Below are 115,343 nucleotides of genomic sequence, written 5' to 3'. Positions count from 1 at the left end.
ACCTCTTCCTGCAGGTCCGGCAACTTGCCCAGGCCCAGGGGGCGGGTGTCGTTGAAGAAGCTGTCGTCATCGACGGTCAGCAGGGCGAGGTCGGCATCATGGGAGATAAACTTGACCCGGGCGCGGAATTTTTTCGCGTCGCCGTGGCGCTGCACCTGAATAAAACTGCCATTGGCCACAACGTGTGCATTGGTCAGGATTTGCCGGTTGCGGATCACGGCACCGGAGCCGGATAGCTGCTTGGGGTTGAGCAGGGCCCAGGGGTTAAAGTAATCCGGGGCGGCGGCGGTGGTATAAATCTTGATAATTGAGCGCTTCAGCTGCTCGTGTTCACGGCTGTCTGCAAGGGCGGTCTGAGTACCGAGCAGAATCAGCAGGGAAATGGCGATCAGTCGTTTCATTGTGGCTGTTTTCTATCGGGTTAAGTGGGGGCAGTTTAGCAGTTACAGGGTTAAATGGCGGAAATTTCACCACTTTGACTTGGCCGTGCTAATCCTGTTCCCGCAGGAAGCGGTGTATCTGGCGGCGCTGCTTTTTATTCGGGCGTTCCGGCTGCACTCCCGCATTCGCCGCCTGGCGCTCGGTTTTTTCTTTTTCCCGGCGGGCGATGCTGTCCTCGGTCTCGCGGTACAGGGTACGCGCGATCTCGGCGCCGCGCCGCTGGTCCGACAGGGCGATCACCTCAACCTCCAGTAGATCCCAGCCCTGGCGGATACTCAGCTTGGCACCGGTAGTCACTTCCTTGCTGGCTTTGACCCGCTGGCCATCGGCGTGAACCTTGCCGCCTTCAATCGCCTGTTTGGCAATACTGCGGGTCTTAAAGAAGCGCGCGGCCCAGAGCCACTTATCAATACGTACTTTTTCCATAGTCTCTCTTGTTATCAGGCGGGTCCGCTGCCCAGTCTACCGCTGTCTAAGGCCATGATCTCGTCGAAGTGGTGGATCGCCGGGAAGTTGGTGATCTCCCGCTTGGGCCCCCGGCTATCCGGTTGGCGGATACACAGCAGGTGGGCGATACCGTAGTCCTGGGCGGCCCCCAGCACCGATTGGTTGTCGTCGACAAACAGGGTTTTGTCCGGGTCAAATGCCAGGTTTTCCCGCAGAGAGTCCCAGAAATCGGCGCTCTCCTTGGCGTGGCCATAATCGTGGGAAGAAATGATGCCGTCAAACCAGCGGTCGATGCCGGTGATCTCCAGCTTGTGCTCCAGCCCGTGGCGGTGCGCATTGGTGACCAGGTAGGTGGGTTTTTGCAGCTGTTGCAGGCCGGTTAAGAACGCCTCGGTATGGGGGCGCAGGGCGATTCGACCCTCAATCTCGCGCAATATGCCGAGGATATCCAGTTCCAGCTTTTCCGCCCAGAAGTCCAGGCAGTACCACTCCAGGGTACCGCGACGGGCGTTGATTTCAGCCTCGAGCCGCTGTTGCGCCTCCTGCGGGTCAAAGCCGTGCACTTCGGCGTAGCGCTTGGGCAGGTGTGTGAGCCAAAAGTGGTTGTCGTAATGCAAGTCCAACAGGGTGCCGTCCATGTCCAGCAATACGGTATCAATACTTCGCCAGTCGAGCATGGGAGCTGTCTACCTCTTTGATATGGGGCGGGAAGACAAGAGTGTAGAGGGTTATGTCTTCCCGGGGTGTCGGCATTATGCCTGGGCGCGGCGGATGCCGTACAGGATACACAGTTGTGCGCTGTAGTAGGTGAGCATAATGGTGGCGTCGGCCAGGGGCAGCGGGGCGATGAACTTGTTAATCGCAATCAAGGTATCTGACAGCATAAAGGTGACGGCGCCGATAAACAGCAGGGCGGAGTCACCCCTGTGCATGGCGGCCGCGACTGCCATGGTGAGGATCGCCAGCAGGTAGGCCAGTACCGCCGGAGCCAAGTCCCCCGCCGCCGGGAGGAGAATTTGTGCCAATAGTAGTGCGCTAAGGAGTACGGGCAGCGCGCGCAGCAAATTGTGGCGCCCGGGGGGCGCGGCAAAGCGCAGGAAACTGAGAGCGTAGATGAGCTGGGCAATAAGAAAAGCCCCGAGGCCGAGGACAAACTGCTGGGGGAAGTGCAGTTCCAGCAGTATATCCCCACAGGCGGAGAAGCTGAGGGCGAGAATAGTAAAAAGCCGGGTCGCGCCGCGCAGTTCGATTCTGGCAATCAGCAGCAGGGACAGTATCGGCAATGCTTTTAACGCCGGCATCCACAGGCTATCCAGTTTCCAGGTATCCAGAAAAATGAATAGGGCGGCGCTGAGCAGGAACAGGGGCACTAGATAATTGTGGAAATGATATTGAGGGGCGGAATTTTCTACGGACATAGGTATTTACCTTATTGTTATTGTGTATACCTCTCCATCAATTTAACCCTTTTAGCAGACCCCATCGACCTGCAATTTTGTCTGGAGTTTTCCACAGTGGCGGGACATTTCTGGGGTACTATGGGGCATCGAATAAATATGCCCGACAGTGATTTGTCCCGGGCACTAGTCATGGAGAGCGCTACCGATGAAAGCGGCCAATATTCTGGAAACAATCGGCAATACCCCGCACGTGCGAATTAACCACCTCTTCCGCCCCGATATTGAGGTCTGGATGAAAGTGGAGCGCTTTAATCCGGGCAGCAGTATTAAAGACCGAATCGCCCTGGCGATGATTGAGGATGCGGAGCGCCGGGGGGCCCTACAGCCCGGGGGCGTTATTATCGAACCCACCTCGGGCAACACGGGAATTGGTCTGGCGATGGTTGCAGCGGTGAAGGGCTATCGCCTGATCCTGACCATGCCGGAGTCGATGTCGGTAGAGCGCCGCCAGGTTATGAAAGCGATGGGTGCAGAATTGGTCCTCACGCCGAAAGAGCGCGGTATGGGCGGCGCTATTGCCAAGGCGGAAGAATTATTGGCCTCCTATGCGAACAGCTGGATGCCGCAGCAGTTTAATAACCGCGCCAATGCCCAGGTACACCGGGATATTACCTCCAAGGAAATTCTGGCGGATTTTCCTGAGGGGTTGGATTACCTGATTACGGGCGTGGGGACCGGCGGACATATCACCGGTTGTGGCGAAGTCTTAAAAGAGCATTTTTCCAATCTACAGGTCTATGCGGTAGAGCCGGAGAAGTCACCGGTGATTAGCGGTGGCGAAAAAGGCCTGCATCGATTGCAGGGTATTGGTGCCGGTTTTGTTCCCCAGGTGCTCGATACGGCAGTGCTCGATGGCACTGTATTGGTCAGCGAGGAAGATAGCTTTGAGATGGCGCGCCGCTGCGCGTTAAAAGAGGGCATCTTTGTTGGCATCTCGTCCGGAGCCAGCCTCGCGGCCCTGAAGAAGCGCGAGGGCGAGATGGCGGCGGGCAGCCGGGTACTGGTGTTCAGCTATGACACCGGGGAGCGCTACCTGTCTGTAGCGGACCTTTTCTCCGCTTGAGAATTTAACTGACGAACTCACAAAAATAGGGAGTTGTAATGGATAGAGCACTTTTAGAGCAGGTAATCGAGATCTGCAAACGTGCGGGAGAAGCGATCCTTGAGGTCTATCACAGCAGCGCGGAGCTGGAAGTCGAGATGAAGAAGGACGACTCTCCAGTAACCGCTGCGGACCTGGCCGCGCACAAGGTACTGGCGCCGGCACTGGCACAGCTGCTTGAGGGCGTGCCGGTCTTGTCAGAGGAGGAGGAAATGCCCTCTTTCGCAGAGCGCAGCCAGTGGCAGCGGTACTGGATTATCGACCCCCTCGACGGCACCAAAGAGTTTATCCGCCGCAACGGTGAATTTACCGTGAATGTCGCATTAATCGAGCATGGCGAGCCGGTGCTGGGGGTGGTTTACGTACCGGTACTGAATATCACCTATGCCGGCTGTAAGGGCGAGGGTGCGTTTAAGCGCGATGCCAATGGCGAAGCTGAAATTCGGGTGCGCCCACTCAAGCCGCGCCTCGACAATCGTGAAGTGGTTGAGCTGGTGGCCAGCCGCAGTCACGGCACCGGCACTGTCGATCAGCTGGTGCAGCGTATCGAAACTGAGCTGGGCACTGTAGAGTGCAAAAATATGGGTTCTTCGCTGAAATTATGCCTGGTGGCCGAAGGTGCAGCGGACCTGTACCCGCGTCTGGCGCCGACTTGCGAGTGGGATACTGCGGCAGCTCAGGCGGTAGTCGAAGCGGCGGGTGGCACTGTGGTGGATGAGCAATTTAATTTGCTGCGCTACAACAGCAAAGATTCCCTGTTGAATCCCTTTTTCTATGTGATCGGCGACGCTTCTTTTGATTGGAAATCCCTGTTGTTGGATAAGTCTGTAGCCTAGGGATTGGCGCCAAAAAGCGTGTAGAAAGTGTTTGTATGCCTGCCCTCTAGCGGGGGAGGCATACAGCGGTCTGGCTATTTCTCTATGCAGGGGGCTTACCGATGCCTGGTCCCGATCGGCAATTAAAGCAGAATCAAAGTGAAATTCGCTGTTTGCGCCGGGAGCTGGAGGAGGAAATCAGCTGGTTGCAGCGGCGCTTTGACGCGCTTGCCAGTGCTGGCGATGAAAATAATAAGCTACTGCGCCGCACCTACAACAGTATGCTATTTTCCCGTCGAGCCCTATTGGGGCGGATGCCCCGCTAACTATTGTCGAGGTATTTTTTCCGATAAAAGTTTGAGTTTGCGGGATACCCTCTGCGGCCGACAGTTTTTTCCTCTCTTTTTGTCACTATTAATATTGAACCTGTGCCCGTGCAGAATTGTATTTCTCTGCTAATTTCCTGGCCAAATTCCCCCGTAAAATGCAAATCAGTCTACGCTTTGAAAAGTAAATACATAAGAGTATTTTTCAATGCGCTACCCGGTCGTGGTGCACAATATTGAATATGCCGGATTTGGTGCCATAGCACCGGATCTGCCCCACTGTCATTGCTATGCCGATACCCTTGACGGCACCCTGCAAAAAATGGCGGAAACGATTTTCCAGCGATTGGAAGAGCTGCGCCGGGCAGGGCAGCCTATGCCAAAAGCTGGCGACGTAGATGATCTGCGAAAAAACCCGGCTTTTGTCGGGGGAGTCTGGGCGGTTATTGATGTGGAAGCAAGCTAGGGAGCCTCTGAACAATTCCGTAATACCTCTGCGGGTCTTGAAGGCTACAGATGTTAGGCGCAGTTCGCCGCGAATGGCCCTAGTCCTTTGCAAGAGCTGCAACGCAGCAGCTGTGGCCTTCAAGGCCCGCCCTTCGGGGCTTACAGTCCGCGTTGCGACTTCTTGAAAGGTCTAGACATTCCTGCGAAGCCGCGCCTTGATTGTGAACCGCTCTGTAAGCCAGAGGCATCACGGAATTGTTCAGAGGCTCCCTAGGCAATATGCCCAGAGCGGAGTTGAATATGGGCTTGCTGGTGTAAGTGACGATGAAAAATCTACCCCTCTGTATGCTCCCCCTGTTATTGGCACCGGCCAGCTATGGATTTGAGGCAAACAATCCTTTTGTTGGCGTCAGTGCCGGGGAGTATCGGATTATCGGCACCCTTGGCCTCGGGAGCGGTGAGCAACAATTAAATAAACAGCGGGATTTTTTTGCCTATCTCGGCCTCGGTATCACCCCGGCGGTAGGAGTTTGGCAGGTGGAGCTGCGCGGCGCCCACTTTGATGATAATCATGTCAGCGTCAATCAACTGGGACTGAATTTTAAAATTGATTTAACTCTGAACTGCCATGTTCAATGCCTCTACTGGATGCTGGGGTACAATTACGCAGAGGTGGATTTAAATAATGTTATAAAGAGAGGCCATTGGTATCGAGAAGACCCGCCGCAGCACTTCGATAACCGATATATCTATGTTATTGATGCCAGTGGCAGTGATGATTTTTGGAATGCCGGAGTGGGTTACCGGGTTTTGTGGCGTCAGGATTTCGAGACTTCACTAGAGTATAACTACAATAATATTGGCAAAATAGAGGGGCTCGATCCCGGCTATCTGCGCACTCTAAGTTTAAACTTTTCCTATAAATTTTAATTTTATATTTTTTAATTTTTTGCCTTGTTACAGCTCCTCTGTGTAAAAATTATTTTATAAAATAATGGTTTTTTCTGCGGGTAAAAAACGGGGCCCTCGGGGCCCCGCTAGTTTTTAAATTCGATAAATAGCTTTTAACCAGAAGGTGCGTCCCGGCTCATTAACGCGGGTCAACTGGTCGAAGCCAATAATATTGGCTCCGGAGCGGCTGATATGCTCTGCGTAGGTCTCGTCGAACAGGTTGTCGATACCGGTGGTTATCAACACGCTTTTATTCGGCTTCCAACCGGCATTGATAGAAATCACATTGGCAGAGTCGGTGGTGCCAATATCCTGGCCAACAATATTACCCTTGCCGATATCCACCCGATCCTGGCTGGCGATAGCGCGCCATAAAACCCCCGCCGACCACTGGGCCTGCTCATAGTAGAGTCCCAGGCGGCCCTCCAGAGGGGGCAGTTGTGCCAGAGTGGTACCATCGGTCTCGTTGGCACCGCGCACCGATGTCACAGTAAATTCGCTACGCCACTGCTCGTTGAGCTGGTATGAGGAGTCAAACTCCAAACCCCAAGAGCGCGCCTGGATATTTCTGACAATGGAGGTAGTGCGAGTATCGGAGGAATCCATATCATCCATACTCATACTGCTCATAGAATCCATGCTAGTCATGACTGCGGCTTTTTCGTAATCCGTCTCAATCATCAGGTAGTCGTCGATCTGATTGACGAAGCCGGAGATACTGGCGGAAAGCTTCTCGCCGCGATAGATGTAGCCGATATCCAGCTGGGTGGTTTTCTCTGCTTCGATATCCAGTGCGCTGTAGGAGTCTGCGGTCTCGTAGGAAAAAATCTCCCAGTAATCGGGGAAGCGCTCGGTATAGCCGAGCCCGGCAAAGAGTGTGGCAGAACTGTTGGGGCCGCTCTCGAGGCCATATTCATAGCGCAGGAAGCCGCTGCTCAATAACTCCGAGCGAGTTTCCCCCGCCGTGGGGTTATCCACAGAAGACATCATGGATAGGGCGACCTCATCGCGCAGGTCTTTGACCTCCCAATCATCTACTCGCGCACCGGCGATCCAGCGCTGATTGGGTGCGATCTGCCAGCTGGCTTCAGAAAATAAACCCAGTTGGGAAAACTCGGCGTCGGCCTGCCGCTCCATATCGCGGTAATCCATCGTGGACTGGTCCATGGTCGAGCGGCTGGTGTGGCGATTTTCCCGCGCATCGATACCAGTGGTCAGCTCCACATTGTCCAGCGGGGTAAACATCAGGGCCATCTTAAAGCCCGAGGTCTCACTATCGAGATTCATGGCCATAGGGGTAGAGGTGCTGGACAGTTCGCGTAGGCTGTAATTGTCCATAACATGGTCGATATAGTTGTAGTAGGCCTGTAGTTCAATCGAGTCGAGCCAGCTGTTGATATTGCTGCGCACATATTTTGTCTTGTAGCTCTCCCGGGCAAACTTGGAGCCGTCCATGCCCCGATCGGCATAGGCGGCTTCGCCGTCGCTGAATGATGTATCTAATTCGAGCCGCGTATCGTCGCTGGGGGTCCAGGCCAGGTTGACCTGGCTGCTCCAGCGCTCATAACTGGAGTTCACCTCATTGCCATCGCCATCCTCGTAGTTGTCCGCAGATGCTGACGTCGAGGCGCTGCGAATGGAAAACTGCGGCGAGCTGTAGGAGATATCGAAGAGGCCATCGCGGCGCTCGGCGCTGGCGCCGAGAAGGCTCGCATGCATATTCCAATCGCTCTCTGTGGGGCGCTCCTGCTGCTGGTTAAAGACCACCACCCCGGCGGAGTTCCCCGGACCATAGAGCACGCTCTGCGGCCCTTTGATTACTTCAATTTCGTCCATCGCCTCGGGGAAAATATAGGCCGTGGGTGGGTCCATACGGCTGGGACAGCCGCCCGCCAGGGTCTCCCCGTCCACGACCATCCCCAGGCGCGAGCCCCCCATACCGCGAAGCATCGGGTCGCCACTGGTCCCGCCTTTGCGCACGACAGAAAATCCCGGGATCGTTTTTAGATAGTCGGCGCCATCGTTGGCCGGTAGTGGCTGGCGGGGTTTTTTCGGGTCGGTCACCAGGTTGAGGGGGAGTTCTGTTTTTACCCCGGTGACCACCATCTGTTCCATTTCACTGTCTTTTAGTGCTTCTGACTCTTCGGATTCTTCCGCTGCGAGATGTGCTGAAAAGGTACAGCAGGCAGCGAGTGCCAGGCTGAGAGGTTTTTTCAGAAAAATTTTTGCGTTGATGCTCTGGTGCATGATTTTCAATCCTTTTCGCTGGCGTTTCGGACACGCAGCAGTAGGCGCGCAGGCCCGCTAAAATTTGGCGCGCGCGACGTATCACCACTGAAAAAAGTGGTCGTATTTAGGCGGGGCTCAGGGTGCTGACAAGATGAGGACAGCAGTGAGTCCTGCGCCCCACAGCGAACTGTGGAGCGGTGGTGTTGCGATAAAAAAGGATTAAACCGGAGGAGCGCGAATTAGCGGGCGGCTGTAAGCACTGGAGAGAGAGGGGGAAAACGTTGGCCCGGCGGAGGGTTGAAGAACCCCGGCTAGGGTTATTTCCAGTTCCGCAGCCGGTGCGCTGGCAAGACTGGCTGCGGCGGAGAAATTACAGTGATTATCGGCAAATGAGTGTGCGGTTAGAGTGTTGTGATTGTGATTTTCGGAGTGGCCGCTGTGTTGATCAGCGTGAGAATCCGCACTGAGGGCATTGAGCAATAGCGCGCTGCGGCTGTCGCCATGACAGAGCCCGTAGGGGGTTGCCGAGGAAAAATCCGCAGGCATAAAACCTGCGGGCACCAAACCGCGCGCGCTGAGAAATACCAGCAACAGCAATAGCGCCTGCCACTGGGACAGGCGGGAACAGCTTTGGATGGTGCGCTTACCGCTCATAAATAGGGAAATCTGTATTTTGTCCGGGCCCATTTTTCATACCCGGCGATGAGTCACAAGAGGTTAACGGGTGAGAAACCAAAGTGCCACTACCACAAGTTAACTTTTGCGAACTAATGCGGGGTTAATTGAGCTCTATCAGCTTTGTTAAAATTTAATCTATCTTTTTGCGCGCATTCGAAAAATTAATCTAATTTTTCCGGAGAGCGATGGCCCCGGGGTTGAAGGCGCTAAACAAGAGATTCCCGGGATCGGGGAGAGTTCCCGACAGCGGGGTTTATCGCGGGGAGGGAGAGCTTGGAGGAGGGGGTAAAAAGTGGGGATTGGAAGAGTCCCCACTCAGTAAGCTCACCGGGGTCAGATTCTACCGCTGCGCTTGAGGCGCCAATAGGCCTCTACCAGAGACTGGTGTAAAAGCTCCGGTCGCGAGTCCACCACTGTGACATTGTGCGCCTGTAAATGCTGGAGCAGCAGCGCCCGGCGGCGCAGGAAGTCTCGCGCTGCGGCACCGTTGATCGCACTGTCAAAGCTCTGGATCGGCTGCTGTAGCAGTTTGTCCACTGCGGTCTCCCGCAGGCTGGCAATCATCACCAGGTGATTGCGCGACAGCAGTTTGACTGCGGCGAGCAGCTCGTCACTGTCTTCATCGCGCAGGTTGGTGATCAGGATTACCAGGGCGCGGCGCTTGTGCTGGGCCATCAGCTGCTGTGCGGCGCCGGTGTAGTCCGCGCTGCCGGTGCCGGAGTGGAGGTTGTAGACGTTGTTCAACAGCAGGTTGATCGCGTTTTCCCCTTTCACCGGCGGCAGTTGTCCACCGCTGCTCTCCTGTGCGGCGGCGAATGCCTGCAGGCCGACGGCGTCGCCCTGTTTAATGGCGACATAGGCGGAGAGCAGCAGGCCATTGAGTGCGTGGTCAAAGTGGCTCAGCTCGCCGTCTTTAGCGCGCATGCGGCGGCCGCAATCCAGCATATAAATGATTTCCTGGTCGCGCTCGTCCTGATATTCGCGACTGATCAGTTTGCGCAGGCGCGAACTCGCGCGCCAATCCACCTGCCTCTGGCTGTCGCCCTGGCGGTATTCCCGCAGCTGGCGAAAGTCCATGCCCTCACCGCGACGCTGCTGCTGGTGCAGCCCCATCAGGCGCAGGCTCTGTTCGGTGGAGAGGGATTGCAGCGATGAGATGCCGAGAAAATTGGGGTAGACCTTGACGCTCTGTGCCTGTCCCAGCCACACCCTGGTCTGCCAGAGCCCCCAGGGGGAGCTGGCCAGCACCTCAATGCGTCCGAAAGTGGCGCTGCCACGGCGGTGGGGCACCAGATCGTACTCGATGGTGATTTCCTGATCGGGGTTGAGCTGTGCGGTACGCGGCAGCCCAGTCGATCCCAGTTGTTGTGGAATCGAGTCGGAAACCTGGAGTAACAGGGCGCGCGGGCCCGTATTGCGCAGTTGCAGCCGCGCGCTGTTGCGCACGCCCAGGGCCAGGTTGCCCGGCAGGCGCCGCAGCCCCTGCAAACCACTGACCCGGTAGCCGGTGAGAAAGTCCAGCAGAGCGGCGCCGATCAGCAGGGCACTCGCTCCCCACCAGAGGCTGCCGATCAAGGGACCGGCTTGTGGAACCCAGATTCGCGCTGCGGTAATTGCCAGGGCCGCCAGGCACCAGTAGCCGAGCAGCTTGACCAGGCGCGGACTGGGACCGCTGCGGCCGCGCTGTGCGGGCGCTGCCTGCTGCTCTGTGGCAGCTGCGCTTTGTGTCACAGTCGCGGCGCCTCAACGCTGTCGATAATCATCGCCAGAGCGGTATCGGCAGTTTCACCGTCAATCTCCATATCCGGGGACAGGCCGATACGGTGGCGCATCACCGGGATTGCCATGGCCTTGATATCGTCCGGCAGCACGAATTCGCGCCCCTGCAACAGGGCATAGGCGCGGGCGGCTTGCAGCAGGCCGATACTGGCACGGGGACCGGCGGGGCTGCGCAGCTGCGGGGACTGGCGGGTGGCGCGCACCAGGCGCACGGCGTAGTTCAATACCTGTTCGTCCAGGTCCACCTGGGGCACCAGGGCTTGCAGCTGTTGCAGCTCCTCGACCGTAATTTCCCCCGCCAGCTTTTCCTGCAAGCTGCGCTCAATGTGGCCACTGCTGGCGGCGGCGGCCAACTTCAGTTCCGCCTCGAGGCTGGGGTAATCGATCAGGATTTTTAGCAGGAAGCGGTCCAGCTCCGCCTCGGGCAGCGGGTAGGTGCCCTCCTGCTCAATGGGGTTTTGGGTGGCGAGTACCATAAATGGGCTGGGTACTTTCAGCGCCTGGCCGTCGATGGTGACCTGCTTCTCCTGCATCACTTCCAGCAGGGCGGCCTGGGTTTTGGCGGGGGCGCGGTTGATCTCGTCCGCCAGCAGCAGGTTGGTAAACACCGGCCCGCGTCGCACCTCGAAGCGGCTCTCCCCCATGTTGTACATGGCGTGGCCGGTGACGTCGGCGGGCATCAGGTCCGGGGTAAACTGGATGCGGCGAAAGTGGCCGCCAAAGCAGTTGGCCAGGGTGCGCACCAGCAGGGTTTTACCGAGCCCCGGTACGCCTTCCAGCAGTACGTGGCCGGAAGCCAGCAGCGCCACCAGCACCTGATCGACTACCCGCTCCTGGCCAATCAACAGCTGGTTGATATTGTTGCGCAGCAGCTGCAATTTGGCCGATGCCGCCCGCCAGTCAGGTGATGGGCTCATGGTTTGTGGTTCCGGTTGCAGGGTGGTCTCGCTCATAGGACTGCCTCAATTCGCTGCAGGTTACGCATGTGTTCAGTAAAGGTTTCTTCGCTAGTGGGGGGCTTGCCCCACAGGGTGGCCAGCACTCGCGCTTCATCCATGCCAGTGGATGCACAGAGCTTGTTGCACAGTTTGCGCTTTTGGCTGGCGTCGGTATGGGTGGCGCCAAGGCGCCGCAAGAGTTCTTCCCGCTGGCCGCGCAGCAGGGCTTCGCAGCGATCGTCCAGCCAGTAGTAGTGGCCGCAGGCGGAGATATGTTCGAGTAGCGAGCGGCGCGACACCTCCGGCTCCGGCTGTAAGGGGCCAAAGCGGCGCCCGCGCAGCAACAGCCAGGCCAGCAAGGCCAGGGCGCCGGCGATAAAAAACTCGACGGCGTATTCGCGCGCCACTTTGGTTAGGGACTCAAAGCGCGGGCGGGTGAGGAAGACAAACTCCCCGTCACTGGCCAGCAGCTGAAGGAAATAGGCGTGATCAAAATGGCCGATACGGTGGGACTGCCACAGGGTGCTGTCAGTCATCAGGGTGATGACACCACTGCCGCGCTTGAACTGCATAAATGGTACGCCGATATCGTCATGCCATACCCGGGCCCAGGATACCGGTCCACCGTCGACCGTCTCGTCATTAAACGACGGGTGGTAGAGCAGATGGCTGGCATTGAGGTACAGCTGTATTTCACTGCCCCCCTCAACCGGCAGGGTTACCAGGTTTTCCTCCGGCACATCGGGATTGCGGGGCTTCTCTTTCTCCTCAGGTTTCTCCTCGGTGTCGCCCTCGTCAATTTTGCGATTGTGCTCCCGCATCGCATCTGCGGGGCTCTGAGTCGGATCGAGTGTGGCATCTTCTCCGAAGAGTTGTTCGAGTGTCTGTTGCCATTCGAAGTCACTGTGCCCCTCTTCGAGAGAGACGCCCATGGCTTCAAGCAGCCAGTCGCGGTTTTCACTGCGCCCGGCGCCGCTATCGAAGTTACCGGTATAGGCCACGACGATGGCGTGGCCACCCCGCTCTACCCACTGGAGAAGTTCCTGGGCCTTGGTGGGGTTATACACCTGGCTGGAGCTGCTGATAAACAGGGTGGCATTGGGGGAGAGCCCCCGCAAAACGGCAATATTATCCGCCTGGCGCGGTGTCAGCTGGATATCGGCGAGGTAGCGTTGCGCGGCCAGATAGGGGTTGCGCTTGGCCTCCGCGCCCCAGCCCGTATCGATCTCTTTGGTATAGCGCTCGTAGAAGGTGAGGAACAGCCATACCAGTGCGGCGCCGCTCAGGGCCAGGGCTGCAATCAGAACTCTCTTAGCGGTCATGGCTAAATGCCTCCTGCCACTGGCGGCAAAGGGTACTCACCTGGGCCTCTTGCGGGGGGCGATGGGCATAGGCGAGCTGTTGCCAGTTGGCGGTGAGCTCTTGCACAAACTGGCTCAGTGCGGGGCTCACCGGGCGCAGTGCTTCCCTGGGCTTCAGCTGTCTTGCCTGTACCAGCTGGGCGCACTCGCTCTCGGTGAGGTGGCTGCCGAAACGGAATTCGAAGTCTTCAATCAGGTGGGATAGGGTGGCGCGATACAGAAGTCCCAGGCTGGCCCGCTTGTCGCCCTCAGCCCAGAGGCGCATAACCTCTGCACAGACATCGGCGGGCAGACTCGACTGGCGCACATCCAGACCGAACAGGGTTTCGGGGGTTGGCGGCTTTGTCTTCAGCTTGGCCTGCCACTGCAAGCTGTGCAGAATTTTTTCGCGGTGTCGCCAGAGCAGATAGCCCAGGCCGAAGGCCAGCCCCGTCCACAGGAGTAGCTCCAAAACGATTGCGATTGTCGGGCCCCATGTGAATTCACTGTCGGAATCGGGCTCATCGTCGAAGAGACCGGAGAGCCATTCGACAAAATCAATAAGCCAATCGGGAAACTTCTCTTCCGCTGTTTCTGTGTCCTGCTTTTTGCGCCAACCGCTAATTTCCATCGTCTGATGGAAATCCTCGTCGGCGAGGATTGCATCAATATGCTGCTGGGCTTGCTGCGGTGTCTCCACCGCTGCCGCACTGGCGGGGGGAGATGGCAGCGCGCTGCCAAGTGCGAGGCCGCACAGCAGGAGCAGGGTGGCGGCACCCGATGTCCGGCGGCGGGGTTGCTGTTGGCGCTGTAGCAGGTCCCGGAATTGGATTTCGATATCCCAGCCTTCCAGTTCGATTCGGCGGCCGATATACAGGCAAAAGCCGCTGACGATATAGAAGGGGGCAACAGCCGCCATCGCCAGCAGATAGAGGGCGATATACAGCCATCTCGCCCACAAAACGTCCTCCTGCAGCAGGGGTATCCAATCGACCCCTTCGGCGTATTGCTCGGGAATAAACAGGAAGATGAGCGCGAATAGGGCCGCTAGCAAAAAAGTTTCAATATGGAATAACGTGAGTGTCAGCCAGGTGGCGGCACTGGCGTGCTTGCGGTGTAAAACGTTGATGCGCGAGGTGCGGGCCTTGCCGCTGGAGTGCTCCAGTACCGTGACAGGCATATCGAAAGCGCGGGTGGGACTCAGGCGGCGAAAGGTGAGCCACATAAACCAGTCGCGACGATTCTGGCTAAAGAAGTGCCTCAGCGCCGTGCCGACAGATACCGGCGAGCCAAATAGTGTCTGGCTGATCATAAACAGCGGCAGCCGGTCAAAAACTGGTTTCAGCCACCAGACAAAGAGGAGGGAGAGCTCCGGCGAATCAGGAAACAGCCAATAGCACAGGGCCAACAGTGGCGCTGCGGGTAGCAGCCACACGATAAACAGTTGCCACCAGTGCTTTCGCGCCAGGACAATACCGAGGTCAAGCGACTCCCAGGGGGAGCGCAAGCGGGCGCGTACGGCCAAGTGCTCAATTTGCATGGGCAGCGTCCTCCCTGCGTCCGGCCAGGATAAAATAGGCAAATACCAGCACCCACAACAGGGCGCCGACGCCGAGCTTGATCGCAATGGGCATAGTGGCACTGGAGGACCAGAAGGCCTCGAGGAAGGCGGCGATCACCAGCATCAGGAAGGTGCCGTACATAATTTTCATCGCCTCGGCAGCGGCCAGGCGCAGCGCTACCGTGCGCCGGTGTTGGCCGGGGTTCACCAGTGAGCGCCCCAGTATCAGGCCCGCAGCTCCGGCCAGCACAATCGCGGTCAATTCGAAGGCGCCGTGGCCGATCACAAAGGGATAGAACGTAGAGGTAAAGCCCACCCGGGTGATATGCCCGAAGGCGGCGCCGATATGGATGCCGTTAAACACCAGAAAGAAAATTGAGCCCAAGCCAAACAGCACGCCGCCGGCAAAGGTGCGAAAGGCGATGCCGATATTGTTTCTGATATAAAAACCGAACATGGCCAGGTCAGTGTCCGCACCGCGCTCGCGCCCCAGCACTCGGTTATCTGGGTCATACATGGACTCAAAGCCCATCACCTGCTCTGGCGACATCACCGCATACACCAGGGCGTCGTTATTGTAGGTGCCAATACCGAGAATTAAACCCGGCAGTAAAAACAGGGCGGCGGCCAGCAGGACCGCGCGACTGTTGGCGCGTACGGCCCGGGGAAAACCCACCAGTACATAGTGCAGCCAGCCGTTGCGGCGTAGGGTTTCCTGTCGGTAGACGCGGTGGTGCGCCGCCATAACCAGCTGGTTGAGGTGATCGACCAGGCGGCTGGTGTACTGCCGTTCTTTTGCCATCGCCAGCTGCTGGCAAAGATTGCGATAGGCGACCGGCAGGTCCAAGGCCGCTGTTTCGGCCTTGTTGCTGTCCGCCTTGAGCCAGGCTTCCAATTGGGCCCAGCTATCGCGGTAGCGATTTTCAAAGTCTCTCTGCTTCATGGATACCTCAGCCTATCCCCTGCCGCCGAGCAACCAGCTGCCCACGGAGCGCAAGTAGTTCAGGGCGTCGCTATCGCGCTTGTGGGTAATGGATTCGAGTAGGTTGGCGAGCTCTCGCTGGCGCGCTTCACTTAAATCCTCGTGGCGCTCCAACAGGCTGACCAGTGCCTGCTGGTCCTGTTGGCGCAAGTTCTGTGGGGGAGGGAGTGGGGTTGTATCCGGTAGGGCAAGCGGAGCCTTTTCCTCTTCGCGATAGACCACCAGGGTACCGGCGGCCAGGTCGCCGAGGCGCTGGAAATGGCGCCCAAGGGTCATGCAGATCATGCCGGTGGCGTAGGCAAACGGCATAAAGTCGGCAAAGCGCAGCAGATTGCGCACAAAGGAGGCGCCCCAGGATATCGGCGTGAGGTTATCGTTCACCACCATCAGGCCAAAAGCTTTCTTGCCCGGCGTTTGTCCACCGCGCAGCACTTCAAAAAATACCGGGTAGAACCACTCGAGCAGAAAGGCGCACACGAGCCAAATGCCGATGCCGGCAAAGCCGGCAAATAGCAGGGCAAAACCGATAGCCGTTAATATCAACGATCGATAAAACACATCTACGGCATAGGCGAGGATACGCGGCACGGGCCCAGCAGCCCGCGCGCGCAAATCGATACCCTCGGGTGTTTCGACGCTATAGGTGGTATCCAGCAAGCCACCGCTCCTGTCTGGTGGAAGAACTTATTAGTGGTTGGGGATGCCAAACACTTTTCGATAGGCAACACCAAAAGCAATGCTAACCAGTGGCACTGCCCAGATCAGGCCGATAAGCAGGGCGATACCGCCGGCTATAAAAATCAGCGTTATGACAATTACGAAACCAAGGAAAGCAAACCAGTTCTTAGTGATGGCTTTACGGGAGGTTTCCAGAGCTTCCCAGGGGCTCAGATTGCGATCGGCAATCAGGGGCATTGCCAGCAGATAAGCGATCATCAGGTAAATGCCCGGAATGATCAGCAATATCAAGCCGACCGCAATAAGTAGATACATCAAGATAGTGGCAAAGCCGAGCGGAACTATCTTGTCGAAGTGTGCAAACACCTCGGTGCCGGAGGTCTGTTCGTCGCGGGCGATTTTGATACCAATCATCGTCATACCCACCGCCAGGGGAGCGCCGGCAAAGGTCACGATCAGCTGAGAGAGAATCTCGGCAACTGGCCCCGAGGAGCTACCGGAGCTGAATGCTGCCGTACCGCCGGTAACTAAGGTGGCGACGATAGTAATTGCAATAATGGCAACGAAATAGAGCAGTGCTCCCACCCAGACGGTGCCTTTATTGCCGCTAGTGCGCTGCCAGGCCTCGCTGAGAGTTTCCCCAATAGAAAATGAATAATCCCCGGCAATACCTTTTTCGATAGAGCCTGAGTCCCCAGTCACCGAGCTATCGGCCAAATCGGCTTTGGGGGCTGTATAAATATCACTCATCCTGTTAACTGTCCTTATTGATATTTAGATTGCTTGTGCGGTGCAAAACCTTGGAGGGAAATATCTCACAGCTGGGGGTGGTGAACAATGCCACGCCAATACATTGGCAAATTAGGTGATCGCTGTTTCTCAGCATAAAATCCCCAGATAGTGATTAAGGAATCGAATTGATGAAAAAAATACTGTGGGTGGGCGGCTTAATTGCAGTGCTGCTGGGGAGCGGATATGTCGCTTTGCCGTTTTATTCCATCGGGCAATTGCAGCGTGCGGCGGAAATGGCTAAATCCGAACAGCCGCAGGTTAGAACTGAGAGTATCGATACCTTAGAGCGCTATGTCGATTTTCCTGTTTTGCGTGACAATTTAAAGGTTCGCCTACAGCAGCAACTGCGGAGCTCTTTAAGCAATACGATTCCGCAGGAGTTTGATGAATTGCTCAGCGCTGGCGCCAATTTCCTTATGGAGCCACTTTTGCAGCAATTTATTACCCCTGAGGGCATTGCCGATCTGCTTCGTGGCGGCGAGGATCTGGAGGCTTTTGAGCGGGAAATCTATCGGCAGAGTAGTGGAACCGCGAATCGCTCCGGCAGTTACCCATCCGCACAGGAAGAGACAGAAGCTACCTGGCAGCGTATGGGATGGCGTTTTACCGATCTCAATCATTTGAGCGTGGATTACGGCGAGCGCGGCCGCCCTGAGCTGCGCCTGCTAATGCAGCGCAACGGCCTGCGCTGGCAGCTGGTGGATATTCAACTGCTGAATGAAACAAGCGGAGAGGGGCAGGGGTGGAGATAGCGCAATAAGCCCGGGTGTTTTGTGCCCCGCTGTTATCTTATTGCCGGGGAAACCGCGCTTTTACTTAAGTAGCCCAGCACCAGTTAGTGGCCGATAACTGGTGGGATAAATACGTTTCCTGACAATTGGCGCTCTTATGAGCACATCGCAATGGGAGAACCGGGTTATAGCCCCTGTTGATTCAGGCGGGCGATTTTTAAATACAGTCTTAGTACCAATTTGGCGGCGGGGCTCTTTGCGCTAGTGAATAGCAGCGAGAACCTGCCCGGCAAGCTTACTGGTAATTTGGGGCAGCCGTGCTAGGGCTTCTGGCTGTTCACTAAATACCAACCTAGGACCGCACCCAAAAGCAGTGAAATGGGCAGGGCAAATACTGCTGCTATAAGGCCGCCCATTATGCTTATAAAGGCAGCTTCAGAGATGGGTATCAAGTTTAAATTTGTATTTGATCTTATTATATAAGTTATCCCCATATAAATTATTCCTGACATTAGAGCGGCTGGAAAGCTAATTACAGTAGTGGCCAGGTAGGGCTTATATTTAGATTTTTTTCCGGGGATGATTTTATACCAATCTGAGAAAATCCATCCAAAAATTAAGGTTGAGATAAACACAATCGTTAATAATTTTGGACTGGTCTTGTCGGCGTATTTTAATACTGTAAACGAAAATATTGATAGTACAGCAATGACTGCCAGCAAGGCGTTCAAAATTGCGCTCTTCACTTTGAGATGTATTTTATTCATGATTTTAAGTGCTCAAACTTCTAGTGCCGTTAGCGGCGACGAGTGAAACTTAGCGTGGCGAGTTTAACCAGTAGATTTGCGCAGGTGATGCGGCTCCCCAGCTCTTTTTGTATACTTTTTGGGTTTTTGAACCTGTCCGTGGCGTATGCCGCAGCAATTTTGTCTGTTTTTGCTTGAATTTTGCTTTTTTGGTTCTAGACAGAACAACCTATCACGATCTTTTGTTTTTTAATAGTATTCATACTGCCGTCGAAGCTTGGTTTTTCTGCTTGTTGAGAAGTCTAATTATTCTTCTGCACTAGAAGGGACTGGAATATTTTCCGGTGCGTCGGTGGCTAAACGTGTTATCTCTACCAATAAAAAATTGAGTGAAGTTATATATTTCTTTATATCCAAATTTGTCTTCTATCTCTATCAACAGTTTATCTAGTGTTAACCAGTAAGCCTCTCTCTGCTTATTCCACTTTTGATAGTCAGTTCCATAAAGCTCATGAATCTTGTCTATTTTAAAGAAGACATCCTTGAAGTCTGGTCAGTTTTTATTTGCAATAAATCTGCCCTTTAGGAACGGCTGATCAGCAGCACCGTATTCCAAATTTCCTACATATATTCTGTTTAAATAAAGTTTCTTCATGTTCTTATATGGATATAATATTAAGTGCGATCGTTGATGTATGCAGAGTGCTGGCTGGTATAAAGCCTGTCAGTCGGTAACAAAACCTGCCCACGAAAATGCATCAAAAATTATTTTTTCATGTTTTGGATCAAGACTCCGATACAAGCTTTTATTTTCATTAAACCATACCTGCAAATTGGCCTCATTGAGGCTAAAGACACCACGGTTCAGTAGTACTAAGCAAATACAAATCGAAAATTCGCGCTCATGTTTGGGCGTGAGATAATGAGAACAAAGAGAGATAACCTCACCGGGGTAATAGTGCTGCTCTAGCGTTAAGATACATTGTTGTTCAGAAATTACGTTTCGAAGATCCTTGTAATAGATGTCTGCATCTGATCCATAATCTGCTTGCGCAATAAATTTCAGCTCAGATTCAGTAATACTTTGTATAAAGTTGATCATAGCTTTTTTAACGCTCGTGTTATCGCTGTGTACTTGAAAGTGTGTTAATTGATAGCTTGTTATAGTTTTACCTTCAAACACCGTAAAGACCTTTTATCTTCTAATGGCCCACTGAAACACAAGCTGCCGTTAGAGTTTTTGGGGGCCTCATTTTCGTAATAGGGGTTTGTCATATTACCAATTTCAAGTTTTAAGTGGTGAAGCTGATTATACAGCGCTAATTTAGCTTCGAAATCATGGAACTTGCCGGCATACTCAGTATATTCTGGGGAAATAGACACTAAGGCACTGCCGATATAATTTCTTAGTTTAGACGTAGAAAGAGGAGTATTATTAGCAAATTCGATTTGCTTTGCAAAGTCAGCAGGGGATAGCTGTGTCAATCGCTCTAAATCTGAGTATATAGGGGTAATGGAATTTATTGTCATATTTGGTTTGTATACAATACGCGTAAGCCAGCCGGGAAACTTGCCATCCAGTGAAAAAAATTCTGGATTTTTATCCAAGTTTTTGAAGATGTAGTATGACATCCCAAATTCTCTAGCTGCGATCATGTAAAAGCTCTTTTCCGTTTGACTTAAGCTGGGAATCAATCTTGCTTTAGTGTCACAATTGGATAAAATGATACTCATCACATCGACAATTTCTGATAGCTTCATAAGGAATACTAGTTTTCCTATAAGATTATCCTGCAATTTCATTGATCTTCTTAATTTTGAAAACTGGAGTGACAGAGAATCTAAGGCCTTTTGAGCATCCCCACCTCTATAAGCAGCGATTGCTTCAAGTGTTTTTATTCTATTGGCGGCAGCAATGTATTGATAGGGGGGAAACAACTCGTGAATGGTTGGCTTCGACAGTGTTGTGTATTCATTAAATTCAAAAAATCTATCTACCCGGGAAACCAATACGTGGTGTTCACTCAATAGATTTTCGATATTAAGCTGGGATGAAAATAGGTGTTTCAGGCAATCATCTTCCCATACCTGACAAAAATCCTTTCCTGTTGGTGATGCGATTTTCTTTGAGTCTGGATACTCAATAATTTCATAGGTGTCATCAGTATCCAATTTTCGATATTCAGATAAAAGTTGACTGCCAACACTTATCGGATCTTCTTCTTCACTGGCAAATATACCGTGTAAATAAAGATATGATTCACTTGTATTTTTGCCGTGAGTACGCTCAATTAGATCTATAGATTCTTTGCTTAAATCATCATCTATTTGTGTTATTAACAAAAGAAGGATTAAGGTAGCTGTGAGAATGGTAAGTAGTCTTTTCATAAATTATAGTGCCTAAATTTTCTGCGAAAAGCTAGAGTGAAAGAAGCCTCGAAATAAAGATCTAGCGAGATTGGTTGGCGTTCATGCTTAGCTTTATATAGTTGTTCTTTTTCAATTTTAATGTTGAGAATCCTTTTCTCTAGTGACTAAGTTTATCCCCACCTTTAGCGGGCAACGAAGGGTTGGTTTACTCGCTCTCACTTTCTGACCGATTCGCCAAGATCATTAACAAATAAGTGTTTTGCAAGTACTCACTAGGTATAACTCGAATGCTTATATAGGGCTTGAATGTGAATGGCAAAACGGCGGTAGCTTACCTTGCAGAAACCTAAGAGATCAATATATTTTCCAACTCGCTAAGATAGAAGTTTTGCTAAATTTTTAGGAGCCTAGCCAAGACTGATAAACTGGAGGTGATTAATATCTCATATTTTCAGGAAACCCGGATAGATTACGACTGTGCGAAATCTATCCGTATTCATTATATACATCGATATAGCATTTAACCCGGTTAACTTGTGATACATTTTCACCAAGTACTAACTGACAACACTTCGGACACTTTTATGCCGCAATTGCCCCGTAATCGCTGTAGCGATCATAAATATAGCTGACTTTTTCACAGCTTCGGTCCAGACCTAAGCTGCTAAAAACCTATTCATCAGATGCTGGTTGAACTTGCGGCGCTTCCAGCTGGCGATTGAGATAACTGTAGGTGCATCTGTCTGCGTCTCTCTGCGACCTTCAAATTTCAGCAAATTCAGCGCTGTCAGCGACGCATTAACATGAAGGTTTATGGTTTCCTTTCGTGCAGATTGGCAGTGAGTTAATCCGGTGTATTGCTTCGCATCCCTGAATAAGAACTCTATTTGAAATCTTGATTTGTAGTACGAGACTAATTTAACTGCATCTAAATTCGTATCTGTAGAATACAGTAGCGCACTTCCTTTTTTATCGTCATCAATAGGCTTGAGCAGCACCACGCGTATGGCGCGTTTTAAAAATTTGGCGTGCACCACCTTCGTGTAGACTTTAACTTTGGCATCAAAAATTCCAGAAAAATCAAAACGGCATAAATCTTCAAGGTCAACTTTTCCGTCAAACCGTTTAGGGCGCCCCTGACCGTTGTATTGCCCCTCGTATAGCCACTGCAAATTAGCATCAATCCGTAACTTTCCAACGATATGCATTCCTTCCTGAAGAATTGGGCTAACAAATGTCTTTTTGCTATAAAATGCGTCTGCTGCAAGGTATTTAATCCCAAGATTAAGCAACTTCGGTAGAACTTTGAGAGCATGGCTCACATATTGTTCAACCCTCGATTTTCCTTCTTCATCGATCGTTTGTTGGGAATCTATGGCATAGGCAGTATTTGTCTTCAAGTCGGTGACTCTGATCGTAGAGATCTCAAGGCCGCGTTGTGATTCTCCAACGCTGCCGTTATAAAACCACCCTAGGCCATCAGTCTTTTTGCCGGATTTACTGATGAAACTGGCATCAGTAGCGGCGACACATTCACGATTTTCTTGGAGTTCGCTGGCAAATAATGTGGTGTTAAACTGGGTGAAGTCAAAGCATCTATGTGACCAGCGTCGATAACGTTTCTCACTTGAGGTACTGAATCTGGCCAGATTCAGATAGGTCGCCTTGCCTCGAAAGACCATCAGTACCGACAATAGAGCCATCATAAATTTCTGCTGGGGCTTACCAACACTGGACATTTTGGCAAAAACTGTTTTAATTGTGTCTTCCATGGGCGGTTACTGCGTTAATTAGACTTCGTAAACCTTATTCTCTCAGTCTCCGCCCATGGATTTCAGCACCACGCCCCCAATTTTCCCCTCAAAACTGTCCGAAGTGTTGATATGATGGAACTAATCATCCAACAAAAGACATGATATATCTAATTTCAGAGGATGGCTGGTAGCATTAAAAGAAGATGGTAGTTTCACGATTAAAGTTGTCTATGCGCGCTATCGGAGCAAATTATTCTAAAAATGGGGTTTTATTACCCAAAAAATAAATTAGCTGAAGTACATTGAATTATACCAAAAGCGCCTGTATACCGTAGAATTTATCCTTCTTGAAGAAGGTTTCAAGGGTTAAAAGAATGTCCCCCAAGGTTTATCAGCTGAAGAAAATTCCAGAAAGATTTATGGTGTTGCAACTTGATCCATTAGTGCTATGTGAACAGCTCGGGAACGATGACTTACTACCGCTTATACTTTCTCATGGAATGACGAACGAACCACTTTGCCTCACTGGGGCAAGGTAGTAGATATTTTTGTGCCCTTTTCTGCAAAAGGTGTAGAAATACCTGATATATCCCTATGGAAGGGAGCTAGCTTAGCTTAGCTTAGCTTAGCTTTGCCTTCAACTGATTATCTTTTGGAAAAGAAAAAGAAGAACTTTGTGTTAAAAAATATCTGAATGACGAGATTGGTGAGATAGAAACATTAGTATTTGATTAGGGTGATATATCTGGCCGATTCCTATTTAAATCAAAACTTATGCTGACATCTTCCCTATATTGCTCTTCTACCTTCAAGGCCCTGTGCAGTGAGTTTGGGTTAGAGGGTTTGATTAACTCGTTTTAGGTCTTCTTTATAGGGGAGGGAGTAAATGGTATCGTGACGCATCAGCCCCCCTTTTTTATATTCTACCCCTATTATTTATGCACTTTCACACCGCCTTAAAAAATAGCTATTAATTATTATGACTGCTGGAAAAGTGAGTGTGGTTTAATTACACCAGGTATCAACGTCATTGGGATTAAAACCAGCACAGCTAATGGATCTATCTGTTTTTATATATGGATTGTCATTTTCACCCGTATAGTGATAGTAAAAATTTTTATCATAGCCATATAGCCACCATTCTCCAGAGCCATTGTTCATTTTAGTTACGTGAAAGGTAAAAACTGATGATTCTTTTGGGATAATGAAACCATTACCAGTTAGTAAGTACCAACAATTAGCCCCCGCTGGCGTTATAAAAAAAACATAAATTAGCGCCAATACCAGAAGACCTGTTAGTGATAGAGCTCGTTTATTCTTCATAAAAGTATAATATAGCTGTTCCCGCAATAGCCCTATTCAAAGTATTCATGGCATCGTCGGCATATTTTTCAGCCATTGCACCACTACCATTGTACCCTTTTATTACCAGTCTTAGTTGAGACATAGTTATTGGTCCGTTATGACAGGGAGATCCGGTAACACGATCAATAAGTTGTCTAAGATGTGCCGCACAGTAATACAAGTCTGCTCTAAAATCATCGCCAGATACTCGGGTGTCTTGGTCCCAGCCGAAAGCTCTATATCTAGCTTCATTTGATAAAGGGTTTCTACCATATTGATTTTCTGTATACTCAGCTGCATCAATCAAGGCTGCTCGAGACATATTGGTAAAACCTGATGATCCTTTAGCAATGGCATTAGGGAAGATCCCGAATAAATGCTTATCAACTATCGCACCAAATGTTGTAATACTACGTTCAGCAAACTGACCAATCTTTTGGAAAGTAGTTCCATTTGGTCCATTTTCCTGTTGTAAAATAATGGCAAGTAACACATGTGGGATACCGTGGTACATAGCAGCATTTTTAATCCATCGGCGAATTTCTTTATCACTAATTTCAAGTTTGAATATTTCATGCCTTTCTGGTACATACCACATTGCTTGTAAAGGAGAGGGAAAGTCTCCCTTATAACTAGCGATTTTTGGCAAGCCAGCTATGAATGTTTTTTCACATCCAGTACATTTTTTTGAAGACATACACCACCCATTTTTAATGTGGTTAGTTAATTTAAATAACCTTTTAGAGACAAATTAGCTCTTGCGGTTTGTTGTTAAATATAGCGTTTTGTTTGTCCGGTGTGGAGCTCTGTTAGAAGCATCTTAGTGACTGGGGTACAAACTTTAGATTTGTTTTGTTTAGTCCAAATGCTACAGTTGATGAAGAAACAAATTCACCGGTGGCAGAATTTTCATTTATTCTTAACTTGCAATCCCATATGTCTATTAGCTTGCCATTGGGTTGTTCATATTTTGATGGATTGCAGCTGGTTTGAATGTTTGTTGTATTTCTGCTTTCATAAGATGTGGAAAAAATAACCGATAGATGATTCTTTAGAGTATATGGGTTCTTTGGGTCTGAAACTGATATCATGTCACATAATGGCTCTTTTGAAAGGTCGCGGTCGGCCGCTTCAAATAGTGACGAGATAACTTGTTCGCCGGTCGGTTTATTGAGTGTTTGTGCAACCCAGAAGGGTTAGGGTGGCCCATATAATAAATTTCATATTAGATTGCCATAATAGAATTCGACAGTAGTGCCTTTTGTGAAATATGCACGTTTAAATTTTTAATAAAATAATCTTGAAGGTCAGATACCACTTGATTTTTTGTGTTGCTGTAATTCCACACCTTGCCTTGATTAAGTATGCCAATATGTTTTTTGGGGTGGTTAGCCATTACATATTTGGTAGCTTTTCTAGTAACATTTGAAGCCAGCGTAACAAAGATCAAGCACTCAGTAACTGCAGCAGGTTTAGCGGATAAAAGATCGCTTTTTGTGCACTGCTTAAAGATATTATCAACACGGATGGTCGCACCTATTACAGACTTTTGTTTATCTGCCCAAGTGAAATTTTTACATGTGGGGCCAGGAAACTCATAACTCATCATATGGGAAACGTAGTGCGCACAATGATTTTGAGTATTAATTTTGCCAAGGCTAAAAGGACAAATCTGGCCGATACTCTTCCCTAGACTCTGGCCTAAATTGGTAGTTGTTTTTGACACCTGTAATCTCCCTATATATGAATTTGTAACTGTGCTTCTAATAGATTAGGGTATACACGAATGTAAAAAAATTAATAATCTAGTTGCGAGGTAAGAAGGGTGAAAATTTTAGCCGACGTATTATCCGGTTACTAACCGTCACTTGTAATACGTTGTCGAGCCCTCCACTTTCTCTCTGTTACTTAGCCCTCTACTCAAATTTAGCACCATAATAAACTATATTTATATAGCAATCATTCTTATCTTTATTATCCTGGTTGCTGCTTTGAAATCAATCTAGTGTAAGAGTGTGTAAAACATGGAGTTTCAATAAGTCATCCTGTAACTGGCCTTTTTGTACCAAATTTAGAAAGAATAACTTTTCCCACGGCTCCCAATTGATTAGATTTGTCTAAGTCTTTGTAATAAATAATAATTTTTTTGTTATTTCTGTAAAAAAACAATATAAAATTGATAAAAGCCATTCTAGCCTCTATTTAAGTCTCTATGTAAGTACTGAAAAACCTACTATGGATGAATTTCATGCCATTTCAGATTTTTATGCTTTAGCGACGAGGACCTTGGGTATGTTTGGGTACCCTTGTACAGTCTTTATGGCTATTGAAAATTAAACGTGTAGTGGGGGGATAAGGGAATCTCTAAGTCTTTTTTACAGAGCAGTTATGTAAGGGGCTGGAATTCATAGAAATATACTCAGGGATTGCTCTAGCACTGAGCTGTAACCTGGCCTTCTATAAATGGCGCCACCTCCCTGTGTCGCCATGCTGCTAAGCGCTCTATTTAAAAATTAAGAGGGTAGGAAATCGATTGAATAGTTTTTGGTAGTGCTTTCAACGTTAGCAGAACCAAAGTTAATCATGCGAATCCTCGCCAATAACTTGCGCTCTAATGCCGGATTATTGAGTTCGCTCTCTACCAGTTTGATTGAGGCGATAGCACCATTCGGGGCGATCACCAACTGCACCGTGAGCCTTCCCTGGAGAGTTGGGTCCCTGCGCAGTGCGCGATTGTAGATGGCAATAATGGCCGCTTTATTGGCCTCCATAACACTGCGAATAGAGTCATCGGTGCGTATGGATTTTTGCCCCCTGGCCTTGGCGACGGTTTCTTTGGCCGATCCCGTCGCCTGGGTACTCTGTACCCGGGTGCTTTCACGGCCGGCTAGTGATACACCTCCGGTATCACGGCTCACCTTGCCGGCGGCAACGCCGCCACTGGCGGCTTTCGACTTATCCGCAATCATACTGCGTTCGATTTTAGTAGCAGTTGCATTGCCCGCACTGAGCTGACCCCGACTGACTTCTGCAGTGCTAAAACTCTCACGCATATCCAGTAAGTCATCGGCGAGTGCATTCAAGCCGCTATTGGCGGCTTTCTCCCGGGCCTGCTGCACTTTGGCAACCGGAGGATTTTCAACCTTGCGCGGCTTTTCTACCGGTTTGGGTTTGTCGGGCGTCTCCGCTTTTTGCTTGGGCTGCTCTTCGGGCTTTTTCTTCTCCTCTGGCTTCTTCTGCACTGTGGGTTTTGGCTTGGGCTTGGCTTTAGGTAATTCCTTCTTTTCCAGAATCACTTTGGCCAGCTGTGGCGGTATCCTTTCGGCCTGCTCCCGGGTGAGTTCGGGGACTGGCGCCAGTGCAACGGCAATGCCACTGATGGCCAGGGCGATAAGGCCTGCGCGCAATAGCTTGATAAAGCGCTGATCCTCCTCTCGCGAGGCGGACCAGGGCAACACAGTTTCCTGTAGCTGCCAGGGGGCGTAACTTAGGGTTGCTGTGCTCATATCAGGACTCCACCACCGAGGGGTCTTCCGCTGCAGTTTGCTCTACAGCAAAAGACATATCGCGGAAGTCCGCAGCGGCGCAGGCGTGCATGATCTGCTTTAGCAGCTCATAGGGGACCTGCTCATCCCCCATAATGGTCACAGCGCGGCCCAAGGTTTTCTCGGCCTCACTCAGCTCCCCAGCGCGCTCAGCGCGGTACTTAAGCTCGGTTACCAATGGCTGAATGTTTTCTGCACTGGGGTCGATATCAGCGATATCGATGATAAAGCGATCCCCGACAAATAGCTGTTGGTTGTTAACCCGCACCACCGTCGTCACCTCGGGCTTTTGTTGTGAGGTGGACTTGGGCAGCTTGATCGTTTTATCCGTCTGTAGAACCTGTACATCACTGGTTGAGTTTACCAACAGGAAAAATACCAAGATGGTGAAAATATCCATCAGTGATACCAGGTTCAGTTTTGACTGCTGTTTTTTCTGCCTTAGCCTGCGTTGTTGTAGTTTTGCGGCTGCATTTATCTTCATGGTTTGGCCCCGCTATTTTGCTAGCTCCGGCGCATCGCCGAGGGATATCTGCGGAAACAGTTCGGCATCGACAACGGATGCGGCCACTACTGCCCGATAGCTGCGCGCGGTATCCATGGCGGCCACTAGCGTTTTGTAGGGTGTTTCCTTTTCCGACAGGATGACCAGATCATCTTTGGTGATCGATTTTTCCCGCAACTGGCGTTTTATTTGCTGTAAAACGACAGATACCGTGGCGAAATCCGCCGAGTTTTCCACATGTGGAATACGCTTAACCCGCTGTCCTGCGGGGTAATTAATATCGATATACTGCTTGCGCAAAACGAGTTCCAGCTGGCGATTTTCCTCCACACTGCTGGAACTGCCAGCACTGAGACCCGGCAAATTCAGCTTGAGCACAGAAATATGGGAAAACACCATATTGAGCAGTAACACTGGAACCAAAATAGTCATCAAACTCATAAATGAGGTGATATCGAGTTCTGCTTCCTCGTGTCCCCGCCGGCGAATATTGATGTTCAGCATGGCGCTATCCCCTAGCCGTTAGCGGTGCGTGGTTCCGCTTTCTGTGGGCGTCCCATGGTCAGCAGATTGAGAAATTTAACGCCGGCCATTTGCAAGCTGTCGACAATTTCATTGGTTTTGTTTTGCAGCATTGAGTTGAACAGCAACAGGGGAATGGCGGAGATCAGGCCAAAGGCGGTGGTATTCATCGCTACGGAAATACTGGTGGAGAGCATGGTCGCTTTCTCGGAGGGGTCGGCGCTGGCCACGGCGGTAAATGCGGCGATCAGACCCATAATAGTACCGAGCAGCCCCAGCAGGGTGGCAATATTGGCGAGGGTGGCCAGATAGCTGGTGCGCTTTTCCAGGCGGGGCACGGCTTCGAGAATCCCCTCTTCAATGGCCAGGGCAATATTTTCCTCACGCTTGGCGAATTGCAGGGTATTGACCCCGGCTGCGGCAATACGCCCCATCGCGGCATCGTTATTGCGGGCCAGTTGCAACACATTTTGGTAATTGCGTTTTTGCAGCATGGGCAATACTTGTTGATAGGCCTTTTTATTGGCGCTCTTGGCGCGAGTTAAAAATACCCAGCGCTCTACCACCATCGCCAACCCGATTACTAGGACAACCGCAATTGGATACATAAAAGGGCCGCCATTTTGGAAGAAGCGCAGCATTGCTTGAGTGAATTCCATGATTTAATTCTCCACAGATAAAAATATAAATTTGGGGCGTAAAGGATGAGAGGTTCGGCCTTTTTTCGCCATATTAAAAGCACCACAGGGCGCTAAAGCGCAGTGCGGCATTTCCATTTGTTCGCTGTGTCAATGCAGCGGCGCCGCGTCCCTGCGCCACAAAATAGATTTTTGGAAATTGTTTTTATTTTTTACTTTCGCTTATTGAGTTTTTTGGGGCTCGCTCTGTAGCAGCTTTATTTCGCGGCGAAATTCAGAGTATTCCTGATGTTCAAAAACAGAGGTGAAGGTTTGCGGCAGAACACTGTCGAGCCTTTGCAAGCTGTCGGCCTGTTTCCAGGGAATAATATATAAAACTTTGGGTTGTTCCTGGTTGCCGATAACGGTGGATTCCAGCGTGGTGATTTCTTCAGCGGTTGCGCTTTGTAGGCAGAGAAATAGTGCCGATAAACATCCGAGATACAGTTTCATGGTTAAAGTCTCCGCTCCAGCTCAAGTATCCATGCGCTGAGCAACTTATCCTGCTCATTGCCGGCTGCTTGCGCGGCGAGATAGTGCTGTAGGGCGCGCTCTGGTTGTTGCAGGTAGAGGTCGTAGAGGATTCCCAGATTGCGGTGAGCATCGGCATAGTGTGGCCAGCGATCTATAGCGGCGCTGTAGTATTGCTGTGCCTCATCAAAGCGCCCTCGGGCGCGCATCAGCGCGGCGAGCTGGTTCCAGGCAAATACATTGTTATCGTTTGCGGCAATGGCCTGACGAAAGCTCTGCTCGGCCTCTGTGTATTTCTCCGCCGACTGTTGCACGATGGCGAGATTTAGCCAGGCGCCGGAAAGTTCCGGCCATTTTTCAGTAATGGGTAACAGCTGTGCTTCAGATGCGGCCAAATCGTTTGCCTGAAAATATTGGTGGGCCAAATCCATTGCCACGCGGGCCTGTTGCGGTACGCTTTGGCTATCGCGCAAATAGGGATTTTCTGAGTGTTGTTGCAGCGCTTGCCCATCGCTTGGTGCTACTGTCTTTTGCACAGCGCTACAGGCGCAGAGGGTAAAAGCCAGCAGCGCAGCGATTAGGGGCCGCGCGGCAGAGAAGACTTTGGGGGCGCTCAATTCAGTGCAGTGCATCACTCCACTCCAGGGTTTTTTCTTCTTTTTTGTAGCGTGCTGGCAGCAGTTCTCCCAGGGAGTGGAAACTGCGTTTAACCCAGTCGTCGTAAATCCCGTCTACGGTGCGCTGGATATTAGCCTCGTGAAGTTCTATGGATTTTTCTTCAAAAGGATAGGCCTGCTCTTCCAGTAGAATTTCGTATTGCTCCAATTCCAGTTCGTTCAGGTTTTTAGGGCGCTGTGAGTCCATCAGGTCGCGGCTGAGCTGCCGATACACTTCTGCGAGGCGGTAGTTGGCCTGCGGGGTGAATTCTGCAATACCAAGCTCCAGGACTTTGCGGTAGTCAGCGACGGTGGTTTGCATGGCCCGCTTTTTATTGGCGAGACTGGTTTTTAACGGCAGGCGCAGTGCCAGCTCGGCAAATTTCGCATAGCTCTGCTCTGCCAGTTCACTTTGTGAGTAGGCGGCCAGATAGCGTCCGCGCGGTGATTGCAGGGCGTTCTGTGCGAGTTGTTGCAGCCAGTAGTTGCGTTTGCTGGGCTGCTTGGTCTGCGCATAGATTTCCACAAGCTGAAATTGCGCTTCCAGGCGCTGCTCGGGGGGCTCTGGCCACAATTTGCTGTAGTTGCGGTAGCTTTCAATCGCCCTGTGGTATTCAGCGGCTTTTTGCAGGTTTTCTGCCGCCATAAACAGGGATTGACGGCGAACTTCCCGGTCTGGATCTGTCGCGGCTAATTGCAGCAACTCGGCGGCGGCTGCCGCCGGCATTTCCAGTGCCTCGAAGATAACAATCGCCTTGCTCGCCAGTGTTGGGGCCAGGGTGTGGGCGGGGTAAAACTGGCGAAAATCTGCCAACTCTGCACTGGCGCGTTGCCATTGTCCCAGCTGCATCAGAAAATTAATCGCATCGTATTGGGCGGTGGCTGCGATTTCTGTACGGCCGCTATCGCGAATACGCAGCAGGTGGCCGAGGGCGTCCTCACTGGGTGCGGCATCCTCACTTTCGCGTTGGGCGAGGAGGGTTTCTGCCTGCCGGTAGATGGATAGCTGCAATTGATGCAGGGCATCTTTGCGCAGTGTCTCATCGGGCTGGTAGCCGAGTGCGCGGGTGTAGGCGGCTTCAGCCTGGGGGTATTGCTTCAGGGAAAAATGGCTGTGCGCCAGTATCATGGCAATACTTAATTGCTGCTGTCGATTGGCTGGCGGTTGCCATTGATCGGCGTGTTCAGCGGCGGCGATAGCCTCGGCGAAGCGTGATTGTTGTAACAGCTTATCCGCAGCGGCGAGCTGCACTGGCAGTGCTCTCGGGTCTTGGGGCCAGCGCTGGGCGAACTTCAGGCTCGCTTCGATATTGCGGTCGAGCCACAGGATTTTCTGTTCGGCCTGTTGTTCGGATATCTGCTGGTGCACTTTTGCTGCACTGAGAATGGCTCCGTAGCCGGCTTCGGCAGCATACTTGGGGTCCTGGTATTCCCAGGCGACCTGGCTGTATGCGCGCCAGGCAGCGGGATAGTCTGCGGCCTGCTCAAGGCACTCTGCCATCAGGAATACCATCGATGGTGTGCGCGGGTCCTGTGGAAAAGTCTGGGCGTATTCCCGGTACAAACTGGCCGCACTGCGGTAGGCATCCAGTGATTGAGCGCTGATAAGACGGCGCTCTCTCAATTTATTTGTGTGCAGCTTGGTGACCTGCTGGGCTAATTCCTGTGCGCGGGCGTGGTCAAACTGGGCTAGTTCGTACAGCCAGGGTTGTAGTGTTTTGGCTAATTCCCGCTGCTGGGTTTCCCCTGCGGATTGCCAGTAATCACTGTTCACACCATAGCGCCGCACAAAGTCCCGTTTCGTCGGCAGAACGTCTTTGTACAGCCTGCCGGCTTGCAGGGTGTCAACGGCGAGCAGGTGTAGTTGTGAGGCCTGCTGGGTTTGTGAGTAGTGATTTACAAAATGTAAAAAAGTATCGGCACTGTTGCGGAATAGCTCTTTTTCCCGGTACCAGGTGCCGAGGGCGCGATACAGCTGGTGCTGATAGGGGCGGGGCTCTCCATTGAGATTAAAGGTTTCAATGGCTTCGGCACCTCCGAGGTAGCTGAAGTTTAATGCGAGTCCGCGCAGGCTGTCTTCGCGCAGACGCTGCCGCCCCACAGGAAGCTCTTCGCCCTGTGCGTCACCGTGCAAAATATCCAGGGACTGAAGAAAAATCTGTGCGGACTCGCGGTAGTTACTCGATTTAAATTCTGACCAGGCCAGCATATAGCGGGCGTTGTCACTATATGGGCTCTGCTCGTGCTCGAGCAGTGCGCGAAAATCGCGGGCGGCACTGCGGTAGTCTTTGCGATTAAAGGCCGCTTCGCCACGGCGGAATAAAACTTCACCGATAAATGGTGAATCCGGTGTACTACCGGCAATCTTCTCCAGTGCCTGTAGCGCTGCGGGCATTTCTCCATCCAGTGCCCGGGCGCGGGCTAAGCGGTAGAGAATGTAGTCATCTTGCGGGCGCTGTGCGGACAGGCTCTGGTAGTAATCGACCGCGCTGGAGTAGTCGATAATGCTATCCGGGTTATCAGACTGCTGTTGTTCCAGCCGCTCCATTTCCAAATCTGCCAGGCGCAGGTGGATTTGTTGCTGAACTGCGGGGTTGGTATGGCTCTCCAGGGCTGTGCGGTAACTTTGCAGCAGGTTCTCCAGCGCGGCAGCGGTTTGCGCGGGCGGGGTTGGGGAGACTTCGTCAGGTGAGCTGGGGGCGGTGGCCCGGGGCAGATCGGCCAGGGTTTGTACTGGTTGCTGGCCACAGGCCGCCAGCACACAGCAAATACCGATTGCCAGGGAGCGCAGGATAAATATACCGGTCCGCTGTGAGACGTTATTCATAACCTTCGCCCCCGCTATTCTCTCTGTCACCACCGGCGCTGGGGGTCGCCTGTAGCGCAGCATCTTGTAGGCGCGCGATAGCCAGGCGGGTGTGGGCCATATAATTTTGAATTTGCTGCTGCTCCCTACCCAGTTGGGCGATAACTTCCCGGCGCAAGTCGGCTTCAATCCATTCACTGGCGCGATCAATGGCGGCCTGCTGTGCGGGTATTCGCTCGCCGGCGCTAACCACGCGATAGGCCAACTGGCGCAGTTGTGGCCCCCGCTGCGCCTCTGTCTCGGTCTTGTCACGCTGTTGCCGGCCACTGCGCAATTGATCTTCGAGCTGCTGGAGGGATTTGCGCTGTTGCCACAGCTTGTCGTGGTACTGCTCGCTGGCTTGCCAGAGCAAAATTCCCCGAGCTTTGGCCAGGGTTTGCCGCTGTTGTGGGCGGACTTTGCCGCTGTCCTGGAGTTTGTTTAGACGCACTTGTGCGCTGGTGAGAATTTGCAGTAACTCCAGGAGTTCACCCTGATCCCCGGGGCTGGCTGTGGTTGCCAACAGGGTCAGCGCATCGCGCTCCCGTTCAATTTTCTCCAGTGCCGCCCTTAAATCGTCGTACTGCTGCGTTGCTAGCTGCAATTGCTGGTCAAACTGGGCGCTGTTGTAGTGATCGATAATGGCGCTGCGGCGCAGGTGGCGCTCTTCGATAAGAGCGGTGAACTGGGGCAATTTGTCCCGCCAGTCCTGTAGGACCAGGGACAGTTGCTGTAGATCGCGCAACTCGCTCAGCCGCAGTTGGAAGCGGTCACTTTGCAAAATGGGGCGTAGAAAGTGCTGGTTGTCGCGCAGTAGTGGGGAGGCCTGGGCCAGTTGTAACCAACCGTAGCGCCACGCTTCGCGCTGCACGGGATCATAGGCCAGCGGCTCCGATGCCAGGGCCTGCTGTAACTGCTGTAATTCTGTGAGTGTTTGCAGGTAATAAGTTTCAGCATTCCGATAGGCGCTGAGGGCAACGGGGCGGTTTTGCAGTTTTTCGTAGCTGTAGGGGAGCGCTACCATCGCTTCGCGGGCGGCGGGGCTGTAGCGGTGCTTATCCAGTAAAAATTGTAGTGCGTCTATGCCCGCCTGGTAGTCCTCAGCGTTGATGGAGGACCAGGCCATGCCCAAAAGCGCACGCGTGGCCCAGGGGGTGTTGAGGCGAACTCGGGAAAATGCTTGCCTGGCTGCACTGTGCTGCTCGGCAAGGGCCCGCGCATAACCCAGGCCAATATGGGCTTTATCGACGAGTATGGGGATTTCTGTCGACGGGGTATCTAAGGTTTCTGCGAAATTAATCGCCGCCTGATACTCGTTGATAGCGCTGGGCAATTGAGCGGACCTGGCGAAGGCCGCAGCCAGGTTAATATGCCCCAGTAATTGCTCCGCTGGAAATAAGCCACTGCTCTGCAGTAACTGTTGTGCTGCGCTGAGATCGCTGCTGCGCAGGGCCAGATTGAGCGGTAGCGAGGATGCATCCGCAACCCCGGACTTGTGCAGGTGTGCCGCCGCGCTGACAAAATCACCGTTCAGGTAATTTAATTCGGCCAATTTTAACCAGGCGGTGCTGCGATATTTGGGCGCTGCGTTGGAGCTGCCCTGTTGCTCAAATAGTTTGGCCGCGCGCCTGTGTAAGCCGAATCCGAGGCTGATCCCGCCCTCTATCAACGCGGCATTGTCCCGGTGAACCTGAATCGAATCCCGCTGCTGGGCAACCAGTAGGGTACTCAGGGCAGAAAAATAATTTCCCTGAAAATAATCATAGAGGGTGCTTCCATAGGCCAGGTCTTGAGCCCGCTGGTATTTTTGTGGGGCGCGCTGCTCGCTGCTGTCTAGATCGGCAGCAGTTTCTGCTTCCTGTGCACAGAGGCTGCCCGCTGAAAGGGCGAGCGCCAGGGATAGGGTGCAGGTAAAAGATCGATAGTACATGGCTAATTAGGGCGTTGGCCACAGTACTAACTCAAACTCCGGCTGTTGCTTGCCGGGGTTGTCTGAGATGACCAGTTCGATGACGGCGGGCTCGTCCGTTTTATTAAATTCCAACTTGGCCGCCCGCTTGTATTCGCGTCCTTCGGGGCCGAGACCTGTGACAAAAGCAGAAATGGTGTATTCACCGGATTTAAGATTGCCCTTGTACAGTGGCTGGATACCGCCGCGAATCAGCGCTTGCCGCTGGTGTTCGGTATAGAGGTGGCTCGCACTTAGCTGGTTATCAATGTGGAGCTTTACCGCATCCAGAGTAAAGTAGTGGCCCACATCCATAGAGACATAAAAAGCGATCTGACTTTGTGCGGGATAGAGCAAATCCTCTTCAAGAATTAATAAATCCCGGTTTAATTTGAGTACATCGCGCTTTAATTCTTCCAATTTCTCTGCGGAGAAATCGCTTTGCTGGGCCTGCACAAGCACCGAGGCAAAAAAGCCGATAAAGAAAATAAAGCACTGAAGAGGGCGTCGCATGGCAGACCTTTTGATGGGGATTGGCATTATTCTTTGGTCGGCGCAAATTATGTCAGGGGATCAACGATCTGGTGTGATCTTGTTGGCAAATTTTCTATATGGCTAAAATGGAATAGTTAAAGATTCTCCAAACCGCGACTGAAAAATAGTTTCCGGTTACTATCGATAACAACGGCTTCAAATTGCGGCAACCGATTGATCAATGCCAGGCCCTTTTCTTTCCCCAGAACAAACACACTGGTCGAAAGGGGATCGGTGTCAAAACCCCGGGGGCCAATAATGCTGACACTGATCAACTTATCGGTATCCTCTGCAGAAGTTGCGGCAGGTTTTCCTGTGGATGGATTAAAAATGTGGTGGACCCTATCCTGATGTTCATCAATAAAATAGCGTTCGTAGTCTCCAGAGGTAGAGATAGCGATATCGCGCAGGGGGATAACCGCAGCATTTTTGCTTTTCTCGCGGGGGTGGCGAATACCCACTAACCAGGGTTGGCCGCGTTTATCGCCGAGCATACGCGCATCGCCGCCGGCGCTGATACTGGCACAGCAAATTTCTGCCTGCTCAAGGATCGCAATCGCTCGATCGACCGCGTAGCCCTTGGCGATTCCGCCCAGATCTATTTTGGTATCCTCGTGGCTAAAACGCAGTGTGTTGGACTTTTTATTCAGTTTTAGGTGGCGGTAATTCAGGGCGGCTAACAGGGAGTCTGTCAGCTGGGCATCGGCCTGTTTTTGCTGGCGGAAATCATAGTGCTTGCCCAGGGTGGCGTAGCTGATATCGAATGCGCCGTCGGTAAGCTGGCTAAACCACAGGGATTTATCAATAAGGTTACTGAGTTCTGCGGAAATATTGACGTTACCCCGGCCAGCCGTGCGGTTTACCAGTGAGAGTTCACTGTTTTTCTTGTAGGGCGAGAGCTGGTTGTCGAGGCGCTGGAATTCCGCCATAACCTCCTCAATAAGATGCTCGGCTTCATTGCCATCGTGGTGCCAAAGTTGCAGGCGCACCTGGGTGCCCATAATGGCGCGTTCGGCGTAGTGCCACTCGGCTACCGTGGGAATAGCGCACAGTGTCGCCGCACAGAGTAATAGTGTTTTAATAAAGCGGAGCATTACTTATCCAGGTTACACAATGGGGGCAAAGGCGGTCATGCTGTCTTGCAAGGTGCTATCGCCGAGTCCGTGGTCTGGAAATAGCGTGGAGAAATTACCTTGCTCCCCGTGCAGGGCCATATAGTTGAGTATTACCGTCTCCACCAATAAGTTAACGTTGTTGGCTGCGGGAGTGGAGGTGGTTTCTACATCACCGGAGCTGCGCATATAGCCGAGCTGTTGGTGAATTGCCTGTTCGTCTACGCTACTGCCGAGTAACTGCGGCCGCCCTGCCGGGTTGTACACCAGGAAAAATGAGGCGGCGGTCTGCTGGTCGTCACCGGTCCAGACGCCTTTGCCGCGCCCCTCTACCGAGTCGTCCAACATGCCGTTGGAGAAAACAGAACCATCACTAAAGACGTAGATCATCAGCGGCTGGTTGCGGCGTGCGGCATACTCCAGGCAGGCGCCGATACAGCGTCCGGCGCGTAGGTCGCGCAGTTCACCAGTAGCTCTGTCACCGGTGTGGTAGTCGTAACCGCCCATACTGATAGTGCCGGCGCCGGCGTAACCATTGACGACCAGCTTCATCACGGAAGCAGTTTTTTGGAACTCGCTGTCGCTACTCAGCTCTGAGCTGGTAAATACACCGGAGGGGCCGACGATATCGGGGTCGGATTCCGGGTTTAAATTGGCCGGGTTGCCGAAGCGATCAGCCAGGTCGGCACTTTTCATATAACCGCAGCGCACCAGATCTTTAATAACGGCATCGGTGCTGATTTGAGTATTGACGTTGCTGAGTTTTGCTTCGGAGATGCGGTACATAGACTCCATGACCGCAACGGTGTCCTCCTGGCTGAGCAGGCCCACCAGGTCTCCCACGTCCACAAGGCCGGTAACGTCTGAGGGGCGGTCTACTTTGGTTGGGCGCACTTCGGGGTTGATCATGGCGGACGGAGCCATAGAGTTGCCGCCGGAATCGCTGGAGCTGGAGCCGATTAAGGCCAGCAGCGAACCATTGGCACCGGCCTGGTTGATACCGTACATGGGGTTGTGGGGGTTGTTGCCGGTGTCGTTTTCCGAGCGCGCGGGAATCACCGCACCATTTGTCGCCGATGCGGTGCCGCTGCTGATTTTTTCCAGGATACCGCGCAGCATGCCGCTGTCGCTGTGGAAGGCGAGCCCCAGATCGGTATTGATAAATTCATCGCCCAGCGATGGAATCATATCGCCGGGGAGTCCCTGTTTGTTGTAGCCGGCCGTACCGAGGAAATCCATTTGCCCGCCCTGTTTGCCTACCAGCACATTGGAGCCTGCGATATTGGCGCCGCCGGCGAGATCGAAACAAATAAAAGGAATTTTTCCGGCACCGAAAGAACTGACATCACAGGGCCCACCATTAGTTTGGCGCAGTGCCTCCAGGTCTGAGGAGAGGGCCGCATGGGCACTGCGGGGGTCGGCAAACAAACTGAATACAGAGCCCCCCAGTACTGTTGCCATACCCGCGCGAAAACCCTGGGCGAGAAAATCCCGACGTGTTACCGGGCGGCGGTGGTCCGGATGCCGCAGGGGCTGGTCCAGATCAAAATGTTTTTTCTTGCTCATAATATTCCCGGGTAAAGTGTTCGGTATGCCGGTTATTTATTCTGATGCGGCTCTGGGCGAGTTGCCGCTAAAGCCGCTGTTGTTTTGCTGTAATTAGTGAATCAGGATCATGGCGCTACCCATTGCGGCGGCGCACACGGCTTTCACTGTGGTTGTTGTGCGGTCGGCATCACAGCTGCTGGCGCAGGCAGTCATGGTGTCGATCAGTGAATCCAGTTCTGCCTCTACCAACGCCAGGTCTGGTGCGCTGGCAAGTTGTGAGACGCTGCCGTCGTGCCAGTTCATCTCGTGGCCCAGCAATCCCTCCATCAGCGGGTCGATAATCTGAGCGCGCTTGCTGGCACTGTCGAAGGCGGTATCTGCGGAGGCACTGAAATCAAACCCGCTGAAATAACTGCTGCGATCACTGGAGTCCACCAGAGTGCTGCAATACTTCACCGCCAGTTGGGTGATGCCCATTTGCTGTGCGGCGAGGAATCCTTCGATGTCACTTTCTACCGGCAGTTGGCGTTTCACCGTTTCCCAGGTTTCATAGATATCTGGGTGGGCCATAGAAATTCCTGTTGCCTGGGACAGGCTTGCATGGATCTGTTCAAAGCGGCGCAGACCTATGCGGGATTGAGGTTCCAGGTCGGCGGCCTCAGCCGGTTCCGCTGGCGTGGCCTCCACGCGGTTATATGTTTCGCTGCCGATTTTTTCGAAGGTCAGGAAAAATTCGTCGTCGAGAGGGCCCTTGTCCAGAGTGATAATGGTTCCGAGCCTGGACAGTTGCTGACCCTCGCCGGTTACATAGCTATCGTCGACAGCGGTAGCCAACTTGGCCCAGGCCTGGCCCACTTCCGCTTCGCGGCCATTAATGCCGATACGCATCCCCTCAATGGCGAGCCCGGCTGGGTCGACACTCTCATCGAGACTGACAAAGGTGGGCTCGCTAAATAGATAGGCATAATTATCGAATTGCTGCACGGTAAACATGACATAGCTTTCGGCAATACCGGTGTGCTCTTCAACTTTGAATAACAGCAGATATTTTTCCCCGACACCGACCTCGTAGTTGGTGGCGATATCTTCTTCCGACAGCGCGCGGGAGTGAATGGCCAGCAGGCGAATGGAGCCCTCCCAACTGTTGCCGTTACTGACCTCACTGCCTACAGCGAGGGCGAAGGTGTCGTCCCAGGTGGAGAGCAAACCGGCTTCGCTGGGGTCCAGCTCGCCGGTATTGGCACCGTTGACGTAGAGCTTGCGTCCGTTAATGGGGTCGTAGGTGGCCACTACGTGCTGGAGGCTGGCTTGCACAACCTGGTCGGCATCATCCGTTGCCAGGAATGGCATACCGTCCGCATCGGTGTTGTCGTTGCGGTTTTGCACGGTATAGCTGTATTGCTCCTGGCCGAGAGTAAAGTTGCGGATATCATCGCCGCCGGAGTAGGTGACGATGCGTGCGGGCCCCTCCTGTGAGACATTGCCGGGAGCGGCCCAGATCTCAATGGAGTATTCGCCGGTGGCGCTGAGGGTATCGTAGAGCTTGCTGCTGGTTGCGGTAGCCCCCTGCGCTTTGCCGCCTTTTAATTGCAGACCCCAGGAATCGATCCACTCCACATCGCCGGACAGGGCGAGATCAATCGCCGGGTTCACCCCGGAGGTGTCGTAGGCCGTGGTGCCGCTGCCGGTTTTAAATTCATAAAGAGCGATGGCATTGCTCTCGATACGCCCGCCACTGCTGGCCACAATGCCGTCGGTAAGACGCAGCGCTTTACTGATAACCCAGTCGGGGTCTACCTCGGTGAGACTGATGGTGTCGGCGAAGGCCTGGATTGCAGCGGTCATGTCCGCTTCGTTATCTGCGCAGTCATCCCAGCAGTTGTGATATTCACTGCCCAGGCGCACGGAGAAGCGCGAATCGGCAGGGGAGTCCAGGTTTATCTTGCTGACGGCATATTCGTAGGCGAGATCGACATCGGGACTGGCGAAGTAGGGTGTTTGTGCCGTCGTCGCATCCTCGCTGTGACAGTCGGCACAGTAGCTGCGCAGCAGGGGGTAAACGGTGGAGCTAAAACTGCCGCTGGACTCGGGGAAGCTCTTACTGGCCCCCACTTCGCGCTCGACCGGGGCGACCAGGCTAATTGTATTGCTCAGGCTGCCGCTGGCTCGCGCCCACTCCTCGATATAGTTGGTAATAATTTCCGCGCAGGCATCATCGCTGGAAAGCCAGCAGTTGTGCCCACCGCCGACCTTGGTTACCAGGCGGGATTCATCGGGGACCGATAGGTTAATCAACTCGCGGCCGGCATCGTAGGCCGCATTGATATCGTCACCGCGCACAAAGTGCGGGCTCTGATTATTTTCAATATGACAGCTGCCGCAGCGATTTGTCGCTGCCAGGTTATCCCAGATATAGAGCTTGTATTGGTTGACGTCATCAGTCTCAGGATCTGGCCCGGAATAGGACGCGGTGCTATCGCTGTCGCTGGTGTCTGGCTGAGTTTCAGTGCCTTCCCCACTGCCGCCGCTACAGGCACTGAGAGCCAGCGCTGCGCAAAATAGTGAGGCCATTCTCAGTGTGCGAGCTGTCAGTGAATTTTCTACCACTGGGAGATATTTATAGAGTTTCATTTTTTAATCTCCCGCACAGTACACCGCAGTGTCTGCGTATACCTGCTTGAGTTTGTAGCCGGTATTGCTGAAGTCGTCGGCTATCGTTTCTATACGTGCGCGGTCGCTGGCATCTTCCGGCTCGCGCAGGCAAACCTGATGAAAAACCTTAGTCACTTGGCACTCGGCAAAAGCGCGGCTATTGGACAGCTCCTCTCCCAGGGATTTAATTCCATTGCCACTGCCCGACAGGTCGTCGCTCCAGCCCAGGTGCATATTGGTTCCCTCGCGCCAGTAGTTAATCCAGCTATCATCGTCAGTGATAAATCCGTGGGAGAAATTACCGCTGTTAATCAGGTTTTTAGCCTTGACGCGGCTGCCGGTCTCGGGGTCGATATCGCCTGCGGTGTTGTAGTCCAGAACTCCCTCTTCACCGTCGGGATCATTGTCCGCATCGTATACATAGTCGTAGTAGGCAAATGCCTGGGCCATGGGGTCCATGCCGCTGTGGCAGCCGATACAGTTATTTTGAAATACGCGGCTGTCGCCTCCGGGGCTGCGGCTTACATCCTGGCGGATTCGATCCGGCGAGCGCGAGGTGTCCTGCACCTGCTCCATGTCATTGCACAGGTGATTGAGCATGGTGAAGCGAAACATAGCGCGATTGGTTCCAGCGCTAAAAAATGCCTTGGCCGCAGCGCGGCTGGTGAGAACGCCGGCGGTGGCATCTGCGGGCAGACCGTTTAGAGAGGATTGGGTTTCCTGCACCAAGTTGTCCTGTAGGGAATAACCTCCGGCCTCCAGGGTTTCGTAGTGGTTGTTGTTGCCGGTGTTGTAGGCGGGCAGCCCGGAAATATCGCCGATATAGAGAATATTGGCCGACAACAACTGGCGAAAATCCATATCGTCCCGAACCATACCGATCACCGTCGCGCTGTAATCGTTTAATGGCTCAAATACATCCTGCTCCTCATTGGTCCAGGGGGTGGCCAGATTTTTTAATGTGACATTGTAGAAGGCATCGTCCTCCATTGCGGTATATGCCGCAGCGGTAGGATCGCCGTTCTCAATATCCTCTGCCATATCCAACAATACACTTTCACTGGGCATGGTGCCGGTGAGGCGGTTGTGAATTTGCAGGGCCTGGTCCTGTGATGCGGATAGGGCAGAATTACTCCACAGACCTACTCCGAGCAGTGCCGTTACCGTGGTGAGCCGGAATACACGCGCTCGAGACGAATTATTTTTCATTGGACTATTTTTGTCGGTGAGATCACTGGGATGTGGCGAAGCAGTCTAAAAGCAGATTTCAATAATGTCAGAGTGACTTTTAATATTTGCGTCCCAGTTGGCAAACTTTTTGTGCGCAACTTGCGAGAATTACCCTCAGCGGTCAAAGCCGTATAAAAAAGTTCTCAGGCGAAGAGCACAAAAAGGCGAGCGCTGCTCGTACCAAACCCCGGTGGATAACAAAAATGAAATGTTTGCGTGCGGTGCCGCTTTTGCTCCTGGTGGCGGCGTGTAGTGGCGGTGGCAGCTCCAGTGGTGATGAAGACCAGGCCGAAGATCCCGTCGTGGAAGATTATCCCGTTGCCTTTGTGCGGCGCCAGTTAACTAGTGGCGATGATGGCAGCCTGCTTCAGGACAATATTTATCAACCCGGGGAGTTTTTTGCCGGTGCCGAGCTGATTTTAAAAGATCGCGCAACCGCCAGTGCCGCAGAAACCGTTATTAGCGCAGATATTTTTGACGGCGATTACGATGTTAAAGATCTGAACACTTCGGCCGATGGTAGTCAGCTTATATTTGCGATGCGGGCACCGGAAATTGAAGATGCCGATGATGACGAGCAGCCCACCTGGAATATCTGGGTATACAACTCCGAGACAGGAGAACTCAGTCGGGTAATTGAGTCAGATTTAACTGCAGAAGAGGGCCAGGATATCGCCCCGGCCTTTTTACCCGACGGGCGCATTGTTTTCTCCTCTACACGACAGCGGCGCTCCAGAGCTCTACTGCTGGATGACGATAAACCGCAATTCTCGGCTCTGACCGAAAACCGCGAGGAGCCCGCATTTGTCCTTCATGTGATGGAGGCGGACGGAAGCGATATTACCCAGATATCGTTTAATCAGAGTCACGATTTGAATCCCGTTGTGCTGAGTGATGGACGCATCCTGTTTAATCGCTGGGACAATACGGCAGGTATCGATAAATTAAGTCTTTACAGCGTCAATCCAGATGGCTCTGATCTGGCGGTTTACTACGGTTATCACAGTCAAAATACCGGTACGCAAGACACCGAGGCGGTTTTCAATCGCCCGCATGAAATGCCCGATGGCCGCCTGTTGGTGACGCTGCGCGCTCCCTCGGGGCTCACCTATGGGGGCGATCTCGTTACTATCGACGGAATTGTTTATCACGAAGCCTACAGTGAGCCGGAGCAAAGCGGCGAAATGGTCGGACAGGCCTCTATCAGTGTCGGGGATGTCACCACTAACGATACTATTTCTCCACATGGCACTTTTGCCTCCGCTTGGCCGTTCTACGATGGCACCAGTCGCCTGCTGGTAACCTGGAGTGAGTGCCGGATTATTAACGGGGAAACCGAGCTGCTGGAGACCTGCCCTGACAGTGTTGCTGAAGAGGAAGAGGTCCAATTGGCGGACCCACTCTACGGCCTGTGGATTTACGATTATATTGCCGGCACGCAACTTCCCATTGTCGTTGTAGAGGAGGGGGAAATGATTTCTGAGGGGGTGACTCTGGAGCCCCGCAGCGAGCCCACCTATATCCCAGATCCCGTTGCCGGAGTCGATGTCGATGCAGATCTGGTCGAGGAAGCGGTTGGCATCCTGGATATTCGCAGCGTTTACGATTTTGATGGTGAAGATATTGTCGGAATCGAAGCCCTGGCAGATCCCGCCCAGACTACCGCAGACCTGCGGCCCGCACGATTTTTAAAAGTTTCCAAGGCGGTGGGCATTCCCGACGATGATATTCTCGACTTCGATGGGGCCGCATTTGGCCGCAACGGGAATTGGGGCATGCGGGAAATACTGGGATATACCCCTATCCAACCCGACGGTTCCGTCAGGGTAAAAATTCCAGCAGATATGCCCCTGGCAATCTCTGTAGTGGATGCGGATGGCAAGCGTATTTTCGATGCGCACAACAATTGGTTACAGCTGCGGGCGGGAGAGGTGCGCAGCTGCAACGGCTGTCATAGTGGCGATAGCGAAATTCCCCATGGGCGTACGGATATGCAATTGGATTCCGCCTGGGATGGGGCGCCTACTTCGTCTGCACCATTTGCCAATACTGAGCCTGCGCTACTGGCGGAAATGGGCGAGACCATGGCCCAGCTATTGGCCCGCTACACCGGTGAGGCTGAACTCGAAGGGGATCTGCATTTTACCGATTTGTGGACAGATACAGCGCTGCGCGCCAAGGATGATGAGCTACTGCTGTCATACAGTGATTTGAGCACCGAGGCACCGGTAGATATCACCTGCTTAACGGAGTGGGACAGCAGCTGCCGAATCGTTATTCACTATGAACAGCATATTCAGCCGCTATGGGACTTATCCCGCGAGGTACTGGATAGTACTGGTGCGGTGATCGATGATTATACCTGTAGCGCTTGTCACTCCCCGCTCGATGCCGCTGGAGCCATACAGATTCCCGCTGGACAATTAGATCTCACCACCTCGGCCTCTTCGGTTAACGATGCCTGGTTTATCTCCTATTCGGATCTGGTGGCTGATCGTGCCGAACTGGAATTGCTCAATGGCGTATTAACAGCGCGACTTGTGCAGGAGTATGACAATGATGGCAACCCTGTTTACGAAGTCGATGAAGACGGTGAGCTGCTGCTCGATAGCAGTGGTGATCCAATTCCGCTGATGGTCACCGTCAATATTTCCTCTCCCTTGGCGGGCTCGGCACTTGAGAGCTCGTTTTTTTCCCTTTTTGCTGAAGGCGGTTCGCACCAGGGATATTTAGAGGATGCCGAATTGCGCTTGATTGCCGAGTGGTTTGATATTGGCGCTCAGTACTATAACGATCCTTTTGCGGCACCGGCAGATTAAACCATGTTGAAATTACACCGCTATTTTATCGGTCGTTTCTCGCTATTTATATGGCTTCTTGTTGTTGCCCGGGCGGCTTCTTCCGAACAGGCGTTGCTGGAACCTGCTGTATCAGCTGAAACTCCACCAGAAGCGTTGCGTGAGGCTGAACCACAGAATAAAGGTGAAGGCCCTGAGGATGCCGAACTGGTTACAGTGGGCAATACATTTATAAATATTTACCGGGGCCCGGGCCGCAGTTATCCCATTTTCTATGTGGCGGAATACGGTGAGAAAATTTGGTTGCTTAAGCGCCGCACTGACTGGGTAAAAGTGCTGACTGCGCGCAGTAAAAGTGGCTGGGTAAAAGTCGATGATCTGCGGGAAATCTACGGCGAGAATGGCGAAATTGTCCGGGTGCCGCTGCCCGATTTCTCCGACGTTGATGACGGTTATTTTTATCTGGGTTTGAGCTACGGTGATTTTGCCGGGGCGAATTCTCTGGGGCTCAGCCTGAGCTACCAATTTACCGCCAATTTATCTACAGAATTACGTGCGACCCAGGCGGTGGGTTCCTATTCAGACAGCCAAGTGTATCAGCTGGCGATGGTGCACCAGCCCTTCCCGCACTGGAAAGTCTCCCCTTATTTTGTTTTGGGCGCCGGGGTAAATATTACCTCTCCAAATGCCACGATTGTCGCCAGTGAAGATCGACAGGATACAAGCATGCTGGCGGGGCTTGGATTGCGCACTTACCTGTCGCGGCGCTTTGCCCTCAGGGCGGAATACACCAATCACTACTTGCTTACCACGCAGGAAAATAATCAGGAGATAGTCGAGTGGAAACTTGGTTTCGACGTATATCTGTAGGCTCTGCCGCCCTTTCCGCTCTAGTCGGGACACAGGTCTGTAGTGCCCAGCAGGGGGATGATGCACTTGCAGATATTATCGCACCTGACTTGGAGCGACGGGAGATACGCGATGCCCTTATTGATAGTGAGAATATAGAAATCGGCCTATTTGCCGGCATTATCAACGTCGAGGATTTCGGCTCGAATACCCTCTATGGCACCTCAGCGGCCTACCATATCAGTGAAGATTTCTTTATTGAGGCCACCTATGCACAGACTGAGCTGGGTGAATCCAGCTTTGAACGCTTGAGCGGTGCCGCGCCACTATTGACCGATGAGCAGCGCGATCTCAGTTATTACAATACTTCTGTGGGCTGGAATGTTTTCCAGGGCGAGTACTTTGTCTTTGATGACTGGGCTTTTAATGCCAACTTCTATGTTGTGGGCGGTGTGGGGAACACCTCCTTTGCTGACGAAGAGCACTTCACCTACAACTTTGGTGCTGGGGTGAGAATGCTGGCCAACGATTGGCTCGCCGTTCGCCTGGATGTGCGCGATCATGTTTTTGAGCATGAATTATTTGGCGAAGCACAAGTTACCAATAATCTTTCCGCCCAATTGGGATTTACCCTCTTTTTTTAGATAATCAATAAATAACAAGGACTCTTTCATGAAATACCTGGCCGCTTTATTGACGGTGCTTTTATCGGTGTCGCAGGCCTACGCCGCTGAGCCCTCGAAAGATTTTACCCTGAGTTCCAACCAGGGCGGAAACCTAAGACTCGCGGAGCAGCGCGGGGATGTCATTATGCTGAATTTTTGGGCCTCCTGGTGCGGCCCTTGCCGACAGGAAATGCCATTGCTGGATCAATTACACGAGCGCTATGCCGCAGCGGGTTTTCAGGTTTGGGGAGTCAATGTGGATGCGCAGCGTAAAGATGCCGACGCGCTACTGGCAAAAATTCCGGTGGATTTTCCCATCCTGTTTGATGGCAAGGGAGAGGTGAGCAAAATGTATGGCGTTGCCGCTATGCCCAGCAGCGTATTTATCGATCGGGATGGCAATGTTCGCTATATTCACAAAGGTTATCGCGATGGTGATGAAGCCGCCTATAAAAAAATAATTAAGGAATTGATTCGGGAGTAGCGCTATGCGTGCACTGTTGCTAGTTTGCGCTCTCTTGATGAGTACAGGTTGCACCATTAATCCCTGGGTTGCCCCCTATGAGCGGCAATTTCTCGCCGATCCCATTATGGGATTTGAGCAGGACCCGGTAGCTGCTCGCTATATGAACCACGTTTACGAAGCCCGTGAAGCTGCGCGTGGAGCCGAAGGCGGCAGTGGAGGTGGATGTGGCTGTAACTAAACTCCTATCGCGCTGGGGTGCTTGGTTATTTTTAGGGCCGGTGATTGCTGTTGCCGCTGTTCTTCCCGAAGAGCGGGCCGACAATATGTATCACGCCTATAGCGGTGGAGGTGTGACCATTGATGGACCCTCCGTACTGATTCGTAAGAATCTCGGCAACAATGTCTCCCTGTCTGCCAATTACTATGTGGATATGATTTCCGGTGCCTCTATTGATGTGGAGGCGACAGCCAGTGAGTACACCGAGCAGCGGGATGAGTTCTCCCTGGGGGCAGACTATTTGGTGGATAAAACTACCATCAGTATGGGTTACACCAACAGTTCCGAGAATGATTATGAGGCGCAGACCATAGCTTTCGCTATCAGTCAGGGTTTCTTTGGGGATTTGAGTACCATCGGCTTGCGCGTCAGCTACGGAAGCGATGATGTGTTCCGCAACGGCGATGAAAATTTTGCGGAGGAAGCGCAGCATCGCCGCTATGCACTCAGCTGGAATCAGATTCTCACCCAGAAGCTGATCGCTGAATTAAGTGTGGAAACGGTGGCCGATGAAGGCTTTCTCAACAACCCCTATCGCAGTGTCAGATATCTCGATGAAGCATCTGGTAGTGGCTTTAGTTATCAGGCGGAGGTTTATCCCACTACGCGCAATAGCGATGCAGTTGCCTTGAGGGCTAAATACCGTCTGCCCTACCGCGCGGCAATCAAAGGGGAGTACCGCCGCTATGCAGATAGCTGGGGGGTTGTTGCAGATAACGTGGAGTTCCGTTATATCCATCCGTGGAAGGAACGCGATGAATGGGTTTTGGAGGGGAAGATTCGCTATTACCAGCAGAGTAGCGCAGATTTTTATAGCGATCTTTTCCCCTATCTCAATGCCACCAACTTTCGCGCGCGGGATAAAGAGTTGAGTAATTACACAACGTTGGCCCTTGGTTTTGGTATTTCCTATGAGTTGCCGAAACGTTGGTCCGTATTAAAGCAGCGGAATACGATTAACCTTTATTGGGACCATATCCTGTTTGATTATGAGGATTTTCTCGATGTCACTGTGCATGGTGCCGACACATTGATCAGCCCAGGGGATGAACCGGCCTATAGCTTCTCTGCCAATGTAATACGCTTATTTTGGTCTGCTCGTTTCTAGGGATAGAAGCCTCTGCTATTTTGTTCTTTTATGTAAGAACGGGGCGCAGAGGCTTTATCCATTGAGAAAGTTGCGTATCTTCCTATTGCTGGGAGTAATCTCTAAGCACTTCTCCTATTCTTATTTGATAGCTGTCAAACAGCTGATTTTTACCCAGGTTTTGCGCCTGCCAATGTTCTTTGTTATTTTTCCAGTTCTTCACAGATTCTTCATCCCGCCAAATAGAGAGTGATAATAGCTTGTCGGGCTGGTTGAGGCTCTGAAACCGCTCTACCGAAATAAAGCCATCTAAGTGAAGCAGTTGCTCCTTTAGCTCTGCGGCTATGGCCAAATATTTATCCCTTCCTGACGCTTTTGGTATGACTTCAAATATGACGACAATCATGCCTTATTTTCCCCTGATGCTTTTAGGTAGGTTTCTGGTACGACATTTAAAAAGCTGCGCCTCTCTTCAAGAATAAATTGTTCTCTTTTGGCAAATTCAAAATTTTTACTGCCTTGGGGGGACTGTTTTAATCGCTGTCGATACTGCTCGTAGTGAGACAAGCTGGTAAAACTGATAATACCGAAGGCCTGGAAGTTGGTGCCTTCGGAGGGGAGGAAATAACCCAATAGTTGCCCGCCGCAGGCGGGAATAATTTCACCCCAGTTCTCAGCGTACTGGCGGAAAGCATCGATCTTAAACGGGTCGATTTTGTATTCGATAAAACAAGTTACGCTCATTTCAGTTGCCTCTATTCAGTATTTGCTGGCATTCTAGAGGATTTGATTTTCTATACTTCGATGGCCAACGAACTGTTGTGGTGGTAACTATGGAACCTGATATTTCGGTGATCTCCAATCTGATAGGGGATAGGGCGCGCGCAAAAATACTGATGGCACTTATGAGTGGACAGGCATTGACAGCGACAGAGCTGGCCTGCGAGGCAGATGTGACTGCGCAAACGGCAAGCAGCCACCTGTGCAAGCTGGTAGAGAGTGGGCTCTTGGTCGTACGCAAGCAGGGTAGGCACAAGTACTTTCAGCTGGCGAGTTACCGGGTTGCCGAGGCGCTAGAGATGTTACTTAACCTGAGTAGCTCCCTGGGGCCGCAAAAAATAACTACGGGGCCCGCTGATCCCGATTTAAGAAAATCCCGCATCTGTTATGACCACTTAGCCGGGGTCACCGGTGTTCTACTATACGAGGCTTTGCTGAGCGCTGAAATGCTTACTGAGGAGTCACAGCAAACCTCCCTAACCAAAGAGGGTGAGCTATTTTTTCAGAAGCAGGGAGCGGCGCTAGATAGTTTGAAGCAGCGCAAGCGCCCTGTGTGTAAGTCGTGTCTGGACTGGAGTGAAAGAAAAAGCCACCTGGCCGGCAGCTTGGGCCAATGGATACTTGAAGATGCCCTGGCTAAGCAGTGGGCGCTCAGAAGACCGGATTCGAGGGTGATTACTTTTTCCGAAAAGGGAATCACACAATTCTCTAAGCGCTATCAAATTGATCCGGCCAGGCTGTGCTAGGCGAGCTATCCGCTGTATACCAGGTTGGCAGAGAGCCCGGCCAGCCATATTAGCTGTGCGGCATAGCTGAGGCGCTGGTGCAAACCGGGGTTGGTTTTCTGTTCGTAGGCCTTTTTTAAGGTAACCGTAAAATAGATAGCGAAGAATAAACAGGTGGCACTAAATAGTCTGAAGCCCATTGAGAAGTCATTAGTGAAAATACTAAGCAGTGGGGCAAGCAGTAATGATAGCAGCATAAACATGCCCGCCCAGGAGTGTATCTGGCATGCACGGCTGGGATTTTGGGTGTAGGGGTCTGCATCCATGGGAAAATAGCCCGCAACCCAGGTCCCAATTCCGTGAATAATAATTAAACTTCCAATGAGGGTAAGTAGAATAGAAGCCTGTTCAATTTGCAGTATATGTAGGCCAAATAAGCAGAAGAATAGACCCAGCGGATAGTTGTTAATGAGGGGGGAGAGTTTTTGCGTCGGACTTCCTATTGCGCCCAGTTCACTACAGAATTGTTTTGAGTGGCTATAACCGGTGTATTTTATTCCCGCTAAAGTGACACCGACCACCATCCATACAAACGAGATAATTCCAAAGTAAGCAAACACTTTACTGGTCCCGGTTGGCTCTGTTGGAAGAGAAGATAGCGCTGAAAAAAATTGATTTCAAGCAGGTTTATTGCTGCATCATAAGGAAAAATGCTCTGCACGGGAGGTGCGCTGTGAATTTATGTGCGTAAGCCCGCAGAGGTATTGTGGCGTTATCCAGAGCCCCCTTTACTGCCAAGGGTGTAACTATTTTGTCCTTATTGTTCGCATCTGTTTGATTTCTTTTGTATTTATTTAAATTTGCTGGAGAAATTCACTTACTATGCGCTATCAGCTTGATAAAAAGGGCAGGGAAGCGGATATGGATGGTAATAACAGCGGGAAATTTTCTGATGCTAAAAAAGCGCTATCTCTGGCAGCGCGATACGCGAAGGATTACGTGGTCGCTATCCGGGATCGGCGAGTAAGTCCGTCTGCGCTGGATCTCGACAGACTGCGGCATTTTAATCGTGACTTGTCTCGGGCCGGGCAGCCGGCGGAGGCGGTGATCGAAAGCCTGCACCGCTATGGTTCTCCGGCAACGGTTGCCAGTACCGGTGGGCGTTTCTTTGGTTTGGTTGTCGGTGGGGCTACCCCGGCCGCTATGGGAGCTGCGGTAATGAACGCGGCCTGGGATCAGGTGGCGGTTCTGGAGGCGTCGGCACCTTCGGCCATTTACTTGGAGCGTATAGCGGCACATTGGATTTTGGAGTTGCTCACACTGCCGCAGGCAGGCAGCGTGGGTTTTACGACTGGCTCCTCTATGGCCAATATGGTGTGTTTGGCGGCCGCGCGTAATGCCCTCTACCAGAAGCTCAATATCAACCTGGCGGAGACTGGGCTCGCCGGTGCGCCGCCGCTGCGTATTATTGTTTCTGAGCAGTCCCATGTCACGGTTCACAAGGCGCTCTCTATCCTCGGGTTTGGCACCCGTCAGTTGGTTGAGGCACCCTGTGACGCACAGGGTCGGGTGCGGGCTGATACATTTCCCGAGGTCGATGAAACCACCATCATCTGCTTGCAGGCGGGCAACGTAAATTCCGGAGCTTTTGATCCATTTGCAGAAATTATTCCCCGAGCTAAAGCGAGGGGAGCCTGGGTGCATGTGGATGGCGCCTTTGGTTTGTGGGCGGCGGCCTCCCCGGCGAAGTCAGTGCTGACTGCGGGTGTAGAGCAGGCGGACTCCTGGGCCGTAGATGCCCACAAGTGGCTGAATACGCCTTATGACTGCGGCTTGGCAATTTGTCGGCAGCAGGGGGCGGTACACACGGTGATGACAACCCAGGCGCCCTACTTACAGGCGGGGGTGGACGTTGCGCCTAAGGATATGGTGCCAGAGTTCTCCCGGCGGGCCAGGGGCGTGGAAGTGTGGGCGGCGATTCAGGAGATGGGGGCCGAAGGCATTGCGGCGATGATCGAGCGCTGTTGCCGCCACGCCGAACATCTGTGTGCGGGCTTGGCAGATATGGGCTATGAGATCCTCAATGAGGTGGTGTTAAACCAAGTGGTGGCGACGATCGGCACTGCGGAGGATATTCAGCAAATCGTCAGGGCGATACAGGAGGAGGGCGTATGCTGGTTTGGCGCGACAACTTGGCGGGGCAAAACGGCCTTGCGCCTCAGTGTCTCTTCCTGGGCGACTACCGAGCGGGATATTGCCCTCACTCTGGAGGCTATTCGCCGGGCGACTGAGGCTCAATTGGCTAAATAGCCCTAATCTAGGTACCACCGCACAATAAAATTTTTCCGCTGGCAGGGGCTGTAACCAAGCGCCGGAGAAATAGAAAAAGAGGCCGCATTGCGGCCAAGTATGGGGGGATGAAAATCAAAGGGTCTAATGGGCGTTAATCGGATCAGTTTTAATTAAATCGTAGCGGCTGAGTTCCGGTACCAACTGGTGGAGATCGGTTTCCAGCTGATCGATGGTGCTCAGTTGTGTACACAAGCGGTATGCCGACTGCTCAATATTCTCCGCGCGCTGCTCGATTAATCGCTCCGCCTCTTCGGTGGCCTGTTCCTCGATACTTTCCCCCCCGGTAAAGGCGGCTTTGAGGGCGTGCCAGGCAATCGTTCCCGCAGATTCCATAGCGAGGCGCTCGATACGGGGTTCAAACTCTTCAGTGATGGTTTTCTCTATATAGTTACCCATCTCTTCGTCCCCCAGCTGATAGATCTCCCCCTCTTGATTGAGGCGGTCTTCAGTGCGCTGGATTAGCTCGGCGGAAAATTGTTGCAGCTCGAGGATATCCGGGTGATCTGGTCCGGCGAGGGCGCTGATGGCGATGGACAGGCCATCCATCGCAATATCGACCGCTTCGAGAGTGAGCACCAGTGTGTCGCGACCGGCGATATGTAATTGCTGGCGATACTCTTGCAGCAGCTGCTTCTGCTGGGAATTGAGGGGCAGCGGCTCGCCATCGATCAATAATTGATTGGGGTACTGAAATGTCACTAACTGCTCGTTTTCCCGGCCCACGTTAAAGAAATCCGGGCCTACCTCAATGGCGTAATCTGTGGATACGTTGCAGTCGCTGGTATCGACATGAAGGGAATCGTGGGCCATGGCCTGGGTGCTGATGCCTAGGCCTATCAGGGTTGAAAGTGCAATTGGCTTCCACATATGCCGGTTTCCTATTGTGTGTCTTTGCAATGGGACGCGCCGGGATCGCCGAATGGATGCAGAGGCACAGAAATTTTTCTGTTTTTTTGCCGCAGATGCCGGCGCCTGAGTGCCGGGCGTGGATGTTGTGGCGGCTATTCGGTATTTTTAGCCCATAACACTTAATAAATTGAGGGTATTCAATGTCCATAAGCAGGTTCATTGTCGCACTGGGCTTCCTGATCGCCAGTGCCATAGCGCAGGCTGGGAGTATTGCCGAGTACACCGCCGGCATGCACCGGCACGGCGGCTTCCACAACTTTTACTGGGATGAGGCCAATGGCCGGGTGCTATTGGAGATCGATGAGTTTGAGCGCGAGCTGCTCCTGCTCACCGGACTCGCCCAGGGGCTGGGTTCCAACCCTGTGGGCCTGGACCGCAACCAGGTGGGTGAGAGCCGGCTGGTGAAATTCCAGCGTGCGGGTAACAAGGTATTACTGCATCAGGTGAATCTGAAATACCGCGCCCAATCAGAAAATACAGCGGAGCGCCGTGCGGTTGAGGAGGCTTTTGCCTCGTCGGTACTCTGGGGGTTCAAGGTACTTGCCCAGAGCGGGCAGAGCCTACTGGTGGACTTTACCCCTTTCCTGCTGAGTGATCAGCACGGTATTGCTGCACGTCTCAAGGGGGCGGAGCAGGGCAGTTACAGTGTGGATAAGAGCAAATCGGCAATTTATCTACCCCGCACTAAAAATTTCCCCAAGAATAGCGAGTTTGAAGCACAGCTGACCTTTGCCGGCGCAGCTCCGGGCAACTATTTGCGCGAAGTGGTACCAACGCCCACATTAGTATCTCTGCGCCAGCATATCTCCCTGATTGAGCTGCCGGATAGCGACTACCAACCCCGTCGCTTCCACAGTCGCAGCGGTTACTTCCCGTTTGCGTATCGAGACTACGCCACCGCGATTGAAGAGCCGCTGGATCAGCGCTACATCTATCGCCACCGACTGGAAAAGAAAGCGGCTAGCGATGAGGTTGTGGAGCCGATTGTTTACTACGTGGACTCCGGGGTGCCGGAGCCGGTGCGCAGTGCCCTGATCGAGGGGGCCAGCTGGTGGGATCAGGCATTCGCCGCTGCGGGGTTTAAAAATGCCTTTCGCGTAGAGGTGCTGCCAGAGGGGGTCGATCCTCTGGATGTTCGCTATAACGTGATCAATTGGGTACACCGCGCCACTCGCGGCTGGTCCTACGGTTATTCGGTTTACGACCCCCGCACCGGCGAAATCCTCAAGGGGAATGTTACCTTGGGGTCCCTGCGTGTCCGCCAGGATTTTCTGATTGCCCAGGGACTTGTACAGCCCTATCGCGGTGACTCGGTCAGTACTGAACAGCTAAAAGATATGGCCCTGGCGCGTATCCGCCAGTTATCGGCCCACGAGGTGGGCCACACTCTGGGGCTGGCGCACAACTTTGCCGCCAGTACCGAAGAGCGTGCCTCGGTGATGGACTACCCAGCTCCGTTGGTCTCCCTGTTGGGAGGTAAGCTGGATCTGGCCGATGCCTATGCTACCGGTATCGGCCGCTGGGATAAGCTGGCGATTCGCTATGGTTACGGCGAGAGTGGCGATGAAGCGAACTACCTGGAGGGCATTATCGCCGAGGCCGGGGAGCAGAAGCTGCGTTTTATTTCAGATCCGGATTCCCGCGCGATCAATAATGCCCACGCCGTCTCTCACCTGTGGGACAACGGCACTGACCCCCTGGCGGAATTCCAGCGAATGGTCGAACTGAGGCGTCACGCCCTGGAGAATTTCTCCGCAGCGGCAGCGCCGCTATCTGCGCCCCGCTCTGACCTGGAAGAGACCCTGGTGCCGGTGTACTACGGCCACCGCTATCAGGCGGAGGCCGTGGGCAAACTGATCGGTGGCCTGGACTATGACTATGTCTATAACGGTACCGAACAAAACAGCTACACCCTGGTGCCCGCCGAGCGACAACAGCGGGCGATCGATGCATTGCTGGATACGCTGTCGCCGCAATTTCTCACCTTGCCGGAGCGGGTCTTGCAATTGATTCCGCCCAAGTCCTATGGCTACGAACGCACTATCGAAAGCTTCCCCGCCTATACGGGCGTTGCTTTCGATGGAGTGGCCCTGGCGGAGGCGGCGGCCGGACATACGCTCGCTATTCTGATGGACCCACAGCGCGCGGCGCGTATGAATCAACAGCGTGCCCGCAGCAGCGAGGTGCCGGGGTTTGCCGGCGTGTTGCAGCGCTTGACCGCACAGGCCTTGCACAATGGCGGCTACACCGGTTTACAGGCGAGCGTACACCAGCGGGTTAACCACGCCTATATCGAGCAATTGATGCTGCTGGCAGGCAATAGCAAGGCGGATGAGTCGGTGCGGGCCAAGGCACATTTGGAACTGGCCAAGCTCCTCCAGGAGATCGGCGCTATGCGATTATTCGGCGATGACCCCGAGGGCTACAGCGCGCACTACTACTATGAAGCGCAGCGTATAGACGCCTTTAAGCAGGGCAAACTGGAAGTAAAACCCGGAGCGGTTAAGGGGATGCCGCCGGGATCTCCGATCTGATCTGATATGCATAAGCGGGGATGGGGTATTTTCGCCTATCCCCGTTTGCGATTAACCGCGAATAAACTGGGATTTTTTTATCCAGTGGTTGCCCCGATATTGGCGCGAGGGTAGCGGGCTTTTCTTGGCCCAAAAGAAGTGGCGGTTAAATTGAAACTCCGCATCGTAGCCCTCCGCCAGCGCAGCCAGGGGCACGGCCTGCCAGCTGGTCTGGCGGCGTTTACTGGTTGCCTCCAGCAGGTATTCCCGGTCGTTCAAGATGGCCACCACCCAGGCGTGGCCCTGACCTTTGTGGGTACCGAGTGCCACCCGCGCATCCACTCCCAACTCGATTAGCCAGTCCGCCAGTAAAATTGCGTGGTCTTCACAGTCGCCGCGTTTTTGGTAATAGGCCTGGCGGGAAGTTTGCCAGATGTCCGATAAGCCGGCGTATTGCAGGTGATCGTATTGGTACTCCTTCTGCATTGCCAGGGTATACAGCGGGACCCACAGCTGTTGGGTTTTAAAGGGTTTAAATCCCACCAGGTAGCTATTGGCAAAGTGGTGCTGTTGGTCCAGTCCCCGGGCGGAGGCTGTCACCGCCTCAATACCCTGCCAATTCCACACAGAGACATGAGCGCTCTCTTCCCGTGAGCGTCTGTCGACGACTTGCTGAATGGTTTTTTCCTCCAGCGGGTGACGGGTACCCACTACCCGCACGACGCCCTGCTGTGAGTCCACAGTAGGGGCTGCGCTATCCCCGCTACTGCCAAAAGTGCGCAAATTGTCGGAGAGCGGTATTTCCGGTGCGTTTTTTGTTGGTGCTTCTTGGCTATTCCCTCGCCGCACAAGCTCAGGGGTGATCAGTGCGAGGGAAAGTACCAGTGTGATAGCTAGCCACTTGCGCACGGAGCTAACCCTTAAGACCAAACGAAATAATGATGGCGACAAATATTAATATGGTCGATGCAAATATAGATACCGCGATATTTCCATTTTTTAGCTCACCTTCGATATCTACTGAGCGAAGTAGTTTTTTATCAATGGTAATTAGGGCGGTGATACCAATAAACAGTGCTAACAGTGTGTACAGCAGATTGATACCCAGGTTAAACAGGGTCGCCGTTAAAAATTCCAGTTCCATAAGACCTTCAAGTCAATGAGATTTTTTTGTGATTGTTAATGGCAGAATTTAAGCACAGGCTTTAATGGAGCGCAAAGCACCGCCCATTTCCTGGAGGGAATTGTTTATCGGTAAGTGCTGCTGGTTTGTTCGCGCTGCTTATGGCGCTGGGGAGCAAAAGTACGGCGGGGGAAGCTGCGGTTAAAATTGAGGTTATCCAGGCCTGGGGCCTGGATAACCTAGCGGCAGAGATCAGTTATCAATCTCGCTCATTTCGTTTAATACAAACTCTTCGACGGCACCTTCAGTCGCCTTCATATACTCTTCCAGGTGCTTGTTATTCATGTGGGTTTGCCACAGGTCGCGTGTTTCCCAGTTTTCATAAAACAGGAAGTGCGCGGGGTTGTCATTGTCCTGGTGGAGGTTGTAATTGATGCAGCCCGCTTCCGCTCGGGTTGTATCAATCAGTTTTAAGAGTTCAGATTTCACCAGGTCAATTTTGTCGGCCTTGGCTTTAATATTGGCAACGATAGTGAGTCTACCCATGTGAACACCTCTGTGTGTCGATATGTGTTGAATTCAGGTTTGTACTCTTTTCCCGGGTCTTTTCGCGGGGAGGCTCGATGCTGTTGATTTAGCTGCCACCTCCCAGAGAAAGCACTGGGGCGTCGAGTTGATAAGTTCATTCTAGAACTAGATTGCATCGCTAAAAACACTATAATCTTTGAATCTTTATCAAAAAAAAATTGAAAATATGCAGCTTGAAGACTTGAAGGTCATCCTCAAGGTAGCCGAGTTTCGCAGCATCACGGCGGCTGCTGCCAGCCTCGACCTGCGCACCGCAACTGCGAGTGCGGCGATTAAGCGTGTGGAGAGTGCACTGGGGGTCGATTTATTTATTCGCACCACCCGGCAACTGCGCCTGTCCAGTGCCGGGGAGAGATTTATCCCCAAGTGCGAGGAGGCCCTTCTGACCCTGGAGCTGGCCCGGCAGAATCTCAAAGAAGACAGCGGCCAGATCGATGGGGAGCTGCGTATAGCGGCCTCCTCAGACCTGGGCAGGAATCTTGTTACCCCCTGGCTGGATGAGGTATTGCAGGCACACCCGGGGCTGAGTCTCAGGGTGAATATCAGCGATAGCCAGGTGGACTTCTACCGGGACCCGGTGGATATCGCATTGCGCTATGGCCCCCCCGTGGATGCCAATTTATATGGTTTTAAAATTTGCGAAGTGCCCCGCTTACTGTGTGCAACTCCGGCCTACCTGGAGGAAAAGGGCTCCCCGCAAACACCGGATGAACTCTCCGCTCATAACGGCCTTTTTTATCAGTTGCACGAGATTGTGCACAATCATTGGGAGTTTTTTCGCGGCGAGTCGGTGTACAAGGTGCGGGTGGCTGGAAACCGCTCCTCCAATGACGGTGATCTGGTGCGGCGCTGGTGTGTGTCGGGTTACGGCCTGACGATTAAGTCATGTTTGGATATGTCGGCGGACTTACTTTCCGGCCGGGTAGTCGCCACTATGCGTGACTATAAGCCCAAAGCGACGGAGTTGTGGCTGGTATCTCCGGGAAGGCAGTCAATTACGCCGACGGTGCGATTGGTGCGGGATACCCTGAGGAGTCGGTGCTTAGCGGTTTTAAAGCAGTTACTTGCGCAGGGCATACTCTCGGACACGGATTTCAGTGGCGGGGTGGAAACCCAACTGAATTCCTAGTTATTTCTATCCCTGCAAGGCTTTCTCAGCAAAAGCGGTGAAAAAATGATGTGTGGGTGCCGATAAAAAGAAGGGGAGGCCTTGCTCCCCTTCCGGTTTTAAACCCCAGTTAATCCGAATGGATTAGGAGCCGGAACAGCCGTAGGTATCCAGGTAGTCGTAAGCGGCTTTTGCCTGTACCAGACCGTAGCCGTAGGCATTGTCTCTGCCCGCATCGCCGAGGTCTTCAGCGGTAGCGGTCAGGGCGTTGCGGATCTCGGTATTGCTACAGTTGGGGAAGTGGCTCCATACCAACGCGGCAACACCGGCAACATGCGGGGTGGCCATAGAGGTACCGTTGTAATACTCGTAGCTGGTAGCCTCACTTTCCAAATCTACGCTGGCGTTTAACTGTGTGAGCAGAGCCGCACCATCAGTGTCAGAAATACCAACCGAGGGAATAGTCGTCACAGTTTCGCCCAGGGTGGCACTGGAGAGTAAGCCCTCTTCATTGTTGTAAATAATGGCACCGATGCCGCCGCCGGACTCACAGTTTAAAACCTTCTCGGCGAAGCTGATATTGCCTCGAGCAATCAGACAGATCTTACCTGCCGCACTGGTGCAAGCCGATTCAGCGGTGCCACAATCTTCCATGGAAGCGGTGATTGCGCTAGCGGGAGAGCCATCAATTGGAGCGGACTCGATATCAACACTGTCGACGGCGAGAGAGGAAATTCTGCCGCTGTCGGTGGGGACAGAAGATAAAACCTGCACGCCGGGTGCAGAGAGTTCTACCTGGTTGGTCTGCTGGGAATAGGACCAAATAGCTTTATCGCTATCGACCGCGCCGACGGACACCACTGAGGAGTAGGAGGCGGGGTAGGAGTGCGCAGTGTTACCGTCATTGCCGGCTGCGGCAATAGACAGGATGCCCTGGTTATTCAGGCTGTTAAAGGTTCGCCTCTCGAGGAAATTGGGGCTGTCACCGCCCAGGCTCATATTGATTACGTCGGCACCGTTGTCGGCACAAACCTCGGCAGCCGCCATCAGGGAGGAGGAGTAGGCCCAGCCGTCAGCGCCAAATACTTTTACAATATGCAGGTTGATATTGCTGCTGGGCATCACGCCAACAACGCCGGCATCATTATTTATCGCCGCGATGGTACCGGCCACATGGGTGCCGTGACCATCTTCGTCTTCATACCAGTTGCCGGCACCACTGGGATCGCTGGTACCGGTAACGGCATTGCCGGACAAGTCTTCGTGCACAAGGTCGTAGCCTGAATCGATAATACAGACGGTGCGATTGCCAGCTTGAGAGTCGCCCAGCTGATCGGCCTGAACCATAGTGATGCCGTAGGGCGTTTCCTGGGACAACGGGTAGCGTTTAACGTCTTCTTCAATAAATGCAACATCTGGATTGGAGCGCATTTCTTTTAGGGTTTCTGGAGAAAGGTGCGCGGCCATTACATTCTGGCGGCGCATCTTAAGGGCCTGGCGCCCACCTCTCTTCTCCACAAAATGCTTAACGGACTCGCCTTTTCCCTGCTTGAAACTCACGATGTAACGCTTGTCTTCAGCCGTGGCATTACCGGTGATTGCTAGCGCTAATACACTGGCACTAAATACAGATAGGGCCTTTCTCATTGAATACTCCTAGATGTTTTCTTTGTTTATTGTTGTTGCTGTTTGCGTGGAGAATCTATCAGGATTTTCCTGACGTATAAATAATCATTTTGTATGTAGTTTCGTTTTTCTTTGTTGTGGGATTTTTGTTTTTTTAAAGTTTGCTTTATTTGGGTGTTTTTATAATTATTTTTGGGTTTTTTTTGTACTTTCTGTTTTTCCTGTTTTTAATTTTTAGGTTGTTTTTATTTTGTTGGATCTTTGGCTGGATATATGGTTGCTTTGGCCGGCGGGTTGGGGTAGGGGAGGTCGTTTTCTTGGTGGTGTTTGCTGCGGTTGGTCGAGAATAGTCATTTGCAGGGGTAATGTAGCATCTGGAGTATTTAATAAGGCCCATTCTGTGTTAGATGGAGTTATTCAGGAGTTCTACTGGAGTGTATTTTAACAAAATTAAATCGGCTAACGAGATGGCTATATATTTAAATTGGCCGCGACTGCTCTTCTATTTTTCCTCATTTGAGGCTGCTTGATGAATCTTTATTCACCCAAATTTCGACAGCCTGCTCCATGTCAAGCTTGAAGTTCTGTTTTATCTTAATGGTAGTCCTGATCAATTGATTGGCTTTGTGGTGTTGCGGGAGAGTTTAGGTCGACTTTGTGAACTTTATTGGCATAGCTCTCCGTATAATTAGAGGATAGTCATAAATGGCTATGGCTGTGGTGGCGCTCGATACGGAAGGGGGGGTATCAAATCGGTAGAGGAGATGGTTGAGGTGCTTGCTTTTGATTTTTTTAAAGCTCTTCTTCTACTAGACAAATATTTGCCTGGGGAAGTGTTAGCTTATTGATCCTGTTGGAGCTTTTGGCGAGGAAAAGCACGTCACTTATTTTAGATGTTGGTATTTTGTAGTTGATATGCCTGTTGATTAATGTCTGGGAAAGTTGCCAGCTCCGGCAGTAAAGCTCGATATTTTTGTGTATTTATTTGTTGATTGGTTCTCATATTTTTATTTTTTTATTGGGGGATCTCTTTTGGCTTATTTACTTTGTATTTTGATCGTACTATAAAAAATTTCTTTGAAGAGAAAATGTTGGCAGGAGAGTATTATGAGAGGTTTATTTTCGGCGCTTTTTTTCGGAGTTTTATTGGCAGGGAGTGTCTCTACATCGGCTGGCCTTCCCGAGGAAATACAGTGCTGGGTAGATTGTAGAGAGAGTGGGTATGGCTCTGAATACTGTAAAGCGTTCTGTGACACCTGAATTTGACCGAAAGTGGTTGAAATGGCCGCTCGAGGAGAAGTTGTTCTTGAGTGGCTATTGCCACTTGCTTTCCATTCTACTTAGCTAAAGAGGTGTTCGATAAATTTCTATCTGCTTAAGTCCGGTAGCGGATCCCGCGCCAAGCTTGGTGATTTTATTTTCACCCTAATTGCATCTCATTTCTTCCTCTGTATTCAGCTCTAAAGTGTATTAGTTAATTGTCTGGAAGAGAGCGGTTAGCTGAGCCGGCTGTCCCCGAAAGAACGCTGCACTTGCGTACTACTTTGGCTTGTTTGTTCGCTACTTTCTCTTAGGTATGCAGCTAAAACTTTATAGCTATTTTTATTTTGCGAGATAGTTATATCTGGGTATTTAATAATTTATTACAGGCTCGGAGGGCAGCCCTATGCCGGTACTAGGCATTCGGTATGCCTATACATAAAAACTGTCGGAAAATCCGATCATAAATAGCCGGCTTAGGGCTTGGCAAATTTATCTTATATTTTTTTAGCTCAGGGAATTAGTACGCTTGACGTATAATTTCAATGCCCGGGAGGATTGCCCGGTTCCAGGCGGCTTCAATTTCGGGGGAGAATTCCTCGTCGTGCTGCCTGAGGGTGGCGAGTAGGGCGTCGAGCCAGAGACGATACCACTCCGGGCGGATATTGTAGCCGTTGCGATCGTGGCTTTTACCCAGAGCGCGCAGCTTGGTGTCCGGCATGCCGCGCGAGTGAAGTACCAGCTGCATGATGCCGTTACGCAACAGATGGCGCTGGGCCTTCATATCAGTATTGATAAAGAGCTGGCGAATATCGGTAGAACTTCCCATAAAGCGATCGTAAAAATCTACAAAGAACTGTTCTTTATTGCAGCAGCGTCCATAACTTTGAAAAACGATATCACTATCCGTTGGTTGCATCGTTTGGATTACCTCTCTTGTTGGCCATCCCGAGTTTTATGATCAAGTGGCCTCTGTGATTAATGTGCATTTTGGAAGGGGGCGGCGATTCTAGCGGGCGAATTGGACAGCGGGAAGTGCCATTTGCCTGTGTCGGCTTATTCGCTGGCACAGTGAATGGGTAGTCCGCAGGGTGCTAATCGGCCTGACTTTTTGGTCATAAGTTTGGGGGTTAGGGGGGCTCGGCATAGCGCCACAGTATCTAGCCCCTGAGGGCTCTCGCTAGAGTTGCAACACAGTCGCTGTGGTTTACAGGGGCCTGCGAATGCGTTGGTAAGCTTTGTTGCCGGTTGCAAGCTGTAGCGTATTGATGGGATTTATAGTTATCAATTGCAGCATTTATTCGGGCCTGGCTAGGCTGCCGTCCCTCTCCTGGAAAGAGGTTGCGCTAGGGCGGGCTTACATAGCGACCCGGAAATTGGCCTCAGGTGGCAGTTTTGCCTGAAGTGATGACTCGCTAACCCGCAGGGCGTATAGACCTAAGGTGAGGCGGGTGCTGGGTGTATGCCCCGTAAGAAAGTAATTACTGCGCTAATAATGCGCAGATTGGCTTTTATAACAACGCTTTCCCCTGTTTTTAATATCGGCATCAATAGGTTCCTATTGATATAATCGCCGCCCACATTTTCAGTTATCCGAAGTAGAAGAGGGTTGGCTAATGGCGGTCAAACTGATGACAGATCTCGATCTCGCTGGTAAGCGCTTACTTATCCGTGAAGACTTGAATGTACCGATTAAAGATGGTCGTGTAACTTCCGATGCGCGTATTCGTGCGGCACTTCCAACTATAAAAGCCGCCATTGATGCCGGGGCTAAAGTGTTGTTGATGTCTCACCTGGGGCGCCCCACTGAGGGGGAGTACGCTGAAGAGTTCTCTCTGGCCCCCGTGGCTGCACACCTGGGCGAGCTGCTGGGCCGCGATGTGGCACTGGTTAAAGAGTGGCGCGATGGCGTTGAGCTGGCCGATGGGGACGTCGCGCTGCTGGAGAACGTGCGCTTTAACAGCGGCGAAAAGAAGGACGATGAGACCCTGGCACAGGCCTACGCTCAGCTGTGCGATATCTTTGTGATGGACGCTTTCGGCACTGCGCACCGGGCTCAGGCCTCTACTCACGGTGTGGCTAAATTTGCCCCGGTTGCCTGTGCGGGGCCGCTGTTAGCGGCTGAGTTAGATGCCCTGGAAAAAGCCCTGGCAGAACCGGCGCGCCCACTGGTTGCTATTGTCGGTGGCTCCAAGGTTTCTACAAAATTAACCGTGCTTGAGAGCCTGGCTGACAAAGTGGATCAGCTGATTGTCGGGGGCGGCATTGCCAATACCTTCCTGGCGGCCAGTGGCAAGCCGGTAGGCAAGTCCCTGTGTGAGCACGATCTGCTGGATACCGCTAAAGCCCTGATGCAAAAGTGTGATATCCCCCTGCCCACCGATGTGGTTACCGGTAAAGAGTTCAGTGAGTCCGCTGCTGCGGAAAGCAAAAGTGCCGATGCCGTCGTTGAAGACGATATGATTTTTGATATCGGCCCGAAATCTTCCGCGCAACTGGAAGAAATCCTCAACAGCGCCAAGACTATCATCTGGAATGGTCCTGTCGGTGTGTTCGAGTTTGACCAGTTTGGCGGTGGCACCGAGCACCTCTCCAAAGCTATCGCTGCCAGTGAAGCCTTCTCTATCGCGGGCGGTGGCGACACCCTGGCGGCGGTGGATAAGTATGGAATTGCCGATAAGGTTTCCTATATTTCCACCGGTGGTGGGGCCTTCCTTGAGTATGTGGAAGGTAAGAAATTGCCGGCTGTCGCTATGTTGGAAAGCCGCGCACAAGATTGAATAACGATAAATAAGGCCTGCCGCAATTGCCAGGCAGGTCATAAAAGCAAAAATACAAATACTACGAGTAGACGAGAAAGGAATTAATTATGGCTCTTATCAGCCTGCGCCAAATGTTGGACCATGCCGCAGAGCATGGCTACGGTGTCCCTGCATTTAATGTTAACAACCTCGAACAAATGCGTGCGATTATGGAAGCGGCCAAGGAGACCGATTCCCCGGTAATCGTTCAGGCTTCGGCTGGTGCCCGCAAGTATGCCGGTGCCCCCTTCCTGCGCCACCTTATCCTTGCCGCTATTGAAGAATTCCCCGAGATTCCGGTGGTTATGCACCAGGACCACGGCACCAGCCCGGCAGTTTGCCAGCGCTCCATCCAGTTGGGCTTTAGCTCTGTGATGATGGACGGCTCTCTCGAAGAAGACGGCAAGACCCCGGCCTCCTACGAGTACAACGTAGATGTTACCAAGCGCACAGTAGACATGGCGCACGCTTGTGGCGTGTCTGTCGAAGGCGAACTGGGCTGTCTGGGTTCCCTGGAAACCGGCATGGCTGGAGAGGAAGACGGTGTCGGCGCCGAGGGCAAACTGTCCCACGACCAGCTGCTGACCGACCCGGAAGAAGCTGCTGACTTCGTCCAGAAGACCAAGGTGGATGCCCTGGCAATTGCCTGTGGTACCAGCCACGGTGCCTACAAGTTCACCCGTCCGCCCACCGGTGACATTCTGGCGATTGACCGCATCAAGGAGATTCACGCGCGTATCCCCGGTACTCACCTGGTGATGCACGGTTCCTCTTCGGTGCCCCAGGAGTGGCTGGCTGTTATCAACGAGTTTGGCGGCGAGATTCCGGAAACCTACGGCGTTCCCGTTGAGCAGATCTGTGAGGGAATCAAGCACGGTGTGCGCAAGGTCAATATCGACACCGACCTGCGCCTGGCCTCTACCGGCGCTACCCGTCGTTTCCTGGCCCAGAATCCATCTGAGTTTGACCCGCGCAAATTCTACCAAGCGGCCACCAAGGCGATGAAGGAAATCTGTATCGCCCGCTACGAGGCGTTTGGTACCGCTGGCAACGCCAGCAAGATTCGCCCTGTCAGCCTCGATGCGATGAGCGCGCGCTACACCGCTGGTGAGCTGGAGCCGCAAATCAAGTAACGCCCCTCCGGTGTTTCGAAAAGGTGGGCTCTGGGCCCACCTTTTTTCATTTCGGATCGCTTTTCCCGCAACGACACCACTACCTCTCCCGCCAAAATGCAGTACCATTACATGAATGGATACCTTGCAAGATTTCAGCACATACGATAATAGCCCGGTAATCAAGCGTCCGGACTATTCTGCACTGCGTCAGAAATTGCCAGAACTGGATTTTGGCGCTGACGAAACACCGCTGTGCAAAGAGCTACAGGATTATCGTAATTTTTACGATTTGCACTTTCCCCTGGCTCACAAGACCGGGGTGGGGACTTTTAAAGTCGCCGGATTTGAGCTGGTTTCTCAGTATTGGATGGTGGAAAAGCCGCGCGGCACTCTATTTATTTGCCATGGCTATTTTGATCATACCGGTATTTATGGTCCGGCAATTCGCTTTGGTTTGGAGCGGGATCTGAATGTGGTGATTTTTGATTTCCCCGGCCACGGTCTTTCCAGTGGTGAGCGTGTTGCTATCCATACTTTCCTGCAATACCGCCAGGCTTTTGATGGGCTGCTGGCGATTGCGCGCGAAAAATTGCCGGGGCCCTGGCACGCACTGGGGCAGAGTACCGGGGGCGCTGCGCTACTGGCGCACCTTCAGTACAGCTGTTGGCAACCCCTGGATAAGATCTTTTTATTGGCCCCGCTGGTAAGGCCCTCAAAATGGGCTTGGTTCAATCGCTGGAAATACTATTTGGGCCGCCTGTTTATCCGCGAGCCCGGCCGCGCATTTACGATTAATACCCACGATGTAGAGTTTTCCCGGCGCCAGGCGCTAAGGGACCCGCTCCAGTCACAGTCTATCTCTATGAGTTGGCTCAAGGCGATGGTGGATTGGTTGCAGACATTTCCCCACACGGCGCGCAACCAGCGCCCCATCCTGTTGGTACAGGGGACGGATGATAAGACGGTTGACTGGCGCTACGGTCTCCATGTAGTTCGAAATCGTTTTCCCAATTGCCACCGGGTATTGATTCGTGGTGCCCGGCACCAGATGATCAATGAGACTCAGCCCTATCGCCACCAGATACTGGCGGCGATGGACGAGTGGCTGAACCGTGAATAGTTTTTACTCTTTATGAGATCCATTTAAAGTGCGGGGGATAGCGGCCGGGGCCGAGGAGGCGCAGCGGCAATGGTGAAGTGGCTATCTCTGAGGAGGGGCAGAATTTAATGCCTCTCTATTATACGAGTAAATATAAATCCTTCTCTCTTCTGTGCCGTACAGGCGTCCGTGGCTATTATAGGTTCGGCAATTAAATACGTCTGGGTCGAGTTTTATTATCTGACTTCTTGTCAGGACCAAGTCAAAAGGTGATTTTTGTCCTTTGTATCCTCTCCTGTTCTCAACGGTTAAGTTTCCGTTAGTGTTGCGAATAGGGGCTCCTTGACCACGCAAAAAATGGTGTTCTATTAGTAGAGCTTGAGGTATAAAAGGCCATGGATCAATAATTATCGCATTGCCACTTGAGTCAGAAACTTTAAGGTAGCAGTGACTTGGATTATGGTGCTGTAGGCAAGTGATTTTATGATGGCAGCTCAAATAATTTCGAGCTACTACCCACGCCACAGCGGTTAGAGAGTTGCAGTTGCCACCCCGGCGGCTATTGCCTTCGCTATTCTTCGACCAAAACGATAGTAATTATTATTTTGGAATGACCGATTAAACTCCTGATAATCGCCGCTATTATCGCTTCGCGTGGTAACCCATTTATAGTAATCCATGCCCTCGCTGGGGATCATTGTTGTGCAGTTATTCTCATCGCAATCATCCTTCTTATAAGGGTTTTTTTTTGAGCCCTTCGGGACGTGATTATTGGTTACCGTGATAATTTCGTTCCCCCGCTTAAGCAGGTCAAATTGTTCACGATTTACACTACGCAATGTAGGCTTAGCCATGTGCCCCTCCCTGGTATTTATCGTCAATTCACTATTTTGTTGTTAATAACTCCAAAATAGTGAACTTTGTAGCCCTAATTTAGAGTGCTTATCAGCAAGCTTGGCGGTGTTAATCGGGTAACCCACCTGAAGTGCCTTGACTTATATTTGATGAAACTGAGGGCTATGCCGTGGGGTAGTCGGAGATTGTCGGAGGCCAAAATAGCGCTGCCAGTGCAGCCGTGAGTGGCCGCTTTTGGTGAACGCCAGCGGCCATTCCGACACAAGGGACCGTTAAAGAGCGGCCTTACCCTGACGGTGCAACTTTCTGCGCTGCACCAGGGCGTCGATAGAGTAGAGAGCCAGTCCCAGCCATACAAACATAAAGGTAGTGAGCTTTTCCTCACTAAAGGACTCGCCCAGCGCCTGGGTCGCCACCACCAGCATCAGTGTGGGGCCGATATATTGCAGGAAGCCCAGTGTGGATAAGTTGAGCCTGCGGGCGGCAATGGTAAACAGCAGCAGGGGAACCAGGGTTATGGGGCCGGCAAAGAGCAGCAGGCCGTTTAACTCCAGACTGTTGTTTAACAGGTTGCTGGTCGGGGTATCACTCCACAGCAGATAGGTGAGAGCTACGGGCAGCATAAACAGCGTTTCCACTGCGAGGCCGGTCAGGCTCTCTACCGGGGCCTGTTTGCGGGCCAGGCCGTAGAGCGCAAAGGAGCCGGCCAAAAACAGCGCAATAATCGGCACGCTACCAAACTGCCACAGTTCGTAGGCAATACCGGAGGCAGCCAATGCCACTGCGAGCCACTGTAGTCGCCGCAGCTTCTCGCCCAACAACAGAACACCCAGCAAAACGTTGATCAGTGGATTGATGTAGTAGCCCAGGCTGCTTTCCAGCAAATGGCCATTATTGATCGCCCAGATAAACACCAGCCAGTTGCCACTGATCAACACTGTGGTCAGAGCCAGCATACGCATCTTCTTGCTGTCGCGCAGGGTGGCCACAAGGTCCGGAACTTTGTGCAGGATCAGCAGAATACTGATAGCCAGTACCAGCGACCAGATACTGCGGTGAGCGAGGATTTCCGCTGCGGGAATCCCCTGTAATTTGTTGAAGTAAAGTGGCGCCAGTCCCCAAATGAGGAAGGCGGAAATCCCGGCGAGAAGGCCGGTTGAAGCGGAATCATGACTACGCAAGGGAGCACCTGCTGTGGATAACTCTGGCTTTGCTTCAGGGGTGGCACGGGGGTGGACACCTGGACCTGAAGTAAAAGAATAGGTTCGCCCATTGTAGAAGCGGTGGGCGGCGGGGATCAATCTTTTTTACCGCGAGGAAAGCTCTGCTTAGCGTGTGGCTGGCGGGCACTGATAGGTACCCGCCAGCTAGCGGTCGGCCTAGAAAAGTACGCGGCAGCGCAGGGTGCCGGGGATACTTTTCAGCTTTTCCAGTGCCAGGTCAGAGTATTCGGCGTCTACATCAATCACCACATAGCCCAGCGTCTCATTGGTTTGCAGGAACTGGGCGGAGATATTGATCGCATTTTCCGAGAACACCTGGTTGATGGCGCTCAGTACACCGGGCACATTTTTGTGAATATGCAGTAGGCGGTGGGTTTCCAGGTGGCCGGGCAGTGCCACTTCGGGGAAATTCACTGAGCTGGTGGTGGTGCCGTTATCGGAGTAGTGGGCGAGCTTTTCTGATACCTCTGTGCCGATATTCTCCTGGGCCTCCATGGTGGAGCCTCCCACGTGGGGTGTCAGCAGCGCCTTGTCGATACCGCGCAGGGGGGAGACGAACTCATCGCTATTGCCGCGCGGCTCTACTGGGAAGACATCGATGGCCGCACCGGCCAGGTGATTGCTCTTCAGGGCATCGGCCAGGGCATCAATATCTACCACCGTGCCGCGAGAGGCATTGAGGAGGATACTGCCGGGTTTCATCTGTGCGATTTGCTCGGCGCCCATCATCATCTTAGTGGAGGGCAATTCCGGTACGTGCAGAGAGACCACATCGGCTTCCGCCAGCAGCTCTGCCAGCGAGTTCACCTGGGTGGCATTGCCCAGCGGCAACTTGGTAATCACATCATAGAACCTGACGCGCATGCCGATCGCTTCGGCCATAACAGATACCTGGGAGCCGATAGCACCGTAGCCGATAATACCCAGGGTTTTGCCGCGAGCCTCGAAGGAGCCCACCGCCGATTTCTGCCAGCCGCCGCGATGACACACGGCGTTCTTCTCCGGGATACCGCGCAGCATAAAAATAGTTTCGGCAATAATCAGTTCGGCGACGCTGCGAGTGTTGGAGTAGGGCGCATTAAATACCGCGATGCCCAGCTCTGTCGCTGCCTGTAAATCCACCTGGTTGGTGCCGATACAGAAACAGCCCACAGCGACCAGCTTGGAGGCATGTTCCAGCACTTTGCGGGTTAACTGAGTGCGCGAGCGAATACCGATAAAGTGCGCATCGGCAATTTTCTCGATCAATTGATCTTCAGGCAGGGAGGTCTTGAGGTACTCCACATTGGTGTAACCTCGGGAGCTGAGTAAGTCGACGGCGGACTGGTGTACGCCTTCTAGCAACAGAATGCGAATTTTATCTTTTTGCAGGGACTTTTTTTGATCGGAACTGTGCGCAGCCATAAACTATCTCTTCACTGAGTGCGAATAACAAGTGCAAAGTGCTTGGATCACTTCTTCGGGGTGCCGCAATTTTGGCGAAGGCGCGATCATAGCACATGCAGCCTGTAAGGCTTTATTCGAAATTTCTATCCTAACTATCTTATTTATCTATGTACCAACATCAATTTACTTGTGGCAGTAAAACCCCGTTTGGTCTGGGGAAGATCGTCTGTGTCGGGCGCAACTACGCAGATCACGCAGCGGAGTTAAATAACCCGGTGCCGGCAGAGCCGCTGCTGTTTATCAAGCCGGCCACCGCTGCGGTAGCGATCGCGGAGACGATCCATTTGCCTGTGGGACGCGGCAGTTGCCATTTTGAAGGCGAGCTGGCGCTGCTGATTGGCAGCCGCTTGAGCAATGCCAATGTGGCAGAGGTCCCCGGGGCCATTGCGGGCCTGGGCCTGTCGCTGGATTTAACCCTGCGCGACTTGCAGGCAGAGTTAAAGAAAGCGGGGCATCCCTGGGAGAAAGCCAAGGGCTTCGATAAATCCTGCCCGCTCTCCCCCTTTGTAAAACTCGATTGGCTGCCGGATTGGGACAAGCTCAGCTACTCCCTGTGGTTAAATGGTGAATTGCGCCAATTGGGCAAAAGCGAAAATATGCTGACCCCGATTCTCGATCTGGTGGCCTATATCAGCAGTTACTTCACGCTCGAACCCGGTGATGTGGTGTTGACCGGCACTCCCGCTGGGGTGGGCCAGTTACATCACGGCGACAAGTTGTCGATGCAGCTCGAAGATGACTGGCTGCAAGTGGAAACACAGGTGGCCTAGTTCGCAACTACAGCGCACCCCTTTGATTTGTGATCACATTTTCGATATAACCGGGAAAACGAAGGGGCTTCTGAATAGCTCCGTGATGCCTCTGTAAGCTCTGAAGGGCGGGCCCTACAGGTCCTGAGACATTGCGGCGCTGTTTAGGGGGTCTCTACCTGTCCCAAACTAAACGAGGTGTGCCATGTCAGCGCAAAATAATATCCCCCAAAACCTGCAAGAGTGGCAGGCTCTGGCGGCCTCACTGAAGATCGAGGGTCGCGCCTTTATTAACGGCAACTATAGCGATGCTCTTTCCGGTGAAACTCGCGCCACTTTTAATCCGGCCAATGGTGAAGAGCTGGCGCAAATTGCCAGTTGCGGCCCAAATGATGCGGACTTGGCGGTAAAGGTAGCCCGGCAAACTTTCGAGTCTGGTGTTTGGTCGAAAATGCCGCCGATGCAGCGTAAAAAAATTATGGTGCGCTTTGCCGAGCTGATTGAAGAGCAGCGGGTGGAAATTGCCCTGTTAGAGAGCCTGGACGCGGGTAAACCGATTGGTGACACCCTGGCGGTGGATGTCCCCGGTGCGGCCACTACGATCCGCTGGAGCGGTGAAGCGATCGACAAGATCTACGACGAAGTGGCGCCGACCGGCCCCGGCGAGCTGGGCCTGGTGACCCGGATGCCTCTGGGGGTGGTGGCTGCCATTGTGCCCTGGAATTTCCCCTTGTCCACAACCGCCTGGAAACTGGGGCCTGCCCTGGCCACCGGCAACAGCGTTATTCTAAAGCCCGCCTCCAATACGCCGCTGACCGCGATTAAGCTGGCGGGCCTGGCTAGGCAAGCGGGTCTGCCAGACGGCGTGTTAAATGTACTGCCGGGACCGGGTAGCAGTTTGGGCAAGGCCTTGGGCCTACATATGGATATCGACTGTCTGACCTTTACCGGTTCCACCGAAGTGGGCAAAACCCTGACCGAGTACTCAGGCCAGTCCAATCTCAAGCGCACTTTCTTAGAGCTCGGCGGCAAAAGTCCGAATATTGTCTTTGCCGATGCGGACCTGGATAAGGCAGCAGAAGCAGCGGCCCTGGCCATTTTCTACAACCAGGGGGAGACCTGCACGGCCGGATCGCGTCTGCTGGTGGAAAAATCCATTGCCGATGAGTTTATCCAAAAGGTGAGTAGAGCCGCAGAGTGTTTTAAACCGGGTCATCCCCAGGACCCGAATACCCGTATGGGCGCCCTGATCGATCGCAGTCAGTTTGATACGGTTGAATTTTATGTGGCCAAGGGCCTGGAGCAGGGTGCGCAACTGGTGTGCGGCGGCAAACCGGTGGACGAAGTGGCAGGCGGTTACTATTACGCGCCAACGGTATTTCGCGGTGTCACTGGCGATATGACCATCGCCCGCGAGGAGATTTTTGGCCCGGTGCTATCGGTTATTGAGTTCGAAAGTGAGGAAGAGGCGCTGGCTATTGCCAATGACTCTATCTATGGCCTGGCAGCGGGTATCTGGACCAATAACCTGGGTCGCGCCCACCGTATGGCGCGGGATATCTATGCCGGTTCTGTTTGGGTCAACAACTACTTTGGCGGAGACATCACCGTACCCTTTGGCGGTTTTAAACAGTCTGGTAACGGCCGTGATAAATCACTTCACGCACTGGATAAGTATTGTGAACTTAAATCTACCTGGATCGATTTGAGTTAACACTGCGGTTGGGCCGGCTCGCCGGCCCCTCCCTAGCCTCCGCTCAGCGCAGAACTCCCCATCGATATATCGGCTTCCACTGCCACCTCTATTTTTTATGTCCCGTCATAAAGCACATGGCTATATTGGCACCTAAAATATTTCTGGCGCGAATTACCTAGTCAGCTATACCTAATTTATTGCCCGGGGAAAAGCATGGGCGAATTATTCAGGGAAGAGTATTCCGCTTCACGGGTTAGCTAACGTGCGGGAGTGCTGACTTGAACAAGATTATTGTTCTCTGTGTGATTTTTGCCGCCAGCGGCGTGTCCTCTGCCCAGGGGGAAAAATCCCCTGTTTTTGGTCAGATAGCAGGGCTTGTCGCCGTGGAAAAGTTTGATGCGAGGGCCTCTCGCACTACCCCTCATAGGCAGAAACAAAGAGAGTGGATACGGTTGTTTGTCAATCGCGGCGATATGGTCAGGAAAGGGCAAAAAATTGCCGAGCATCGCAATAGCAAGGGCAAGGTGGTTCTTGAGTATATTGCCAATCGAGGCGGTCGAATTTTATTGAAAGATGGTTCAACAAGCGACGCTGTCGATACGACTCTGGAGATTATTACTGTTGCTGAAGATAAATACTGTGAATATGAGAACTGTGCACAGATAGGCACCCGTTAACGGTAGCGAGTTTGTTTGCCGAGAGAGAGCTGTGTAATCTGGAGTTCCCACTAACTACACGGCTTGCTAATGAAACTTATTTATACCCATGAGAACCGTTTGTTGGTTGAGTTGGTAAAGAGCCGGCTGGAAGTCGCCGGAATAAAAACCCGCCTGAAAAATGAATATGCCCAGGGGGCAACTGGCGAGTTGGCCCCCAATCAGGTCTGGCCAGAGTTGTGGCTGGAACGCGATAGAGATTTGGAGCGGGCCCGGCAAGTGCTTGCGGAAGCCGAGGGAGAGTCACACAACTGGATTTGTCCAGGCTGCGCTGAAGAGAATGGCACGGCGTTTGATTTCTGTTGGCAGTGCGGTAGATCACGGCCGGCAGAAGTAGAGTAACTCAAAGCGAGTGGGATATAGGCGTATAACAATTTGCACAGATCAATGGCGGTGTGAAGCTCGTACCCCCCAGATAGCGATTGTCAGGCTGTGCTAATGCGAATTCACTATGGTGACATGGCCTATCAAAGCGAAAGTAGCGCGGCTGCATCAAGAGATCGCCAAAGATTTGCAGGTGTCTTATGACAGTTAGGTCCCACGGTATATCTATCGGTTTGGAGCGGAAGTCCGATTATATTTTCCTCACCCTGAAGGCCCGTGGCAAGTTGACTCATGGAGACTACGAAACCATGGTGCCAATCTTGCGGGCGGCCATCGAAAAGGTCGAGCAGCCAAAGATAAACGTATTTATGGATGCGCGAGAGCTTGAGGGCTGGGAGCCACGGGCCGCCTGGGATGACTTTAAACTGGGCATGGAATACGGCCGGGCGTTTAATCGGATTGCGGTACTTTCAGATAAGCGCTGGATAAAAGTTGCCGGCAAAGTGGGTGGCTGGTTTATCGGTGGTGAATTCCGAACTTTTACATCCGAAGCTGAGGCCATGGCCTGGCTGGAGGTGGATAGTTAGAGCTTCTGTGTGTCGGTCGGAAAAAAACTGGGTAAAAATAGTTTATAGAAATCTGGGCTGCCCTGCCTCTGGAGTAGAGATAAAGTTTCTGAATGGTGCCAATGGCAGGGCTTCTCTCCCTAAGGAACGGGTTTAACGTTAACTTATTTAGAAGTAGTCCCTGACATCCCAGGTTTTACGTTTGTCATCCAATTCCAACATGGGCCGCATTATAGAGCTGTGCCCCTGGCCGCCGAGGACAAATACTTTGGTGCCCGGCTCGGCGACGGCTTGGATATTGGCATACATACGGAAGTTTCTGGCCCACCATTTGGAGGATAGATCGGCACCGATAAAGTTATCACCTTGGCCAACGTCATTGAGCATTATATAAGAGCCTACATTTATTTTGTCTTCAGTGGGGTCATTATGCTTATCCAGAATTTCCTCCAATGACAGTGAGGCATGTATCTCACTAAATCGAATGCCCCAAGCCTTCAAAAATTCATCAGTTATTTTTTTTCGCTCGGGCGAATTACTTTCTAAATAGGATAAAAGTTCGCCATAGGGGAGCTCTTGGCTAGCATCATAGCAGATGACTTTAGATAGGCCGGCCTTCTTGGCTACCCTGAATCCCAGCTGTTCGCTTTCTCCTCTATTTAGCTTGTGCTCACCCTTGATATATTTGGCAAGGCGCTGATTCATTTTACTTTCGTCATTGGTGTGGCATTCTAAAAGAACATGTGTTGGAGAATCAGCGGCAATCCGTGAGGATAGGTCCTCCAAATACCTTTGACTTTCTTCGGTAAAAACATCAATAACTTGTATTTTCGTCATATCTCTACTGGGTTTGCTGAAGTGGCTAAAGTGAAAGCTACCAAAAAGCATAACTTGTGCAGGTTCTGTATTTTCTCCTGACTCCGCATGGGCGCTTAGGCCAATAAGCCCCAAAGAAAGTATAATTGAGCTAGCGACTTGTCTTGCTATTTTTTTCATTGAATATCCTTATTTTGTTTCCCTGCATTCAACTCTGAAGTGCATCAGTTAATGTTCTGGAAAAGAATGGCCTGCTGAAGATAATATCTGCCGCTTCTTCTCCACCAAGAGATTAAGTGATGACAAAACGTTACCGACAGCTGAGCGAAGAGCAACGATGCCATATTTGAGCGCTAAAGAAAAGTGATTGGAGTCAGAGGGAAATTATTAGAGGGATTGGTGGTAGCCGGCCTACAATTAACAGGGAGCTCACTCGCTATCGGAGTGGAAAAGGCCACCTGAGACCATTGTGCTAATAGGGGGGAACTGAAGCTGTAATGGAGCCCAGAAAATTTCTCGGTTGGTTAAACCAGGAGGAAGGCCTGGTGGGGCTCTGGATAAGAAGGTCTATTTTGCACATACGTATTTATCTTGGGAGAGGGTCTTAAATGAGAATGCTAATGGCCTGCTGCGCCACTACTTTCCGAAATAAACTGACTTTAATTTTGTGAATCAAGCAGGTATCGAAGCGGCTGCTGAGTGTTTAAATAATCGTCGGAAAAAAATATTGGGCTATAAAGTTTTTAAATGAGTAATCGGAGAATATACTGCTGCCGCAGCAACTTAAAGGGTGATGCGCTTCAGAATTGAGTGCAGGATACAGTTAGAATTGGCGGTGGCAGAGAAGGCATCGCAGATGCTCTCCAGGATATTACTGATGAGTTACAAAAAGGGAATTTTTTAATATAAATGCGATTTTTGAATTAAAACCTGATCTAAGCCGAAAATATACAGCTTCGATTAACCTGGTTAATAACCGCTTTCAGTCTTTAGGGTTGTTGGACATTTGCTAGAAATCGTTGAGCAAAAATTGGCTATCCCCGCCCCAATGATTGAGTACATTACTGAACACTTGGAAGTTCAAGAATTACAGGATGTATTTATTCCAGATATAGTGCTTCTTGGGTTTTGGCTTTTGTTTAAGGCCCTATGGTAATGACGTTATTTTCATTATCATTAAAAATCGCCCCCCTGGTACGATAGTGCCCATTTTTTAAATAGGCTGCTCAAGAAAGTGTAGTTTGTCCTCTAGTTTGGCAGATAGATTTGAGCAAGTAGCACCCATAACTGCCCCGCATAGCTGCTTTTACATACATTTTGTTGCTTTTTTGCCCCACCAATGTCGAAGATCAAAAGCAACCGCACATATCCACAGTAGAATAAACGTTAACTTATTGATTTTGAATGGTTTACGCCTGTGATAAAAAGCAGCAAAATATCAGGATATAATGCAGCTGCAACATATCCATTAGAGTGATTTTTCATCAAGTCTAACTAACATGCTGATTTATATGTATTTTTTTGGATCGAGGCATTTTCTAGCCTTGGGATATATTGGCTGGTGATATAATGCAGCTGCTTTTGAATACACTGTTATTGTGGCGGTCGGCTTCATTGATTTTTCGTGGTAACTGAAGCTTTAGTGCCACTAAATTGCAGCCGGTATTGAGCCCTTTTTACTGGTTGCTATTCAAGCAGTTTCGTTCCTAGGGTATTTGCTCAAGTGTGGTAGAGGTGGGCAGTCTGCTGCAATTTCGTGGAGTGCCAGTAAAATAGGAATTGGTTGGGGAAAGTGCGGTATTCTTTCCTCGTAAATATTGGGCAGCGGCCAGCCAAACTATGGCTGGCAAAGTGCTGGTAGTCGGTCCCGAGCGCGCCAACCATAACCAGGCTAGGCAAGCTCGCCCAACCCCTTCGGGGCTGGGCTGGACAGCCTACGCGTTGCTTCGGCTGCCCTTGCTAGCGGCGTTAAGCGCAAACATGGAAAGTCCAACTATCGTTAATAATCTTGATGGCTATCTTCAGTGCCTTAGAAGGCTTAGCAACAATGCTTGCGACTTCTGGGCAAATTCGTATGTACATGATGGCAATCTTGAAAAGGGGCTTATAAGCCACCTAAATGGCCAAGATGTGTCCATTGGTAAATCGTATAGAACCAATTACGAAGGCATCAGCGCTGAGTTATCCAAACACGTATTTCAAAAAGTAACCTGTGTAAGTGAAGACCAAAAAAATCTCATTGAATGGGATATAACCGAATACATTGAAATGGCTTGCAGAGAGGTTGATGAAGAAGCCAACCCAATTTACAAAGAACAATCTATGATCTTCCAGGCCAAATCAGAGTTTCATGGTGAATACATCTACTTGGTAGTTCCGGCTTCCAATCAGGCAATAGTTGTCGGTTTTGCAACACGCGCTTAACAAATTGCTGCATCCGACCACCTACACTGTGCTGTACGCTTACGCTAGCACAAAGCAGCTACGCTCCGGTGGCGGCTGAGCAAGGCGTTATGCATTATGGGGGTTTTAGTCAAAATGAATAATGCGGTTAAAATAATGCTAGGTACCTCGAGTGGGATACTCATTGGGATAGGTACCGCTTTTCTGGCAACGCTTTACTCTCAGATTTTTGGGATTGTTATGGGTTTGACTCTACTAATTTCAGGTATTTCTGGCTTAGTGGTTGTCAAGCACCCGTCTAAAGCTTTTTTCTATGCATCGGCTACCTCACAAGTTCTTATTGGTGCTTCCGTTTTTGGGGTAACTGCTGCCTCAAAGCCTCATCTTTTCAATTTTTCGTGGTCTCTTGCTGTTGTACTATTGGCTTTGTTTTCAATTATATTGGGCCGCAAACATGGTCATGCATAACAAGGTTAGGCAATATCAGTCGCTTCGCTCCTTGGACAGCCTGGTCATTGCGCCAGCTGTGCATGGCTTCGCCATTATTGCACAGCCACCACAACAACAAGTCTGCCGTTGCTAACGGCGTTATGTGTAAATTAGAATTATGAAAAATTTAAGAATTGGTGGTTTTTTCCTGCAGTTTCATGGCTATATTCTGCTGGCCTGTTTTGTAGGATTGATATTGTTTTCGTTGTTCTCTGGCGCTGTTGGTGTTTCATTGGCGCAGATTCTTGTACTTAGTATATTTATCGTATTCACCGCAGCATTAATCTTAACCGGTAAGAAAGTTAAGTTAGGAAACCGCAAATATAAGATTATTGGACTTGCGCTTGCCGCTATTAGTCTTGTTACATCTCCAGTGGGCATGATCTTGGGTCTGGTGTCTCTATTTTTCCAAGTAAAGGGAAGTGGTGAATATACAAACACATAACAATCGGCTGCAGCGCGAAGCCCAGCACTCCAGTTGCCTTGTGCTGGTTCGCTGCGCTCCCAGCTCAACACAAGGCAACTTCCGCATTGGGCTCGGCTGAGCCGGGCGTTATGCATCTATACCGATAAGTGAGTAATCTCAAAAATGTCGATGGAATTGTTTATCTTTCTTGCTTTGGATGTTCCGTTGGAAACAAACAATCTAAATGAAGTGGCGAAGAATCTAGAGCCACGAGTCGTCTATGAAGAAAACGTTAATCTCGAAAAGCATAGCGGATTCTTGCCAGTAACCTTGAGAGGAAGTAAATCTGGTGTGGAAACGTACAGTATTGGCTATTCAAGTCTAGAAAATTATCTACCAAAAAATGAGAGTTTAAGCTCCTCAAACACAAAGGTTTTGCAGCTGCGCTGGGGTAGTAGTCCAGAGGAGAGCGTCGTTGCATTCTATACTGCTTCATTGCTCTCAACTCACTTCAATGGTGTGGTTTTTGATCCTATGAGTGGTGTGTATCTAAATGAAAACCAGGTGCGCCAGGCGCTATCGACCTTCAGCGAAGGCCCGGAGTAACGCCATGCATAACAAGCAGCGGCAGAGCGACAGCCAAAGCTACGCACATTTTGTGTTACTCGCTGGCGCTCAAACATTAACACAAAATGCGCTCCGCGCTGGCTGCGCCTGCGCTGGGCGTTAGGAGTCTCGATGGGTCAAGAATTTGAAAATTTTAAAAAGCTATATGATGAAGAGCTCCGCCAGGAAACACCGACTGCTGATTTTATTGTGGACGCAGCTTTTAGATTTCTCACGGAAGGAAATGTAATAGATATTCTCGAACTTTTAGCCTCAGACGAGATTGGGGCCAATGAGATGTTCTGGAAAGAGATTAACAGATCGCCAGTCTCAGACGAAGACTGGGAGAAGTGGGTTTATATAGTGGGGGAGGTAAGCCATGAAGAGTATAAGAGAAATATGCGAGAAAAAATCGAGCTCGTGAGGAATAATGTTGATCCACTAGAAAAAAGCTGCAATTCAATGTTCAGGGCTCAGTGATGTGTGGAGCTCCTAACAAAGTGCTGCTAGGGACAAACCTACGCTACGCTCAGGTTTTCCCCAGAGCACGACGTTAACTTTCAGAAGTAATCAAACATGGGTGAAATTGAATTAGATCTTAAAAACCTCGCGTATGGGCCAGTGACCAAATACTTTGATTTAGCGTTATTTGAGAAAGACATATCATGGTATGAAGACGCGGGATATAAAGTGTACGTCTTAGATGGAGAAAAATGGTACACAATGGAGAACTTCCATAGCGATTGCCATGAAGTATTTTCTTTCCCTGGTTACTATGGGCGCAATTGGGGAGCTTTTGACGATGTTATTTCTGAGATTGAGAGAGGCCCTCAAGGCGGTGTACTGGTCTGCGTAAGAAACTTTGATTCTTGGCATAATCGAGATGTTTCTAACTCACAAGTGTTTCTCGATATAATGTCTGATCAAACTTATTCCTATCTTGTTTATGGAAAAAAATTCGTTACGTTAATTCATAGCAATGATCCCAATCTATCAATTAGGGATGTGGGGGCAAAGAGTGTTCACTGGAATCATAAAGAATGGAATGAAAGTGATCGGAGAGAAAAAAGTTAACAAGACGCTGCACCCGACTCCGGCGCTATCGCGCCTCCGCGGGTGAGCTTGGCGTTAGCTTAGTAATGGAATATCAGCCATGCAAACATTAGAAATAGCACTGCTATTGACATTATCACTATTTCCGATAGCAGATCTTGTCTTAGAGAAATACAAGTCTCAAAGTAAGAGCGTGGAGTATGTAAAAATTTCAATAGCATTATGGGCTATCACAGGATTCTTAATTTTTTCTTTTTTTGAAGGAAAATTAAGCGTAAACGCTCCCCATATTTTCCCTGCTTCCACCTGGAAAATCTATTTAGCTATCTCTATTTTTATCACTTTTCTTATCTATCTAGCATATGTGGTGTCTTCTATAAATAGCAGCGAAAATATTAGACTTCAGATTGCTAATGGGCTTAAGGATGGCGGCGATTCACTATTGGATATACTGCCAGAATCCCGGAAAGAGTTTTTACTGTTTAGTTTATTGGTTTCCGTTAGTGCTGGAGTATGTGAAGAGCTGATATTTCGCTGGTATCTCTATAGCTTTCTCGATCTGCAAACTCATTGGGTGCTTGCTATTTTTGGTAGCAGTTTACTTTTTGGCCTTTGGCACGTTTATCTTGGCTGGAGGCATGTCATTAAAACTGTATTCTTAGGTGCTTTGTTTTGTGGTATATATTTATTTTTTGAGAGTATCGCAGTTGCTATCATTGCCCACATACTATCGGATGTGTATTCCGGAGCAATTGCGTTCTTTGCAAGAAATGCTACAGGTTATGTGCCAAGTAAAAGCTAACAAGCAGCGGCAGAGCGACAGCCAACGCTACGCACTTTTTATGTTACTCGCTGGCGCTCAAACCTTAACACAAAAAGCGCTCCGCGCTGGCTGCGCCTGCGCTGGGCGTTATGCAACCAAACTAAAGAATCTGAATGTTTACTAAAGATCGAACAGTCAATTATCTAAAAGCGAGAGAATACCCGGACGTATTTCTTAGTATTTTCCTGGAAAAAACTGTTCCAGAAAATCTTGATATATGGCTAGGTGTACCAAAAGAACTATACCTTTGTAACGACACCGAACAGGCAGGCATTATTCCCAAAGATTACGAGCCATTATGGGATGATGGAAATTTTGGAGCTATCTACTGTGCGACGCACTTTGATAGATCTATCAGAAAAGTCTATGTCGAGGGTGGTGAGAATATCTATGGAAGTTATTTAGAGTTCGCGGCTTCGATTATTGAAAGTGCTTGGGAGGCAGAATTTGATGAGCTTCTGCCCGAATGGGCTAGTGCTCTAAATTTTCCATGGCTAAAAGAGGCTGTTGAGTTTCTAAATAGTAAAGACGATTCCGCAAGCTATGATGAGCATGAAAAAAATTATTACGCACTAATAAAAAATCTTGAGCGCCAAAATGCATAACGAATTGCTGCACGCTGACACATACTGCTACGCTCGTTTTTGTGTCTGTCGCTACGCTCCATTCTTACACAAAAACGCTCTCCGCAGTATGTGCAGGTGAGCAAGACGTTAAGCATCTAGAGAGACTATGGATTTACTCAAGCTAATAAAGTCAAAAACAAAGAGCTTTGAAGGAACCTCGTCAGAGCAAGGCTTAGATGCGGTTGTTCATCACATAGAGATTTCCGAAACTCATTACGAGCAAGGAAAGTCCAATGGAGAGCACTTATACACGGATGTTATTTATAGAACCAATCAAGCGTTTGAAGGTGCTCTCAAAGAGGCTTATCGAATCCTCACATCTGATGATCCATCTAAAAAAACACCGTATCAAATTGAGAAGTACTTCGAGTCCAATAATACTCTCAAGGATCGGGTTTTATCGCAATTTACGATTTATAGAACAGAGTGGAGAAATAAATCCACTCATGACTACCAACTATTTTTTTCATCTCAGGAAGCACTTCTTGCAATCGTAAGCGTATCCGCTTTCTTTAATATTCTTCTAGATCAAATGATTGAAAAACGATCATTTGATCTGGAAAGAGAAAAGGTTGCTCGAAGAGCTGCAGGATTTTTCGGCGACGGAAAAGCTTACGGTTCTATGGGGTTCATGCAGCAGAGTATTGAGCTTCTTAAATTATTTATTGAAGAGCTTAACGAAGAGTCGGTGGGTGCTTCCGAGCTTAAAGAGTATGAGCTTCAGGGCCGTTTGGCTGGTTTCATTGCAGCAGCAGACCCGGACATAGAAGTGTTGACTGAATACTCTATAGATCATGGAGTAGGTCGCATGCAAATAGACATGCTGTTAAAGAAAGGTGATGGTCGAGTTATAGTTGAACTTAAGCGTCCATCTACGTACTACAATCGGCGTGCAAGAGAGGCTATGGAGCAAATAAAGCATTATTTGGTCGCAAGCAAAATTGATAAGGGTATTATTTTTGCGCCGTCTCTTGGTATTCAGGCTAGAGATGAGTACAGAGAAAGCTTCGTTGATTCACCCATTGGCGAATTAAAGATTGCAACATTGTCGCCAACAATGCTTAACAAGTAGCTGCACCGGACAAATAACTCGCTGCGCTCGTCATTTTCCGGTGAGCTAGGCGCTGTGTGTATCTCAAAGAGATTCGGTAGTTGGAATATTTCGGAATAGCTCTACTAAGTATTGGTGTTTTTATAGGTCTGCTAAATTGGCCGATATCAATACGCCGTATAATTAAGAAATCAGGGCCCAGTAATATACCGGTGGTTGGTGGAATATTTATGCTACTGGGCGTAATGTGGATGCCCGGAAAGCCATATTTAAGTTATCTATGGCTTGCACTTATAATCGATTTTTCTCTGCTCCCATCACTTATTTTGTGGGTGCTAAAAAATGGATCAAGATCGGGTGTGTGAAGTTACACATAACCAGGCAATTAACTTCGCTCCAGCCGGTTATTGCGGGCGTTAAATGTCATTGAATAAGATCGGGAAATACGCAGTACTTGTTGTAGCTATGGTGAGTGTAATGTTCTGCTCCTCACTTTACTTTCGCCCTCCAAGTCTGTTCGATTTGCCTCGCTATTTGGATGTATTTCTAAATATTAAGAGCTATTTTGTTCAAGGACTACTTTCAGGAATGGTGGGCTTGGTTCTCGCAAAGAATTTGGGAGTTTCTAAGTACGTTGTTTTTAATGTAGGTCTCGCTATTTCTGTTGTGCTTTTGGCTTTGTATAGCCTAAGAGTTCAAGCAGTGGATTTTTATCATGCACAATTTGTAGCGTTTCCACTAATTGGTGGTGTTGCAGGCGGAATCACAATAGCCGAATATGTGCAACATTTAAATCGGGTAGCCGGTATTTTCTAGCTACCGGCCCCCACACCACCCATCGTGCGGGTCCGCAATGGGCGGTTCCCTATCCGTAATGAATCTCTACCCAGCGGTCACGTAACGAAATCAAGCCCATCTTTTGGAAAAGCTCATTGTTGAGTGCAATATGAATATCTTCGGTCTTTGCATTTCGCCAGTAACTCTTACCGGACGATCCACAAGTGACAGCCAGTGATTCACTCACACCCATTCATAGTAAGTTTCGGACTTTCGTTCTCACTTTACGCCAGTTTTTCCAGTAGCTCATTCTCAATCTTCGTCGTATCCAGCAGTCAAGATAGATACATTTTTGATAGCCTTGCGCTATACCAAAATAATTGATCCAACCACGGAGGAACACGGTAAGTTCTTTCAGTTTCTTTCCCATAGAAATACCACGGGATCGCCCTGTAATCTAGCGGATGCGGTATTTAAATTGGAGCAGGGACTTGTCATGCCAGACGAGCCTTGCACCGCGAAAAGAGAACCCCAAAAACTTACAGCGGCTGACAGGAACTACTTGGCTTTTAGTATCGTTAACTTTGAGTTTAAGCTTGCGCTCAACAAAGCGTTTAATACTCGCCATAACCCGTTCACCCGCGCGCTTAGAAGCAACAACAATCACAAAGTCATCCGCATAGCGAACAAAATCATGTCGGCGTTTTTCCAGCTCTTTATCGAGCAGGTCGAGTACAATGTTGGAGAGCAGCGGCGATAAAGGGCCCCCTTGTGGCACCCCCTCATGACAGGCTTTCCAGCATCCATCTTCTACACTTCCTGCACGCAAGTAACTTGCGATCAACTTGCGATCAACTTGAGTAAACGCTTATCGCTGATTCTTTGGCCAAGTAAACTCATGAGGAAGTCATGGTTGACCCGGTCGAAGAACTTAGATAAATCGACATCTACGGCTATTCGCTTCCCGCCTTCGATATACTTCTGTAGCTTTTTCACCGCATGATGCTGTGATCGCTTTGGGCAGAATTTATAGCTGAACTCCGAAAAGGTTTTATCGAAATTGGGACCGATGATTTGGGCGATAGCCTGCTGAATAACACGATCAAAGATCGTAGGTATCCCGAGCCCACACTGGCCACCAACTGCCTTGAAGTGCTGCACAAAATTATCGACAGTAATCCCGTCAATGCCTGCGGCACCTTTGTTGCTTCGCACGTGTTTCCATGCAGCATTAAGATTTTCTTTGCTGAGGATGGTTTCAAGCAGATTTTTATTTGAGTTGAGTGTCATGGCAGTGCGCTACGTCAATTTTATATCCGGCTGGCAACACATCGGTAGGCTAGCCCTGTCTTTTAACTCGTGGATTTTGGGTTCAGGCCTTCACCGTATCCAAGGTATTAATCTTGGCATTAGGTTACTATGCCGTCGGCTGACTTCTGTTCAATCACCTTGGCCATTACTGGCCGAGGCACTGCTGTGTTCCACCAATTTTGTTTACCCCCGCGATGGTGGCTAGCGGGCTGGGCCTACTTATGAGTCAGCGGCCACGCTGACAGCTTTACAGCAGCAGGTTGAACAGATCTCCCCAGATAAGAACGTGAACTTTCACTACACAACTGCATCATTTACTCTACCCGTTAGACCACATGGCTTCGGTATCCTTGGCTACCTCGCCTCCAGGCTAAGCCTTATATGATGTTTCTGTTCGTCAGCTCGTAGCTTTGCTAGCGGCTTCCTCCCCATAAGACCTCACGGTCTTGCAGTTGCCATTTGCTAGTAGTTAGCATTTAATGGAGACCATTAAACGGTGATCCTCCTACAGGGGACTTTCACCCCATTAGTTCACGCCCATGCTGGGCGTACCAAACAGCTCAATCTGACCTCCACTGCGTCACTTGTTTTGTGCTTAAATAGCACAAAAGCAACCAACTCCGTTCCGGCAGCTTAGCTGGGCATTACCCCTCAAGGAGAGTCATGGAATTACCAAAGTTCAAATATCATATAGATCCAGAAGGCAACGACGTAATAGAGGAAAGTGATATTACGTGCGTATGCTGTGGCGAAAAGAGCGGTTACATTTACACTGGCCCGGTCTACGCGATTGCGGATCTAGATGATTCTATTTGTCCTTGGTGTATTGCTAATGGTGATGCAGCAAAGAAATATGATGCTGAGTTTTCAGATTCACATCCTCTGCTGAGCAGTGGTATATCCAAAGAAATTACAGAAGAAGTAACTCAGAGAAATCCTGGGTATGTATCTTGGCAGCAAGAATGCTGGTTGTCCCACTGCAATGATGCTTGTGAGTTTCATGGAGACGCATCAGAGGAAGATGTAAAATATGCATCCGAAGAAACAAAAAAACAATGGATACTTGACTACGAGGGTGATGAGAAATTTTGGAACACTGTGACTGAAGGGTACTACCCAAAAGGTGACAATGCATTTTACAAATTCAAGTGTCGTCACTGTAAATTGGTTCTTCTAGGGTGGGACTGTTCGTAGTAAAGGGTTAACAAGGTGCTGCACGCGGATTTGGTAAAGCTGTCACCTTTTTTGTGAACAAAAAAGCCGCCAACTTCACTAAACCGGTGAGCACGGCGCTAAGTTTTATACACAAGTGAACCAGTGAAAATTACTACTCTGATAAGCTCTACAAGAGTATTGAGAGCTTCAACTCTATCTACTACAGGCAAGATCAGATACCTAAGTAGAGAGGGATACTGGTGATTGTTTAATCAATATGCGCTCTACTCCAGGGAAAGCGCTAGATTTAGCGTAAAACTCAAGCGCTTTTGGTCTTATAGACGGTTAAATTTCATTCATTCCAGTCGGGAAATTAGGCTATTTCTCTGTATGAGACTTTGAATAGGATTCAAATATGTGTATAAAACACAGGCTTGGCGTTATGTGTCGTAGAGATATATGGGAATATTTGAAGTATTCATGATCGTTTTCATTCCGGCTGGCACTCTGTTGTTGAATGCCTGGCGGAAGAATATGAACGGTACAAAAAGGTGGCCGCAACTTGCATACCTATTTGTTTCATTGGCGATGGCTGGTTCGCCTTTGATTTATGTACGCAGTATAGAGCCAAACCACACGGCACTTGCGGTTGTATTAGCTGGAGTAGCATTTTTTTGGTTCGCAATAGTTGGGGGTCGTAGTGCAAACACCTAACAAGTTTGTCAACGATCGCCCTTCGGGCTGGACAGCTTTAAGCGCTGCTTCACAGTAAAGCTGCCCGTTACAAAGGCGTTAAATTTCAGGCATAAGTAATGACTTTGGTGCAAGAACTAATCAACTCTTACGACGAGGGTATTGTCACAAAAGGCGAGCTTCTAAATAAGCTTGTTGGTCTCGCAAATGATATTACACCATCAGAAATTGTCAGTGACCTGCCCGAAGAATACATTGCCGAAATTAAGAGAATGGTCGAATCGCCTCCAGAAACAATAGAAGATCTATTCATGCTAGGTAGCGTTACCTATAAACCCGGCGTAGATATAGATTCAGCAGTCGAAAAAGATAAAGAACGTAGCTTCAATGCTATGTGGAAAATGCACGACTATTTATATAAATAAGTATGGCGCAATGTTTGAAATTTATAATTTAACAAGGTACAGCACCATCGCCCACTGCGTGGGCTGGACCTCCAAAAATCTGCGCTTTTTTCCGGCCGGTGTGCACAGCGTTAGAAGTATAAAACCATGAAGATCGTAACTACCATTCTAGCTGTGTTTTTCCTCGTCTCCTGTACAAGCAATATGATCAAGGGAGAGTGGGAACACGAAGATGATCAAAGCCGGACTTTGATTAAGTTTGAGAGCGCTGAAGATTGTTTTATCTTTGTAGGCGGCCCAGTTGATGGCATGGCCTCAGAGTGCAAATATCAAAGTACTGGCGAAAATTCATATCAATTATGGTTTCTAGATGAGGCCGGAAATACGGAAGAAGGCTATTATTTGCCGTTCAATTATGATCATAAAAAAGGCATCATCACTGTGGTGGCTGAGGAGCGAACCATTGAGCTTCGTAGAAAGCAGAGTCACTTCTAACAAGGCGGTCAATGGCGCCTGCGGCTGGACCTCCTTACGCTGCGCTCCAGTCGGCCCATTACCTTGGCGCTAAGTTTTATACACAAGTGAACCAGTGAAAATTACTACTCTGATAAGCTCTACAAGAGTATTGAGAGCTTCAACTCTATCTACTACAGGCAAGATCAGATACCTAAGTAGAGAGGGATACTGGTGATTGTTTAATCAATATGGGCTCTACTCCAGGGAAAGCGCTAGATTTAGCGTAAAACTCAAGCGCTTTTGGTCTTATAGACGGTTAAATTTCATCCATTCCAGTCGGGAAATTAGGCTATTTCTCTGTATGAGACTTTGAATAGGATTCAAATATGTGTATAAAACACAGCCTTGGCGTTAGAGAACCAATGAATAACGAACATAGGGCGCGGGATTGGATTAACTTTATTTTAGAGAGATGTCAGTTCCCTGATGCACCAGCGCTAAAGAATCACCTCGATAAAGCCGTGTTTTCTGAGTTCTGTCAGTGCGGTTGTAATAGTTTCAAGGTCCTGGTCCCGGCTTTCACCAAAGCAATTGCAGTTCCAGGTAAATATGGTGTAATTTTTGAAGCAAACTTTAATCTTGCAGAAGCCGGTAAAACGTTAGAGATCCTAATATTCTCAGGAAAATCAGGAATGGTTGAATACATTGAAATAGACTGTTGTGGTAACAACTTGCCTGTTCCAGAAGCAGTTGAGGTTGTTGGGGAACCGTTTCATGTCAGTGCCGGTAGTGCGCTAGCTCTCTAACAAGAGCCGGCACAAGCGCGCACTTCGTGCGCTGGACTCGCAACAAGTTGCTCGCCTGTGCGGCGGGCGTTATGCATCTTCTGGTGACTCATGAGCTGGTTTCGAAGACAGGACAGTAAAAAGAACAGTGACTATCTTCTCGAGGGTTTGTTAGCAGGGATGGCAGCCTCTCTTGGAAGTTCATTATTAGTCATAGGAGCTTTGGGTGGCTGGTTAGGGTTTATATCCTTTGTCGCTCTTTGTACTGCTACCTACTGGTGCGCAAAGATATTTATATACAAAAAGAAGCTTTTATCGGGTATCGGAAGAAGCGAATTTTGGTGGCTAGGTTTTTTCGCTGGCGGCATTATCTTCATGGGCTACGGTTTTGCCGCATTGGGAGTGGTAAATGCATAACAAGGCGCTGTTGTCGCAGCCTATGGCTGCTAGGACGGCCCACTGCGTGGACCGCCCCAAAGCTTGGCGCTAAGTTTTATACACAAGTTTTTCCAGTTTTATTATGTAAATCAATAAGTTACAGTTTGTCCTGGTAAGAATTACAGATTTGATTTGATTGGATTATTATGCAGGACTGGGTCATGGACGAAGTAAAAAATCAGGTTATGGGTGATACACGCTTGAATAAGCGCTTGTCCAATATTCTTAGTAGTTTAAGTTCAGATCCAAAGAGTAGCATTCCCTGTGCAAACAAAACTTGGGCAGAAACGTTTGCGGCTTATCGTTTTATCGAAAATGATAAAGTCAACTTTGACTCTATTATGAGCGGCCATAAATCAGCAACTCTTGAGAGAATCAAGGCGCAGCCCGTTGTTCTTATCCCTCAAGATACCACCTTTCTAAATTTTGCCACTGACTTAGAAAGTAAAGAGATGGGAACACTTAGGCGGAAAGAGACCAATCAGCAACTGTTGCACACCTCCATCGCTATAACGCCATCAAGAGTTAACTTGGGTGTCGTTGAGGGCAGTATGTGGCAGAGAGATAAGGAGTCAAGCGCCAATTCCCGCTATACCAAGTCGATAAAGGATAAGGAGAGTCGACGCTGGCTAGACCATTACGAATCTGCTTGTCAGATACAGGAGCGCTGTCCTGAAAGCACAATTGTGAGTATTGCTGATAGAGAGGGTGATATTCATGAGTGGTTTCAACTGGCTGAAGATCAAAGCGAACAGAGGCGGGCGAGCTATATCGTTCGAGCTAAGGCCAATCGCACTTTAGAGATCGATGGAGAAGAAACGGTTTTGCTTTGGGATCATATGAATGAGCAGAAATCTATTGGTCAATACACGGTAGATATTCCCAAGCGGAATGGAGAACCTGGAAGAAAAGCCAAAGTTAGCGTATCCACTACTGAAATACGATTACTAGGAAAAGGAAAATCTAAAAGACCACTTTCTCTCTATGCTGTACTGGCTAAAGAATTAACCCCACCAGAGGGTGAGAAAGGGATTGAGTGGATGCTGTTGACGGATCTTTCAGTTGAAGACTTTAAGCAGGCGAGGGTTATCATTGAGTGGTATCGAAGCCGGTGGGAAATTGAAACCTATTTTCGAGTGTTAAAAGGTGGATGTCAGATAGAAAGTAATCGTTTTAGAACAGAGCAGCGAATGCTGAACTGCATTGCGATCTATATGATTATTGGATGGCGACTACATTCGATAACTACACGAGCACGAAGACTTCCTGAAGCACCGTGTACGAGTGCCTACTCTGAAAAAGAATGGCGTATGATATGGATGATGCGAGATAAAACTACTCCACCAAATGAACCCCCAAGCATGAGGGATATAACCCGCATGCTGGCAGGTTTAGGAGGTTTTTTGGGGCGTAAAGGGGATGGTGAGCCAGGGGTGAAAACCGTTTGGCAGGGATACACCAAGCTACTTCATTATATTGAGGCAGCAGAAGCTCTAAATGGACTTAAATAATGTGTATAAAACACAGGCTTGGCGTTAGCTTTCCATCATATGAGTCGAGTCACTATGCAAGAACAAATAACGGATTTGATTCATAAGGGGATAAATCCAGGGTTGTTTTCTTTGATCTCAGATGAGTCTATTGAGATCCACCGCAATAGCTATTTGGGGAAGCGGATACATATAGCATCACAAAATGACTTGAAGAGTAGTTCATATTCACAGCTTCATGCGCTAAGTGTAGCAATGAACGATTCAATCATATCCAAGCATCGTCCTTGGGTTGTTGAGCAAGTGCGTGGAATTTGCAGAGAAATAACAGGCAATCAAGATGAAATTTCCGTTATTTCAAAGAATGCAGCGGAGCTTATAGCTTCCGGCCTTCTTTCTGAAATCTTTGGCAATCTTGAGCCGTTAGTTGAGGCCAAAAAGAAGAAAACACCTGATTTATCCATAGGGTCAAATAGGTACATTGAAGTCTATTGTCCGCAAGATTCACAGCCTGAAAAAGAAAAAGTAAAAGCTGCGCTAGATAATCAGAGTGGCATGGTGCGTACTACTATATCCCACCCTGTAACGGGATCTGACGGCAAGGCTTTAACCTACCCTGCGAACAAGACAATTGATAAAGTTCTTAACCATAAGTGGTCGAATGATCAAACTGTACAAGGTGCAGAAAATATTCTGTGGCTAGACCTGATGAACGGATTCGAAGTTTCTAGTTTGAAAGTGGCGCCATACGAAAGCTTAAATCATGCCGGTCATACATATATAGGTAGTTTTGGTATTTGGCATTCATTTTATGGAAGAAAAGATAAAAGTTCATTTGCTCCAGATCGATTTGTCTTAAAGTACGGTGATGCCCATTCAGGGTTTTATAGCCAGCATAAAGATGGAATATTTAGAAGCCGAGCTTCGCTATCGGCGGCGCTTGTGCTAACAACGGACGGTGTTATTCTCCTTGAAAACCCTTGGGCTTCAAATCCAATCAATGAAAGTACAAAGCAATCAATTAGGTCAATATATAAATTTCGACCTGAGTATTCATATTTTGGTGGCGTTAAATTAATTGAAGAAAATGAAATTGATGGTGTTCTATCAAGAATTGAGTGGCTGTATGGAAAAAGCTAACAAAGCCAAGCACGGCGACGGCTTTTCCGTTACGGCTTCGCCTTCACTGCAAAGCCGCGCGTGTTGGCGGCGTTATGCGTCATCCGGTTGGGAGAGTTATGAAAAAAATTAGAATTTTATTCCTATTGCTTTTGCCTCTATCATCTATTTCTGTACAAGCTCTAGGCGGGCAGGAGTGTAAGTCGAGCGTAGAAGCGTTCAGAGGTTTTAACGTAGCAGTTTCAAATGATGAGAATTGTACATCTATAAACTGCTCTGGGGTCAAAGCCCGAAAAATAGAGTCCGCACTTGCTCTGTGTCATCAAACAGAAAAGGACCACAAGTTTTGCGGTTGGCATGGCAGTCAAATCGTAAATCATGCAAATATCCTGTTAGTTAATCCAGGTAATTACAATGTATCTATTAGCAAGTGCAGCACATAACAAGGCGCTGTTGTCGCAGCCTGCGGCTGCTGGGACGTCCCACTGCGTGGTCCGTCCCAAAGTTTGGCGCTGTGTTTTATACACATATTTGAATCCTATTCAAAGCCTCATACAGAGAAATAGCCTAGCTTCCCGACTGGAATGGATGAAATTTAACTGTCTGTAAGACCAAAAGCGCTTGAGTTTTACGCTAAATCTAACGCTCTCCCTGGAGTAGAGCGCATATTGATTATATAATCACCAGTATCCCTCTCTACTTAGGTATCTGATCTTGCCTGTAGTAGATAGAGTTGAAGTTCTCAATACTCTTGTAGAGCTTATCAGAGTAGTAATTTTCACTGGTTCACTTGTGTATAAAACTTAGTGTGGGCGTTATGCGCTCAAAGCATGATCGAGAAATATTATGAAAATAGACATTGATCAATTAACTGAAGAAGAATTAATTGAACTCAATCATCGTATTGTTGAGAGGTTAAAAATTATAGAATCCTTTCATGTTCACAATGAAATGATGGAGTTCACTCCTGGCGAGAAAGTTAGTTTCGATCCGCCTGGTAAAGGCCGTCAAATAGGAACGCTCGTTAAATTTAATAAGAAAACTGTTACAGTCATTACCGAGTCTGGGCAAAAATGGAATGTATCCCCACATTTGCTTAGCAAGCTAAAAAAGGTTAAGTCCAAAAAGGGTAAGTCTAGTAAAGTGGTTAAATTGTATGAGTAAAAGTAATTCGCCTAACAAAGGCAGGCATGCGGTCGCTGAACAACGCATCGCATGTTACCAGCGTTAGCAATCGACTCAATCAACTTATGGAGGATGAGGTGGAGTTTGAGTGGAATGAGAAAAAGAGGCAAACCACTTTATTGCAGAGAGGTATTGATTTCATCGATGCCGTTTTAATTTGGGATGATCCCTTTCGTTAAGAGTGTGTAGATACGCGTCGTGACTATGGAGAGGTTCGCTACCAAACAATAGGAAGAAGTGATCTCGGTGTTCTTTTTGTCGTGTACACAGAAAGAGTATATGAGGGAGGAATTCTCGTTAATCGTATAATTTCTGTGCGGCCGACTAAGAAAAAAGATATTGAGCAATATGAGAGCCGCACTTTCAAACACGGGTTAACTGCATGAGTGAAAATATTCGTAGAATTACATTGGATCAAGTAAGAAAACTGAAAAGTCTTTCAAGTAAGAAGAAGTTCAATGAAATTTCAGAAGAAGAAATCAATCGTATGATTGATGAAGATTCTGATTTGTATCATTTAACCGATGAAGAGCTATCTCAATTTGACCTTCTGCGGAGAAAAAGCAATGAAAAATAGTAGTAATAAAACACGTATCAGCCTGGAAGAAGCTAAGAAGAAAAAGGGTAAGTAAAATTTACCGAAGTTGCTCGCAGAACAGAATAAAGAGCGCAGCGGCAAGAAAGACTCTCGGTAGTAAAATTGCTAACAAACAGCGGCAGAGCGACAGCCTGCGCGTTATGTCTGTCTTGCTCCAAGAATATTACACTAATAAGGAAATCGTTTGTGGGAAATAGTGAATCAGGATTTTATGCATACGCCTCATTACCCGCTGAAATAGGCCCGCCCTTCGGGGCTTACAGAGCGATTCACACTCCGCGTTGCGACTTCTTGAAAGGTCTAGACATTCCTGCGAAGCCGCGCCTTGATTGTGAACCGCTCTGTAAGCCAGAGGCTCCTTAAGTACCACCTCGCAACCGGGTAACTTCAGAATCTGCGTTGCGCATTTTGGCGGATTGCGCCACTTCCTTGCTGACAATCGTTTTGCCGATTGGTGAGAGCGATATTGCTGCAAGCTTTAGGTGCTGTAGACCAAAGGGTATACCGATAATGGTAATAAAGCAGACAATGGCATGCAGAAGGTGGCCAATAGCCAGCCAGATGCCCGCGAGCAGAAACCAGATAATATTCCCAATTAAGCCAAAGCCACTAGTGCCAATATCTCCGCGCAGGGTGAGCTCCTCCCGGGAGATGGCTTCTTTGCCGAAGGGGAAGAAGGAAAACTTGCCCATCACAAAGCAGGCTCTTCCCCAGGGAATACCGATAAGACTGACAAAAGCGATCAGTGAGAAAAACCACCAGCAGAGCCCCATAAAGACGCCACCAAGAATAAACCACAGAAAATTTCCAAGTGTTCGCATAAGACTCTCCTGTTAGTGAATAAAAGTTATAAATAAGAGATAAGTATTTTGTACCATTTCTGGTGTAACTTATAAGTTACTAGTATCTCTGATATTTAGACGCAGACAAACCCCTATTTGGATGCGCCTTAATTGTCATACCGGCTGGATTGTCTGAAGAAGAGAGATGGGCTAGTGCTATTTGGCTGGGAGGGTGGGTGTTTCATCTCAAGCGGATGAAACACCGGGCTAAATTAGCTGCGCCAGTAGTTATTGGCCGCTGCAACTGTTTGGAAGTTGATCGCAACTACCTGGGAGGAGGCGATTAGACTATCTGCATTTTCCTCGTAGGCGGATCTTAGCTTTCCCCGCACTTCATCTGAAGGCTGTGTGTACTTTACTCCCATTCTGGATAGTTTCATTGCAAGCTCAAAGCCCTGTTGTGCATTTTCAGTAATCAGGCTTTCTAACCAGACTTGTGACATGGATGTCCCTCTCTACTATCGAGTTGATTGATAAAGCTGTGGGCGCTATTGCCCGCTATTTTTTATTCCGCTGGCGATATCAGTCCAAAATGTACTGACTGATATACTTGTTGAACTGAATAAGGTCGAATGAACCCCTTATCTCGAATCTGACCTTGCCGATCTCACTTAAATAAACTTCTATTTCACAGTCCAAGTCGAAAGTACCGGCAGTCTCTACAGAAAATGCTTGGATTTTGCTGAAAGGTAAGGAAGTGTAATCTACTTTTGAGCCAGTGATACCCTGGACATTGGCGGCAATAATACGCTTGTTGGTAAAGACAACCTGATCGCGAATAGTTTTAAATCCTGCAAAAATAAACTCGCCTTCGATTAGGAATTTGTTGAAGTCATCTCTGGTTTCAGCGGTATCTATGGGTTTAAGCTTAAAAACCGATGAGTTTTTGAAGTCTATCACGACCTATTCCTGTTACTTGTTGATTGCTGAGATTACCACTGTGGCGGGTCAAATTACAGTTGATTTGTACGTCAGTGTGCTTTTGTTATTTGAATTTATTTAATCATTATGCTGGGTGATCAATACACGAGGGAGCATAATTTGCTCAGTATTATTGGAGTGGCTATTGCAGTATCAGCGCTGATAAAGCGAATTTGTTAAGTCTGTTGATTGACTTGCAGGGCTTGTAAAAAAAGTTGTACGGCGGGATGAGTGGTTGCGCTTTTTTTGAATGTGGCAGCATTTTGAATTTGATAGTGGAATCTCTCTGGCAGCAGGGGCAGAAGGGTTCCGGCCTCGACATATTTGCGGGCCAGGTATTCGGGTAAAAAACCAACAAAACAGCCCGACAATATCATCGCCAGTCTCGCCGCCATATGGTTGGCGGTAGAGCGCTTGGGAAACAGCCGGTACAGGTGCGCCGCCCCGGAGAGCACACTGTGGCTGGGCGCGGCCAGCTCCTGCTGGGTGAGCAGTTCCTCATCAATGCTCGAAGCCCGGGCACAGGGGTGGGTGTTACTGCAATAGAGGATCGACTGGTGGTAGAACAGGGGCTGGTATTCCAGCCCGGGCCGGCGCGAGTGCAGGGGGTTGATACCGATATCGGCGCGACCGGCGAGGATTTCCAACTCCAGTTCCTGGGGGGCGGCCAGCTGTACCTCCAGGCGCAGTTGCGGGGCCTTCTCCCGCAGCTGGGCGATGGTTGCGGGAAGATTCAACTGCGGTATTTCCAGCACGTCGTCGGGCATGACCAGACGCAGGGTGCCGGTGAGCTGGGATTGGATCGCATTGACCTGGCTTTTGAAGGTGTCCAGGTGCCCATCGAGCTCCAGAATAGCCCGGTACAGGGCCTCTCCCTCCGGGGTCAGCTTGAAGTCGGCCCGGCCCCGGGAGCGCAGGCACAGCGGCATGCCCAGACGGGTCTCCAGGTCGGAGATATGCACACTAATAGTGGAGCGGCTGATATTCAGGGTGACTTCGGCGGGGGTGATCCCGCCGGCGTGTACAACCTCGCGGAAGACCCGCAGCAGGCGCAAATCCATATCGCTGAGGCGGCCTCCCAGGGCATTTTTGGTCTTGCTCATAGGTGCACTTCCAGGTTGTTTCCGGCGCTACGGGCTGCGGATTCGATTAAAGTTTGATAAATATAAACTTTAGTTGGAAAAATACTACTATTCTCCTCAGTCAGCTGCGGCCAGAATCGCCGCATACTACTAATAACATCTATTTACTAGGATTTTCCCTGTGGAACTAGCAAATTCGGACCTGTTGAAATTTCAGAACTATATTGCGGGCGAATGGCGTGACGCTGCCGCCACTGTGGCTGTATGCGATCCGGCAAACGGCGAGCTACTGGGCCGTGTGGCCGACGGTAGTGCCGCAGATGCCGAGGCCGCAGTCGCTGCTGCCAGTGCGGCCTTCCCGGCCTGGAGCCGCCGCACAGCCACTGAGAGAGCTGCGTTGCTCAAGCGTTGGTACCAGCTGATCGTGGATAACAGCGACGATCTGGCCATGATCCTCAGCCTGGAGCAGGGCAAGCCGGTAGCGGAAGCGAAAGGTGAGATCCTCTACGGCGCCTCCTTTATTGAGTGGTTCGCGGAAGAGTGTCGCCGGGCCTACGGCCAGACGATCCCGACCCACAATCCGGCCATGCGCCTGAATACCATCCGCCAGCCGGTGGGTGTGGTGTCCTGTATCACCCCCTGGAACTTTCCCAATGCCATGATTACCCGCAAGGCGGGCCCGGCCCTGGCGGCGGGTTGTACCGTGGTGATTAAACCGGCCCTGGAGACCCCGCTATCGGCCCTGGCGCTGTGCCAGTTAGCTGAACAAGCGGGCCTGCCCAAGGGGACTATCAACGTAGTTACCGGCAGCGATTCCCCGGGCATTGGCAAGGTTCTGACCCAAGATCCCCGCGTGGCCAAATTTACCTTCACCGGCTCTACTGCGGTGGGCAAACTGTTGATGTCCCAGTGCGCCAGCACCGTAAAGAAAATGTCCATGGAACTCGGCGGCAACGCACCGTTTATCGTATTTGACGATGCGGATATGGATACCGCCATCAGCGCCTGTATGGCGACCAAGTTCCGCAATGCGGGCCAGGTGTGCGTGGCGACCAACCGTATCTATGTACACGAATCGCGTCACGATGAATTCGTGGAAAAGCTGCGTGAGCAGGTTGCGGCCCTGAAGATTGGCCACGGGACTGAGGAGGGGGTCAATATGGGCCCGATGATCTTCCGCAGGGCCGTAGACCGGGTTCAGGGGCTGGTCCAGGATGCCGTTGCGGCCGGCGCAAAAATTGAAATTGGCGGCGAGCAACTGGCTAATGGCGATAACTTTTTTGCGCCAACCATCCTCACGGACGTTACCGATAGCATGCGTATTGCCCAGGAGGAAATTTTTGGCCCGCTGGCGGCGATACAGAAGTTCTCCGATGAGGGCGATGTAGTTCGCCGCGCCAATGAAACGCCGTACGGCTTGGCCGCTTACGTGATGAGTGAAAATATTCGCCGCGCCAATCGCGTGGTAGAGGCGCTCGACTACGGCATGATCGCCTGTAATACCGGGGTTTTCTCCACCACTGTGGCGCCCTTCGGCGGGGTTAAAGAGTCCGGTATTGGCCGCGAGGGCGGCGTCGAGGGGATGGCCGAGTTTTACGAGACCAAATACTGCTGTTTCGGGGCCTGAGCCTCAGCCCGAACAGATTTCCGGGAGCCTGCGGCTCCCCTAATTAACAGTTTAAAACTTCAGGGAACTTGCGGAGATTAATACTATGTCTGAGATGCAAACCGATGCTTTCTGGATGCCGTTTACCCCCAACCGCACTTTTAAGTCGGCGCCGAGAATTGTAGAGCACGCCGAGGGGATTTATCTCACCGAGAAGGGCGGTCGCCAGGTGATTGATGCGACGGCGGGCCTGTGGTGCAGCAATGCGGGACACTGCCGCTCTGAAATTGCCGAGGCAATTTACCAGCAGGCAAAAACCCTCGACTACAGCTCTATTTTTAATTTTGGTCACGAGTTGGGCTTTGAATACTCCGAGCGCCTGGTAAAGCACACTCCAGATGGCCTGGATCATGTGTTTTTCGGTAACTCCGGTTCCGAGGCGGTTGAGAGCGCCCTGAAAATTGCCCTGCAATACCAGCGTGTGCGCGGCAAGGGCACTCGCACTATGTTTATCGGCCGTGAGAAGGGTTATCACGGGGTAAACTTCGGCGGCATTTCTGTGGGCGGTATTGCGCCCAACTACCAGGGCTTCGGCCAGCCGCTGAAAGCCAACCATATGCGCCACACTCTGGATATCGAGCGCAATGCGTTCAGCCGCGGCCTGCCGGAACACGGTATTGAGCTGGCTGAAGACCTGGAGAGGCTGGTCGCCTTCCACGGTGCCGAGCAGATTGCCGCTGTGATTGTCGAGCCGTTTGCCGGTGCCGGTGGTGTGGTACTGCCACCTAAAGGCTATCTGCAACGCCTGCGGGAAATCTGCGATAAGCACGATCTGCTGCTGATTTTTGATGAGGTGATTTCCGGCTGGGGCCGTACCGGTTCTGCGTTTGCGGCCACGGAGTTCGGTGTGACTCCGGATATGATCACCTCTGCGAAGGGAATTACCAATGCAACCGTGCCCCTGAGTGCGGTATTTGTCAGCGATGAAATTTATAAAACCGTGATGAATGCGGCCCCTGAGGGTGCGGTGGAATTCTTCCACGGTTACACCTACTCCGCACACCCGGTGGCCTGTGCTGCGGGTATGGCGACCCTGGATATTTACGAGCGCGAAGGCCTGCTGACCCGCGCCGCCGGTGAAATTGGCCAGCACTGGGAGAATGCCCTGCACAGCTTGGCAGATCTGGACAATGTGATCGATGTGCGCAATTACGGTTTAGTCGGTGCGATTGAACTGCGTGCGCCGCAGGACCTGAAAGGGAAATACGGAGCCAAAGTCTCTGGCATGGCCTGGGAGGCCGGAGTGATGGCCCGGGGTATCGGCGATGCCCTGTGTATGTCTCCACCGCTGATTATCGAGAAACACGAGATCGACGCGGTTGTGGATAAACTGCGCGGTGTGATCGGCTCTCTGGCCTGATTGTGCTGTTGCGGCAGCCAGCCTGGGCTGCCGCTCCCTCCAGAGTATTTCCCTCCTTTTTTTCTGACCCGCAGGGCAGTTTGCATAATTCTCCGATTGTCGTTTAGAGCTACACTGAAATTAGTGGCCTGCGGCGCGGTCGCAATCTTTGCAGAGTCGACTGCCTGGCTGCGCTCGCAGGTTGCTTTTAAAACGGTTGCGGATCTGGCCGTGGCTGCGGGCTCAACCTGGGGGCTTTTTTATGTCCGCTGAAACACCTTCCCTGGCGACCGGTCCTATTTTGCAGGTGCTGTCTGCCAATTGGTGGTTACTTCTACTGCGCGGTATCGTCGCGGTGATTTTTGGTGTGCTGACATTTGTCTGGCCGGAGCTGTCCCTGTTGACCCTGGTACTGCTTTTTGGGGTTTACGCTTTTCTGGATGGTGTCTTTTCCCTGGTGGCGGCGGTGATCGGGCGGCATAAGTCCACGCCGCTGTGGTGGTTGATTATCTCGGGGCTGATCAGTCTGGCCGCAGGTATTGTGACTTTTATTTTCCCGCAGGTTACCGCTTTGGTATTGGTGGTTTTTATCGGTGCCTGGGCCCTGGTGCGGGGTCTCTTCGAAATTATCGGCGCTATCCACCTGCGCAAGGAAATTGATAACGAGTGGCTGCTTATCGTTATCGGGGCTCTCTCGGTGATTTTCGGAGTTGCGATTTTAGTTAGCCCGGCTATCGGAGCCCTGGCACTGCTCTGGGTTATCGGCGGTTATGCCATTATTTTGGGGCTGCCATTGATTTGGCTGGCATTCCGGCTGCGCAAGCACAGCAAGTCCATAATGTCATAGGAACCTCAGTCAAATGCGAACAGCGATAAAAAAGGCCGGTATTACCAAGTAATACCGGCCTTTTTGAATCGCTATTTAAATAACAGCTTTTATTTTTTTATTGTTTAGCGGCGATATTGACTGCCTTCGGCAGGGCTCCCATTAATGCCTTGCCCTTTTTCTCTAGTGCCATACACAGCTGGATTCTCTCCTCGGCTTGCGCCAGGCTGCGCGGGTATCCGGGGGTTAAATCACCTTTCTGGGCAAAGAGCTGTTGCAGTTCACCCAGATGCTGTTTATCGCAGAAACCAGCGGCAAGTGAGGGGGTGCGGCGGCGGATCTGCGCCGGAATCTTATCTACCACCTTGTCAAAGTTCTGTTGCAGCCACGCCCAGTGCTGCTCCTGAACCCTGGATTGGGTCAGGGCGTAATGGATCAGGCCAAAGGATTCCCTCGGTCCCATTTCGTCGCTGAGCGCCAGTGCCTGAATGGTTTCCACTTGCTTGGGATTGTTGCTGCTGCCGATGGCATTGGCACTGGCATTTTCAAAGCGGGGATCATCCAGCTCGGCGCGCACTTTGATCAGGTGTGCGAGGAAATCTTCCCCCGCATCCTGTACTGCCACACTCAGGGCAGCCTGGTATAGGTCAGAGCTTAACGCCTTCGGGTCCCGTTCCTGCTTAAAGCCGGTAAAGGCGGTTGCCATTTGCTGTAATTGTTTGCGTGCATCTGGATCTTCGGCAACTTGCGCCATAAAGGTGAGCAGGTCGCTGTGCAGCATCTGCTGGTCGCTATCACCGCTGTCGGCGCTGCGCTTGAGTATCGGCAGGTACAGCTTCTGGGCAAAGTTCAGGAAGGCAGAGCGCTGGGATTTATCCAGGTAGTTATCCCGGTATTTCTGCAAATAGCGCAGCGGCATGGTGATCACCTGGCGCTTGTCCGCCAGCGCGGATTTACGCACCACTTCCAGTAGTGGCGCGGCGGTGAGATTGCCGGCTTCAAAAGCGGAGAAGGCGCTGTCGATAATGGACAGCTGCTCAGTGGCAGAGAACTGGGCAAATTGTTGAATCAGTGCCTGCCACTGCGCTTGGGGCAGGTTCCAGCGATAGTAGCCGCTGCCCTGGGCGTTGGGCATTACCCAGTTCGGGCAGGCAGTGCCGGTGATTTCCAGAGTCTCGCGCGGTTCGGTCAGGATCTGGCACTGCTGCGCGCCGCTATCGGTGCTGAAGCAGAAGGGGATACTCCATTTATCGCCGGTGTCGGCGATCGGGGAGCCCAGGGGTTTGTAACGGCTCTGCTGAACCACTAGCGAGGCCTTGCCTGCGCTATTGCAGTCCACAGAGATATCCAGTTGTGGAACACCTTTCTGCTCGACAAAACTGCGGAAGGTCTCGGTCAGCTCCGGGGTGTTGGTTTCCCGGCCGATCACTTTGTAAAAGGGCGGCGAGTCGGCCACGCTGTCGGAGAAGGTTTCCAGGTAACGCCCCAGTGCCGGGCGGAAGTTCTCAGCGCCGAAATAGGTGTCCACCATGTGGATAACCCCCAGGCTCTTCGAGTAAGTGATCGAGTCGTAGGCGTTGCGGATATTGTTGTTGTCCGCGATGGGCTCGCGGATCGCGCGGGTACTGGCCAGTGAGTCCAGTTGCATGGCGCCGATCGCATAGGTGGCTGCGTTGAGGTCGTGCCCCGCTTCAGGTTCCATAATGGTGAGGGCCAGTGCCTCTCCCCAGGTGGCGAAACCTTCCTTCAGCCACAGGTCGTCCCACCAGGGCGGGGTAACCTGATTGCCAAACCACATATGGGCAATTTCGTGCGCATGCACTTCTACCAGGGCCAGGCGGGTGCCCGGTGCCGGGTTGTCGCCCACCAGGATACGCTGTTCGCGATAGGTAATTGCCGCAGACAACTCAGTCGCGCCACTGGGCCACTGGGGGGCGGCAATAATGTCCAGCTTCTTGAACGGGTAGGGGCGCTGTAGCTGGGTCTCGAAGGTCTCCACCATTTTGGGGGTGATATCGAGGATGTAATTCATATCCTCACCGCGACCTTTGCGGGCGAAGCCACGCAGGGGGATCGGGTCCTTGCGATATTTGTTCGGCGGAATGGCCGGGCGCTCAACCAGGTCAAAGGGGCCCACCGACAGGGACAGCAGGTAGGTGGACATCGGTGGTGTGGTGGCGAAAGTGACTTTCTCCATGCCGTCACCCGCCGCTTCGCGCTTCAGCTCGGGCCCATTGCTGATAGCTGTGTAGCCTGTGGGAATGGTCAGGCTGACAGTAAAGGGCGCCTTCAGGCCGGGTTCGTCAAAGCCGGGTAAATACTTGCGGGCCTGGATGGATTCAGATTTTGCCAGGGCATAGGTATCGCCCTGTTCCTCGACCTTAAAAAGCCCGGCCAGGTTGCGGTCAAATGCAGCGCTGTAGTCGATATGCAGTTTGAAAGTGCCCGCATCAATCTTCTGCGCAAATTCTATTATGGCGACACCGCTGTCTAGTACTTCCCTGTATTCGGCCGGGATCTGGCGGCCGTCCTCAAGCTGTGCGTAAGCTTCGCGCACACTCAGGTTCTTGCCGTGCAGCCAGATATGCTGGGCGGCTTGCGCCAGCTGGATATCGATATCCACCTTGCCGGTGAAGGTGTCTTTGCGCGGGTCCAGCACCAACTCCAGCTGGTAATCCAGGGGGGTGGTTCCCTCGGGCAGACGGCCCTCTGGCGCCTTAGCCGGGGTCTTTGTTTCGACTTCCTGGGAGCTGAGGGGTTTTGTCGATTCCGCTGCTTTTTCTGCGGGGTTACAACCTGCTACTGAGAGCAGGGCCGCAGTCAGCAGGGCGAGCGGGATATTCTTTTTCATGGTGGGCGAACACTCGGCCAAAGATTGCAAAAGATTGATTGTACCGATTTGGAGAAAAATTACGCGCTGCAAAATAGCTGGAGAGAGGGGAAGGTGGGAGGAAACCCGGCGCTGAGTGCCGGGTTTCTGTGGAGTGAGACTTACAGGTGCGGTATGGTCAGGCTGGAGACCTTACTGCTGCTGTAGGGTACCGTGATACTGTAATTAGTATCCTCCGGCTTTTGGTAGACATAGCCCTGAGTATCAATGGCGAGGACCACACGGTGACCAACGGGTACATCGTAGCTGGTGGTGAAAAAGTCCACTTCAAATTTCTGCTCTTGTCCGGCCCTGTCTGAGTGCAGGGTGATTGGGGCATGGGTGATCAGGCGTCCCAGTCCCAAAGGGCCCACATCGTAGAGGTGTACATTGAGCTGGACTTCCTCTTTGCTGGGTTCCACCCACATTTCCAGTTTGGGTTCACCGCGAATCTTGAGAGTCTCCCATTGGGTGGGCGAGTTGTACTCTATGGCGTAATACCCATTGATGGCCATCATCGGGGCGTAAACGGGGATACCGAAGCCCTCAAGGGCATCGGAAATCAGCGGAATCCCGGTGCCGGCAAAGGTATCTGAGCCGCCGTGGAACTCATTGCTCCAGCTCCAGCCGTCGTACTTGTCAGTCTCCATACTGCCATTGTTGAACAGGGTGAAGCGGGGTTGCAGATGCCAGGTGGTGCTCTCGTCCGTTACCGGATAGTCCTCGAACTGCTCCAGCTTATTGCTGATACGTACCGTCATATCCACCTTGGGCTCGGTGTCGATGCCGTTGTCCTCACCCTTCAGGTGGTGGTCGAACCAGCGGAAACTGGTAGACCAGATATGGCCGTCATTACCGCCGAGGATCTCGGTAATCGCGTGGGTGCCGGGGTTTAGCATCAGTTTTTTAGGCCCTTCGAGCAGGGAGTAAAAATCGGTCATGCTGTTGGGTTTAAACAGGTAGTCGGCGAAATTGTTTGAGAGCAATACCGCTGTACCGTTTTGATTAATTTCGTTCACATAACCGACTGCGGAGCGCTGCGCACCGAAATTGATGACCTGATCCATATTTTCGCCATCGCGCAGATCACTCCATATCTGTTCGAGTTCCGCCTCTTTTTGGAAGGCGGTGGCAACAAGCAGCGTACCCCACACCAGATTGACGGTTTCATTGGGGTATAGGGCTTCCACTACATCGGCCCAACCGGAGAGTGCGGCCACGGCGTCGACGCGCGGGTGCTTGGCAGCGCTCATTAGTGAAATACCACCGCCGTAGGAAATTCCGGCCATCCCCAGTTTGCCTACTGGGTAATTGCTTTCCAGCCAATCGATCAGCACACCCACATCCTTGATGCTGTTATCCCCAGCGACGTCAACCAGACCTCCCGAATGCCCAAAGCCCCGGGTGGAGTAGCTGAGCACCAGGTAGCCGTTTTCTGCCAGCTCTTTGGCTTGGAAGTGATATTGGTGTTTTTCCAGCCCCCAGCTATTGGTAAAAATAACTGTGGGGTAACCCTCTGTCGGCGCGGGAGTCTCGGGGATAAACAGGTTTGCATCCAGGACTGTACCGTCAAAAGAAGTAATATCCACGTCGGCGAGATACTCCGGTGCCGACCAGGCATGGACAGACATTAAGGCGCCGCCAAGCAGCGCCAGTAGTGGCTTGGTATTCATTAGCTTTCTCTCATTTACTGAAATCATTATTATTTTTTTGACCAGGATTCCCTCCTTGGTCGACCACGTACTATAGAAGTTTGCCCTGGTTTTGTGCATAAACAGGCTCAAATTTGAGATGCTCGTCTCTCTTCTTGTCGCAAGCTACCCCGAGAAATTTCTCCCGTCAGTCATTTATTTCGTGTCTTTTTGGTCACAAAAAATTAGGCGAAAAGCTACTTTGTGATCAGTTTGCTCTTTTTTTGATCAGTAAAAGCCGCTACTGTGTCGTCTTCGCGAATCGGCTAGGGAGGGCTTGTGCAACAATGACTCGGTGGCCCGAATTATGGTTTCTCGTTCAGTTGTTCTATTAGTACTTTGTTTCGGATTTATCGCTTCTGCCTACGCCGCGCCGCGCAGCTTGGGGCAGGAGACCTGGTATGAAGTCGACAGTGATAATTTTCGTGTGATTACCGATGGCGATCCCAACGCCGTCAAAAGCCTGGTGGCAGATCTGGAGCGCTATCGCGCAGTAGCGTTGGAATTACTCGACGCAGATCCGAAGGGTGAGCGATTAACCATCTATGCCGCAGCCGACCGGGATACCTATGCGAATCTGGTGGGGGTTGAGCTGGCGGATATGACCAACGGTTTGTTCGACACCTCCGCAGAGGGCAACTACGCCCTGGTGAACTTAGATGGCCGCAGTGTTGAGAGACAGCTCAAAGCGCGCGAATTCCTGTTCCACGAATACACCCACTTCCTGAGCTATAACGGCAACACCACCCACTACCCCTATTGGTACAGTGAGGGTTTTGCCGAGTTTATGGCCACCATGTCCTTCCCGGAAAAGGGGCGTTACGAGATTGGCTCTATTCCCAGTGAGCGGGCTATGACCCTGATGTATACCGGGCTTATGCCGCTGGAAGACCTGCTGCGTGCCACGGTGTACAACACCGATGCGGAGGAAAAGGCCGATGTCTATGCCGGGGGCTGGATTTTGTCTCACTGGTTGATGATGAAAAGTGGTAAGCAGGACAATTTTGAGAATTTCGTCAAAGCCTATAACGAAGGTGCCGATCCGGTAGCCGCCCTGGAAGAGGCGCTGGGGATGTCGGTGAAAGAAATTGAGAAGGCCTATGTAGCAACTTATAAGGCGGATAGCTTCGAACATTTCAGTGGCGCTATCCCGGCGGACTTTAAAGAGGCCAGCCCTACGGTTAAGCGCCTCAGTAAAAGGGAGTCGGTGAGTATCCTGGCTGGATTTATTGCCCAGTCTGGTTACAACCTGCTGGCCCTGGACGAGCTGATTGAGTATGCATACAGCACCGGTATTTACAGTACTGAACTGGCGGCGATCAAAGCGAGCGCCGACCTGCGTCTGGGTAACTTCCCCCAGGCCAGCCACCTGCTCGCCAGTGTTCCCAGCCAGGACCGCAGACAACTCTGGTATCTGAGTGCCCACGCCTGGTTAACCGTTAATCAGCAGGCGATGGCGCCGGGCAGCCAGCGGGACTCGCACAGCTTGAAAATGGCGCAAGAGGAGTTCGACTTTTTGGTGGAGGAAGAGCCACAAAATGCATCCCACTGGTTTGGCCTGGCGATGGCGATGGAGATGCTGGATTACCCCCGAGAAAAGTACTTAGAGAAGCTCGAGCAGGCCTATAAGCGCGCTCCCCGCGAACTGCATATTGCCCAGTGGCTGGCAGAAGAGCTCTACCAAAAGAAAGATGCGGAATACTTTGCCCGGGTGGCGAAGCCACTGATGTTTGAGCTTTCCGATGAGGAGCAGAATCAACAAATAAAAATGAGGTTGGCAGAGCTGAAGGGCAAACCCAAGTCGTCATAGCAACAATAACAGTGCTCATTGAATAAAAAAGCTTGTCACTCTGTGTAAGAGACATCCAACATCCGCCAACGTATATTTGCCCGACAATTAAGTTTGTCGGGCTTTTTTATAGGGGCTCGCCATAAGTTGGTACGATTGTCTGCGATAGCAGCAATCCCCTATCATAAGGTGCGTTAGTAGTTTCTATAGCGCAACACCTCATAAAATAAGAAAGGGTGCACTGTGGGCAGAAAGCGGCTTTCCGTTATCTTTTTGGTACTTATCTCACTATTATTAGTTGCCGCTTGCGAGCGGGGTGATGCTCCTATTGACAACAGCTCAGCGGCATTAATAGAACCCAGCAAAAAAGTAGAGCTGGCAGCACAAAAAAAGACAGCGACTGAACCCTCGTTTAACAATTATGTAGAGTTGGGGGATTTAGCGGCTTTGCTGGAGCGGGGGGTATTGCGCCTGCTTGCGCCGAAGGGGCCCCTGGAGAACACCCTGCCCCGCGAGGGGCTGCCAGCGGGGGAGTGGCGCAAACTCGCGGAAGAATTTGCCCACAGCCGGGGGTTAAAGCCCCAGTGGGTCTATGTGGATAACTTTGCCGATTTGATTCCCGCGCTTATTGACGGGCGCGGAGATGTGATTGCCACTAATTTTTCACGCACGCAAGAGCGCCAGGCGCTTGTGGCCTTTACCCGTCCGCTCAAATATGTCGATGAGTTATTAATTACCCAGCGGCAAGCGGGGCAAAAAGCGCAGCCCCTACAAGTAGCCCTGCGTCGTGGCAGCGCTTTTGCAGAAACGCTGCGGCAAAGGGCCGATGCAAAAAATTATCAAGTTACCTACCTGGATGGACCGCTAGGAAGTAGCGACCTGCTTGCTGCGGTGGCTGCCGGTGAATACCCGGCAACTATTATTGATAGTAATTTGGCCGATGTACTTCTGGGGGATTTCCCACAACTGGCAATTAGTCGAGAGCTGGATTCGCGCAGGGCAATTGCCTGGGCGGTACGCAGAGAGGCTACAGCACTAAGGCGTGAACTGAATGAATTCTTTACCGCCGAGCTGGTACTGGCCAGCCAGAACCGCGAACAACCACTGCGAGATTGGCCGGAAATTCAAGAGAGTGGAACCCTGAGGGTAGTTACGCGCAATCATCCGGCCTCCTATTTTATCTGGCGCGGTGAGTTGATGGGGTTTGATTATGACCTGCTAAAAGAATTTGCCCGCGAGCATAAGTTGCGTTTAAGTATGGTCGTACCTGACAAGGATCAGGACTTGAGCGAGGCATTAAATGATGGGCTCGGGGATATGATTGCCGCATCGCTCACTATAACCGAAGCTCGTCGCCAGCAGGGGCTGGCATTTTCCCGACCTTATATAACCGTTAAGGAACAAATAGTAGCTGCTAAGCCAAGTGCATCGGCTAACGAATTACTGCCTGCGGAGATTCTGCTTTCCGGGCAAACTGTCGCGGTTAATCCGACAACCAGTTATTACGAGAGTTTGCTAAAATTAATACAGAGGCAGCGCGAACAGAATATAGTGCCACTACAGATCCACCGCCTAAAAGGTGCTACCAGCGAATCTCTTATTGATGCTGTCGCCCGTGGTCTTTTTCCCTATACCGTGGTTGATTCACACTTGGCGGCTATTGAGAGTACTTACCGGGACGACTTTACCCTAGTGGGTGAGTTATCCGGCGAGCGGGATATTGCTTGGGCTGTTCGAACTGGTCAGCCGCTATTACTGGAGCAGCTGAACAGCTTTCTGAATAAGCATAACCGGGACCTGTTTTTTAACGTTACTTACAATAAATACTTCAAGGAACATAAACGTATCCTTCGACATCAGGGGCAGCGCCTGCGCGGCACTGATGAGTTATCGCCCTTTGATCCCATTGTAAAAAAATATACAGAGGCTACAGATCGGGATTGGCGTATGGTGGTTGCGCAGATGTACCAAGAGAGTCAATTTAACCCCCGCGCACGCTCTTTTGCCGGCGCCCAGGGTCTGATGCAGGTATTGCCCCGTACAGCCAAGCAGTTGGGCGTTAACGATCTTTATACTCCAGAAAACGGTATCCGCGCAGGAGTATCCTATTTGGGGTGGCTGGATAAACGCTTCCCACAAGATATACCTCTGGAGCAGAAAATCTATTTTACCCTGGCTGCATATAATGCGGGTCACGGCCATGTTCGTGATGCCAGGACGTTGGCTCAGCAGTTGGAATTAGATCCCAATCAATGGTTTGGCCATGTGGAACAGGCAATGCTGCTGTTATCCCGGCCGGAATACTACCGCCAAAGCCGCTTTGGTTATGTACGGGGGCGGGAACCGGTTAAATATGTGCGGGAGATTAGAGATAGGTACCTGGGCTATATCTATATTAATCGAAATTTATAATAAGCCAATATTTGAGCGCAGGGTTAGGGGAAAAAGAGAAGTGCTCACAAAAGAACCTAATAGAATTTATCTGCTTATCGATTTTGTACTGACTATCAGGTTTTATGTTTTGTTGGAGGGTTGGATTGAGGATATATACAATTATAGTTTTATATGATTGTAGATGTATGTATCTATCGGTAAGTTGAGTTAAATATGTTTTCAAATGAAATATTTAAGCGTGAATTGATGGTTGCGGGTAATGCAGCAGGAAAACCGGAAACCATTACCTCTCAGGCCGAGCCTATATATCATGAGATGATAAGTAAAGCGAGAAGAGGAAATTTCTGGGCGCAAATTTCGGTAAACGGACTGCACCAGTTCGTGTCAGGGGGGGTGCACCAAAATAATATCTTTATCAAACGGAGTGCGGTGCGTAGAGATGGAGCGGAAGAGTTTTATATGATTCTGCCCGGCTGTAAGGCAACAGTAGAAAAGCTGCCATCTAATACTTTTAAAATACTTTTTCTGGAAGCGAACTTGAACTTTTATGAGTTGCAGAAGCAGGAAGATAGGTCGGGACTTTTCTTGGCTTCTTTTAAAAGTGGTAAATGGAATACAAGATTTAAAAGAAAAAAAGGTATTGAAGAAAAGACATGCAGAAAAGTCGCGATTGTCGATGGTAGTTATGCTGATGCAGATGAAGCAGCTAAGGTTATATTTAAACGTCTTGCAAAGGCTCCTTTTACTTCAGGTGCCAACCTTGAAGCAACTGGATATGATTTACATTATACCCCTAAGTTAGAGAAGCTCCCTGGGTTGAAGTCATACCGCAATGCACTAGAGGATAAGCGTATACACGAATCAGCGCTTCTGCTGGCAAAAACCATGTATGATGCCAGAGAGACTATAGCTGTATGCTGGATTTCCGAATTTGGCGGGTCTGCGGTTTTGACTCAGGCGATGAAAATCCTGGCGGACCAAGATGTTCGATTGGAAAATCATTTTGTGTATATGCACAGGCCGACTACCCCGCCCCTGGATGCGATAAAGGCGGCACATAAACTCGGACTTAATATTGATAGACATTTCTCTAAAACAGGGCTAACCGATTGGGTAGGGAATAAAACGAATTTTAGAACGATTCTTGCCAGATGGAGAAATGCAGAGGATATATATAAGGGGACTCAGGCCATAATAGATACACTTGCCCTTGTAAAGAGTGCGCAGGGCGTGGCTGTATTAAGTGTGGCTGCTGCTATCTTGGCCGGATTGTCTATCTTTTTTCCGGCCATTCCTGAGATCTTAAAATTTGTGGGGGCTTATACAGTATCTGCTGTTGTGGCATTAAAAATGGCGAATGCCCTAACCAGAGGTTTTGCTCCCAGGTTTCATAATAAACATATTCAAGGTCGCCTTTGATGCGAAATTTTCTGAAATATTCAAGGTTGAGTCTGCGCGAGGTTGAAGTCCCGGTCACGCCTGTGGGGCCTGATTTTGAGAGTGCCAGGCGTAAGAAAATAATGATTGCTGGAGCTCAATTAAGCCTCCAGTTGCCCCGCCATGACGGAGGTGGGCGCAAGTATGAAACGATAAATCCTGGAGGAGATCATGTCAAAAAAGGCTATACCGATCGTTATCTTTCTAACGGTATAAAAAACCAAGGCTGGCAGCGTTGGCCCATATTACACCGTGTCTGGGCATTTTATGGCAGTTGGTTTACGGGGTGCCTATCTAATATTCGATTTAATATTGCAGCTTATCGCTGGAAGTATCAGCCAGACAATACATCCGTTTTTCATCCCAAAATATTTGAATTGGCGGTTGTGCATTTGCTCAATTCCAATTATGGGTATAGATCATCTGAAGGATCTCCCACGCATCAGGCGCCGGTCAATTGGTAGGTTGTTAATTCTCTGCCGGTACCTGCGGCTAGATTTAGAATTGAAGCTGAGACGGGGTATAACCCAACGATAAGGCAAATATTACTGTTTCCTGTGTCTGATAGCATCTTTGTAATGCTTGAAGCAAGCTTTGGTCAGAACTGTTCTAGGCTTATCGGAAAACTTGGCAAGGAAATTAATGACAAGGAAATGCTGAGCCTTTTGGATAAGGTATTTGCAAGCGTGCAACTAGAATTTGACGATGCCGGTAAGCAGAGTTTGGCTAAATCCTTAAAAGTTAGTGGGGACACCACTTTAACTGAAGACTTTGCTCCGCTTAAATGGCCTATTTATGTCGATAAATACGGTAAGGAATCAGAGGAAATTAAAAAGAAAATTATTGAGGATGGAGGTTATTAGTTAAGTCATTATTTAGGCTGAATAGGATTTTCTTGACCTCTTGATGTGTTTGCAGTCGCTTGGGGAAGTCTGTCCGGTGGGTCGCAAGTTAAGAGGCTGCTGTTATGGGGCCTTATGCGGAATCACTGAGCGGGCTATATTTTGCTGCTGGCGGTTAAGGTTGTAATCGGTAGTCGGTGTCAAATAAGATGGCTGAATTTATGCATTTCAAGTTTTATCATAAATCAATTCAAGGTCGCCTTTGATGCGAAATTTTCTGAAATATTCAAGGTTGCGTCTGCGCGAGGTTGAAGTCCCGGTCACGCCTGTGGGGCCTGATTTTGAGAGTGCCAGGCGTAAGCAAATAATGATTGCTGGAACTCAATTAAGCCTCCAGTTGCCCCGCCATGACGGAGGTGGGCGCAAGTATGAAACGATAAATCCTGGAGGAGATCATGTCAAAAAAGGCTATACCGATCGTTATCTTTCTAGCGGTATAAAAAACCAAGGCTGGGAGCGTTGGCCCATATTAAACCGTGTCTGGGCATTTTATGGCAGTTGGTTTACGGGATGCCTATCTAATATTCGATTTAATATTGCAGCTTATCGCTGGAAGTATCAGCCAGACAATACATCCGTTTTCCATCCCAAAATATTTGAATTGACGGTTGCGCATTTACTCAATTCCGATTATGGGTATAGATCATCTGAAGGATCTCCCACGCATCAGGCGCCGGTCAATTGGCAGGTTGTTAATACTCTGCCGGTACCTGCGGCTAGATTTAGAGTTGAAGCTGAGCCGGGGTATAGCCCATCGGTAATGCAAGTATTGCTGTTTCCTGTGACTGATAACGTTATTGTCAATATTCAAGCAACCTTTGGTCAGAACTGTTCGAGGCTTATCGGCAAACTTGGCAAGGAAATTAGTGACAAGGAAATGCAGAGCCTTTTGGATAAGGTATTTGCAAGCGTGCAACTAGAATTTGACGATGCCGGTAAGCAGAGTTTGGCTAAATCCTTAAAAGTCAGTGGGAACACCACTTTAACTGAAGACTTTGCTCCGCTTAAATGGCCTATTTATGTCGATAAATACGGTAAGGAATCAGAGGAAATTAAAAAGAAAATTATTGAGGATAGAGGTTATTAGTTAAGTCATTATTTAGGCTGAATAGGGTTTTCTTGACCTCTTGATGTGTTTGCAGTCGCTTGGGGAAGTCTGCCCGGTGGGTCGCAAGTTAAGAGGCTGCTGTTATGGGGCCTTATGCCGAATCACTGAGCGGGCTATATTTTGCTGCTGGCGGTTAAGGTTGTAATCGGTAGTCGGCGTCAAATAAGGTGGCTGAATTTATGCATTCTAAGTTTTATCATAAATCAATTCAAGGTCGCCTTTGATGCGAAATTTTCTGAAATATTCAAGGTTGCGTCTGCGCGAGGTTGAAGTCCCGGTCACGCCTGTGGGGCCTGATTTTGAGAGTGCCAGGCGTAAGCAAATAATGATTGCTGGAACTCAATTAAGCCTCCAGTTGCCCCGCCATGACGGAGGTGGGCGCAAGCATGAAACGCTAAATCCTAGAGGAGATCATGTCAAAAAGGGCTATACTAATCGTTACCTTTCTAACTATATAAAAAATCAGGGCTGGCAGTGTTGGCTCATATTAGGCCGTACCTGGGCATTTTATGGCAGTTGGTTTACGGGATGCCTATCTAATATTCGATTTAATATTACAGCTTATCGCTGGAAGTATCAGCCAGACAATACATCCGTTTTTCATCCCAAAATATTTGAATTGGCGGTTGCGCACTTGCTCAATTCCAGTTATGGATATAGAGCATCTGAAGAGTCTCCCACGCATAAGGCGCCGGTCAATTGGCAGGTTGTCAATACTCTGCCGGTACCTGCGGCTAGATTTAGAGTTGAAGCTGAGCCGGGGCATAGCCCATCAGTAAGGCAAGTATTGCTGTTTCCTGTGTCTGATAACGTTATTGTCAATATTCAAGCAATCTTTAGTCAGAACTGTTCGAGGCTTATCGGCAAACTTGGTAAGGAAATTAGTGACAAGGAAATGCAGAGCCTTTTGGATAAGGTATTTGCAAGCGTGCAACTAGAATTTGACGATGCCGGTAAGCAGAGTTTGGCTAAATCCTTAAAAGTCAGTGGGGACACCACTTTATCTGAGGGCTTTGCCCCGCTTAAGTGGCCTATTTATGTCGATAAATACGGTAAGGAATCAGAGGAAATTAAAAAGAAAATTATTGAGGAGAGAGGTTGTTATTAATTAGGTGGAGTTGTTGTTCAGTGTAGGGAGCCTTGCTTAGTGTACTGCTTGATTAATTGTACAGAATAAAGGAGCTCTGGGTTCGCTTGGATTAATAGATAAGTAATTGTTTAGGCGGGGTAGGATTTTTTTGACTTATTGCTGTGTGTACAGCTGGCTCGGGAATTCTGTTCAGTGGTTTGGGAGTATTGAGGAGGTCGTAAATACTATCGCGATAGCCGTTTGGTTATATGTATGGTGGAGAGCTAGTTAAGTATATAGGCGAGATTCGGGGTGGATGCATTAGATATTTAGGCGTTGACTGCCACCAAATCCATACAGGTATTGATGGCAGTATTGCTTCCCACTTGATTAATGGGCCCTATAAGATCGTCGCTGAAATCCAGAGGCATAAAGGATTTGTTTGAGAGCACTTTTATAGCTAAAGCTTTAGCTCCAGCGCAGCTGTATTGTGGAAGCGAGAGTTTCTTGCGGTCCAACTTTAGAGGCTCCACCAATCAAGTAGAGGCTTTCTCCTAGGGCTACTGCTCCGTGGCCGTGTCGTGCCTGGGGCAAATGACCCTGGTTGTTCCAATCATCTGTGACTGGATCGTAAATCCAAATATTGTTAAATGCAGTACCAGTCTTCCAGTTGCCATTGGGGCCAAATGCCTCACCGCCGGTAACTATTAATTTATTATTTAATGGGGTTACTGTGAGTCTGGCAGCAGCCTGGGGGAGGGGGCGGATCTTTTCCCATTTGTCCAGGCTGGGGTCATAAACTTCGGCATAAGCTAGATTCCTGGCCTTGCTACCGCTGTCGCTAACCTGGCGACCACCAACAACATAAATTCTGTTATTTAAAGTTGCCCCACCTGCGGAGGTTCGCTTGATGCTGGCTGGCGCTACTTGCTCCCAATTATCCCCTCTTGTAAGCACATAATGATAATTGGTATCTCTATTTTTAGACTGTTCGTTGGGGGCCCTACCGCCAATGACATGGATGTTCTCCCCGATGTTGGTGTAAATAGATTCAGCCAAGGGCCGGGGGAGAGGGCTGGTTTCTATCCAATGCTTATATTCGCTGGAAAGTTTATAAACGGTATTTCGGGCTTGCCAAGCGCTATCAGAATCGCCAAAAAATCCACCTATGCCATATAGGCTGTTGGAGTTACTGGCCATACCGAGGTGATGTCTTACCTCAGGCAAATTAGGCCCGGGCCTCCAGTTTTGTTCCCTCAGAGAAAAGATATGTGTTTGTTTAGTTGGAGAGAGACCGAAGAAAACTGCTGTATCCGATGGGATAAATCCCCCTGCCACATAGATATCGCCAGAAAAGACTGCGGGGTATATCTCCTGCAAAGGCATTTCCAGGCTGGGAAGACTTGATATTGATAGACTGGAATTAGCCTCTTTAGCGCTTAGATTGACTCCACCGAAAGTAAGAGAAGCTAAGCTGGAATATTTAATAAAGGATCTTCTGGATAGCGCCATGGTAACAAACACTCTCACTCTGACTGATAAAGAATACCTATTTATTATAATTTTTTACCTAAAAATAGGCTAAAAGGATCATTTGTATAGTTGTTGAAAGGCTCGCAATCTTCAAATCCATAACGGCGATAGAGCGCGATAGCCGGAGCAAAAGCTTCAGTGCGGCCTGTCTCCAGCTTTATCTCTTTATATTTACGCTGCTTTGCTTCCTCTAATATTCTCTCTAGCAAGGCGCGAGCAACACCTTTGCGCAGAAAACGTGAATCAGTTTTCATGGACTTGATTTCCCCCAAACTAGAAGTGATCTCTTTTAGGGCACCGCAACCGGCCAAAACTCCATCAATTCTAGCTCCCCAAAAGGTAACCATCGGGTCATTCAGCTTATCAGGGTTGAGAGCGTGAACGCTACCGGGTGGGGAATGTCGATACATTTCCTTTAGATGAGCTTCGAGAAGCTTGTTAATGGCGCCGTCGGATAGGTTGTCTAATTGTACGGATATATACATCTTTGTTTATTGGTCTTTTTTGTTGGCTAGAGGCAGGGTGACTTAGCCAGTTTTCAGGCTTTGAAATATCACTGTAACAAGAATCTCAGAAGAGGATAAGTAGAGGTTAACGGTTGTATTAAAATGCTTTATTAGAGTGCGTTGAGAGAAAATATGCACGTTTTTGCACTATTTTATTTCGCATAATCTCCTGCCGAAAGCCCGCCAGAGAAAGCTAAGGGCTTGGTTTAGCCCTTAGCTCAATATTAATAGCTGGAGCTTCTGAAGACTAGAGATATCACGGAGTTATTCAGTGGCTCCCTGCTGTAATGAGGTTATAGTAGCCGCTTGCCGATATTGATACAGCGCTCTCCTGAGTAGCGATGATTTTTTAACGCTTTCACCAATATGGGCTTAAGTTGTTGTTTCTCCTGTAGTGACTTGGTGATTTTATCTATATTTTCCCTGGAGCACATTAATGGCAGGGCATAGGCATAAGCGCTAAGTAATTCCTGAGAATTATCTTCATTGATTTGATCCAGTGAGTCAAAAATAGGTTGGCTGTGGATATTAAACAGCTCTACTTGCTCTGCGGTGAAAAGGGACTCTGAAATTCTTCTAATTTCGCTTAACTTAAACTTATCTCGGTTAGATATAAGGTTGTCTACCCACTTGGATTTGTTTTCCTCCAGGGGGCGAATAACTTCGGCGGACAGCGCATTGAGCTTGGATCTGTCGGAGTTATCTTTTGCCAGTTCTCTAGTGATCGCCTGCTCATAATCTGAGAATAGATAGCGATTCTGCAACTTGATAAGTTTCCAGCGCATATCGGGGTCAAGTTCCAAGCCCTCTATT

The 115,343-nt window shown here is 50.5% G+C and carries 111 protein-coding genes and 1 pseudogene (2 of these 112 running past the window's edge); 54 read left to right on the top strand and 58 right to left on the bottom strand.

Annotated elements, in window-relative coordinates; translation table 11 throughout:
* From ACJJIF_RS13750 to ACJJIF_RS13735, 4 genes are all read right to left on the bottom strand, one after another.
* Positions 1–401, bottom strand: partial view of a S1C family serine protease gene (locus tag ACJJIF_RS13750; protein WP_444928916.1) — the start only. Its footprint begins 1,090 nt before the window's first position; 401 of the gene's 1,491 nt are visible here — the first part of the coding sequence; its start codon is at positions 399–401; the stop codon falls past the left edge of the window.
* 88 nt (positions 402–489) lie between these two features.
* The gene (locus ACJJIF_RS13745; RefSeq protein ID WP_444928915.1) at positions 490–867 is read right to left on the bottom strand and encodes an Hsp15 family ribosome-associated heat shock protein; all 378 of its coding nucleotides are present in this window, start codon (positions 865–867) and stop codon (positions 490–492) included.
* Between the two features lie 14 nt (positions 868–881).
* Positions 882–1,565 carry a GMP/IMP nucleotidase gene (yrfG, locus tag ACJJIF_RS13740; RefSeq protein WP_444928914.1) on the bottom strand — a complete coding sequence of 228 codons (684 nt, stop codon included), beginning with the start codon at positions 1,563–1,565 and terminating at the stop codon, positions 882–884.
* 75 nt (positions 1,566–1,640) lie between these two features.
* Positions 1,641–2,306 (bottom strand): lysoplasmalogenase, encoded by a 666-nt coding sequence (locus ACJJIF_RS13735; protein ID WP_444928913.1) that lies wholly within the window; start codon positions 2,304–2,306, stop codon positions 1,641–1,643.
* Between the two features lie 187 nt (positions 2,307–2,493).
* Between ACJJIF_RS13735 and cysK the strand changes: the two genes are divergently transcribed.
* The 5 genes from cysK (at position 2,494) to ACJJIF_RS13710 (ending at position 5,968) form a co-directional block, all read left to right on the top strand.
* Positions 2,494–3,411, top strand: a complete 918-nt coding sequence (cysK, locus tag ACJJIF_RS13730; protein ID WP_444928912.1) for a cysteine synthase A — start codon at positions 2,494–2,496, stop codon at positions 3,409–3,411.
* 38 nt (positions 3,412–3,449) lie between these two features.
* The gene (gene cysQ / locus ACJJIF_RS13725; protein ID WP_444928911.1) at positions 3,450–4,286 is read left to right on the top strand and encodes a 3'(2'),5'-bisphosphate nucleotidase CysQ; all 837 of its coding nucleotides are present in this window, start codon (positions 3,450–3,452) and stop codon (positions 4,284–4,286) included.
* A gap of 101 nt (positions 4,287–4,387) precedes the next feature.
* The gene (locus tag ACJJIF_RS13720; protein WP_444928910.1) at positions 4,388–4,591 is read left to right on the top strand and encodes a hypothetical protein; all 204 of its coding nucleotides are present in this window, start codon (positions 4,388–4,390) and stop codon (positions 4,589–4,591) included.
* 208 nt (positions 4,592–4,799) lie between these two features.
* Positions 4,800–5,057, top strand: a complete 258-nt coding sequence (locus ACJJIF_RS13715; RefSeq protein WP_444928909.1) for a type II toxin-antitoxin system HicB family antitoxin — start codon at positions 4,800–4,802, stop codon at positions 5,055–5,057.
* A gap of 305 nt (positions 5,058–5,362) precedes the next feature.
* Positions 5,363–5,968 (top strand): outer membrane beta-barrel protein, encoded by a 606-nt coding sequence (locus ACJJIF_RS13710; protein ID WP_444928908.1) that lies wholly within the window; start codon positions 5,363–5,365, stop codon positions 5,966–5,968.
* Between the two features lie 114 nt (positions 5,969–6,082).
* On the opposite strand, the gene ACJJIF_RS13705 is transcribed toward ACJJIF_RS13710, so the two are convergent.
* From ACJJIF_RS13705 to ACJJIF_RS13665, 9 genes are all read right to left on the bottom strand, one after another.
* Positions 6,083–8,236 carry a TonB-dependent copper receptor gene (locus ACJJIF_RS13705; RefSeq protein ID WP_444928907.1) on the bottom strand — a complete coding sequence of 718 codons (2,154 nt, stop codon included), beginning with the start codon at positions 8,234–8,236 and terminating at the stop codon, positions 6,083–6,085.
* Between the two features lie 201 nt (positions 8,237–8,437).
* Complete coding sequence (locus ACJJIF_RS13700) at positions 8,438–8,905, bottom strand: hypothetical protein (protein ID WP_444928906.1); 468 nt, start codon at positions 8,903–8,905, stop codon at positions 8,438–8,440.
* A gap of 324 nt (positions 8,906–9,229) precedes the next feature.
* Positions 9,230–10,627, bottom strand: coding sequence for a DUF58 domain-containing protein (locus ACJJIF_RS13695; RefSeq protein WP_444928905.1), 1,398 nt, complete (start codon positions 10,625–10,627; stop codon positions 9,230–9,232).
* Positions 10,624–11,628 carry an AAA family ATPase gene (locus tag ACJJIF_RS13690; protein ID WP_444928904.1) on the bottom strand — a complete coding sequence of 335 codons (1,005 nt, stop codon included), beginning with the start codon at positions 11,626–11,628 and terminating at the stop codon, positions 10,624–10,626. The genes ACJJIF_RS13695 and ACJJIF_RS13690 overlap by 4 nt, the downstream gene beginning before the upstream one ends.
* Complete coding sequence (locus tag ACJJIF_RS13685) at positions 11,625–12,935, bottom strand: DUF4350 domain-containing protein (RefSeq protein WP_444928903.1); 1,311 nt, start codon at positions 12,933–12,935, stop codon at positions 11,625–11,627. The genes ACJJIF_RS13690 and ACJJIF_RS13685 overlap by 4 nt, the downstream gene beginning before the upstream one ends.
* On the bottom strand, positions 12,925–14,493 hold the full coding sequence (locus ACJJIF_RS13680; protein WP_444928902.1) for a DUF4129 domain-containing protein: 1,569 nt from the start codon (positions 14,491–14,493) through the stop codon (positions 12,925–12,927). Before ACJJIF_RS13680 ends, ACJJIF_RS13685 begins: the two co-directional genes overlap by 11 nt.
* Positions 14,483–15,457, bottom strand: coding sequence for a stage II sporulation protein M (locus ACJJIF_RS13675; RefSeq protein WP_444928901.1), 975 nt, complete (start codon positions 15,455–15,457; stop codon positions 14,483–14,485). The genes ACJJIF_RS13680 and ACJJIF_RS13675 overlap by 11 nt, the downstream gene beginning before the upstream one ends.
* Positions 15,458–15,469: 12 nt before the next feature.
* Entirely contained in the window at positions 15,470–16,153 is a 684-nt protein-coding gene (locus ACJJIF_RS13670; RefSeq protein WP_444928900.1) for an RDD family protein, read from the bottom strand.
* A gap of 30 nt (positions 16,154–16,183) precedes the next feature.
* Positions 16,184–16,924 carry a DUF2189 domain-containing protein gene (locus tag ACJJIF_RS13665; RefSeq protein ID WP_444928899.1) on the bottom strand — a complete coding sequence of 247 codons (741 nt, stop codon included), beginning with the start codon at positions 16,922–16,924 and terminating at the stop codon, positions 16,184–16,186.
* A gap of 170 nt (positions 16,925–17,094) precedes the next feature.
* Here ACJJIF_RS13665 and ACJJIF_RS13660 point away from each other — a divergent pair, with 170 nt between their 5' ends.
* Entirely contained in the window at positions 17,095–17,718 is a 624-nt protein-coding gene (locus ACJJIF_RS13660) for a DUF2939 domain-containing protein (RefSeq protein ID WP_444928898.1), read from the top strand.
* Between the two features lie 299 nt (positions 17,719–18,017).
* On the opposite strand, the gene ACJJIF_RS13655 is transcribed toward ACJJIF_RS13660, so the two are convergent.
* The 20 genes from ACJJIF_RS13655 to ACJJIF_RS13560 all read right to left on the bottom strand — a co-directional run bounded on the left by ACJJIF_RS13655 (position 18,018) and on the right by ACJJIF_RS13560 (position 42,135).
* Entirely contained in the window at positions 18,018–18,464 is a 447-nt protein-coding gene (locus ACJJIF_RS13655; protein ID WP_444928897.1) for a glutaredoxin, read from the bottom strand.
* Between the two features lie 703 nt (positions 18,465–19,167).
* The gene (locus ACJJIF_RS13650) at positions 19,168–19,626 is read right to left on the bottom strand and encodes a hypothetical protein (protein ID WP_444928896.1); all 459 of its coding nucleotides are present in this window, start codon (positions 19,624–19,626) and stop codon (positions 19,168–19,170) included.
* Positions 19,605–20,831, bottom strand: a complete 1,227-nt coding sequence (locus ACJJIF_RS13645; RefSeq protein WP_444928895.1) for a hypothetical protein — start codon at positions 20,829–20,831, stop codon at positions 19,605–19,607. The genes ACJJIF_RS13650 and ACJJIF_RS13645 overlap by 22 nt, the downstream gene beginning before the upstream one ends.
* Before the next feature lie 638 nt (positions 20,832–21,469).
* Positions 21,470–22,585 (bottom strand): transposase, encoded by a 1,116-nt coding sequence (locus ACJJIF_RS13640; protein ID WP_444928894.1) that lies wholly within the window; start codon positions 22,583–22,585, stop codon positions 21,470–21,472.
* A gap of 987 nt (positions 22,586–23,572) precedes the next feature.
* Positions 23,573–23,890, bottom strand: coding sequence for a hypothetical protein (locus ACJJIF_RS13635; RefSeq protein WP_444928893.1), 318 nt, complete (start codon positions 23,888–23,890; stop codon positions 23,573–23,575).
* A complete protein-coding gene (locus ACJJIF_RS13630; RefSeq protein ID WP_444928892.1) occupies positions 23,880–24,608 on the bottom strand; it encodes a hypothetical protein in 729 nt (242 codons plus the stop codon). Before ACJJIF_RS13630 ends, ACJJIF_RS13635 begins: the two co-directional genes overlap by 11 nt.
* A gap of 528 nt (positions 24,609–25,136) precedes the next feature.
* On the bottom strand, positions 25,137–25,637 hold the full coding sequence (locus ACJJIF_RS13625; protein ID WP_444928891.1) for a hypothetical protein: 501 nt from the start codon (positions 25,635–25,637) through the stop codon (positions 25,137–25,139).
* 787 nt (positions 25,638–26,424) lie between these two features.
* A complete protein-coding gene (locus tag ACJJIF_RS13620) occupies positions 26,425–27,417 on the bottom strand; it encodes an AgmX/PglI C-terminal domain-containing protein (protein ID WP_444928890.1) in 993 nt (330 codons plus the stop codon).
* Between the two features lies 1 nt (position 27,418).
* Entirely contained in the window at positions 27,419–27,940 is a 522-nt protein-coding gene (locus ACJJIF_RS13615; RefSeq protein ID WP_444928889.1) for an ExbD/TolR family protein, read from the bottom strand.
* 12 nt (positions 27,941–27,952) lie between these two features.
* Positions 27,953–28,465 (bottom strand): ExbD/TolR family protein, encoded by a 513-nt coding sequence (locus ACJJIF_RS13610; RefSeq protein WP_444928888.1) that lies wholly within the window; start codon positions 28,463–28,465, stop codon positions 27,953–27,955.
* Between the two features lie 11 nt (positions 28,466–28,476).
* Entirely contained in the window at positions 28,477–29,142 is a 666-nt protein-coding gene (locus ACJJIF_RS13605) for a MotA/TolQ/ExbB proton channel family protein (protein ID WP_444928887.1), read from the bottom strand.
* Between the two features lie 201 nt (positions 29,143–29,343).
* The gene (locus tag ACJJIF_RS13600) at positions 29,344–29,613 is read right to left on the bottom strand and encodes a hypothetical protein (RefSeq protein WP_444928886.1); all 270 of its coding nucleotides are present in this window, start codon (positions 29,611–29,613) and stop codon (positions 29,344–29,346) included.
* A gap of 2 nt (positions 29,614–29,615) precedes the next feature.
* Entirely contained in the window at positions 29,616–30,263 is a 648-nt protein-coding gene (locus ACJJIF_RS13595; RefSeq protein WP_444928885.1) for a tetratricopeptide repeat protein, read from the bottom strand.
* Complete coding sequence (locus tag ACJJIF_RS13590; RefSeq protein WP_444928884.1) at positions 30,250–33,114, bottom strand: tetratricopeptide repeat protein; 2,865 nt, start codon at positions 33,112–33,114, stop codon at positions 30,250–30,252. Before ACJJIF_RS13590 ends, ACJJIF_RS13595 begins: the two co-directional genes overlap by 14 nt.
* A complete protein-coding gene (locus ACJJIF_RS13585; protein WP_444928883.1) occupies positions 33,107–35,062 on the bottom strand; it encodes a hypothetical protein in 1,956 nt (651 codons plus the stop codon). The genes ACJJIF_RS13590 and ACJJIF_RS13585 overlap by 8 nt, the downstream gene beginning before the upstream one ends.
* Positions 35,063–35,068: 6 nt before the next feature.
* Positions 35,069–35,593 (bottom strand): AraC family transcriptional regulator, encoded by a 525-nt coding sequence (locus ACJJIF_RS13580; RefSeq protein WP_444928882.1) that lies wholly within the window; start codon positions 35,591–35,593, stop codon positions 35,069–35,071.
* Positions 35,594–35,709: 116 nt separating this feature from the next.
* Complete coding sequence (locus ACJJIF_RS13575) at positions 35,710–36,708, bottom strand: FAD:protein FMN transferase (RefSeq protein ID WP_444928881.1); 999 nt, start codon at positions 36,706–36,708, stop codon at positions 35,710–35,712.
* Between the two features lie 12 nt (positions 36,709–36,720).
* Positions 36,721–38,292, bottom strand: coding sequence for a hypothetical protein (locus ACJJIF_RS13570; protein WP_444928880.1), 1,572 nt, complete (start codon positions 38,290–38,292; stop codon positions 36,721–36,723).
* A 93-nt stretch (positions 38,293–38,385) separates the two neighbouring features.
* A complete protein-coding gene (locus tag ACJJIF_RS13565) occupies positions 38,386–40,905 on the bottom strand; it encodes a LamG domain-containing protein (protein WP_444928879.1) in 2,520 nt (839 codons plus the stop codon).
* A 3-nt stretch (positions 40,906–40,908) separates the two neighbouring features.
* Positions 40,909–42,135 (bottom strand): hypothetical protein, encoded by a 1,227-nt coding sequence (locus ACJJIF_RS13560; RefSeq protein ID WP_444928878.1) that lies wholly within the window; start codon positions 42,133–42,135, stop codon positions 40,909–40,911.
* 224 nt (positions 42,136–42,359) lie between these two features.
* On the opposite strand from ACJJIF_RS13560, the gene ACJJIF_RS13555 reads away from it, so the two are divergent.
* Genes ACJJIF_RS13555 through ACJJIF_RS13530 form a run of 6 tightly spaced genes read left to right on the top strand, consistent with a single transcriptional unit; the run spans position 42,360 to position 48,319 of the window.
* Complete coding sequence (locus tag ACJJIF_RS13555) at positions 42,360–44,975, top strand: HzsA-related protein (RefSeq protein WP_444928877.1); 2,616 nt, start codon at positions 42,360–42,362, stop codon at positions 44,973–44,975.
* 3 nt (positions 44,976–44,978) lie between these two features.
* The gene (locus ACJJIF_RS13550) at positions 44,979–45,824 is read left to right on the top strand and encodes an outer membrane beta-barrel protein (protein ID WP_444928876.1); all 846 of its coding nucleotides are present in this window, start codon (positions 44,979–44,981) and stop codon (positions 45,822–45,824) included.
* Positions 45,794–46,447 (top strand): outer membrane beta-barrel domain-containing protein, encoded by a 654-nt coding sequence (locus ACJJIF_RS13545; protein ID WP_444928875.1) that lies wholly within the window; start codon positions 45,794–45,796, stop codon positions 46,445–46,447. The genes ACJJIF_RS13550 and ACJJIF_RS13545 overlap by 31 nt, the downstream gene beginning before the upstream one ends.
* A gap of 28 nt (positions 46,448–46,475) precedes the next feature.
* Positions 46,476–46,952, top strand: a complete 477-nt coding sequence (locus ACJJIF_RS13540; RefSeq protein ID WP_444928874.1) for a TlpA disulfide reductase family protein — start codon at positions 46,476–46,478, stop codon at positions 46,950–46,952.
* Positions 46,953–46,956: 4 nt separating this feature from the next.
* Complete coding sequence (locus ACJJIF_RS13535) at positions 46,957–47,172, top strand: DUF4266 domain-containing protein (RefSeq protein ID WP_444928873.1); 216 nt, start codon at positions 46,957–46,959, stop codon at positions 47,170–47,172.
* On the top strand, positions 47,159–48,319 hold the full coding sequence (locus ACJJIF_RS13530) for a DUF3570 domain-containing protein (RefSeq protein WP_444928872.1): 1,161 nt from the start codon (positions 47,159–47,161) through the stop codon (positions 48,317–48,319). The genes ACJJIF_RS13535 and ACJJIF_RS13530 overlap by 14 nt, the downstream gene beginning before the upstream one ends.
* Before the next feature lie 82 nt (positions 48,320–48,401).
* Here the strand turns inward: ACJJIF_RS13530 and ACJJIF_RS13525 are convergent, their stop codons facing one another.
* Together ACJJIF_RS13525 and ACJJIF_RS13520 are read right to left on the bottom strand one after the other, a co-directional pair.
* Positions 48,402–48,704 carry an antibiotic biosynthesis monooxygenase family protein gene (locus ACJJIF_RS13525; protein ID WP_444928871.1) on the bottom strand — a complete coding sequence of 101 codons (303 nt, stop codon included), beginning with the start codon at positions 48,702–48,704 and terminating at the stop codon, positions 48,402–48,404.
* Positions 48,701–49,042, bottom strand: a complete 342-nt coding sequence (locus ACJJIF_RS13520) for an NIPSNAP family protein (protein WP_444928870.1) — start codon at positions 49,040–49,042, stop codon at positions 48,701–48,703. Before ACJJIF_RS13520 ends, ACJJIF_RS13525 begins: the two co-directional genes overlap by 4 nt.
* Positions 49,043–49,131: 89 nt before the next feature.
* Between ACJJIF_RS13520 and ACJJIF_RS13515 the strand changes: the two genes are divergently transcribed.
* Positions 49,132–49,824: an ArsR/SmtB family transcription factor gene (locus tag ACJJIF_RS13515; RefSeq protein ID WP_444928869.1), complete on the top strand. Its 693-nt coding sequence runs from the start codon at positions 49,132–49,134 to the stop codon at positions 49,822–49,824.
* A 5-nt stretch (positions 49,825–49,829) separates the two neighbouring features.
* Here ACJJIF_RS13515 and ACJJIF_RS13510 read toward each other — a convergent pair whose 3' ends face one another.
* Positions 49,830–50,423 (bottom strand): DUF998 domain-containing protein, encoded by a 594-nt coding sequence (locus tag ACJJIF_RS13510; RefSeq protein ID WP_444928868.1) that lies wholly within the window; start codon positions 50,421–50,423, stop codon positions 49,830–49,832.
* Between the two features lie 262 nt (positions 50,424–50,685).
* Here ACJJIF_RS13510 and ACJJIF_RS13505 point away from each other — a divergent pair, with 262 nt between their 5' ends.
* Positions 50,686–52,113, top strand: coding sequence for a pyridoxal phosphate-dependent decarboxylase family protein (locus ACJJIF_RS13505; RefSeq protein WP_444928867.1), 1,428 nt, complete (start codon positions 50,686–50,688; stop codon positions 52,111–52,113).
* 123 nt (positions 52,114–52,236) lie between these two features.
* Here the strand turns inward: ACJJIF_RS13505 and ACJJIF_RS13500 are convergent, their stop codons facing one another.
* Positions 52,237–53,022 carry a DUF2884 family protein gene (locus ACJJIF_RS13500; protein WP_444928866.1) on the bottom strand — a complete coding sequence of 262 codons (786 nt, stop codon included), beginning with the start codon at positions 53,020–53,022 and terminating at the stop codon, positions 52,237–52,239.
* Positions 53,023–53,204: 182 nt separating this feature from the next.
* Between ACJJIF_RS13500 and ACJJIF_RS13495 the strand changes: the two genes are divergently transcribed.
* Positions 53,205–55,598 (top strand): zinc-dependent metalloprotease, encoded by a 2,394-nt coding sequence (locus ACJJIF_RS13495; protein ID WP_444928865.1) that lies wholly within the window; start codon positions 53,205–53,207, stop codon positions 55,596–55,598.
* 51 nt (positions 55,599–55,649) lie between these two features.
* On the opposite strand, the gene ACJJIF_RS13490 is transcribed toward ACJJIF_RS13495, so the two are convergent.
* The 3 genes from ACJJIF_RS13490 to ACJJIF_RS13480 all read right to left on the bottom strand — a co-directional run bounded on the left by ACJJIF_RS13490 (position 55,650) and on the right by ACJJIF_RS13480 (position 57,246).
* On the bottom strand, positions 55,650–56,486 hold the full coding sequence (locus ACJJIF_RS13490) for a transglutaminase domain-containing protein (protein ID WP_444928864.1): 837 nt from the start codon (positions 56,484–56,486) through the stop codon (positions 55,650–55,652).
* A gap of 4 nt (positions 56,487–56,490) precedes the next feature.
* Entirely contained in the window at positions 56,491–56,721 is a 231-nt protein-coding gene (locus ACJJIF_RS13485; RefSeq protein ID WP_444928863.1) for a DUF350 domain-containing protein, read from the bottom strand.
* A gap of 231 nt (positions 56,722–56,952) precedes the next feature.
* On the bottom strand, positions 56,953–57,246 hold the full coding sequence (locus ACJJIF_RS13480) for a putative quinol monooxygenase (protein WP_444928862.1): 294 nt from the start codon (positions 57,244–57,246) through the stop codon (positions 56,953–56,955).
* A gap of 208 nt (positions 57,247–57,454) precedes the next feature.
* Here ACJJIF_RS13480 and ACJJIF_RS13475 point away from each other — a divergent pair, with 208 nt between their 5' ends.
* A complete protein-coding gene (locus tag ACJJIF_RS13475) occupies positions 57,455–58,417 on the top strand; it encodes a LysR family transcriptional regulator (protein WP_444928861.1) in 963 nt (320 codons plus the stop codon).
* A gap of 123 nt (positions 58,418–58,540) precedes the next feature.
* Here the strand turns inward: ACJJIF_RS13475 and ACJJIF_RS13470 are convergent, their stop codons facing one another.
* Complete coding sequence (locus ACJJIF_RS13470) at positions 58,541–60,043, bottom strand: S8 family serine peptidase (protein ID WP_444928860.1); 1,503 nt, start codon at positions 60,041–60,043, stop codon at positions 58,541–58,543.
* A gap of 1,759 nt (positions 60,044–61,802) precedes the next feature.
* A complete protein-coding gene (locus ACJJIF_RS13465) occupies positions 61,803–62,201 on the bottom strand; it encodes a globin (RefSeq protein WP_444928859.1) in 399 nt (132 codons plus the stop codon).
* Positions 62,202–62,898: 697 nt separating this feature from the next.
* Here ACJJIF_RS13465 and ACJJIF_RS13460 point away from each other — a divergent pair.
* From ACJJIF_RS13460 to ACJJIF_RS13450, 3 genes are all read left to right on the top strand, one after another.
* Positions 62,899–64,062, top strand: coding sequence for a phosphoglycerate kinase (locus tag ACJJIF_RS13460; protein WP_444928858.1), 1,164 nt, complete (start codon positions 62,899–62,901; stop codon positions 64,060–64,062).
* Between the two features lie 89 nt (positions 64,063–64,151).
* Positions 64,152–65,216, top strand: a complete 1,065-nt coding sequence (gene fba, locus ACJJIF_RS13455; protein ID WP_444928857.1) for a class II fructose-bisphosphate aldolase — start codon at positions 64,152–64,154, stop codon at positions 65,214–65,216.
* A gap of 115 nt (positions 65,217–65,331) precedes the next feature.
* Positions 65,332–66,318: an alpha/beta hydrolase gene (locus ACJJIF_RS13450; protein WP_444928856.1), complete on the top strand. Its 987-nt coding sequence runs from the start codon at positions 65,332–65,334 to the stop codon at positions 66,316–66,318.
* A gap of 509 nt (positions 66,319–66,827) precedes the next feature.
* Here ACJJIF_RS13450 and ACJJIF_RS13445 read toward each other — a convergent pair.
* From ACJJIF_RS13445 to serA, 3 genes are all read right to left on the bottom strand, one after another.
* Positions 66,828–67,151 carry a hypothetical protein gene (locus tag ACJJIF_RS13445; protein ID WP_444928855.1) on the bottom strand — a complete coding sequence of 108 codons (324 nt, stop codon included), beginning with the start codon at positions 67,149–67,151 and terminating at the stop codon, positions 66,828–66,830.
* A 273-nt stretch (positions 67,152–67,424) separates the two neighbouring features.
* Positions 67,425–68,333 carry an EamA family transporter RarD gene (rarD, locus tag ACJJIF_RS13440; protein WP_444928854.1) on the bottom strand — a complete coding sequence of 303 codons (909 nt, stop codon included), beginning with the start codon at positions 68,331–68,333 and terminating at the stop codon, positions 67,425–67,427.
* 198 nt (positions 68,334–68,531) lie between these two features.
* The gene (gene serA, locus ACJJIF_RS13435) at positions 68,532–69,779 is read right to left on the bottom strand and encodes a phosphoglycerate dehydrogenase (protein ID WP_444928853.1); all 1,248 of its coding nucleotides are present in this window, start codon (positions 69,777–69,779) and stop codon (positions 68,532–68,534) included.
* Positions 69,780–69,928: 149 nt separating this feature from the next.
* Here serA and ACJJIF_RS13430 point away from each other — a divergent pair, with 149 nt between their 5' ends.
* The 5 genes from ACJJIF_RS13430 to ACJJIF_RS13410 all read left to right on the top strand — a co-directional run bounded on the left by ACJJIF_RS13430 (position 69,929) and on the right by ACJJIF_RS13410 (position 73,893).
* Entirely contained in the window at positions 69,929–70,591 is a 663-nt protein-coding gene (locus ACJJIF_RS13430; protein ID WP_444928852.1) for a fumarylacetoacetate hydrolase family protein, read from the top strand.
* Between the two features lie 184 nt (positions 70,592–70,775).
* A complete protein-coding gene (locus ACJJIF_RS13425; RefSeq protein WP_444928851.1) occupies positions 70,776–72,284 on the top strand; it encodes an aldehyde dehydrogenase in 1,509 nt (502 codons plus the stop codon).
* 260 nt (positions 72,285–72,544) lie between these two features.
* Positions 72,545–72,943, top strand: coding sequence for a hypothetical protein (locus ACJJIF_RS13420; protein WP_444928850.1), 399 nt, complete (start codon positions 72,545–72,547; stop codon positions 72,941–72,943).
* Positions 72,944–73,012: 69 nt separating this feature from the next.
* Positions 73,013–73,324: a putative signal transducing protein gene (locus ACJJIF_RS13415; protein WP_444928849.1), complete on the top strand. Its 312-nt coding sequence runs from the start codon at positions 73,013–73,015 to the stop codon at positions 73,322–73,324.
* Positions 73,325–73,506: 182 nt separating this feature from the next.
* A complete protein-coding gene (locus ACJJIF_RS13410) occupies positions 73,507–73,893 on the top strand; it encodes a SpoIIAA family protein (protein ID WP_444928848.1) in 387 nt (128 codons plus the stop codon).
* Positions 73,894–74,040: 147 nt separating this feature from the next.
* Here the strand turns inward: ACJJIF_RS13410 and ACJJIF_RS13405 are convergent, their stop codons facing one another.
* The gene (locus ACJJIF_RS13405; protein ID WP_444928847.1) at positions 74,041–74,868 is read right to left on the bottom strand and encodes a DUF5694 domain-containing protein; all 828 of its coding nucleotides are present in this window, start codon (positions 74,866–74,868) and stop codon (positions 74,041–74,043) included.
* Positions 74,869–76,467: 1,599 nt separating this feature from the next.
* Between ACJJIF_RS13405 and ACJJIF_RS13400 the strand changes: the two genes are divergently transcribed.
* The 10 genes from ACJJIF_RS13400 (at position 76,468) to ACJJIF_RS13355 (ending at position 82,961) form a co-directional block, all read left to right on the top strand.
* A complete protein-coding gene (locus tag ACJJIF_RS13400; protein WP_444928846.1) occupies positions 76,468–77,112 on the top strand; it encodes a hypothetical protein in 645 nt (214 codons plus the stop codon).
* 114 nt (positions 77,113–77,226) lie between these two features.
* Positions 77,227–77,559 (top strand): hypothetical protein, encoded by a 333-nt coding sequence (locus ACJJIF_RS13395; protein WP_444928616.1) that lies wholly within the window; start codon positions 77,227–77,229, stop codon positions 77,557–77,559.
* 139 nt (positions 77,560–77,698) lie between these two features.
* On the top strand, positions 77,699–78,025 hold the full coding sequence (locus ACJJIF_RS13390) for a hypothetical protein (RefSeq protein ID WP_444928845.1): 327 nt from the start codon (positions 77,699–77,701) through the stop codon (positions 78,023–78,025).
* Between the two features lie 144 nt (positions 78,026–78,169).
* Positions 78,170–78,592: a hypothetical protein gene (locus ACJJIF_RS13385; protein WP_444928844.1), complete on the top strand. Its 423-nt coding sequence runs from the start codon at positions 78,170–78,172 to the stop codon at positions 78,590–78,592.
* Positions 78,593–78,724: 132 nt separating this feature from the next.
* Complete coding sequence (locus ACJJIF_RS13380) at positions 78,725–79,072, top strand: hypothetical protein (protein ID WP_444897048.1); 348 nt, start codon at positions 78,725–78,727, stop codon at positions 79,070–79,072.
* A 96-nt stretch (positions 79,073–79,168) separates the two neighbouring features.
* Entirely contained in the window at positions 79,169–79,666 is a 498-nt protein-coding gene (locus ACJJIF_RS13375; RefSeq protein ID WP_444928843.1) for a barstar family protein, read from the top strand.
* A gap of 79 nt (positions 79,667–79,745) precedes the next feature.
* Positions 79,746–80,447, top strand: coding sequence for a CPBP family intramembrane glutamic endopeptidase (locus ACJJIF_RS13370; protein ID WP_444928842.1), 702 nt, complete (start codon positions 79,746–79,748; stop codon positions 80,445–80,447).
* 134 nt (positions 80,448–80,581) lie between these two features.
* Positions 80,582–81,073: a hypothetical protein gene (locus ACJJIF_RS13365; protein WP_444928841.1), complete on the top strand. Its 492-nt coding sequence runs from the start codon at positions 80,582–80,584 to the stop codon at positions 81,071–81,073.
* A gap of 127 nt (positions 81,074–81,200) precedes the next feature.
* On the top strand, positions 81,201–82,166 hold the full coding sequence (locus tag ACJJIF_RS13360; RefSeq protein WP_444928840.1) for a hypothetical protein: 966 nt from the start codon (positions 81,201–81,203) through the stop codon (positions 82,164–82,166).
* Between the two features lie 399 nt (positions 82,167–82,565).
* The gene (locus tag ACJJIF_RS13355) at positions 82,566–82,961 is read left to right on the top strand and encodes a hypothetical protein (protein ID WP_444928839.1); all 396 of its coding nucleotides are present in this window, start codon (positions 82,566–82,568) and stop codon (positions 82,959–82,961) included.
* 214 nt (positions 82,962–83,175) lie between these two features.
* On the opposite strand, the gene ACJJIF_RS13350 is transcribed toward ACJJIF_RS13355, so the two are convergent.
* The 3 genes from ACJJIF_RS13350 to ACJJIF_RS13340 are packed head-to-tail and all read right to left on the bottom strand — an operon-like array spanning position 83,176 to position 84,212.
* Positions 83,176–83,379 carry a group II intron maturase-specific domain-containing protein gene (locus ACJJIF_RS13350; RefSeq protein ID WP_444932352.1) on the bottom strand — a complete coding sequence of 68 codons (204 nt, stop codon included), beginning with the start codon at positions 83,377–83,379 and terminating at the stop codon, positions 83,176–83,178.
* Complete coding sequence (locus tag ACJJIF_RS13345) at positions 83,380–83,766, bottom strand: reverse transcriptase domain-containing protein (RefSeq protein ID WP_444928838.1); 387 nt, start codon at positions 83,764–83,766, stop codon at positions 83,380–83,382.
* Complete coding sequence (locus ACJJIF_RS13340) at positions 83,763–84,212, bottom strand: reverse transcriptase domain-containing protein (RefSeq protein WP_444928837.1); 450 nt, start codon at positions 84,210–84,212, stop codon at positions 83,763–83,765. The genes ACJJIF_RS13345 and ACJJIF_RS13340 overlap by 4 nt, the downstream gene beginning before the upstream one ends.
* Positions 84,213–84,896: 684 nt before the next feature.
* Between ACJJIF_RS13340 and ACJJIF_RS13335 the strand changes: the two genes are divergently transcribed.
* The 10 genes and pseudogenes from ACJJIF_RS13335 (at position 84,897) to ACJJIF_RS13290 (ending at position 92,535) form a co-directional block, all read left to right on the top strand.
* Positions 84,897–85,427, top strand: a complete 531-nt coding sequence (locus ACJJIF_RS13335) for a CbrC family protein (RefSeq protein WP_444892121.1) — start codon at positions 84,897–84,899, stop codon at positions 85,425–85,427.
* 773 nt (positions 85,428–86,200) lie between these two features.
* Positions 86,201–86,506, top strand: a complete 306-nt coding sequence (locus tag ACJJIF_RS13330) for a hypothetical protein (protein WP_444928836.1) — start codon at positions 86,201–86,203, stop codon at positions 86,504–86,506.
* Between the two features lie 126 nt (positions 86,507–86,632).
* The gene (locus ACJJIF_RS13325; protein ID WP_444928835.1) at positions 86,633–86,980 is read left to right on the top strand and encodes a hypothetical protein; all 348 of its coding nucleotides are present in this window, start codon (positions 86,633–86,635) and stop codon (positions 86,978–86,980) included.
* A gap of 383 nt (positions 86,981–87,363) precedes the next feature.
* Positions 87,364–87,747 (top strand): hypothetical protein, encoded by a 384-nt coding sequence (locus ACJJIF_RS13320; protein ID WP_444928597.1) that lies wholly within the window; start codon positions 87,364–87,366, stop codon positions 87,745–87,747.
* A gap of 90 nt (positions 87,748–87,837) precedes the next feature.
* A complete protein-coding gene (locus ACJJIF_RS13315; protein ID WP_444928834.1) occupies positions 87,838–88,143 on the top strand; it encodes a hypothetical protein in 306 nt (101 codons plus the stop codon).
* A gap of 167 nt (positions 88,144–88,310) precedes the next feature.
* Complete coding sequence (locus ACJJIF_RS13310; protein WP_507021839.1) at positions 88,311–89,675, top strand: IS4 family transposase; 1,365 nt, start codon at positions 88,311–88,313, stop codon at positions 89,673–89,675.
* 54 nt (positions 89,676–89,729) lie between these two features.
* A complete protein-coding gene (locus ACJJIF_RS13305; RefSeq protein WP_444928833.1) occupies positions 89,730–90,794 on the top strand; it encodes a hypothetical protein in 1,065 nt (354 codons plus the stop codon).
* 825 nt (positions 90,795–91,619) lie between these two features.
* Entirely contained in the window at positions 91,620–91,937 is a 318-nt protein-coding gene (locus ACJJIF_RS13300; protein WP_444928832.1) for a hypothetical protein, read from the top strand.
* A gap of 221 nt (positions 91,938–92,158) precedes the next feature.
* Positions 92,159–92,344 (top strand): annotated as a pseudogene (locus tag ACJJIF_RS13295) (BrnT family toxin); the annotation flags it as partial.
* Entirely contained in the window at positions 92,341–92,535 is a 195-nt protein-coding gene (locus ACJJIF_RS13290; protein WP_444928831.1) for a hypothetical protein, read from the top strand. The pseudogene ACJJIF_RS13295 and the gene ACJJIF_RS13290, both read left to right, overlap by 4 nt.
* A gap of 380 nt (positions 92,536–92,915) precedes the next feature.
* On the opposite strand, the gene ACJJIF_RS13285 is transcribed toward ACJJIF_RS13290, so the two are convergent.
* The 4 genes from ACJJIF_RS13285 to ACJJIF_RS13270 form a co-directional block, all read right to left on the bottom strand.
* Positions 92,916–93,377, bottom strand: a complete 462-nt coding sequence (locus ACJJIF_RS13285) for a YccF domain-containing protein (RefSeq protein WP_444928830.1) — start codon at positions 93,375–93,377, stop codon at positions 92,916–92,918.
* A gap of 233 nt (positions 93,378–93,610) precedes the next feature.
* Positions 93,611–93,841 carry a hexameric tyrosine-coordinated heme protein gene (locus ACJJIF_RS13280; protein WP_444928829.1) on the bottom strand — a complete coding sequence of 77 codons (231 nt, stop codon included), beginning with the start codon at positions 93,839–93,841 and terminating at the stop codon, positions 93,611–93,613.
* 79 nt (positions 93,842–93,920) lie between these two features.
* Complete coding sequence (locus tag ACJJIF_RS13275; protein ID WP_444928828.1) at positions 93,921–94,298, bottom strand: PH domain-containing protein; 378 nt, start codon at positions 94,296–94,298, stop codon at positions 93,921–93,923.
* A 197-nt stretch (positions 94,299–94,495) separates the two neighbouring features.
* Complete coding sequence (locus ACJJIF_RS13270; RefSeq protein ID WP_444928827.1) at positions 94,496–95,422, bottom strand: LysR family transcriptional regulator; 927 nt, start codon at positions 95,420–95,422, stop codon at positions 94,496–94,498.
* A gap of 160 nt (positions 95,423–95,582) precedes the next feature.
* Between ACJJIF_RS13270 and ACJJIF_RS13265 the strand changes: the two genes are divergently transcribed.
* The 3 genes from ACJJIF_RS13265 to ACJJIF_RS13255 all read left to right on the top strand — a co-directional run bounded on the left by ACJJIF_RS13265 (position 95,583) and on the right by ACJJIF_RS13255 (position 99,253).
* The gene (locus tag ACJJIF_RS13265; protein ID WP_444928826.1) at positions 95,583–97,028 is read left to right on the top strand and encodes an NAD-dependent succinate-semialdehyde dehydrogenase; all 1,446 of its coding nucleotides are present in this window, start codon (positions 95,583–95,585) and stop codon (positions 97,026–97,028) included.
* Positions 97,029–97,113: 85 nt separating this feature from the next.
* On the top strand, positions 97,114–98,427 hold the full coding sequence (gene aptA, locus ACJJIF_RS13260) for an omega-aminotransferase AptA (RefSeq protein ID WP_444928825.1): 1,314 nt from the start codon (positions 97,114–97,116) through the stop codon (positions 98,425–98,427).
* Positions 98,428–98,668: 241 nt separating this feature from the next.
* Positions 98,669–99,253: an HdeD family acid-resistance protein gene (locus ACJJIF_RS13255; RefSeq protein WP_444928824.1), complete on the top strand. Its 585-nt coding sequence runs from the start codon at positions 98,669–98,671 to the stop codon at positions 99,251–99,253.
* A gap of 97 nt (positions 99,254–99,350) precedes the next feature.
* On the opposite strand, the gene ACJJIF_RS13250 is transcribed toward ACJJIF_RS13255, so the two are convergent.
* Both ACJJIF_RS13250 and ACJJIF_RS13245 read right to left on the bottom strand, forming a co-directional pair.
* Complete coding sequence (locus ACJJIF_RS13250) at positions 99,351–102,083, bottom strand: M1 family metallopeptidase (protein ID WP_444928823.1); 2,733 nt, start codon at positions 102,081–102,083, stop codon at positions 99,351–99,353.
* A 140-nt stretch (positions 102,084–102,223) separates the two neighbouring features.
* Positions 102,224–103,774 (bottom strand): alpha/beta fold hydrolase, encoded by a 1,551-nt coding sequence (locus ACJJIF_RS13245; RefSeq protein WP_444928822.1) that lies wholly within the window; start codon positions 103,772–103,774, stop codon positions 102,224–102,226.
* A 325-nt stretch (positions 103,775–104,099) separates the two neighbouring features.
* Here ACJJIF_RS13245 and ACJJIF_RS13240 point away from each other — a divergent pair, with 325 nt between their 5' ends.
* The 7 genes from ACJJIF_RS13240 (at position 104,100) to ACJJIF_RS13210 (ending at position 112,530) form a co-directional block, all read left to right on the top strand.
* Positions 104,100–105,602, top strand: a complete 1,503-nt coding sequence (locus tag ACJJIF_RS13240; RefSeq protein ID WP_444928821.1) for a hypothetical protein — start codon at positions 104,100–104,102, stop codon at positions 105,600–105,602.
* Positions 105,603–105,824: 222 nt separating this feature from the next.
* On the top strand, positions 105,825–107,993 hold the full coding sequence (locus tag ACJJIF_RS13235) for a transporter substrate-binding domain-containing protein (RefSeq protein ID WP_444928820.1): 2,169 nt from the start codon (positions 105,825–105,827) through the stop codon (positions 107,991–107,993).
* 195 nt (positions 107,994–108,188) lie between these two features.
* Positions 108,189–109,394 (top strand): hypothetical protein, encoded by a 1,206-nt coding sequence (locus ACJJIF_RS13230; RefSeq protein ID WP_444928819.1) that lies wholly within the window; start codon positions 108,189–108,191, stop codon positions 109,392–109,394.
* Positions 109,394–109,876, top strand: a complete 483-nt coding sequence (locus tag ACJJIF_RS13225; RefSeq protein ID WP_444928818.1) for a hypothetical protein — start codon at positions 109,394–109,396, stop codon at positions 109,874–109,876. Before ACJJIF_RS13230 ends, ACJJIF_RS13225 begins: the two co-directional genes overlap by 1 nt.
* A 114-nt stretch (positions 109,877–109,990) precedes the next feature.
* Positions 109,991–110,275 (top strand): hypothetical protein, encoded by a 285-nt coding sequence (locus tag ACJJIF_RS13220; protein ID WP_444928817.1) that lies wholly within the window; start codon positions 109,991–109,993, stop codon positions 110,273–110,275.
* Positions 110,276–110,519: 244 nt separating this feature from the next.
* A complete protein-coding gene (locus ACJJIF_RS13215; protein ID WP_444928816.1) occupies positions 110,520–111,401 on the top strand; it encodes a hypothetical protein in 882 nt (293 codons plus the stop codon).
* A gap of 244 nt (positions 111,402–111,645) precedes the next feature.
* Complete coding sequence (locus ACJJIF_RS13210) at positions 111,646–112,530, top strand: hypothetical protein (protein WP_444928815.1); 885 nt, start codon at positions 111,646–111,648, stop codon at positions 112,528–112,530.
* Positions 112,531–112,959: 429 nt separating this feature from the next.
* Here ACJJIF_RS13210 and ACJJIF_RS13205 read toward each other — a convergent pair whose 3' ends face one another.
* From ACJJIF_RS13205 to pepN, 3 genes are all read right to left on the bottom strand, one after another.
* Positions 112,960–113,877, bottom strand: a complete 918-nt coding sequence (locus ACJJIF_RS13205; RefSeq protein WP_444932351.1) for a Kelch repeat-containing protein — start codon at positions 113,875–113,877, stop codon at positions 112,960–112,962.
* A gap of 170 nt (positions 113,878–114,047) precedes the next feature.
* Positions 114,048–114,509, bottom strand: coding sequence for a GNAT family N-acetyltransferase (locus tag ACJJIF_RS13200; protein ID WP_444928814.1), 462 nt, complete (start codon positions 114,507–114,509; stop codon positions 114,048–114,050).
* Positions 114,510–114,823: 314 nt separating this feature from the next.
* Positions 114,824–115,343, bottom strand: the end of a protein-coding gene (gene pepN / locus ACJJIF_RS13195) for an aminopeptidase N (protein WP_444928813.1). The gene runs 2,174 nt beyond the window's last position; 520 of the gene's 2,694 nt are visible here — the last part of the coding sequence; its start codon lies off the right edge, out of view — the gene reads right to left on this strand; the stop codon is at positions 114,824–114,826.

This window comes from Microbulbifer regidiadema (SeqCode), assembly GCF_052467605.1.
This window is presented reverse-complemented; position numbering and strand designations above follow the sequence as displayed.

Coding starts and splice junctions, on each gene's coding strand:
- ACJJIF_RS13745 (WP_444928915.1), bottom strand. CDS start 867: ATGGAAAAAGTACGTATTGATAAGTGGCTCTGGGCCGCGCGCTTCTTT.
- yrfG (WP_444928914.1), bottom strand. CDS start 1,565: ATGCTCGACTGGCGAAGTATTGATACCGTATTGCTGGACATGGACGGC.
- ACJJIF_RS13735 (WP_444928913.1), bottom strand. CDS start 2,306: ATGTCCGTAGAAAATTCCGCCCCTCAATATCATTTCCACAATTATCTA.
- cysK (WP_444928912.1), top strand. CDS start 2,494: ATGAAAGCGGCCAATATTCTGGAAACAATCGGCAATACCCCGCACGTG.
- cysQ (WP_444928911.1), top strand. CDS start 3,450: ATGGATAGAGCACTTTTAGAGCAGGTAATCGAGATCTGCAAACGTGCG.
- ACJJIF_RS13720 (WP_444928910.1), top strand. CDS start 4,388: ATGCCTGGTCCCGATCGGCAATTAAAGCAGAATCAAAGTGAAATTCGC.
- ACJJIF_RS13715 (WP_444928909.1), top strand. CDS start 4,800: ATGCGCTACCCGGTCGTGGTGCACAATATTGAATATGCCGGATTTGGT.
- ACJJIF_RS13710 (WP_444928908.1), top strand. CDS start 5,363: ATGAAAAATCTACCCCTCTGTATGCTCCCCCTGTTATTGGCACCGGCC.
- ACJJIF_RS13705 (WP_444928907.1), bottom strand. CDS start 8,236: ATGCACCAGAGCATCAACGCAAAAATTTTTCTGAAAAAACCTCTCAGC.
- ACJJIF_RS13700 (WP_444928906.1), bottom strand. CDS start 8,905: ATGGGCCCGGACAAAATACAGATTTCCCTATTTATGAGCGGTAAGCGC.
- ACJJIF_RS13690 (WP_444928904.1), bottom strand. CDS start 11,628: ATGAGCGAGACCACCCTGCAACCGGAACCACAAACCATGAGCCCATCA.
- ACJJIF_RS13685 (WP_444928903.1), bottom strand. CDS start 12,935: ATGACCGCTAAGAGAGTTCTGATTGCAGCCCTGGCCCTGAGCGGCGCC.
- ACJJIF_RS13680 (WP_444928902.1), bottom strand. CDS start 14,493: ATGCAAATTGAGCACTTGGCCGTACGCGCCCGCTTGCGCTCCCCCTGG.
- ACJJIF_RS13675 (WP_444928901.1), bottom strand. CDS start 15,457: ATGAAGCAGAGAGACTTTGAAAATCGCTACCGCGATAGCTGGGCCCAA.
- ACJJIF_RS13665 (WP_444928899.1), bottom strand. CDS start 16,924: ATGAGTGATATTTATACAGCCCCCAAAGCCGATTTGGCCGATAGCTCG.
- ACJJIF_RS13660 (WP_444928898.1), top strand. CDS start 17,095: ATGAAAAAAATACTGTGGGTGGGCGGCTTAATTGCAGTGCTGCTGGGG.
- ACJJIF_RS13655 (WP_444928897.1), bottom strand. CDS start 18,464: ATGAATAAAATACATCTCAAAGTGAAGAGCGCAATTTTGAACGCCTTG.
- ACJJIF_RS13645 (WP_444928895.1), bottom strand. CDS start 20,831: ATGAAAAGACTACTTACCATTCTCACAGCTACCTTAATCCTTCTTTTG.
- ACJJIF_RS13640 (WP_444928894.1), bottom strand. CDS start 22,585: ATGGAAGACACAATTAAAACAGTTTTTGCCAAAATGTCCAGTGTTGGT.
- ACJJIF_RS13635 (WP_444928893.1), bottom strand. CDS start 23,890: ATGAAGAATAAACGAGCTCTATCACTAACAGGTCTTCTGGTATTGGCG.
- ACJJIF_RS13630 (WP_444928892.1), bottom strand. CDS start 24,608: ATGTCTTCAAAAAAATGTACTGGATGTGAAAAAACATTCATAGCTGGC.
- ACJJIF_RS13620 (WP_444928890.1), bottom strand. CDS start 27,417: ATGAGCACAGCAACCCTAAGTTACGCCCCCTGGCAGCTACAGGAAACT.
- ACJJIF_RS13615 (WP_444928889.1), bottom strand. CDS start 27,940: ATGAAGATAAATGCAGCCGCAAAACTACAACAACGCAGGCTAAGGCAG.
- ACJJIF_RS13610 (WP_444928888.1), bottom strand. CDS start 28,465: ATGCTGAACATCAATATTCGCCGGCGGGGACACGAGGAAGCAGAACTC.
- ACJJIF_RS13605 (WP_444928887.1), bottom strand. CDS start 29,142: ATGGAATTCACTCAAGCAATGCTGCGCTTCTTCCAAAATGGCGGCCCT.
- ACJJIF_RS13600 (WP_444928886.1), bottom strand. CDS start 29,613: ATGAAACTGTATCTCGGATGTTTATCGGCACTATTTCTCTGCCTACAA.
- ACJJIF_RS13595 (WP_444928885.1), bottom strand. CDS start 30,263: ATGCACTGCACTGAATTGAGCGCCCCCAAAGTCTTCTCTGCCGCGCGG.
- ACJJIF_RS13590 (WP_444928884.1), bottom strand. CDS start 33,114: ATGAATAACGTCTCACAGCGGACCGGTATATTTATCCTGCGCTCCCTG.
- ACJJIF_RS13585 (WP_444928883.1), bottom strand. CDS start 35,062: ATGTACTATCGATCTTTTACCTGCACCCTATCCCTGGCGCTCGCCCTT.
- ACJJIF_RS13580 (WP_444928882.1), bottom strand. CDS start 35,593: ATGCGACGCCCTCTTCAGTGCTTTATTTTCTTTATCGGCTTTTTTGCC.
- ACJJIF_RS13575 (WP_444928881.1), bottom strand. CDS start 36,708: ATGCTCCGCTTTATTAAAACACTATTACTCTGTGCGGCGACACTGTGC.
- ACJJIF_RS13570 (WP_444928880.1), bottom strand. CDS start 38,292: ATGAGCAAGAAAAAACATTTTGATCTGGACCAGCCCCTGCGGCATCCG.
- ACJJIF_RS13565 (WP_444928879.1), bottom strand. CDS start 40,905: ATGAAACTCTATAAATATCTCCCAGTGGTAGAAAATTCACTGACAGCT.
- ACJJIF_RS13560 (WP_444928878.1), bottom strand. CDS start 42,135: ATGAAAAATAATTCGTCTCGAGCGCGTGTATTCCGGCTCACCACGGTA.
- ACJJIF_RS13555 (WP_444928877.1), top strand. CDS start 42,360: ATGAAATGTTTGCGTGCGGTGCCGCTTTTGCTCCTGGTGGCGGCGTGT.
- ACJJIF_RS13550 (WP_444928876.1), top strand. CDS start 44,979: ATGTTGAAATTACACCGCTATTTTATCGGTCGTTTCTCGCTATTTATA.
- ACJJIF_RS13540 (WP_444928874.1), top strand. CDS start 46,476: ATGAAATACCTGGCCGCTTTATTGACGGTGCTTTTATCGGTGTCGCAG.
- ACJJIF_RS13535 (WP_444928873.1), top strand. CDS start 46,957: ATGCGTGCACTGTTGCTAGTTTGCGCTCTCTTGATGAGTACAGGTTGC.
- ACJJIF_RS13525 (WP_444928871.1), bottom strand. CDS start 48,704: ATGATTGTCGTCATATTTGAAGTCATACCAAAAGCGTCAGGAAGGGAT.
- ACJJIF_RS13520 (WP_444928870.1), bottom strand. CDS start 49,042: ATGAGCGTAACTTGTTTTATCGAATACAAAATCGACCCGTTTAAGATC.
- ACJJIF_RS13515 (WP_444928869.1), top strand. CDS start 49,132: ATGGAACCTGATATTTCGGTGATCTCCAATCTGATAGGGGATAGGGCG.
- ACJJIF_RS13505 (WP_444928867.1), top strand. CDS start 50,686: ATGCGCTATCAGCTTGATAAAAAGGGCAGGGAAGCGGATATGGATGGT.
- ACJJIF_RS13500 (WP_444928866.1), bottom strand. CDS start 53,022: ATGTGGAAGCCAATTGCACTTTCAACCCTGATAGGCCTAGGCATCAGC.
- ACJJIF_RS13495 (WP_444928865.1), top strand. CDS start 53,205: ATGTCCATAAGCAGGTTCATTGTCGCACTGGGCTTCCTGATCGCCAGT.
- ACJJIF_RS13485 (WP_444928863.1), bottom strand. CDS start 56,721: ATGGAACTGGAATTTTTAACGGCGACCCTGTTTAACCTGGGTATCAAT.
- ACJJIF_RS13480 (WP_444928862.1), bottom strand. CDS start 57,246: ATGGGTAGACTCACTATCGTTGCCAATATTAAAGCCAAGGCCGACAAA.
- ACJJIF_RS13475 (WP_444928861.1), top strand. CDS start 57,455: ATGCAGCTTGAAGACTTGAAGGTCATCCTCAAGGTAGCCGAGTTTCGC.
- ACJJIF_RS13470 (WP_444928860.1), bottom strand. CDS start 60,043: ATGAGAAAGGCCCTATCTGTATTTAGTGCCAGTGTATTAGCGCTAGCA.
- ACJJIF_RS13465 (WP_444928859.1), bottom strand. CDS start 62,201: ATGCAACCAACGGATAGTGATATCGTTTTTCAAAGTTATGGACGCTGC.
- ACJJIF_RS13460 (WP_444928858.1), top strand. CDS start 62,899: ATGGCGGTCAAACTGATGACAGATCTCGATCTCGCTGGTAAGCGCTTA.
- fba (WP_444928857.1), top strand. CDS start 64,152: ATGGCTCTTATCAGCCTGCGCCAAATGTTGGACCATGCCGCAGAGCAT.
- ACJJIF_RS13450 (WP_444928856.1), top strand. CDS start 65,332: ATGGATACCTTGCAAGATTTCAGCACATACGATAATAGCCCGGTAATC.
- ACJJIF_RS13445 (WP_444928855.1), bottom strand. CDS start 67,151: ATGGCTAAGCCTACATTGCGTAGTGTAAATCGTGAACAATTTGACCTG.
- serA (WP_444928853.1), bottom strand. CDS start 69,779: ATGGCTGCGCACAGTTCCGATCAAAAAAAGTCCCTGCAAAAAGATAAA.
- ACJJIF_RS13430 (WP_444928852.1), top strand. CDS start 69,929: ATGTACCAACATCAATTTACTTGTGGCAGTAAAACCCCGTTTGGTCTG.
- ACJJIF_RS13425 (WP_444928851.1), top strand. CDS start 70,776: ATGTCAGCGCAAAATAATATCCCCCAAAACCTGCAAGAGTGGCAGGCT.
- ACJJIF_RS13415 (WP_444928849.1), top strand. CDS start 73,013: ATGAAACTTATTTATACCCATGAGAACCGTTTGTTGGTTGAGTTGGTA.
- ACJJIF_RS13410 (WP_444928848.1), top strand. CDS start 73,507: ATGACAGTTAGGTCCCACGGTATATCTATCGGTTTGGAGCGGAAGTCC.
- ACJJIF_RS13405 (WP_444928847.1), bottom strand. CDS start 74,868: ATGAAAAAAATAGCAAGACAAGTCGCTAGCTCAATTATACTTTCTTTG.
- ACJJIF_RS13395 (WP_444928616.1), top strand. CDS start 77,227: ATGAATAATGCGGTTAAAATAATGCTAGGTACCTCGAGTGGGATACTC.
- ACJJIF_RS13390 (WP_444928845.1), top strand. CDS start 77,699: ATGAAAAATTTAAGAATTGGTGGTTTTTTCCTGCAGTTTCATGGCTAT.
- ACJJIF_RS13385 (WP_444928844.1), top strand. CDS start 78,170: ATGTCGATGGAATTGTTTATCTTTCTTGCTTTGGATGTTCCGTTGGAA.
- ACJJIF_RS13380 (WP_444897048.1), top strand. CDS start 78,725: ATGGGTCAAGAATTTGAAAATTTTAAAAAGCTATATGATGAAGAGCTC.
- ACJJIF_RS13375 (WP_444928843.1), top strand. CDS start 79,169: ATGGGTGAAATTGAATTAGATCTTAAAAACCTCGCGTATGGGCCAGTG.
- ACJJIF_RS13370 (WP_444928842.1), top strand. CDS start 79,746: ATGCAAACATTAGAAATAGCACTGCTATTGACATTATCACTATTTCCG.
- ACJJIF_RS13365 (WP_444928841.1), top strand. CDS start 80,582: ATGTTTACTAAAGATCGAACAGTCAATTATCTAAAAGCGAGAGAATAC.
- ACJJIF_RS13360 (WP_444928840.1), top strand. CDS start 81,201: ATGGATTTACTCAAGCTAATAAAGTCAAAAACAAAGAGCTTTGAAGGA.
- ACJJIF_RS13355 (WP_444928839.1), top strand. CDS start 82,566: ATGTCATTGAATAAGATCGGGAAATACGCAGTACTTGTTGTAGCTATG.
- ACJJIF_RS13340 (WP_444928837.1), bottom strand. CDS start 84,212: ATGACACTCAACTCAAATAAAAATCTGCTTGAAACCATCCTCAGCAAA.
- ACJJIF_RS13335 (WP_444892121.1), top strand. CDS start 84,897: ATGGAATTACCAAAGTTCAAATATCATATAGATCCAGAAGGCAACGAC.
- ACJJIF_RS13330 (WP_444928836.1), top strand. CDS start 86,201: ATGACTTTGGTGCAAGAACTAATCAACTCTTACGACGAGGGTATTGTC.
- ACJJIF_RS13325 (WP_444928835.1), top strand. CDS start 86,633: ATGAAGATCGTAACTACCATTCTAGCTGTGTTTTTCCTCGTCTCCTGT.
- ACJJIF_RS13320 (WP_444928597.1), top strand. CDS start 87,364: ATGAATAACGAACATAGGGCGCGGGATTGGATTAACTTTATTTTAGAG.
- ACJJIF_RS13315 (WP_444928834.1), top strand. CDS start 87,838: ATGAGCTGGTTTCGAAGACAGGACAGTAAAAAGAACAGTGACTATCTT.
- ACJJIF_RS13310 (WP_507021839.1), top strand. CDS start 88,311: ATGCAGGACTGGGTCATGGACGAAGTAAAAAATCAGGTTATGGGTGAT.
- ACJJIF_RS13305 (WP_444928833.1), top strand. CDS start 89,730: ATGCAAGAACAAATAACGGATTTGATTCATAAGGGGATAAATCCAGGG.
- ACJJIF_RS13300 (WP_444928832.1), top strand. CDS start 91,620: ATGAAAATAGACATTGATCAATTAACTGAAGAAGAATTAATTGAACTC.
- ACJJIF_RS13290 (WP_444928831.1), top strand. CDS start 92,341: ATGAGTGAAAATATTCGTAGAATTACATTGGATCAAGTAAGAAAACTG.
- ACJJIF_RS13285 (WP_444928830.1), bottom strand. CDS start 93,377: ATGCGAACACTTGGAAATTTTCTGTGGTTTATTCTTGGTGGCGTCTTT.
- ACJJIF_RS13280 (WP_444928829.1), bottom strand. CDS start 93,841: ATGTCACAAGTCTGGTTAGAAAGCCTGATTACTGAAAATGCACAACAG.
- ACJJIF_RS13270 (WP_444928827.1), bottom strand. CDS start 95,422: ATGAGCAAGACCAAAAATGCCCTGGGAGGCCGCCTCAGCGATATGGAT.
- aptA (WP_444928825.1), top strand. CDS start 97,114: ATGTCTGAGATGCAAACCGATGCTTTCTGGATGCCGTTTACCCCCAAC.
- ACJJIF_RS13255 (WP_444928824.1), top strand. CDS start 98,669: ATGTCCGCTGAAACACCTTCCCTGGCGACCGGTCCTATTTTGCAGGTG.
- ACJJIF_RS13250 (WP_444928823.1), bottom strand. CDS start 102,083: ATGAAAAAGAATATCCCGCTCGCCCTGCTGACTGCGGCCCTGCTCTCA.
- ACJJIF_RS13245 (WP_444928822.1), bottom strand. CDS start 103,774: ATGAATACCAAGCCACTACTGGCGCTGCTTGGCGGCGCCTTAATGTCT.
- ACJJIF_RS13240 (WP_444928821.1), top strand. CDS start 104,100: ATGGTTTCTCGTTCAGTTGTTCTATTAGTACTTTGTTTCGGATTTATC.
- ACJJIF_RS13230 (WP_444928819.1), top strand. CDS start 108,189: ATGTTTTCAAATGAAATATTTAAGCGTGAATTGATGGTTGCGGGTAAT.
- ACJJIF_RS13225 (WP_444928818.1), top strand. CDS start 109,394: ATGCGAAATTTTCTGAAATATTCAAGGTTGAGTCTGCGCGAGGTTGAA.
- ACJJIF_RS13220 (WP_444928817.1), top strand. CDS start 109,991: ATGCTTGAAGCAAGCTTTGGTCAGAACTGTTCTAGGCTTATCGGAAAA.
- ACJJIF_RS13215 (WP_444928816.1), top strand. CDS start 110,520: ATGCGAAATTTTCTGAAATATTCAAGGTTGCGTCTGCGCGAGGTTGAA.
- ACJJIF_RS13210 (WP_444928815.1), top strand. CDS start 111,646: ATGCGAAATTTTCTGAAATATTCAAGGTTGCGTCTGCGCGAGGTTGAA.
- ACJJIF_RS13205 (WP_444932351.1), bottom strand. CDS start 113,877: ATGCCTTTGCAGGAGATATACCCCGCAGTCTTTTCTGGCGATATCTAT.
- ACJJIF_RS13200 (WP_444928814.1), bottom strand. CDS start 114,509: ATGTATATATCCGTACAATTAGACAACCTATCCGACGGCGCCATTAAC.